Genomic DNA, 112736 nt, shown 5'->3' with positions numbered 1-112736 from the left:
GATGTCAACGAACTGCTCGTCGACAAGAACGGCAAGATCAACGCGGTGGTTATCGGCATCGGTGGCTTCCTCGGCATGGGCGAGCACGACATCGCGGTCTCCATGGACAAGCTGAAGTTCGTTGAAGAGCCGGTTCGAACGAGCTCGAGCGGCACGTCGACCCCGGCCCGCGACACCACCACGACCGGGACCGCGTCCACAACCACGACGAACCGCACCGCGAACGATTGGGTTCCTGACCACGCCGTCATGAGCGGCAATAAGGAGCAGTTGAAGGCGCTACCGCAGTTCAAATATTCGGACTACAACTAAGCGCGACGAGTGCTCTCGGCGAATTGGGGCCCCATTACGGGGCCCTTTTTTGTGCCCACAGGGCTAGTGTACCGATCTGGCGCAATGAAAAACGGCCCGCCCAAATCATTGGGCGGGCCGTTCATCCGTGCGGGGTCATCCGCTCAGTGCATGTGAACCAGGAAATAGCCGACGCCGCCAACAACCAGGACGGCTGGAACGGCCCACAAAATCAGTACGGGCATTTTTTCCTCCAATCGTTGTCAGAATGCTTAAACGGCTCTTACCGCCGTCGCGACTATTACTGCTCGGTGCAGACCTTCGTGGTCTTGACCGCGGACTCTGCCTCTACCTTGGTCTTGTAGACGCCGTCGCCCACGACCGTCGTGGTGGTTGTGGTCGGCTTGGTGTCGACGATGGTGCACTTCTTGGTGGTGGCATCGCGCACGATGTAGAACTCGGCGGCGCTGGCGGCCTGCGTGCCGAGGGCGAAAGCGGCAAGAGCGCCGCACACGATAAGCTTCTTCATGGTGTTCTCCTCAAAGTGAAAATGACTCGTAAGTAGTCATTGCCAACGACGCTGCGCGACCGAAGTTCCCACTCTCACGATTTGCACAATTTCGGAATAAAAGAAAATGCACATCTCGCGCAATTGCCTAGTTTTCCCCGAATGGAACCACGCGTCTCGCCCCAGGTTGTCCGACGTCCGCATTAAGGAGGTTCAGATGAACAAGCGTTTATTTTTGGCTACCACCGCTGCAGTCGCGATCGCGACTTCCGCTTTTGCCCAGTCTTCTCCGAGCACGTCGAACTCCAATCCGCCGTCTCGTCAGCAGGATTCCACATCCACGACGCCGTCGACTTCGCCGACCAATTCATCTTTGGGATCCGCACAGTCCGCCAATCCTTCGACGAATTCGGCCCAGACGCAGTCGCCGTCCTCGAGCGGTCAGACCGCTGCAGGCCAGCCGTCCAATTCGGGTACCGGCACCAACACCACGCAGGCGCCTGCCTCGAACAACTCGACCAACCAGGCTCAGACCAATCAGCCGTCCAATCAGACAACTACGCCTTCCAACCAGGCGCAGACCAATTCTCCTTCGAACACGAATACCCAGACGCAGAGCGCCAATCCGCCTGCTCCGGGCAACAACCAGGCACAGTCCCCGGCGGGCAGCGGTTCGACCAACACGGCGCAGCAGCCGAACAATCAGCAGAACACGGCCGATCGCTCCTCGAACACCAACGTGAACGCGTCGGTGAACATCAACGATCAGCAACGGACCCGGATCAGCACGTCGATTTCGCATCTGAACGTGCAGCCCCTCAACAACGTGAACTTCTCGTTGTCGGTGGGCACGGCGGTGCCGCGCGATGTCCGCTTGCAGCCGCTCCCGGCGGAGGTCGTCGAGGTCGTGCCGCAGTACAGAGGCTACAACTTCGTGTTGGTGAAGGACGAGATCGTGATCGTGGAGCCTTCGAGCTACCAGATCGTCGCGGTCCTCCCGTACTCGGGTCGTTCGACCGCGGCTGCGCCGGCCCGCACCGAACAGCGCAAGGTGACGTTCAGCGATCGCGATCGCGAAGTGATCCGCAAGCACGCCAAGGCGCGTTCCGAGGCGCGTCCCGTCGAGCGCGAGCGGCAGACCACCGGCAGCACCGCGCGCACCGAAATCCGCAGGGGTGAGCGCCTGCCGGCAGACGTAGACGTGGAGACGTTCCCCGAGGAGGTCTATCGCGACGCACCGAGCCTGCGGGAGTACCGGTACATCAACCGGGATAGCCGGACTTACATCGTCGAACCGCAGGAACGTCGCGTCATCGAAGAGATCGATTGATCTCGTCACAATAAGGAGAACGAACATGAGGACTATTGCTCTCGTAGCGTTTGCGGCCACCGCCATGCTCGCGTCGGCGGCCTCGGCAGCTCCGCTCAATCCCAGTCTGGTTGGATCGGAGGAGGCGGCAAACGTCGATCAGGTTCGCCTGGTCTGCAACGAGTACGGCCGCTGCTTCCGCACCCGCGGTCCCCGCTATGTGCAGCGTTACTACGGCGACGATGACAGCTACGTCGTGCGCAGGAGCTATGGCTCCTACGGCGGTCCGGGCTATTACGATCGCGGATACGGCTATTACGGAGGCGGGCCGAGCATCGGCTTCAGCTTCGGTACCGGCCGCTGGTGATCGATGATCTAGGCGCCGCCCGCAAGGGCGGCGCCATTCTGGATGGATCGACAGTTCAGTCTGCCGCTCCAGCGGGCCTCGTGTGGCTGCCAACGATAGGCAGCCGATCAGCCTCGCGCAGCAGTCAGGCTCAGGCTCATCACGCGTACGACGAGGTTCTGAGAGCGCTACGTCGATCCGCAAGGGAACGATCGGCATTCCACCGCGTCGAGTCCTTGCTCTCGGCCCCCTTGCCCCCCAAAGCCCCAGCCGGGAGCAAAACCTAGCCCATAGGTTGGCGACCTCGACCCCGGTCGAGGTCGTTTATCCGTTTCCCTCGTGAATTCCGGGCGTCGTGCCGGCCGCTGCGGGAGCATCGACCTTCTCCAAGGATCCACGTGAACCGCCCCAGACGATCTTTCTTCCTCGTCGAAGACGAAGCCTTGATCCGAATGATGCTCGTCGACATGATCGAGGAGCTTGGACACGCTGTCGTCGCCGAGGCAGGGCGGATCGAGGATGCGGTGCGACTTGCGCACGATCCGGCCTTCGATATTGCCATCCTAGACATCAACCTCGGAGGTCCGACAAGCACTCCCGTCGCGGAAATTCTCGCGAAGAGATCTGTTCCGTTCGTCTTCGCGAGTGGCTACGGGCAAGAAGATATACCCGAGGGCTTCAAGAATAGACCGATGCTGCGCAAGCCCTTCCAGTTGGATGGTCTTGACCGAGCGATCCAAGCGGCCGTGGCGGAGCATGAGAACTAGCCGCGTTCCACCTTCGAACCGGTCTCCTGCCGCTGCGGATTCAGATCTGCTTCGAGTTCGGATATAATGTCCTGCAGCAGCCGCGCAGCCAAAGGATCCGTCGTCTCGGCGTGAAGCTTGCGGAATCGGTCCAGTTCCTCGGCGTGTTTTGGTGATCGATCGACCATAGTGTTCTCGCAAGCTCCGACATCATCTACGTCACAAGCCGTCCATGGTTGCAGAGGAAATCCGAAAATGCTTCGCGGTCTTCAGCTGTCGAGCGCGATCGAGACTTGCACCTCGCAGCCTTGCGAAAGAGGCTTCCTCGCGACGGTGCCCTTCATGTGGGTGGCGAGGAGGTTGATGAGCCGAGTGCCAAGTCCGCTCTTCGCTTCCGCGGAGCAACCGATTCCGTCGTCCCTGAACGTGGGTTTCCTTGGCCCGCAGCTCGACTCCACCGAGCCGTGGCGGCCCTCCGGAAATGCGTACTTGAAGCAGTTCGTTGACGATCAGCCCGATCGAGGCCGCCTGCGAACTCCTCACCCAGATGTCCTCGCAGCGGACCCGGATCGAGATCGTGCGCACGCCCCGGTGAAAATCCGCAAGGCTGGCGCATAAGGACTCGATGTCCGGCGCCAGCGCGATCCGGCTGGTGTCCGCCGTCTCGCGCAGCCGGTCGTGAACCTTTGCGACGTCCACCCGGCTTACCGCGGACGCAATCGCCCTCTGCACGCCCGGGTCGGTTTCGGAGCGGGCCTGCAGCCTGAGAATCGATACGATAGTGGCGAGGTCGTTCCCGCGTTCGATGTGCGAGCTCCTGGAGCAGAACGTCCCCCGGCGGTCGAGGCCGGCCGGGGTATGAGGTACGTCATGGCGAGAACGGCGGCCGCGGCTGTCGCAACAATTCCACACCCGCGGCCGAAAAGGACAGATGACAAGAAGATGGCGGCAATGAAAAGCAGGAGCGGGTAGGATCGAAGGTATTCATCCGCCATCACCCTGGCGAAAAAGGCGAGACCGACGAGGCCGAGGGTGAGGAGGTAGCGCACCCAGACCGGAAAATCTGACTTGGCCGTGAAGAGGCGGTGCAGAAAGGCTTCCATGGAAGGCCAACGTTCCGCCCAGCCGCGCTGTTCCGAGGAAGGATTGCTCGTCGCTCGGTACTCCGGACTTCAGTGCGGTAATACCTTCTTAGGCCGCGTGTGCGACGGCTCTCGGCGCCGCGAGCTTGTCAGGGACAACCCGGACGGGCTTGAACTCGGTTTCGGTTTCAGCAACGCCTTCGCACCGGACTCACAAAGCCATGGACCATCGTGGTTACCGGCTCTTGGCGCTCCAGCTTCGACATGAACCATCGCATCTCGATCCTGCACCTCATGCAGGTGGGCGACTCCAGTTCGGACAGTGAATTCTTCAGACGATCTACCATTCGGCGAAGTCTGCTGCGCGGTACGATACCACGGCCGTTCGAGACGTCTGTAGGATTTGGGACGCAAGCGGCCGGCAGTCTATTCCTCTGGTCGCAACTGAACCTCACATAGGGAGCCACTTTGCCATGCAAGAACGTTCGGGAGGCAAAGCGGTCCGCACAAAAGTGCTTTCATTGGTGGGCCCGGCAGGACTCGAACCTGCAACCAGACCGTTATGAGCGGCCGGCTCTAACCATTGAGCTACAGGCCCCGCCGCGAGACGGCCGCGAAAGCTGCGGCCGGCAACGGTGCGCGGTTCGTTTACAGGGACGGAGGCGGGGGTGCAATGCTGGCGCCGGCGGTTGCAAACGTTGGCGCGGCAAGCCTTGGGATTTTTGAATAACCGAAATTGGCGATGATGCCCTTATAGTCCTGTTTTGCCCGACGGCGCAAGCCCATCTCGCCGAGCCTTCGTCCCCGCCCTCTGGCAATCGCGCCAGGGGGCTCGGTTTTCGATTCTGTAACCCCTTGTAATGCCAAGATCTTTCTACTGTGCATGGGGTTGTTTTCGCACATTTTGTTGGAGAGGGGTCTTCCGATCCCCTCCGATGTCGCGTTGGCGCGCTGCAGGCGCGCGGCAGTTCCGCAGGCCTAGTCCACCGACACGCCGGCGAACTCCACCACCTTGCGCCACTTCTCGGTCTCGTCGGTGACGAGCTTGCCGAACTCGGCCGGCGTCATCGGCTTGGGGATGCCGCCGGTCTCGGTGAGGCGCGCGACCAGCTTCGGGTCCTTCAGCGCCTCGTTGACGGCCTTGTTGAGGATCTCGATCACGTCGGCCGGCGTGCCCTTCGGCGCGGAGATGCCGTAGAAGCCGACCGATTCGAAGCCGGGCAACGTCTCGGCGATCGCGGGCACATCGGGCACGCTCGGCCAGCGCTGCGGCGAGGTCACGCCGAGCGCGCGGACATTGCCGCCCTTGGCCTGCTCCATCGCGGAGGGCAGGTTGTCGAAGATCAGCTGCACCTTGTTGGAGATGATGTCGGGGAAGGCGATCGCAGATCCCCGATAGGGCACGTGCACCATGTCGCACTTGCTCATCACCTTGAACAGCTCCGCCGACATGTGCACCGAGGTGCCGTTGCCGGACGAGGCAAAGGAGATCTTGCCGGGATTGGCCTTGCAGTAGTCGATGAACTCCTGAACCGTCTTGGCGGGAAACGCGTTGGAGACGACCAGCATGTTGGTGAGCTGCATGATGCTCGCGACCGGCACGGTGTCGCGCAGGAAGTCGAACGGCAGCTTCTTGTAGAGCGAGGTCGAGATCGCGTTGTTGGGCGCGACGAACAGCAGCGTGTAGCCGTCCGGCGGCGAGGTGATCGCGGCAGCGGCCGCGATGTTGCCGCCCGAGCCGGTGCGGTTCTCGACGATGAACTGCTGGCCGAGGCGGTCGGTCAGCCACTGCGCCATGATCCGCGCCACGATGTCGACCGGGCCGCCGGCGGAGAAGCCGATGATCCAGTGCACGGGACGGTCGGGATAAGCGGCGGAGGCGGGAGGTGCGGCGCCCAACAGCGTTGCAAGGAAAACCAGCCCGAAAACACTGTTACGCAAAATTCGCAACATGACGCCTCCCATTGTTCTATTGTCGTTGGGCTGCATGCTTTCACAAAAACGGGGCGCTGCCTACATCGCCGCAAGTCGATGTTGACGCGCCCCCGCCGGGACCGACCATGAGATTCGCGATCACCCTTGTTCTCGGCGCGGCGCTGCTTTCAAGCCCCGCCGCCGCTCAAACCGGAGGCAACGCCATTCCGACCACGACTCCCAGCCTGACGATCAGCTTGGGCACCGCGACGCCCGGCGGCGGCTTTCCGCTCTATGGCAACGCCTTCGCGCAAGCGATGAACGCAGCCGATCCGCAAGTGATCATCGCCCCGCGCAACACCAAGGGCAGCAACGAGAACATTCCGCTCTTGGAGAAGGGCGCGCTCGATCTCGCGCTGGTCGCGGGCGAGCCGGCCTATGAAGCCTTTGCCGGCATCGGCCGCGCGCCGGTACGGTTGAAGATCCTTACCGCGATCTATTCCAACCCCGGCATGTTCGTGGTGCGCGCGGACAGTCCCTACAAGACCATCCGCGATCTCGTCGGTCAGCCCGTCGCGTTCGGCGCCAAGGGCTCCGGCCTGCCGATCCTGGCGCGTTATGTGCTGGATGGTCTCGGCTTGAAGCAGGACGAGGATTTCAAGGCCGTCTATCTCGACCGCGCCGGCGACGGCCCTGCGATGGTCGAGGATGGTCGCGTCGCAGCACTGTGGGGCGCCGGCATCGGCTGGCCCGGCTTTGCGGCGGTGGCCTCGAGCGCATCGGGGGCGCGCTTCATTGCGCCCAGCGCCGAGGACATCACCCGCATCCGCGCCAAGCATGCGTTCCTCAAGCCGCTCACCGTGCCGGCCGGCTCTTACCCGAACCAGTCCGGGCCGATCGCCTCGCTAGGGTCCTGGAGCTTTGTCCTGACGCGCGAAGATCTGCCCGACGACGTCGCCTATCGTCTGGCGAAGACGCTTCACGGTGTCGAGCCGACATTCTGCAAACAGCTCGCCCAAGCCTGCGAGACTACGGCCGCGAACACCGTCGCCGCCGCGCCGAAGCCCGAGCTGATCCATCCCGGCGTGATCAAGTACTTTCGCGAGATCGGGGTGGTGAAGTGGCGCGCTTCCTTCCTTCTCCCCCTGTGGGAGAAGGTGGCGCGAAGCGCCGGATGAGGGGTATCTCTCCGCGAACTCAACAGCGAGTTGGACTCGCGGAGACGACCCCTCACCCGGCTTCGCTTCGCGAATCCACCCTCTCCCGCAAGGGGAGAGGGTCCACCGTCAGCGCGGCGTCGCTACACCCTCACTTCTTCACCATCGCACACGCCGGGTCCGGCGGACCGAACGCCTTGTCGCCCGAGATCGTGGTGAGGATCTTGTAATAGTCCCACGGATATTTGCTTTCCTCCGGCGTCTTCACCTGCACCAGCCACAGATCGTGCACCATCAGATTGTCTTCGCGTAAGCGGCCGCTGCGGGCGAAGAAATCCTCGATCGGCTTTTCCCGCATCTTGGCGGCCACCTTGAGCGGATCGTCGGTGCCGGTGTCCTTGATGGCGTTGAGATAGTGCATCACGCTCGAATAGACGCCGGCCTGCCACATCGACGGCATCTTGTTCATCTTGGCGAAGTAGCGCTTCGACCATTCGCGGGTCTTGTCGTCCATGTCCCAATAGAACGATGTCGTCAGCAACAGCCCTTGGGCTGCCTGCAGGCCCAGACCGTGGATGTCGGTGATCAGCGCCAGCAGCGCCGCCATCTGCTGGCCGCCCTTGAACACGCCGAACTCGGAGCCGGTCTTGATCTCGTTCATGTTGTTGGGCGGACCCGCCGCAATGCCGATGATCTTGGCCTTGGAGGCCTGCGCTTGCAGCACGAAGGAGGAGAGGTCGGGCGTCGCCAGCGGCGGCTTCACCGAGCCCAGCACCTTGCCGCCATTGGCGGTCACGACCGCCGAGGCGTCGCGCTCCAGCGAATGGCCGAAGGCATAATCGTCGGTGATGAAGAACCAGCTGTCGCCGCCGCGCTTGACCACCGCGTCCGCGGTGCCGACCGCGAGCGCGCGGGTGTCGAACACCCACTGGATCGCATAGGGCGAGCAGAACTTGCCGTGGAAATCGGCGGTGCCGGTGGAGTGGGTGATGAACAGCCGCTTCTTCTCGTTGGCCATGTTCTGCACCGCGAGCCCGACCGCGGAGACCGGTACGTCGACGATCAGATCGACCTGGTCGACGTCGTACCAGCGCCGCGCGATGGCGCCGCCGATATCGGCCTTGAGCTGGTGGTCGCCGACGACGATGCTGATCGGCTTGCCGAGCACGGTGCCGCCGAAATCGTCGATCGCCATCTGCGCCGCCGTCACCGAACCCTGGCCGGTCGGCGCCGAGGCCGGACCGTTCATGTCGGTGAGCACGCCGATCTTGACGACGTCGTCGGACACCTGCGCCATTGCGGCGCCCGGCAGCAGCGTCGCCGCCAGGAACGTCGCTGCAAAGCCGGCAGCGACCGGCAGTCCAAATCTCGTTGGCTTCATATTTGTCCTCCCCTGATCCGGCGCGTTGGCCGGTGTACCCCCGGGTATGGCCCGGCTGAATTGGTTTCTTTTGCAACTATTTGGGGGCGGGCGTCAACGTCAGGCGGCGAAGCGGATTTGTCCGGCCGGGGAGGGATCGTAGCCGGTCAGCTCCTCGGCGCGCTGGAGCAACCGCTTTTCGCCGAGGAACCGGATCAGGCCCTGCATAGCGGGGCGGAAATAGCTGCGCTGCCGCATCGCGAGGTCGAAGTTCTCCCAGACCAGCGGCACGAAATCGAGGCCGGCCGAGCGCGCGGACGCACGCGTCGCGATGCCGCAATCGGCCTGTCCCGCGCGAACGATCTCGGCGAGATCCGGCCCGGTCAGGGCCGGCATCTCGATCCGGCGCAAATCGCGCGTCGAGGCGCCGGCGCGCTTCAGCAGCACATCGAGCAGCATCTGCGCGCCCGTGCCCTGCTGTCGCATCGCCATCCTGGCCCCGAGCGCGAGCACGTCGGAAAGGCCGCGCAGCCGCTTGGGATTGCCCGGCGGCAGCACGAGACCCTGCTCGCGGCGCGCGAACGCGACCAGCAATGCATCATGCAGGTCCGGAGCGTCTCGCAGGACCGTCGCATTGGCCTCGGCGGCAAGATTGCCGTCGGCGTCGACGCTGTGGAAGTGCATTGCCACGGCCATCACCTCGTCGCGCTGTAAGCGCTCGAGCCCGCGTGCGCTGCCCTCGCTCATCGAGCCCAGGCCCGAGACGGATTCGCGCAGACTCCAATCTAGAAGCTCGTCCTGGCTGCCGCCGACGACCGGCGGCGGCTCCGCGATCAGCATGCCGGCCGGGCGCGCCAGTCCGGACAGCACCCAGAGGTCGAGTTCGTGCCGCGGGAAGAGCCATTTTCCGGTCACCTTGGTGCAGGGGATCGCACCGGTGGTGACGAGTTCGTAAAGCTTGCGTTCGCCGAGCCGAAGATAGTCGGCGGCTTCGCTGGTCGTCAGGAATTCCATCCTGCATTCCTATGCAAATTCTTGCTTCTTTTTGAAGTTCGACGCAGGTGGAATTCTGCATTTCAAGTTTTGTCCGCCACGACCATGCCCGATCATCTCGCTGCTTTGCAACACATCCCCACGCGCGATCTCTGCCTTGGTGAACGATCCTGAATCGCTCGCGTGGTGCGGATCTTGCGGTCTTCGCGCGCGGCGCATTGCCGGAATTTCCCGACGCTGCGGGCACAATGTGCAAACGCGTCACGAGTGCGGCGCAATCCATCAGCATCATGATCGCGTCATAGCCAGTGGGAACCCGATCATGGCCGTCCGCCGCCTCTCCGTTGCACTCGCGCTTCTCTGCGGCCTCGTCGCCGGCGTTGCAGCGTCATCCGCGGAGGACCGCGCGATCGTGCTCGCCACGACCACAGCGACGCAGGAGTCCGGCCTGCTCGACTATCTGCTGCCGATGTTCCGTGAGAAGACCGGCATCGAGGTGACGGTGATCGCGCGGCGCGCCGACGAGGTGCTCGAGGGGGCACGAAGGGGCGAAGTCGACGTCGTGCTGATGCATGCACGGCCGCAGGAGGAGAAATTCGTTGCCGACGGTTTTGCGGTGAAGCGCTTTGACGTGATGTACAACGACTATGTGCTGATCGGGCCGAAGAGCGATCCCGCCGGCGTGAAGGGCAAGGACATCGCGACCGCGCTGAAGGCGATCGAGGGCAAGGGCGCGCCGTTCGTGACGCGCGGCGACCGCTCGGGCACGCATGCCGCAGAGCTCGCGCTCTGGATCGTCGCCGGCATCGACATCGCCCGTACCAAGGGCGCATGGTATCGCGAAGCCAAGCAGGACATGGCCTCAGCCCTTGATGCAGCGCGCACGGCGAACGCCTATGTGCTGTCCGACCGTGGCAGCTGGATCGCTTTTCGGGATCGCGGCGATCTCGACATCGTCGTCGAAGGCGACAAGCGGCTGCTCAATCAGTACGGCGGGATGCTGGTGAACCCCGCGAAGTTTCCGAACGTCAAGAAGGAATTGGGGCAAGACTTCGTCGACTGGCTGATCTCGCCGGACGGGCAGGCGGCGATCGCCGGATACAAGGTCGACGGACAACAACTGTTCTTCCCCAATGCGGACAAATCGGGCGGCTGACGTTCGTGTCGCCAGCGGTTGCCAAACCGGGCGATGCATGGTCCATCATGGCGCATGACCCAGCGCCTGCCGCCATCGCTGACGCCACTCGACACCGCGCTCGCCGCGTTGCTGAAGGGGCTTGATCCGCTCACGCCGGTGGAGTTGCCGCTGAGCGAAGCGGCCGGCTGCATCGCCGCGGGCAATCCGCTGCTCGCGCCTCGACCATCCTGTGACGTCGCTGCCGCGGACGGCTGGGCGTTATGCGCCAATGATCTGGTCGGCGCGTCCTCCTATTCACCGCTGCCGCTGCCGACAGCGCCCGCCTGGGTCGATGCCGGCGACGCGATGCCGGCGGGATGCGACTGTGTGCTCGATGCTGACGCAGTCGAGGTGTCTGGTCCGCTCGCCCAGGTGTTGGCGGAGGGCGTGCCGGGGCAGGGCGTCAGGCGCGCAGGAAGCGACATCGACGGACGAACGCCTGCCGCCGCAGAGGGGTATCCGGTCGGTCCTGCCGCTCTTTTGCTCGCGCGCGCCGCCGGGCTGGACCGGCTGAGCGTGCGCCGTCCGCGGCTGCGCATTGTCAATGTATCAGGTGCAACGCTGACCATGCATTTGATCGCGGACATTGCTCGCGCCGCTGGACTGGATGTGCAGACGAGCGAGGCCGGCGCGCGAGACGCGGGATCGATCGCGGAGACGTTGGGGACGCCTACCTGCGATCTCCTGCTGACGATCGGCGGCAGCGGCGTCGGTCGCAAGGATGCCGCGGTCACGGCGCTGGCCCAGGGTGGTGACGTGATCGCCCATGGTCTTGCGCTCCAGCCCGGACGCACCGCCGCGATCGGGCGGCTGGGAACCATTCCTGTCGTCGGCTTGCCCGGATCGCCGGACCATGCGCTCGCGGTCTGGCTCGCGGTCGTGCTGCCGCTCGTCGACCTTCTGTCGGCGCGGCAGCCGCGCCGACAGATAGTCTTGCCGCTCGCGCGAAAAATTGCATCCAGCGTCGGCATCGCCGAAATGGTCCTGCTGGCCGAGGAACATCATGCGTGGGTGCCGCTTGCGGTAGGAGAATGGCCGCTCCAGGCAATGGCCCGTGCTGATGCATGGCTGCTTGTTCCCGCCGGCCACGAGGGATTTGCAGCGGGCGCGCCGGTCGATGCCTATCTGATGCGGGAATGATATGGGTTTAGCATGACCATGATCCCGCAATCGCAAGTCCGCAGCGCACTCGAACAGGAACAGTTCCTGAAAATCCTTCCCCGCGAGGAGGCCCAGGCACGCTTCGAGGCTGCGCTGTTCCCTCGCGCGATCTCAAGCGAAAGACGCAAGCTCGCAGCAGCGCTCGGCGCGTCGCTTGCTGAAGACATCACTGCGCCAATCGACGTGCCACCGTTCGACCGTTCCAACGTCGACGGCTTCGCGGTGCGCTCAGCGGACCTTGCGACAGCCGGCGAAGGTGCGCAAGTTCGCCTCGGGCTGAATGGCGAGACTATTCACTGCGGCACCGTACCCGCGCTGCAGGTGGCGGCGGGAACGGCAACGCCGATTGCCACCGGCGGTCCGCTGCCGCGCGGTGCCGATGCCGTGGTCATGGTCGAGCATACCCAGCCGGCGGGATCGGCCACCATCGACGTCCGTCGCGCCGCCTCGCCCGGGCAATTCATATCCTACGCAGGATCCGATATCGCGCGCGGCGAGGCGCTGCTGCGCGCCGGCACGATCGTGGGCTCGCGCGAGGTGGGCATGCTGGCGGCTTGCGGTCTTGCCGAGGTGAGCGTCGTGCGCAAACCTCGTGTGGCCGTGATCTCCACCGGCGACGAACTGGTTCAGCCCGGCGAGGTGCTCGCGCCTGCTGCGATTTACGATACCAACGGCGCGATCGTCACTGCTGCGATCGACGAGAACGGCGGAGAGGCGGTTTTCCTCGGCGCCATTCCCGACGACGAAGCTCAGCTCGAAGCCGCCATGCGGCGTGCGCTGGCGGACGCCGACATGCTAGTGCTCTCCGGCGGCACGTCGAAAGGCGCCGGCGATCTGTCTCATCGCATCATCGGCCGGCTCGGCCAGCCCGGCATCATCGCGCATGGCATTGCGCTCAAGCCCGGCAAGCCGCTGTGTCTTGCGGTGTGCGACGGCAAGCCGGTGGTGATCCTTCCCGGTTTTCCGACCTCGGCGATGTTCACCTTTCACGACATGATCGTGCCGGTGTTGCGCAAAATGGCCGGACTGCCGCCGCGCTCCGATGCCAAGGTGAACGCGACCGTGCCGGTGCGCATTGCTTCCGAGCTCGGCCGCACCGAATTCGTCATGGTCTCGCTGGTCGAAGGCAAGGACGGCTTGATCGCTTATCCCTCAGGCAAGGGGTCCGGTGCGATCACGTCGTTCGCGCAGGCCGACGGTTTTCTGCGCATCGACGCACTCGCCGACCAGATGCCGGCCGGGACCGAAGCCGAGGTGACGCTGTTCACGCCGCATGTGCGGGTGCCCGATCTCGTCATCGTCGGCAGTCATTGCGCCGGCCTCGATCTCGTCACGGCGCAACTCGCGCATGCCGGGCTGACCGTGCGCTCGATCGCGGTCGGCAGTCTCGGCGGACTTGCGGCGGCGCGGCGCGGCGAATGCGATCTGGCGCCGATCCATCTGTTCGACGACAAGAGCGAGACCTACAATGCGCCTTACCTCGTCGAAGGTCTCGAACTCGTGCCGGGCTGGCGACGGATGCAGGGCATCGTGTTCCGCAAGGGCGACAAGCGTTTCGAAGGCCACAGCGCGAAGGACGCCGTCGTCGCGGCGCTCGCTGATCCCTCCTGCATCATGGTCAACCGCAACCAGGGCGCCGGCACGCGCATCCTGATCGACCGGTTGCTCGGTGGTGCGCGCCCGGAAGGCTACTGGAACCAGCCACGCTCGCACAACGCGGTGGCCGCGGCGGTCGCGCAGCATCGCGCCGACTGGGGCATGACCATTGCGCCGGTCGCCAAGGCGGTCGGCCTCGGTTTCATTCCGCTCGCGGAGGAGCATTATGACTTCGCGTTGGTGACGGCGCGGAAGCAGCGTCCGGCGGTGCGGGCCTTTCTCGATGCGCTCGGCTCGGACGAAGCGCGTGCCGCGCTGGAGCGGGCCGGATTCCGGCCGGCGTAGAGCTTGGTTAGGACGCCGCATCCAGTGCGGCGAGCCGCTCGGCATCCGCGATATCCTCGACCGTATTGGCATTGAAGAACGGATCGAGCGGTTCGGTCGGCCACGTCACGGTCGCGAGCGGATAACGCGCGGTCCAGCGGTCGATCTTGCGGAGATCCTCGACCATCAGCGCGTGACGCAGTTCGTCGCGCAAGCCAACGCGCCACAAGCCTATCACCGGATGCGACTGGCCGCCCGACGCCGCAACGGCGAGCTCGGCATTCGCCGCGATGCGTTCGTCATGCAAGCGTGCAACAAGATCGCGCGGCAGAAAGGGGCAGTCGCCGGCGGCGCTGAGCACCCACTTCGCCTCAGGCCGGTTCGCCGCGGTCCAGTCGAGTGCGGCAAGGATGCCGGCGAGCGGACCGGGAAAGCCGGGCACGTCGTCGGCAACGACCTGCAAACCGAACGCGGCGAAGCGGGCGGGATCGCCGTTGGCATTGAGGATCAGCCCGCTGCATTGGGGTGATAGGCGCGCGATCACGCGTTCCAGAATGGTGCGGCCGCCAATGGTGCGCATCGGCTTATCGCCGCCGCCCATGCGCCGCGCGAGGCCACCGGCGAGCAGCACGCCTTGCGTGGTCGGAAAGCTAATCGTCACCACCTTCACCCTTGCGCTTGTGCTTGGCCGCTTCCTCCTCGACGTAAGCGAGGTTCTGGTCGTAGACGATGCGCTCTTCCCCCGACAACGCGATGAAGCGTTTGCCGCGCGCGCGGCCGACCAGCGTCAAGCCCACCTGCCGGGCGAGATCGACGCCCCAGGCGGTGAAGCCGGAGCGCGACACCAGGATCGGAATTCCCATGCGGACCGTCTTGATCACCATCTCAGAGGTGAGCCGTCCCGTGGTATAGAGGATCTTGTCGGATGCATCGACGCCGTGGCGGTACATCCAGCCCGCGATCTTGTCGACGGCGTTGTGACGGCCGACATCCTCCGTGTAGCAGAGCGGCTCCCCCTCCCTGCACAGCACGCAGCCGTGGATCGCACCGGCCTCCAGATAGAGCGAGGGCATGGTATTGATGGTCTGCGTCATCTGGTACAGCCAGGAGGTCCGCAGCTCCGCCTTCGGCAGCGCCACGCTCTCGACCGCCTCCAGCAGATCGCCGAAGGCGGTGCCCTGCGCGCAGCCCGATGTCTGCGTGCGCTTCTTCAGCTTGGCTTCGAAATTGGTGTGATGCTCGGTGCGCACCACCACGACCTGGAGGTCGTCGTCGTATTCGACCTCGGTGACCGCGTCATTATACTTCAGCATGTTCTGGTTGAGCAAATAGCCCAGCGCCAGATATTCCGGATAGTCGCCGATCGTCATCATGGTGACGATCTCCTGCGAATTCAGGTAGAGCGTCAGTGGCCGCTCCACCGGCACCTTGATCTCGATTCTGGCGCCGGACTGGTCGGTCCCGGTCACGCTCTCGGTGAGGCGCGGGTCGTCGGTATCAGGGACGATCAGGGGCACTGGGGCTTTGTCGATCTTCATCATGGCCGCGACGTTAGCATGACATTCGGGTCAAGCCGATATAAGCATGCTAGCGAGCGAACGAAATGCCGCCCATTCGTCATTGCGAGCGAAGCGAAGCAATCCGGGCTGCCGCTGTGGATCCATTCGTAGATGCTTCGCGGCGCTCGCAATGACGGAAGAGAGAGTGGTTCCATCAGGGACCTGGTCGCTCGCGGAGACGGAGCTGGAATGAAAGTCATCGGCCTTGCGGGCTGGAGCGGTGCGGGCAAGACCACGCTGTTGACGCGGCTGATCCCGCATTTCAATGCGCTCGGGTTGCGCGTCTCGGTCATCAAGCATGCGCATCACCAGTTCGACGTCGACGTTCCCGGCAAGGACTCCTGGCGCCATCGCGAAGCCGGCGCGGCCGAGGTGCTGGTTGCTTCGTCAAATCGCTGGGCGCTGATGCACGAATTGCGCGGGGCGGCGGAGCCGCGTCTGCCGGAACTGTTGAGCAAATTGTCAGCCGTTGACCTCGTCGTGGTCGAGGGTTTCAAGCGCGAGCCGCATCGCAAGATCGAGGTGCATCGCGCGGCCAACGACAAGCCGTTGCTGTTTCCCGATGATCCCGGAATTTACGGGATCGCGGCCGATGTCGCCATTGAAACGCGACTGCCGACCGTCCATCTCGACGATATCGCCGCTGCCGCGGAATTGCTGCTGCGCGCGGCGATGCCGGTCGAGGAAGCGGTCGCGAAAAGCGCTGCGATGCGCTGACGAGGCACCATGGCGCAATTGTCGGACGATTGTTTTGCCTTCGGCGGACCGATGATGTCGGTCGACGAGGCGGTTGGCCTGATCACGACCCGCGTCAACGCGATTGTCGATCTCGAAACCGTAAGGCTCATCGATGCTGATGGGCGGGTGCTGGCCCGCGATATCGCGGCGCCGCTGCCGTTGCCCCCCTTCACCAATTCCGCTGTTGACGGCTACGCCGTGCGCAACGCCGATCTTCCGGACAGCGCCGAGCGGGCACTCCCGCTCGACGGCCGCATCCAGGCTGGCGGTCTGGCACTAGCGCCGATCAAGGCCGGCCACACCGCGCGCATCTTCACCGGCGCGCCGATGCCGCCGGATGCCGAAACCGTCTTCATGCAGGAAGACGTGCGCGTAGACGATGCCGGCCGAATCGTGCTGCCGTCGGGGCTGAAGCCGGGCGCGAATGTCCGCCCTGCGGGAGAGGACATCCCCCAGGGCCACATCGCGCTGCGCGCAGGCCAGCGCTTGCTGCCGCAACATGTCGCGCTCGCGGCGGCGTTCGGCCTGGTCGGGCTCGACGTCGTCAGGCGCATCCGTGTCGCGGTGTTCTCGACTGGTGACGAATTGATCTCGCCCGGCGAGCCGCGCGCGGCCTCGCAGCTGTTCGATTCCAACCGCTTCATGCTGATGGCGATGCTGCGCCGGCTCGGCTGCGAGGTCAGCGATCTCGGCATTTTGCGCGACGAACGTACCTCGCTTGCGAATGGCCTCAAGCAAGTCGCAGGCACGCACGATCTGATCCTCACCACCGGCGGCGTCTCGACCGGAGAAGAGGACCACGTCAAGGCCGCGGTCGAAAGCATCGGCTCGCTGGTGTTGTGGCGGATGGCGATCAAGCCGGGACGGCCCGTGGCGATGGGCATCATTGAGGGCACGCCGCTGATCGGATTGCCGGGCAATCCCGTCGCGAGTTTCGTCACCTTTGTGCATGTGGTGCGGCCGACGGTGCTGGCCCTTGCGGGCAGCCTGCCGGCGCCGCTGTTGCCGATCCCGGTGCGTGCGGCATTCACCTACAAGAAGAAGGCGGGCCGACGCGAATATGTTCGCGCCTCCTTGCGGCGCACGCAGGACGGCGCACTCGAGGCAATCAAGTTTCCACGCGAGGGGGCTGGGCTGTTGTCCTCTCTGGTCGACACCGACGGCCTCATCGAGCTCGATGAGGAGGTCACGCGTGTCGAGCCGGGGCAGAGCGTGGGTTTCCTGTCCTACGCCGATTTGCTCTGAGTCTGAACGTGATGCTGGTGCTGGCTCGGCGTTGACGCCATCGGTCGCTCCCGCCATGTTGCGCCGATGACCAGAACGACGCTCGATCTCACCGGACTGAAATGCCCGCTGCCCGCCCTGAAGACGCGCAAAGCGCTGAAGCCGTTGCATCCGGGGGATCAGCTCGAAGTGTACTGCACCGATCCGCTGTCGGTGATTGACATTCCGAACCTGATCCGAGAGACCGGCGGCACGGTAGAGATCACCGAGCGCAACGACGCGCGCATCGTGTTCTTGATTGAGAAGGCCGATCGATCGATAGAAAATATCAATGGTGCGCCGCCCACTTAGCTCGCGGTCACTCGGTTGATACCTACCTTTTGTCTATCGACATCGATCATCACTTCTGCCCAATTGAGGTCCTCCGCCGAGACGCGGAGGTCGAGTCGTGCCTGCGATATGCGGAGCAAATGGGCCGTCGAAAGAAGCCCGGCCGTGGCGTCGGGCATAGTCCCCACGGTTAGGGGTTTAACGTCTCGGATGCGCGTGACGATCCTGGCGCGCGTCGATCATTGTGCGGAGCAGCAGGGACAAAGGCTGCGCTGCAGGCTGAGGAACAGGACCGTCGTGGCAGGCCGTTCAGAAGGGCGGCTTTAGGGGAGGAATGCATGTCTACCATCGAGAGCGCTGGAACACTTTCGGGGGCCGGCGCAGGTTTTCTGGATCGCGAGCGGACCATCGCGACCGCCGGGTTCAATCGCTGGCTGGTGCCGCCGGCTGCGCTGTGCATCCATCTCTGTATCGGCATGGCCTACGGCTTCTCGGTGTTCTGGTTGCCGCTGTCGCGCGCCATCGGAGTCACCGCGCCGAAGGCGTGTGCCGACATGTCACTGTTTCAGGAGCTGTTCACGACCAGCTGCGACTGGAAGGTCGCCAGCATGGGGTGGATGTACACGCTCTTTTTCGTGCTGCTCGGTATCGCGGCTGCGGTCTGGGGCGGCTGGCTGGAGCGCGTAGGCCCGCGCAAGGCCGGCTTCGTCTCGGCCTTGTGTTGGTGCGGCGGCCTCTTCCTCGGTGCGATCGGGGTTTACACCCATCAGCTCTGGCTGTTGTGGCTGGGTTCGGGCGTGATCGGCGGCATCGGTCTCGGTCTTGGCTATATCTCGCCGGTCTCGACGCTCGTGAAGTGGTTCCCGGACCGTCGCGGCATGGCGACCGGCATGGCCATCATGGGTTTCGGCGGCGGCGCCATGATCGGCGCGCCGCTGGCTAACCTCCTGATGAACTACTTCAAGACCCCGACCTCGGTCGGCGTCTGGGAGACCTTCGTCACGATGGGCGTCATCTACTTCGTGTTCATGATGATCGGCGCGTTCCGCTATCGCTTGCCGCCGCCCGGCTGGCAGCCCGAGGGCTGGACCGCGCCGTCGAAGGCCAACGCGATGATCTCGAAGGCCAACGTCCATCTCAACGACGCGCACAAGACGCCGCAATTCTGGCTGATCTGGTGGGTGCTGTGCCTGAACGTGTCGGCCGGCATCGGTGTGATCGGCATGGCATCGCCGATGCTGCAGGAGATCTTCGCCGGCAAGCTGATCGGCCTGCCGGAGGTGGGCTTCAACGCGCTCGATGCGGGACAGAAGGCGCAGATCGCCGCGATCGCCGCGGGCTTCGCCGGATTGTTGTCGCTGTTCAACATCGGCGGCCGCTTTTTCTGGGCATCGCTGTCGGACAAGATCGGGCGCAAGAACACCTACTATACGTTCTTCATCCTCGGCATCGTGCTCTACGCGCTGGCGCCGACCTTTGCCGCGATGGGTTCGAAGCTCCTGTTCGTGCTTGGCTTCGGCATCATACTGTCGATGTATGGCGGCGGCTTCGCCACCGTGCCGGCCTACCTCGCCGACATGTTCGGAACCCAGTTCGTCGGCGCCATTCATGGCCGGCTGCTGACGGCGTGGTCCACCGCAGGCATCATCGGTCCCGTCGTCGTCAACTACATCCGCGAGTTCCAGCTCGCGGCAGGCGTGCCGCGCGATCAGCTCTACAACACGACTATGTACATCCTCTGTGCGATGCTGATTGCGGGCTTGATCTGCAACTATCTGATCAAGCCGGTCGATTCGAAGTGGCACATGAAGGACGCCGATGTCGCCAAGTTGCAGGCTGCAAGCGCCAGCGCCGCCGCCGCGGGGCCGCACGGCTCCTACGGCATCGGATTTGGCGGGCTTGACGCCAAGGCGGCGCTGTTCTGGGCGTTCGTCGGCGTCCCCCTGCTTTGGGGTGTTTGGAAGACATTGGAGAGCGCGGTCAAGATCTTCTGACCGTCGTCGAGACAGAAGCGGGATGCTCATCAGGCGTCCCGCTTCGTTGGCCTTTCGGACATCATCAGAAATGGGACTTAGGGGGATTGAAATGATTCGCACCCGAATTTGCCTTCGAATTTGCCTCGCGGCCGTGTTGCTCGTCGCTGGCCTTCATGCCGCATCCGCGCAGACGGCGACGCCGCCGGCGGCGCCTGCTGCAGCGACGCAAGCCAAACCTGGCAAGATGAAGCTCACCATGCAGAAGCTGAAAGACATGAAGGCGAAATGGGCAACCAACAAGCCGAAGCTGAAAGCCTGCCGCGCCGACGTGAAGTCCAAGGGCCTCGCCGGCGACGATCGCTGGTTCTACATTGAAGAGTGCATGAGCAAGACTTGAGATCGGGTTCCATCCGACGCTTGCGCAAAAGGGCACGGCGGGCGACCGCCTGCGTCCTAAATCATTCTAGAGACGCTCTAAATTCTCTTGCATCTGGCATACCAGGGATTAGAGTTGCGTCGAATTTGGCTTGATCGGCGGGACGCAGGAACCGGTGGTTCCGTTTGATCGAGTCGGGAAATGAAGACTGATCGCCTTGGCGGTCCGGTCCAAACTCATCACGCATTTGAAGAGAACGCGACGTCTCCATGAGCAGCAACGACGACGTTCACAAGGTTCGCGAGTTCGAACATCCCGGCCAGGGACGGAAGCGCGCCAAATCCACACCCAAGGGACGGCAGGTCGATCCCACCGCCTCTCATGAGATCGCGCAGTTGCTCGGCGACCGACCGCGGCGTCGCGACCTGTTGATCGAATATCTGCACCTGATCCAGGATCAGTACCGCCAGATCTCGGCCGCGCATCTCGCCGCGCTCGCCGACGAGATGAAGCTCGCGTTCGCCGAAGTGTTCGAGACCGCGACCTTCTATGCGCATTTCGACGTGGTAAAGGAAGGCGAGCCCGATATCGCGCCGCTGACGATCCGCGTCTGCGATTCGCTGACCTGCGCGATGCTCGGCGGAGAGAAGCTGCTCGCGGATTTGCAAGACGCGTCAGGTCCCGGCATCCGCGTGGTGCGCGCGCCCTGCGTCGGCCGCTGCGATACGGCGCCTGCCGCGGAAGTCGGACACAACTTTGTTGACCATGCGACGGTGGCCAATGTCATGGCGGCGGCGAAGGCTGGCGATACCCACGCGCATCTGCCCAACTATATCGGCTATGAAGCCTATGTCGCCGGCGGCGGCTACAAGCTGCTCAATCGCCTGTGCTCGGGCGGACTACCGACGGACGACCTGCTGAAGGCGCTCGACGACGCCTCGTTGCGCGGTCTCGGCGGCGCCGGCTTCCCGACGGGACGTAAATGGCGCGCGGTGCTTGGTGAACCCGGCCCGCGCCTGATGGCGATCAACGGCGACGAGGGCGAGCCCGGCACGTTCAAGGATCGCGTCTATCTCGAGAGCGATCCGCACCGTTTCCTCGAGGGCATGCTGATCGGTGCGCATGTGGTGCAGGCCTCGGATATCTACATCTACCTGCGCGACGAATATCCGGCCTCGCGCGAAATCCTCGAACGTGAGATCGCGAAGCTGCCGCCGGGCGGTCCGACGCTGCACATGCGCCGCGGCGCTGGCGCCTATATCTGCGGCGAGGAATCCTCGCTGCTGGAAAGCATCGAGGGCAAGCGCGGCTTACCCAGGCACAAGCCGCCTTATCCATTCCAAGTCGGTCTGTTCGGCCTGCCGACGTTGATCAACAATATCGAGACCTTGTGGTGGGTGCGCGACATCATCGAGAAGGGCGCCGACTGGTGGAAGGGCCACGGCCGGCATGAGCGGCACGGCCTGCGCAGCTTCTCGGTTTCGGGCCGCGTCAAGAATCCCGGCATGAAGCTCGCGCCTGCTGGCATCACCGTGCGCGAGTTGATCGACGAATATTGCGGCGGCATGGCCGATGGCCATCAGTTCTACGCGTACCTCCCGGGTGGTGCGTCCGGCGGCATCCTGCCGGCGGCGATGGACGACATCCCGCTCGATTTCGGCACGCTTGAAAAATACGGCTGCTTCATCGGCTCTGCCGCGATCGTGATCCTGTCGCAAAAGGACAGCGTGCGCGCGGCCGCATTGAACCTGATGAAGTTCTTCGAGGACGAGAGCTGCGGCCAGTGCACGCCGTGTCGCGTCGGAACCCAGAAGGCCGCGCTGCTGATGCAGCAACCGGTCTGGAACCGCGCTCTCCTGGACGAATTGAGCCAGGCGATGCGCGATGCCTCGATCTGCGGGCTCGGACAGGCGGCATCGAATCCGCTTGCCACCGTGATTAAATATTTCCCTGACGAGTTCAAGGAAGCGGCCGAATGACGAAGATTACGTTCGAGCTCGACGGCAAGCAGGTCGAGGCCAATGCAGGCGAGACGATCTGGCAAGTCGCGAAACGCCAGGGTCGCGAGATTCCGCATCTGTGCTACTCGCCCGCGCCGGATTATCGCCCCGACGGCAATTGCCGCGCCTGCATGGTCGAGATCGAGGGCGAGCGCGTGCTCGCGGCGTCCTGCAAGCGCACGGCATCGGTCGGCATGAAGGTGAAGACCGAGAGCGCGCGCGCGGTTTCCGCGCAAAAAATGGTCATGGAGCTGCTGGTCGCCGACCAGCCGGCGCGCGAGACCTCGCACGATCCGGACTCCAAATTCTGGCACTGGGCCGAAACCACTGGGGTCACCGAGAGTCGCTTCCCCGCCGCCGAGCGTTGGGCGACCGACGCCAGCCATCCGGCCATGCGCGTCAATCTTGACGCCTGTATCCAGTGCGGCCTGTGCGTGCGCGCCTGCCGCGAGGTCCAGGTCAACGACGTCATCGGCATGGCCTATCGTAGTCACGGCTCGAAAATCGTGTTCGATTTCGACGATCCCATGGGCGAGTCCACTTGCGTCGCCTGCGGCGAATGTGTGCAGGCCTGTCCGACCGGGGCCCTGATGCCGGCCGTAATGCTGGACGAGAAGCAGACCCGTGTCGTCTATGCCGACAAGAAGGTGGACTCGCTCTGCCCGTTCTGCGGCGTCGGCTGCCAGGTGACTTATGAGGTCAAGGACGAGAAGGTGATCTATGCCGAGGGCCGTGACGGCCCCGCCAATCACAACCGCCTTTGCGTCAAGGGCCGCTTCGGCTTCGACTACATCCATCATCCGCATCGCCTGACCAAGCCGCTGGTGCGGCTGCCCAACGCGAAGAAGGATTCCAACGACCAGGTTGATCCGGCCAATCCGTTCACGCATTTCCGCGAAGCGAGCTGGGAAGAAGCGCTCGACATCGCGGCCAAAGGCCTGGTCAAGATCCGCGACGAGAAGGGCGTGAAGGCGCTGGCCGGCTTCGGTTCGGCGAAGGGCTCCAACGAGGAGGCCTATCTGTTCCAGAAGCTGGTGCGCACCGGCTTCGGCTCGAACAATGTCGACCATTGCACCCGTCTGTGCCACGCCTCGTCGGTCGCGGCGCTGTTCGAAGGTCTGAGCTCGGGCGCCGTGTCGGCGCCGTTCTCGGCTGCGATGGACGCCGAGGTCATCATCGTGATCGGCGCCAATCCGACCGTGAATCATCCAGTCGCCGCGACCTTCATCAAGAACGCGGTCAAGCAGTACGGCGCAAAGCTGTTCGTCATGGACCCGCGCCGGCAGACGCTGTCGCGCCATGCGACCAAGCATCTGCAGTTCAAGCCGGGCTCCGACGTCGCCATGCTGAACGCGATGATCCACACGATCATCACCGAAGGGCTGACCGACGATCAGTACATCGCCGGCTACACCGAGGGGTTCGAGGAGCTCAAGGAGAAGATCAAGGAGTTCACACCGGAGAAGATGGAGCCGATCTGCGGTGTCCCGGCGCAGACCCTGCGCGAGGTCGCGCGAACCTATGCGCGGGCAAAATCGTCGATCATCTTCTGGGGCATGGGCATCAGCCAGCATGTCCACGGCACCGACAATGCGCGTTGCCTGATTGCGCTGGCGCTGATCACCGGCCAGGTCGGGCGTCCCGGCACCGGCCTGCATCCGCTGCGCGGCCAGAACAACGTGCAGGGCGCTTCCGATGCCGGTCTGATCCCGATGTTCCTGCCGGATTATCAGCCGGTCGGCCGCGACGACATGCGCGGCGCCTTCGAGAAGCTGTGGGGCCAGGATCTCGATCCCGTGCGCGGTCTGACCGTGGTCGAGATCATGAACGCGATCCATGCCGGCGAGATCAAGGGCATGTATATCGAGGGCGAAAACCCAGCGATGTCCGACCCCGATCTCCAGCATGCGCGCCAGGCGCTTGCCATGCTCGACCATCTCGTGGTGCAGGATCTCTTCGTCACGGAGACCGCGTTCCACGCCGACGTCATCCTGCCGGCCTCGGCGTTTGCCGAAAAGGAAGGCTCCTTCACCAACACCGATCGCCGCGTGCAGCTCGCACGCCAGGTGATCAAGCCGCCGGGCGATGCGCGGCAGGATCTCTGGATCATCCAGGAGATCGGCAAGCGCATGGGGCTGCCGTGGAATTATGCCGGTCCCGGCGAGGTCTTCACCGAGATGGCGGAGTTGATGCCGTCGCTGAAGAACATCACCTGGGAGCGGCTGGTGCGCGAAGGCGCGGTGACCTATCCCGTCGACGGTCCCGACGTGCCCGGCAACGAGATCATCTTCACCACGGGCTTCCCGACCGCCAGCGGCCGCGGCAAGATCGTTCCGGCTCACGTCATCCCGCCGGACGAGATCCCCGACACCGAATATCCGATGGTGCTCTCGACCGGCCGCGTGCTCGAGCATTGGCACACCGGCTCGATGACCCGCCGCGCGCAGGTGCTTGACCAGATCGAGCCCGAGGCGGTCGCGTTCATGTCGCCGAAGGACATGCACAGGAAGAAGCTCGCGCCGGGCGATTTCATCCGGCTCGAGACCCGCCGCGGCGCGGTCGAGGTCAAGGTCCGCTCCGACCGCGACGTGCCCGAGAACATGGTGTTCATGCCGTTCTGCTACGCTGAGGCGGCGGCCAATCTCCTGACCAACCCGGCGCTCGATCCGTTCGGCAAGATCCCGGAGTTCAAGTTCTGCGCGGCCAGGGCGGAGCGGGCCGAGATGCGCGACGCGGCGGAGTAGGCTGCGCGCTCGCCGGTTATTTGGCGGCACAATGCCTGCGGTGTCGTCCCGGCGAAGGCCGGGACCCACACCGCGAGGTGTCTCGTTAGCGGATGGTGGGCGTACCGAACGACGAGTCTTCTCCAAACTCCTCCCTGTGGTTATGGGTCCCGGCCTTCGCCGGGACGACGCTGAGGCTGTGGTGCATGTGTCCATCCGTGTCGCCGTCCCTTCGCTCCTCGCAGCGGCGGTGCTAGACATCGTCCATGTCCAAAGCCACCCCAGCCACACGCGCGCTCACGGCCGCCGGTGTTGCCTTCACTGTCCACACCTACGACTACGATCCCGACGCCGAGAGCATCGGCCTTCAGGCTGCATCCGCACTCGGCGAGGATCCCGCGCGCGTCTTGAAGACGCTGATGGCGCTGGTCGACGGCAAGCCGGTCTGCGTGATCGTCCCGTCCGATCAGGAAGTCTCGATGAAGAAGCTCGCCGCTGTTGTTAGCGGCAAGTCGGCGCAGATGATGAAGCCGCCTGAGGCCGAGCGCCTCACCGGCTACAAGGTTGGCGGCATCAGCCCATTCGGGCAGCGGAAGCCTGTGCGCACCGTGATCGAGCAGAGCGCGCTCGCGCATGATTACGTGTACGTGAATGGCGGTCAGCGCGGACTGCAGGTGCGGCTCAGTCCGGGCGATGTGCGGGACGTGTTGAAGGCGATCGTCGCGGAACTGGTCGCCTGAGGCGGCGCTCTGCTATTGTTTTTGCAACAGCTTCAGCCGACAGCGCAGCGCTTCGCGGATGTGTGTGCGCGCGAGCTGCTCCGCTTTGCCGCCGTCGCGAGCCGCGATGGCGTCGATGATGGCCTGGTGCTCGCCGTGGCTGGTCGACGGGCGACCGGATACGGTGAACGTGGTTGGACCGAGCAGGGCGATCCAGTCCTGCAATTCCCGCGAAGCGTTGTCGAGATAGCGGTTGCGCGCGGCGCGGCAGATCGCCTCGTGGAAGGCGCGGTTGAGCCGCGCCATCTCGGCGGGATCAGTCCCCGACGCTTCCACGAAGGTCTGCTCGATGTCCCTGAGCGCGTCGACCTCGGTCGCAGACGCGTGCTCGGCGGCAAGTCGGGCGGCGGAGCCCTCCATGATCTCGCGCATGGCGTAGAGCTCGAGCACCTCCGAGATGTCGAGGTTGCGTACGATCAGGCCGCGGCCGCCGGCAGGTTCGACGAACCCACGTGCCGCAAGCCGCCCGAGAGCTTCCCGCACCGGGGTGCGGCTGACCATCAGCCGCTGGGCGACCTCTTCCTCGCGCAGGCGGTCGCCGGCGCGGTAGCTGCCGGCCTGCAGCGCCTCGCAGAGCGAGCGGAACACTGCTTCGCCGAGCGCCACGCCGCCGCCGCGCGCGATCGAGCCGCCTGCTTTTGTCGGGCGTCTTGCCATGCATCCTCGTGCTCGCCACGCGCATCCTGCCCATGCAGGATGACGCTTGCCGGACATTCGTATATCTTTGTATACAAAGGTGCGCAATGACCAGTCGGATTGGCCGAGGCCGCCGGCGGGCAGAATGTCTCCAACTTCGTCGCATCGGGCAGACGGCATGAGCAGCAAATACGATGTGCTGGTGATCGGCGGCGGCAACGCGGCGCTGTGTGCGGCAATCAGCGCGCGACGCGGTGGGGCATCGGTGCTGGTACTCGAAGGCGCGCCAAAGTTCTATCGCGGCGGCAACACGCGCCACACCCGCAACATGCGTTGCGCACATGACGAGGCGACCGAAATCCTCACCGGCCCCTACACTGAGGAAGAGTTTTGGGAGGATCTCCTGCGCGTCACCGGCGGCCAGACCGACGAGGTGCTCGCCCGGCACATGATCCGCGAGTCCAAGGACATCTTGAACTGGATCGTGGAGCAGGGCGTGCGCTGGCAGCCCTCGCTCGGCGGCACGCTGGGCCTCGGCCGCACCAACTCATTCTTCCTCGGCGGCGGCCGCGCGATGTTGAACGCACTTTATCTCACCGCCGAGAAGCTCGGCGTCGAAATCGAATACGACGCCGAGGTTATCGACCTCATGATCGAAGACGGCATGTTTCTCGCCGCCCACCTCAGGCGGCCGATCAAGGGCGACACCGAGATCCGCGCGACGTCGCTGGTCGCCGCCGCCGGCGGATTCGAGGCCAACATCGAATGGCTGAAGCAATATTGGGGTGAGGCCGCCGACAATTTCCTGATCCGCGGTACCCGCTATAACCGCGGCTCGATCCTGAAGATGCTGCTCGCCAAGGGCGTGCAGGAGGTCGGCGACCCCACCCAGTGCCATGCGGTCGCGATCGACGCGCGCGCGCCGAAATTCGACGGCGGCATCATCACGCGGCACGATTCTGTCGTGTTTGGCATCGTCGTCAACAAGCACGCGCAGCGCTTCTATGATGAAGGTGAGGACATCTGGCCGAAGCGTTACGCGATCTGGGGCCGGCTGGTGGCCGCGCAGCCCGAACAGATCGCCTACATCATCTTCGACTCCACCGTGGTCACGAGCTTCATGCCGACGCTATTCCCGCCGATCGCAGGGCAGACGGTGGCTGAGCTTGCCGGCAAGCTCGAGCTCGATCCGGCCGCGCTGGAAAAGACGATCACCGAATTCAACGCCGCGGTGCAGCCCGGCACCTTCGACCACACCATTCTGGACGATTGCCGCACGGAAGGCATCACGCCGCCGAAGACGCATTGGGCACGGCGGATCGAGACACCGCCCTACCTTGCCTATCCGGTGCGGCCCGGCATCACCTTCACCTATCTCGGCACGCGCGTGACCGGGGAAGCGCGCATGCTGATGGCTGACGGCAAGCCGTCGGCCAACATGTTCGCGGCCGGCGAGATCATGGCCGGCAACGTGCTCGGCAAGGGCTATGCCGCCGGCATGGGCATGACCATCGGCAGCGTGTTCGGGCGGATCGCAGGACGGGAAGCGGCACGCCACGCGAAGAATTAGGCGGAAGAACAGACACGAGGGAGGAACCATGTCACGCATTGCCATTGCTTCGATCGCGGCGCTGCTGACCGTCGGCTACGCCCACGCGGCCGAGCCGATCACGCTGCGAGACATGGGCTCGTTCCATGTCGGTGGCCGTCTTGTCGAAATCTCGGGCAAGCCGGTGAGGGAGGTCGTGTTCGCGCCCGGCGGAGTGCCGGCCAAGGTTGATCCCAACGGCACGTATCAGGTCGAGCAGATGTATGTTCAGTATTTCCTGCCGGCAAACGAGAAGGGTGCCTATCCTTTGCTGATGTGGCATGGCGGCGGACTGACCGGCGTCACCTACGAGACCACGCCTGACGGACGCGAAGGCTGGCTGAATTATTTTCTACGCATGGGGTGGGGGGTCTATAACTCCGACGCAGTAGAGCGCGGACGCGCGGGCTGGGCGCAATATCCCGATATCTTCAAAGGCGAGCCGGTCTTCCTGACCACGGCCAACCCGTTCGAGCGTTTCCGCATCGGCGATGGGCCGAACTCGTACGATCCCGATCCCGCCAAGCGAAAATTGTTGCCGGGCAACCAGTTCCCCGTCGAGGGTTACGAGAATTTCGTCAAGCAGAACGTACCGCGCTGGACCACGACCGACGATGCGACCATCGCCGCCTATATCGCTGAGATCGATCGCGTCGGCCCCTCGGTGCTTCTGTTCCACAGCCAGGCCGGCACCTTCGGCTTCAAGGTCGCGCAAGCCCGCCCTGACAAGGTCAAGGCGCTGATTGCGATCGAGCCGGCCGGCATCGGCGATCCCGCCAAAGCGGATGTGCTGAAGAACGTCCCGACCCTCATCATCTACGGCGACTATATCGAGCGCGATTCGCGCTGGCCCAAGATCCGCGCCAACGGCATCGCCTTTGCGGACGCCATCAAGGCGGCCGGCGGCAGCGTCGACATCATCGATCTCCCGCAGACAGGCATCAAGGGCAATTCGCATATGGTGATGATGGACAAGAACAATCTCGAGGTCGCGGCCCTGATCCAGAAATGGCTCGAGGGCAAAGGCCTGACGAAGTAAAGCCATGCACGGAAGCAGAATTTTGGATGAAGGCGACCGCCTGATGACGGTCTGCAATTCCTGCCGTTACTGCGAAGGCCTTTGCGCGGTTTTTCCCGCCATGGAGATGCGCCGCGCCTTCTCCGACGGCGACCTCAATTATCTCGCCAATCTCTGCCATGGCTGCGGCGCCTGCTACGTCGACTGCCAGTTCTCGCCGCCGCACGAATTCAACGTCAACGTCCCGCAGACGCTGGCGATCGCGCGCGCGGAATCCTATGCGACCTATGCCTGGCCCCAGGCGCTGTCCGGTGCCTTCGCCCGCAATGGTCTCGTCATCAGCATCGTCGCCGCGCTCAGCATGGCCGCCTTCATACTCGGCTTCGCTGCCCTAAACGACCGCAGCGTGCTGTTTGGCGTGCACACTGGCCCCGGCGCGTTCTACAAGTTGATGCCGCACAACGCGATGGCAGCGTTGTTCAGCGCCGCCTTCCTTTATGCGATTTTCGCGCTGGTGATGAGCGTGCGTGCCTTCTGGCGGGATATCGGCCCGCCGATCGGCGGCCGTGCGGACGGCGGCTCGATCTTTCAGGCGATGCGCGACGCTGGTGAGCTGCGCTACCTCCATGGTGGCGGCGTCGGCTGCTACAATGAGGATGACAAGCCGACCGACCGGCGCAAGCTTTTCCATCACCTGACCTTCTACGGCTTCCTGCTCTGCTTCGCCGCGACCTCGGCCGCAACGCTGTATCACTATCTGCTCGGCCGCGAGGCGCCGTATCCGTGGTGGGATCTGCCGGTGGTTCTCGGCACGCTCGGCGGCATCGGCCTGATCATCGGGCCGATCGGCCTGTTCGTCGCCAAGATGCGGCGTGATCCGGCGCTGCTCGACGAGCAGCGCTACGGCATGGATGTCGGCTTCATCGCCATGCTGTTCCTGACCGGGTTCACCGGCATGCTGCTTCTGATTCTGCGGGAGACTGCCGCCATGGGACCGCTGCTGGCACTCCATTTAGGTGCAGTGTTCGCGCTGTTCATCACCATGCCCTACGGCAAGTTCGTGCACGGCATCTATCGCTTCGCGGCGCTGGTGCGTTATGCGCAGGAGCGACGCGGAGAAGCCGGTTCTTGAGATTCAGGCGGCGCGGAAGCGGCCGATCGGGGCACCGCGCCTCGCCTGATTGAGGCGCCTCGTGCATCTCTCTTATGCCACCTCGCGCTCTGGTCCAGACGCCTGCTCGCGGGCCATCGTCGTTGCCGTGACGTAGTCGGTCTTGCCGGTCCCGAGCAGTGGCACCTTGTCGACCACCATGATCGCAGCGGGAACGGTCAGCTCGGACGCGCCGATCGCCTTGGCGTGGCCTTGCATGGCGCTGCGCTCGGCGTTCTTCTCCGTCGTCAGCAACACGATGCGCTCGCCCTTTCGCTGGTCCGGGATCGACACGGCGACTGAACCGGCCTGCGGCCACAGCGTTGTCGCGATGTTCTCGACCGCCGACAGCGAGACCATTTCGCCGGCGATCTTGGCAAAGCGCTTGGCGCGACCCTTGATGGTGATGAAGCCGGCCGGGTCGATCGCCACGATGTCGCCGGTGTCGTGCCAGCCGTCGGCGAGCGGCTCGAGCACGCCGGGATTTTCGGCCCGCAAGTATCCGAGCATTACGTTGGGTCCGCGCACCGACAGGCGTCCGCCTTCCTCGATGCCGGGGACCGGGTCGAGGCGGCTTTCCATCAGCGGCGACAGGCGGCCGACCGTGCCTGGACGATTGGCCATCGGCGTGTTCATCGCCAGCACCGGTGCCGTCTCGGTGACGCCATAGCCTTCGAGGATGCGGATGCCGTAACGCTCCATGAAGACCTGCCGGGTGCGATCCTTGACCGCCTCCGCGCCGGCGATCACCAGGCGCAAGGTGCGGAAGTCGTAGGCATGGGCCGAGCGTGCATAGCCCGTGAGGAATGTGTCGGTGCCGAACAGGATCGTGGCTCCGGTCTGGTAGATCAGCTCGGGCACGATCCGGTAGTGCAGCGGCGAGGGGTACATGTAGATCGGAATGCCCGCGAGCAGCGGCATCATCATTCCACCGGTCAGCCCGAAGGAGTGGAACACCGGCAGCACGTTGAACACCTTATCATTGGCGTTGGCATCGACCCGCGCCAGCGCCTGTGCGGCGTTCGCAAGGATATTGCGGTGGGACAGCACAACGCCCTTGGGCGTGCCTTCCGAGCCCGACGTGAACAGCACGACCGCCGGATCGCTCGCCTGGCGGGCGACGCGGGGCGCGGTGCCGGCGAGCAGGCCCTTGATCTTGTCGGCCGTGCCGATCGAAGCACGGACGTCCTCGAGGTAGACCACGCGAACTTCCGCGGAGATCGCCGCCATCAGCTTGTCGAGCTTGCCCTTCTCGATGAAAGCTTTCGACGTCAGCACGGTTTTGACCTGCGCGGCTTTCATGGCGGCAAGCACGTTGACCGGGCCCGCCGAGAAGTTGAGCATTGCCGGCACCCGGCCGATGTTTTGCAGCGCCATGAAGACGACGGCGACGCCAGCGGAATTCGGCAGCAGCACACCGACATTCTCACCGATAGCGGTGCCGTTCTCCAGCTTCCGGCTCAAGACCTGCGCGCCCAGGATCAGCTTGCGATAGGTCAGCTTGGTACCGAGCGCGTCCTCGACGATGACCTTGCCGGTGTCGCGGTCGCGATAGGCGTGTCCGAGCGCCTCGAACAGGGTGTGATCGAGCATGGCGTTCTTCACCATGGCGTCGATCATCACGTCCTGAAGTGCTGCGCCCGCGGCGTTGCGGCGCGCCTTGCCCTTGAGCGACGGATCGACCGGAAGCTTGACTGGCGGCAGGATGGTGACGGTCACCCGCGGAAACCACGAGCGCTTGATCTGGCTGCCGTTGAGATAGCTGAGATGCGAGCGCTGGGCGCCTTCGATGCGGACCGGGACGACGACTGCGTCGGCCTTGTCCGCGATCATCGCGGTGCCGTCATAGACCTTCATCAGCGAGCCGGAAACAGTGATGCGTCCTTCCGGGAAAATCACCACCGGCTCTCCGGCGGCGACGAGCTTGATGAGGTCGCGCGCCGCCAGCGGCTTGGTGGGGTCCATGGTGTAGTGCTTGACCACCCGCAGGAACGGCTTGGCCCACCAGGCCTTGGCGATGCCGGTATCAACCGCGAAGCTCGCGTCGATCGGGAGCACGGCGTGCAGGAGCGGGCCGTCGATCAGGCTGACATGATTGGGCGCGATCAGCATGCGCGTGCCAGCAGGCGGCAGGTTCTCCCGCCCGCGGACCTCGGTGCGGAACAGCGCGCGGAACAGCAGCCCGCCAAAGTCGCGCACGCCTTCCTTGCCCCACTTGGTCAGCACGAACCAGACTGCGCCGAAGCTGATGACGCCGAGGCCAAAGAAGATCCAGCCGATGTGCAATCCGCCGGCCTGCAACAGCGCGACGAACAGCGAGCCGGCCACCATGAAGGCGGCCTGCAGCACGTTGCCGGCGGCGATAATGCGGGCGCGCTCGGAGGGGGCGGACCAGGCCTGGACGGCGGCGAAGGACGGCACGACGAACAGCCCGCCGCCGAATGCGAAGGCAACGAAATCGACCAGCATGCGCAATCCCGCGAACGAGGTTGCGAAGTCGCCCGCTGTGATGTCCTGCCCCTTGGTGGTCACGCCGATCGCCCAAGCGAGGTCGAGGCCGGCAAACCCCATCATGATGGCGCCGATCGGCACCAGCGCGAGGTTCGGGCGAACGTGGCTCAGATTCGCGGCGAACAGCGAGCCGATGGCAATGCCGATTGCGAAGATCGCGAGACACAACGTCACCACGCCCTCGGTGCCACCGATGACTTCCTTGACCAGCGCCGGTAGCAGCGAGAGCACGATGGCGCCCACCAGCCAGAACCAGGACACGATCACGGTGCCGTCCCACAGCCGGTGATCGGCGTGCAACGTCTTCAACAGGCCGAGCGTCGAGGTCCAGGGATTTCGATTGACCGGCAGATCGGGTGCAGACGGCGTCGTCGCGGGAATGCGGGAGGCGAAGGCCCAGGACAGCAGGGCCAGCACGACCACGACCGATGCGACCCAGCCCATATGCGCGGAGCCGGCCACGAACTGGCCACCGGCAACGGTGCCGAGCAGGATGGCCATGAAGGTCGCGCCTTCGACCAGCGCGTTGCCGGTCGCGAGCTCGCCGAGCTCGAGCTGGTCCGGCAGCATCGCGTATTTCACGGGTCCGAACAGCGCGGCGATGACGCCGAACAGTGCGAGCGCTGCGAACAGCAGCGGCACCGAGTGCAGGAAGAAGCCGGCCGCGGCAAAGCCAGCGGCAAAGATCTCGGCGAATTTGAGCCGCCTTGCGACGACGGATTTGACGTATTTGTCGGCGAGCTGGCCGCCGAGCCCGGACAGGATGAAATAGGGGAAGATGAACACCGCGCCCGCGACCGTCACCAGCGCATCACCGTGGCCGGTCGCGGCAGTGTAAAGCAGGATGATGACGAGTGCGTTCTTGAGCACGTTGTCGTTCAGCGCCGAGAAGAATTGCGCCCAGAACAGCGGCGCGAAGCGGCGTGACGACATCAAATCCCTGATCATGACTAGTCCTGTTTTGGAAACGCTGTCTGAGGTTGTTTCATTGTCGGATGGGCGTCGGGACCCGAGGAGATGCGACGGGCATTTGCGGGTTGACGAACGATCGCCCCGGCCTGCTCTGCGCCTTTACCTTCCGATCCTGTTGGTCTCCGCGTGGCGACGTTTGGTTCGCAAATGGCTGGTCGCGGCTCTATCACGCCCCGGCAAGGAGGCGTGCGCGCCTCAGGTCAGGTGGGCAAGGCGGCGAAAGGGCGAGAGGCGGCCGAGCAGGCTAATGCGGCGGCCCTCATGACGGGCGCGGTCGCGGTTGGCCCGCCACATCGGGAAGGTCACGCGGCGCTCGGTCAGGACGCCGGCAATGTCGCAGGCATTTGCAATGCGATCGATCGGCCCCGTCGCGAACCGCAGGAAGGCGCGGCCAAATCCGGTCACGAGAGCTGTGGCGTCATCGACGAAGGTGGAGGCGATATCAACAGCGAGGGTTTGCATTTTGCAGATCTCCAGGTTAATTTGAACATTGTTCAAATGAGTACCTTGAAAATGAACAATGTTCAAGACGAATCGTTGCGAGACCGAAAAAAATCTCGCCGGCGGCAGCAGATCGTGGAGATCGCTCGCAGCATTATCGCGACTAAGGGGCTGAAATCGTTGAAAGTCCGGGATGTTGCGGACGCCGCAGGCTGCTCGGTTGGGAGCGTCTACAACGAGTTCGGCGACTTCGACGGGGTGATCCTGACCGTGAATCGGGAGACCGTTAAGGAGCTGACGGTGCGGCTGGGCCAGGTTCCCGCCGAGGATCCCGTTCGCCAGCTCTACGGGCTGGCCGCGACCTACCTCGAATTTTTTGCGGAGCACGCCAATCTGCTGCGCTCGCTGTTCGAACATCGGATGGAGGACGACCGCCCTTACCCCGATGACATCCTTCAGATGGTGATGGACGCCTTCGCGCTGATGCATCCACCCCTGGTGCGGCTGCTTCCGAATGCAGACGACGTGCAGATCGCGCTGCTGTCACGCACCCTGTTTTCCGCCGTGCACGGGATCATCTCGCTCGGCCTCGAAGAACGCATGGTAGCCGTGCCGCCGCAGATGCTGCGCCAGCAGGTCGATCAGTTTCTGGATGCGCATCTCGCAGGGCTCGGGATTGTGCCAGTACGATAAAGTGTGGAGCGCTGCTACGCGCTGGCGGCCTTGCGGTGCCGCGAGGTGACGACGACGACGTCCGTCGTCCCGTTGTCGACCTGAACACGGTTGCGTCCGTTCTCCTTGGCGCGATAGCAGGCGGCATCCGCGCGCCGCATCGCGTCCTCGAGCGTGGTGTTGCCGTCGGTGATGCAGGCAACGCCGATGCTGGCGGTCACTGCAAAGCAACGATCGTCCCACGCGAAGACGGATAGCTCGAGCGACCGGCGCAGCCGTTCGGCGATATCCACGGCGTCGTACGGCGTGCTTTGTGGAAGGATTAGGCCGAATTCGTCACCGCCAAGCCGGGCCACCAGGTCATGCGGCCGTCGTTCCTGTTGCAGGAGACGCGAGATCTGGCAGAGCAGGCGGTCGCCGGCGAGATGACCGCAGCTGTCGTTGACGTCCTTGAATTGGTCGAGATCGAGCAGGACCAGGCCCAGCGAACCCGCCGCGGTGTCGTCCAACTCGCTTTGCAGGCGGGCCTCGAACGCGCGCCGGTTGGACAAGCCGGTCAGCCAGTCGTGCGACGCCTGCCAGACTAGGCGCTCCTTCTCGGCATGCAGGGCATCCTCAAACGCCTGTCGTTGCAGCACCAATCGCCGCGTGTGCCAGATCAGGAGCAGGATCAGCGTCATGGCTGTGACGATATTGACGCCAGTCAGCGTCATCTTGATGGCGCGCGAGCCTTCGCCGAGAACGGTGGAGAACCGCTTGGCGTGCACCGTGAACTGAGTGTTGAGCTCCGAAAGCCGCGACGACAATAATTGCAGGCGGTTGCCGTCCTGAACCGGTCCGCTCTTCAACTCTGACCGGATGACCTCGCCGAAAACGCTCAGCTCCAGCAGCATGGGGTCGGTGGCAGCCCACTCGCTGATCGCTTCCTTGAGAAAGCTGACCTGTTTGAAGTAGCGAAACAGCCAGATCAGTCCCGGCACGTCATCGGGATGGTTGCCGCCTTGCAGGAAGCCGATGCGGGCGGCCTCGACGTCGACCGGATCGCGCTCGAGCGCCCAGCGCGCGAACTCGTCGCCGATGGGAACGGCCAGCGAGATCTGATATTGCGCAAACTGGCTGGCGTCGCCCGAATGCAGATAGAGATTGAGGAAATAGACGGCGTTCTTCTGCGAGCGCGACCACAACGCTTCGCCCGCGACATAGGCGCGGACCGAGGACATCACCTCCAGGCTGAATCCGGCGATCGCCGCCTGCAGCAGAACGACCGTGACGAAAGGCGAAACGAGCTTGATGACATGAAGGAAGCTTCGTCCCTTCGTTGACGGCGCTGTTCTGCGAAACACTTTGCGTTCCCCAAGTCGCTCAACGACCCCAGCGGAGCGATCCGCTCATAACGCGGATTACGCGCGAAAGGTGCTTAACTCGACTTGAAAATGCCAGGAGACTGCGTCGCAGGGTGAAGGCGTTGTGAAGTGGATGCTTGCAGATCGTCGCAAATGCCGTCGAACCGGAACTGACGCGGCATCGGCGAGCCGATGTCGCGCATTTGCCCCAGATGGTTTACTTGATGGAGAGAGATTGCTCTGGCGCTAGACCAGCACCGGCTTGCGCACGCGGCCGGCGTCGCCGAAGACGCGCAAATAGCGCTCGATCTCCGAAGGCAGGCCGGTCGCCTTCTCGGGATTGTCGGAAAGCTTGACGGCCGGACGTCCGTCGACCGACGACACCTTGCAGACCAGCGAGATCGGATCGAGGTTGAACGAGCCGTCCGGCGTGCAGCCGACGAAATCATTGGTGAGATTGGTGCCCCAGCCGAAGGAGAGCCGCACCCGGCCGACGAAGTGGTGGTAGGTCTCCTCGATCGAGCCCACGTCCATCGCGTCGGAGAACACCAGCAGCTTGTCCCTGGGATTGCGGCCCTTCTGCTCCCACCATTTCATGATCTCCTCGCCGGCTTGAATCGGCGGCGCGCTGTCGGGGCGGAAGCCGGTCCAGTCGGCAACCCATTCCGGCGCATCGCGCAGGAAAGCCTTGGTGCCAAAAGCGTCGGGCAGCGCAATCAGGAGGTTGCCGCCATAGGTCTGGCGCCACTGGTCGAGGATGCGATAGGGCGCCCAGCGCAATTCCTCGTCGTCCTTGGCCAGCGCAGCCGCGACCATCGGCAGTTCATGGGCGTTGGTGCCGATGGCTTCGAGATCATTGTCCATCGCGAGTAGCACGTTGGAGGTGCCGATGAAGGACGGGCCCAGGCCTTCCTTCACGGCCTCCACGCACCAGCGCTGCCAGAGGAAGCCATGGCGGCGACGGGTGCCGAAATCGGAGAGCCGGAGGCCATCCAGCTTGCGCAGGCGTTCCACCTTGGTCCACAGCTTGGCCTTCGCGCGGGCATAGAGCACGTCGAGCTCGAAGCGGCCGCGGCCCTTCATCGCCGCCCGCGAGCGCAATTCGTTGAGGATGGCGAGCGCAGGAATTTCCCACATCGTGGTATGGCTCCACGGCCCGTGGAAGTGCAGCTCGTACTGGCCTTCGACCTTGCGCAGCTCGTATTCGGGCAGCCGGAATTCGGCGAGCCAGCGGATGAAGTCCGCCGAGAACATGTGGGTCTTGCCGTAGAAAGTGTTACCGGCAAGCCAGATCAGCTCTTTCTTGGTGAAGCGGATGGTGCGGGCGTGGTCGAGCTGGGCGCGCAGCTCGCCCTCGTCGATGATTTCGGCGAGCCGGACATGGCGCGATCGGTTGATGACCGAGAATGTCACCTGCTGATTCGGGTAAGCTTCCCGAATCATTTGCAACATCAATAGCTTGTAGAAGTCGGTATCAAGCAGGCTGCGGATGATGGGATCCAGCCGCCAGCTGTGATTGTAAGTCCGGCTCGCAATGTCGGTCACTGTCATGGGGGAATTCTAGCGTGGCGGCCGCGGCGCAACCAGTGGGTTTGACGGGGATCAGGTTTTCGCGGGGGCGGGGTGCGAGGCCGTCGCCGCCACGGTCTCGAGTTGGCTTCTGATCCAGCGATGCGCCGGGTCCTTCTGATAGCGCTGGTGCCAGACCATGAACATCGGCAACTCAGCCAGGGTTCGCGTGCGCGAGGCCAGCGGAATCCGCACCTGGGCGAAGCCATGCATCACGCCGGTCGCCAGCAGGCTCGGCATGCTCGCCAGCATTTGCGAGCCACGCAGGAAGGACGGCACGCCGGAGAAGCTCGGCACGGAGATCGCGATGTCGCGGTGGAAGCCGTTGGCTGCAAGCCGGCGATCGAAGTCGAGCCGCTCATTGTCAGTGTAGACCACCGTGACGTGACGCGCCGCGAGATAGGCGCCGCGCGTAGCCGGCGTCGCGCGCGCTTTGGGGTCGTAGTAACAAACGTAATGGTCTTGCAGCAGGCGCTTCTGCACGATGTCCACGCCGGATGGCGGCAGCGGCGTGATCAGCAGATCGCAGCGGTTTTCGCGCAGCATCGCCGGCGAGGGCGACTGCGAGGGGATCACGCGCAGGTTCAGGCTCGTCACTTGCGCTGCGACATGATCGAAGAATCGCGGCAGCAGCAGGTCGCGCTGGAAGTCATTGGCGGCGATTGTCAGCGAAAGCTGCGCGCTCGCCGGCTCGAACGTGACGCCGCCGGCAAAGCTGCGCATCTCGTCGATCAGCGCTCGCGCCTTTGCCGCCAGGGCCTGGGCGTGCGCTGTGGCCACAATGCCGCGGCCGGATTTGGCAAACAGCGGATCGCCGACGATCCGCCGCAGCTTGTTCAGGGCGTGGCTGACCGCGGATTGCGTCAGGCCGAGCCGCGTTGCGGCCGCCGTCACCGAACCTTCTTCCAACACGGCCAGGAACAGCTCAAGCGCGTGGCCATCGAGCGCCAAATGATCGATTTTATTCATGGAATGCATTATAATCGATCTATTTATCTTGAGAATAGCCGGCGCCATCATCTCCCGATAAGCCGTGCGCCCCAACGGGAGCGCCAGAGGGAGAGACAACGCCGATGCATGCCCAGGCGCCAGCCTTGCGGGAATCCCGCCCCAACCGTCCCGAGCCGTTCACGCCGCCGCTCGGTGACGGCGGCTTCTTCCAGCGCGACCGTTCCATGCATCCGCCGGCGCACGCGCCGGGCTACAAATCCTCGGTGCTGCGCTCGCCGCGCCAGGCGTTGCTGTCGCTTGAGAACTCGGTCTCGGAGATCACGGGGCCGGTGTTCGGGCACAACGATCTCGGCCCGCTCGACAATGATTTGATCCGCAACTACGCCAAGGACGGCGATCCCGTCGGCGAACGCATCATCGTCCACGGCCGCGTGCTGGATGAGACCGGCCGCGGCGTGCCGAACACGCTGGTCGAGTTCTGGCAAGCCAATGCCGGCGGCCGCTACCGGCACAAGAGGGACACGTATCTGGCGCCGATCGATCCGAATTTCGGCGGTTGCGGCCGCGCGCTGACCGACGACAGCGGCTACTATTATTTCCGCACCGTGAAGCCGGGACCCTATCCCTGGCGCAACTACGTCAACAGCTGGCGTCCCGCTCACATCCACTTCTCGGTGTTCGGCTCGGGCTTTGCACAGCGTCTGATCACCCAGATGTACTTTGAGGGCGATCCCCTGATCCCGGTCTGCCCAATCCTGACGACGATCCCGGACAAGGATGCGCTGGAGCGCCTCATCGCGCCGCTCGACCTCAACGCATCGACCCCGTTCGACTCGCTCGCCTACCGCTTCGACATCGTCTTGCGCGGCCAGCGCTCCACTTACTTTGAAAATCGCACCGCAGGGAACTAGGTCCATGCCGCAGCCGCTCAACTACCTCAAGGAAACCGCCTCGCAGACCGCTGGGCCCTACGTCCATATCGGCCTGATCCCGGCGATGGCCGGCTTCGACATCTTCGAGAAGAACTTTTCCAACGTGCTGGTGACGCCGAACACGCAAGGCGAACGCATCACGCTGGAGGGCAAGGTGTTCGACGGCAGCGGCACGCCGCTGCGTGACGTGCTGTTGGAGATCTGGCAGGCGAACGCGGCCGGCCGCTACAACCATCCGGCCGATCGGTCGACCGGCGCGCTCGACGAGGAATTTCGTGGCTGGGGCCGCGCCGGCTCCGACTTCGAGAGCGGGCTGGTGACGTTCGAGACCATCAAGCCCGGGGCCATCACCGACAAGGCGGGCCGCAAATGCGCGCCTTACGTCAACATCTGGATCGTCGCGCGTGGCATCAATATCGGGCTCAACACCCGGCTGTATTTCTCCGATGAAGAGACTGCGAACGCCGCCGACCCCGTGCTCAGCCTGATCGAGCAGCCGGTGCGACGTTCGACGTTGATCGCAAAGCGCAGCGAGCGTGGCGCCAAGATCGTGTATGCTTTCACGATCAATTTGCAGGGGCCGGAGGAGACGATGTTCTTCGACGTCTGAGAGCCGCCGCCCGAAGGTTCACTCCACCTGGTCACTGCGATCGATCGCTACGCGCGCGTGGAATTGCGGTGACTGACGCATCTCGCGCGATCCCGGCCTATTCGCCGGATCGCGCCCCACTTTTGGTTTCAGTTCTGCCAAATCGATGAATATGTCCGCCTGTCGGCGCAGCTCGTCAGCGACCATGGCCGGCTGAGTGGAGAGTGTGGAGACGACCGTCACGCGGACACCGAGGCGTTGCAGGGCTTCCACCAGCGAACGAAAATTCCCATCGCCCGAGAACAACACGATCTGATCGACGTGCTCGGCGAGCTCCATCGCATTTACGGCGAGGTCGACATCCATGCTGCCCTTCACTTTGCGGCGGCCGGTGATGGCGTCGACGAATTCCTTCGTGAGTTTCGTGACGACGGTGTATCCGTTATAGTCGAGCCAATCGATCAACGGACGGATTGACGAATACTCCTGATCCTCGACGACGGTCGTGTAGTAGAAGGCCCGCAACAGCGCACCTCGGCTTTGGAATTCGCCGAGCAGTCGCCTGTAGTCGATGTCGAAGCCGAGCGCCTTGGAGGTGGCATGGAGATTGGAGCCATCGATAAAGAGTGCGATCTTCTCAATCGAAGACATTATGCACAAATCTCCAGTTGTACGCGAAAGGTGGCCGGTCCAACCGCCGGGGGCGGTGTGTCGGCCGGAAAAACATTGAAGGCACCGATGGCTTGCCGAAAAAGCAGCGCAGACGACCGGACAGGGGCGGCCGTCTTGCGCCCAGGTTAGGGAGGATACAATGCCACCGGCGCCAGGGCGCCGAATGCAGCCAGGCTAAGGCGCGCGCATTCCCTACTCAATTGTACTGAGGTAAAGGGCGCCTATCCAAAGGATAGGGCCCCATATACGAAGGTTAAGTGGCAGCGCTGGCAACAAGGGCCATTGCGGTTCCCAGCGTGGCCTTCGACCACAGGCGCGGCTGATCGATCGGCCGGTGTGTCAGCCTTCATCGCCATGAAGCTGGGCACGAAAGGCCCGCGGTGACACGCCCGTGGCGGCGGCGTAGACCCGGCTGAAATAGGCGGGGTCCTCGAAGCCAAGCGCATAGGCGATCGTCGAGACCGGTAAATTGGTGTAGACGAGGTTGCGCCGCGCCTCGCGGATCAGCCGGTTGAGGATCAGGTGCGAGGCGGTGTCGCCGGTTGCTGCCCGGGTCACACGGTTGAGATGGGTCGGCGTGATCGACAGCGCGCTCGCATAGTCCGCAACGCTCCAGCGTTCCAGATGATGCTGTTCCAGCAGCGCCTCGAAGCGGCGGAATAGTCCGCTTTCAGCCGTGCCGTTGCCACCGCTCTCGCCGGTGAGCGCGCGGGCCACCAGCCCGATCATGGCCGCCGAAAGTGCACGCAGCACATGCGCTCGGCCGAAATCGCGCGCGGCGTGTTCGGCAAAGATCTGCTTCATGGTGGTCCGAATCTGCGGCGTGCCGCGTATCACGGCCGAGCGCGACAAGGCACCTCGCAGCCCTTCGGAGGCGAGCAGCGCTTCGTCCAATATTTCCGCGGCGATGGTCAGCACCCAGCCCTGGGTATCAGGCACGAAACGGAAGCCGTGGACGTGGCCGACGGGCACGTTGACGATTTGCATCGGCTTCAGCTGCACCACGCGCCCGTCGAGCGTCGCTTCGCCGCCGCCGCGCTCGATCAGCAGCACCTGGTGCAGCCGGGCATGGCGGTGCACGGCGAGCGTCCAATCGTGCAGCACCGAGCGCGACGCTATCGTCTCGCAATGCACGACATCGGGCAGATCACCGGATTCGCCGAACAAATTGTAGACCCGGATTGCCGGGGCGGGGGCTGGGTTTCTCATGTTCGAATAGTACAAGACAAAGACGAAAGCCTCCATCCGTCAGCGGCGCTGAATCTGCAAGAAAGTGCCGAGGAGGACGCAAAAATGAAAGTCCAGGTCTGTATCATCGGCGGCGGGCCGTCCGGGCTGCTGTTGTCCCAGCTCCTGCACCTCAAGGGCATCGACACGGTCGTGCTGGAAAAGTACAGCCGCGACCACGTGCTTGCCCGGATCCGCGCCGGCGTGCTCGAGCACGGCTTCGCCAGGCTGATGCGCGAGGCACAGTGCGGCGAGCGGATGGACCGCGAGGGCGAGATCCACAAGGGATTCGAGATCGCCCATGACGGGGTGCTCTCCCAGATCGACCTCCACAAGCATTCCGGCGGCAATTCGGTGCTGGTCTACGGCCAGACCGAGCTGACGCGCGACCTCTACGAGGCGCGCGACCGCCTTGGCGGCAACGTCGTGCACAATGCCGAGGACGTGACGCCGCATGACCTGACCTCGGACCAGCCGTACGTGACCTATCGTTCGAATGCCGAAACCGTCCGAGTCGATTGCGACTATATCGTCGGCGCTGACGGCTTTCACGGCGTCAGCAGGAAGTCGATCCCGAAGGACGTGCTGCGGGAATACGAGAAGATCTATCCGTTCGGTTGGCTCGGCGTGCTGTCGCGCACGAAACCGGTGTCGCCGGAGCTGATCTATGTGAAGCACGAGCGCGGCTTCGCGCTGTGTTCCTTGCGGTCGCAAGTGCTGAGCCGCTACTACGTCCAGGTGCCGCTCACCGACAAGGTGGAGGACTGGAGCGACGATGCGTTCTGGGCCGAGCTGAAGCGCCGTTTGCCGCACGAGGTCGGCGATCGCCTGATCACTGGGTCGTCCATCGAGAAGAGCATCGCGCCGTTGCGCAGCTTCGTCGCCGAGCCGATGAGCTACGGCCGCCTGTTTCTCGCCGGCGATGCCGCCCACATCGTGCCGCCGACCGGCGCGCGCGGGCTGAACAGCGCCGGCTCCGACATCTATTATCTCTACCACGCCATGCTCGCGCATTATCAGAACGGCGATGATTCCGGGCTCCAGGGCTATTCCGCCAAGGCGCTGGCGCGGATCTGGAAGGCGCAACGCTTTTCGTGGTGGATGACGATGCTGCTGCATCGCTTCCCCGACCGTTCCGAGTATGAAGAGAGGCTTCAGCAGACGGAGCTGGAATATCTGCTGTCGTCCGAGACGGCGCAGCGTCTGCTGGCGGAGAATTACGTGGGGTTGCCGTTCTAGCGGGGAGTGGACCCGAAAAGCGGTGGGACGCTGCGCTACTTTCCTTCTAGGATGTTCACCGGCGTCCAATCCGACCCCGGTGGATTTGTAGCGAGCGCAGTCGCGCGCTTGCCAAAAAGCGCTGACGCCGGATCCATTTCCGCCATTCGCCCGAACGCATCAGCCGCCTTCGCAAACTCCCTTGCCCGCCAGCACGCCAGCCCTTCCGCATACGCGGCGGCAACCTTCGTCTGCCCGGCACTCTCCGTGCCCTTCTCCGCGAGGGGCTCGAACACCTTGATCGCCTCGCCGCGTCCTATCACTTTGATGGCGTCGAGCTCGCGCCAGGTGAAAGTATTGCCTGTCTGCGCGACAGTCGTTTCTGAAGCCATGATTGCGGTGCCATAATATTTGTTGGCGCCTTCGAGCCGCGAGGCGACGTTCACGGTGTCGCTCATCACGGTGTAGTTGAAGCGGCGGCGGGAGCCGATATTGCCGACGACAGCCTCGCCGCTGTTGAGCCCGATGCGGTGCGACAGGCCGCGGCCGGCGAAAGCGGCGCTGCCGGCGTTGAGCTCCGCCAGCTTTGCGTGACATTTCAGCGCGGCATGGACGGCGTGGCGCGCATGCGCGGGATCGTCGGCGGGCGCGCCGAACATGGCGACAATGGAATCGCCGATATATTTGTCGACATAGCCGCCATGGCTCTCGATGATGTCGGTCATGGCCGACAGATATTCGTTCATCAGCGTCACCAGTTCGCCCGGCGTCATCGTCTCGGCGATGGAGGAAAAGCCACTCAGGTCGGAGAAGAACATGGTGACGTTGCGCATTTCGCCGCCGAGCACCGGCATCTTGCCGGACGCAACCATAGTGTCGATCACTTCGGGGGCGAGATAGAACGCAAAGCTCCTGCGCAGGAAACGCTCGTCGCGATCGGCCAGCATGAAACGGTAGCCAATCATCATCGCGAGCGCGGCAAGGCTCGCGAGCGCGGGCTCGACCAATGGTAGCGCCAACGCGTGTACGAAAGCGGCGACGGCTGCAGCGGCGTAAACGGCGGTGAGGACGAACCAGGCGATTAGTGCGCCACCCGGTGCGAGCACGCAGGCCGCGCAGGCCACGATCGCTGCGAACACGATCGTGAGAATGCTCCGCAGTGGAAAGCCGAGCTCGGTCACCGCATCGCGTTCGATCAGATTTCGCACCGCGTTGGCATGCACGAAGACACCGGCGATGTCGCTGCGGGCTTTTTGTTCAGTGGTTGCCGGTGCGGGCAGGGCGCATCTTGCGGCCGGCGTTCCGTCATAGCCGCCGGAAAGACGCATCGAGGTGATCTTGCGGTCATCGACATTGAGGATCGTGCCGAGCACCACAATCTTGCCACCGAAGGCGCGGCGGAAGAAGTCGCGGTCGTTCTTCTCGACGCAGGCGTGCAGGTCTGCGAACGAATATGTCGGCACGTCGCGGCCGAGTCCTCGGAAATTGAGCGTTAGCGTGTTCGGCACCGCGCTCGGGATCGTATACCCGGACAAAGCAGTCACGCCAGAAGGCGCGGTCTGCGGTTTTGCGCCGAGCGCGCGGGTGGCGAGTTCGACGGCCATTGCGGGAGCTGGCATGTCGCCGACAGGAAAACTCAGCGGCATTCGCCGGATTACATGGTCGGTGTCGGTATAGACGTTGAGGCCGCGGACGTTATTCCCCACAGCCAATTGCTGTGCGCGGTCCGGATGATCGCTGCTGAGGACCTCGCCCAGCACCAGCTTGCCGTCACTAGAGAGTTTCCGCAAGGCGATGAGATAGTCTCGGTCGAATCCCTTCAATCGCGCGCCAAGCGGCGCATCGCCAAAGGGAATCTCCGACCGCTCGATCGAGCTCGGAAAGATGACATCGAAACCGATCACCTTGGCGCCGCCGTCGGCAATGCTGCCGAGCACCCGGCCGATCTCGCGCGTCCAGGTCAGCGTCGGCGACCCCTGAAACGGCGGAGTGTCGTAGGTCTCGCCGTCGATGGCCACGACGACGACCGGTGATGTCGCGGGATCGCGGTGGTCGCCGACGAGCTTGCCGCGCAGTGCCGTGAGGATGTCGAGCGACAGGCCCTGCAGCGTCTGGAACGGTGGAGACGTGACGACGGCGCCTGCAAGAAGCGCAATCAGGATCGCTGCAACGATGTCCCGTCTGCCGATCCGCCGCATCGCCCCGTCGCTAGCTGCCTATTCGAGCCGCAGCAGGCGTCCCACGATCGGCGTCGGCGACGACGTGGCGCTGGGATCGACCTGGAAGGCGTAACGCTTGGTGCCGAGGATGGCGAGATAGCTGCCGCCCGGCGTCAGCGACTTCCCAGCCTTGGCGAAGTCATAGAACTTGCCTCCGACCATGGTCTCGCTCTTGAGCGGCACGCTGATCGTGGGCTCCTTGCCATCGGTGCGCTCGATCACCAGGGTGCTGCCGCTCTTGGCCTGCACCAACGGCGCGACACCGTAGAGCGTCGGCAGCTTGGCCGGAGCGCTGCCCTTGGCGTCCGACCGCATGGTGCGGAAGGTCGTCGCGGCACTCTGGTTCGCCTCGCGCTCCGACAGTTTTGCCGCGTTGGTATCGCAGGGGACCTTTTCCCGCTTGACCTCGCCGAGTTGCACGGTGCTCTGCTCGGTGCCGACCATGACGACGCCTTCGCTGATGGTCTCGCGCTGGCACGATTTGAGATAGCTGAGCGTAATGGTTGCCTTGGGCCCCAGCTTGATGATCTTGCCCGGCACCACATAATCCATGAACGCGACACCGTCGACCTTGCCTTGCACGTCCTCGACGATGGCGGTCGGGCTCTCCGCCAAAGCCGGAGCAGCAAGACAGCATGTGCCGACAACAGCGCCGATCAGGCTTTTCATGGCAATTCTCATCCAATTCGACCAATATTTGCCGGTCCCCATCCAGGCCCGATGCTTAGCAGCGAAACGCCCAGGCAAGTGTGACCGGAATCACTCTTTGATATTGGTGCACTCTATCAGGAAGAGGTTCAAGCCGGCGACCCGAGAAGACAGTGCGCCGGCAAGCTGGATGGATAATTTCATTCGGCTGGGACGGCCTCAACCGGGTGGCTCTCCATATCTATGATGGGCGCGAGCGTAGCCTCGGTCTTCTGATACGGCGTCGCCTGCTGACCGGCGGCGATCTCGACCACTTCCTCCCGCGTGACAGGCTAGCTGTCACGAGCTGGCTGGAGTTGATAGCGGTTATATGCGTGCTGCCAAACGAGGTCGGCACGCCGATCGTTTTTAGCGCGGTATGCAACGAGGTCCAGCTCCAGCTTTCTTGCCCGCCGCACGGGAAGCGTGCGCCCGCGTCGCTGCGCCTCGGCGTCAAATTGACGGGTTGATTTTGCAGGGCGTTAACCGTGGCGGAATGCTCCCCGCGCGGGTCATTGTCGCGCCCCAGAGTTGGTTGCAAATACGTTGGAGTTTTACGGTGGATGTTTTCATGCTGAGAGACGGCAAATATGCGGCCTGGTTCAGGACCCCGCGCGGTCAGGGCACGGGCGTCGTGCATCTGGCGGAGGGACGAATCTCCGGCAGCGACAGCTTCTTCACTTATGGAGGCTCTTACCGAATTGACGAGCAGCGCTTCACGGCGGTTCTGACCACGCGGCGTCATGCCGAGGGGCCGCCGACCGTGTTCGGGCTCGACGAGGTCGAGGTCAAGCTCTCGGGCGTGTGCAGCGGTGCGATGGCGACCTGTTCCGGAACGGCCGAGCAGGCCCCCGATGTGACCTTCGAGGCGACGCTCATCTACAGCCAGGACGAGGTGCCGGCCGTTGACGCCCGAGGTGCGGTCGTGAAGCTCAACGCCGACAAGCTGCCCAAGGGGCTCGACGGCCGTTCGCGATCGCGCCATCCGTTTGCGCCGGGATCGCTCGGCTCAGAACGGAATAGACCATAAGGCCACGTCTTATCCCGCCTGATCGACTTCGAGGATGTTGTCAGGGCTGCTTAAGCGGATGAGCCCTCTGGTGCCATGCCCAGGCGGTGCGGATTACAGTCGGCAGATCCGAATATCGCGGCACGAAATTCAGCGCTTTTCGCGCTGCGGAGGGATCGGCGACCAGATAGGTGGGATCGCCGGCGCGGCGCGGTTTGACGGTGTGGGGCACCTCGCGCCCGGTCTCCTGCCTGATGGCGGTCAGGATCTCCCGTACCGAAAAGCCGGAGCCGGTGCCTAGATTGAAGCTGCCGCCGGCATGCCCTTGTTCCAGCAGCTTCAGCGCCGCGACATGCGCTGCGGCGAGGTCGGTGACGTGGATGTAGTCGCGGATCGCGGTGCCATCGGGCGTGTCGTAGTCCTGACCGAACACGGCAAAATCGACATGGCCCTGTAATGCCATCATGGCGCGCGGAATGAGATGGGTTTCATTGTCACGCAATTCGCCGATGCCGCCGGCAGGATCGGCGCCGCTGGCATTGAAATAGCGCAGGCAGAACGCGCCGAAGCCGTAAGCGGCGCGGTAATCGGCGAGCATGCGCTCGATCATCCACTTCGATGCGCCATAGGGGTTGATCGGCGCGCAGGGGAAGTCTTCCGGCAGTTCCTTGGAATCGGCATTGCCGTAGACGGCGCCGGTCGAGGAGAACACGATACGATGGCAGCCCGCATTGCGCATCGCCTGCAATAGCGACAGCGTGCCCTGCACATTGTTGATGTAGTACTTTTGCGGGTCGGTCATGGACTCGCCGACGAGACTCGCCGCCGCGAAATGCATGACCGCCGTGATTTTGTGCTCGGCGAAGGCGCGCGCCAGCGTGCCGCCGTCGAGCAGATCGCCTGTTACCAGCGGGCCGGCGACGAAGCCGCGATGACCTGTCGACAGATTGTCATAAACGACGGGCTGATAGCCGGCGGCGGTCAGGGCGCGACAGGCATGCGAGCCGATATAGCCCGCGCCTCCCGTAACGAGGACAGTCGGTCGGTCGGTCATGTCTGCTTACCTCGAGGTGAAATCAACGATCATCCATGCGCCGCGGCCAGCACCAAATCGGCACCCGGCACGAGCACCGCAAGCGTCAGCCATGCGGGACGTTTGCGGAAGGCGAGGACATGCCGCGTGGCGCCACGGGAGACGACATCAATCAAGGAGAGGGCTTCCGAAGTGACCTGTCCCAATGCGATTGCCTCAGTTCAATAGTTGATCGATCTGGTGAGCATAGATTGATCTTCGCTGTATGCAACCCACCGGCGGCTCGGCACGATCGTCCTTCTTCGTTTAGCTCGCATTGACCCTATCGCTGCGAAACGGTGGGCGCGCGCATCGCGGCAACTGAAGCTTTAAGAACCAAAATTAAGCTGATGCCGAGTAAAGGAGTGACTGAAACATGGCACAGATCTGGATGACCTATGACGAACTCGCCGAGCTTAGCGGCTGCACGTCTGCCGAGGCACGAATGCGGGCCATCCATTTGTCACTTGACCGCCGCAAAAGCCGCGACGGCGCAACCCGCGTCAAGCTCGATCTGGCGCTGACGGCCAAATATTTCGCCTCTGTCCGGGACGCCGATTTTGATCTGGACGGCGCCATCGAGGCGCTCCAGGCCACCCATCGGCAGATGGCAGAACTCCTGACGCCGAACCAGTTCCTGGGCCAGCGCCGCTTGGCTTAGCTCCCGCGCGCAATCGGTCAGGCTCCGGGTGTGGGAGCCGAGATTCTCGCGATAGTTGTTCCGAATCAGGCATAAATCTCCATCCGGAATTTTCATTGCTGGCCGGGGTTTAACCGCAGCGGGCCGTAGAGCCTGCAGGAGGATGCCATGAGGAACGACAGCGATCGAGGCTACGCGACACTGTTGGGAGCGGCGATGCTGGGTGCGCTGATCATCATGACAGCCGCAACGGCAAATGCAGAGCTCGTGAAGTTGCAGGCCGATTTAAAAGGCAGCAATGAAGTGCCTCCGAACAACTCGCCTGGAACAGGCAAGGCCGAGGCGACTTACGATACGGAGGCGAAAACCCTGACCTACACAGTCAGCTTCGCCGGCTTGACCGGGCCAGCCATGGGGGCACATTTCCACGGCCCGGTGGAGCCCGGCAAGAACGCCGGCATCGTGCTGCCGTTCAAGACGGTCCAAAGCCCGATTCAGGGGAGCGCAACGCTCACCGAAGCTCAGGCTGCGGACCTGCTGGCTGGGAAATGGTATGCCAACATTCATACGGCCGCGAACCCGGGCGGTGAACTACGCGGACAAATGATAAAATAAGGACGGTCACTTCCCGATGCAGACGTGCAGGCCATGCATCTGCTCAGGAGGGCGGCCTCGGTAAGAAGGCCAGGATTGTTTGAGCGAGGAGGACCCCGACGGTCCCGCCTGCTGCCTTTTGCAGCACGTCCAGGAAACCCGGATCACGATCGGGCGTCATTGCTTGCAGGATTTCCAGCCCCATTGCGACCGCCACGACAAGCGAGCATGCGAGGGTGAGCCGACCGGGCAACAGGAAGGACAAGAGAAATCCCAGCAACCCGTAGGCGCTGAAGCGCTCGATCACGACGACCCAATAAGCGTCGTGATGGCCAATAAGCACGGGTCTCCCCGCCAGTCTCGCAAGCGTGGCATAGACGATGAGCGCGAAGCAGACGCCTGCGGCTGCGATAAGGTGGTTGCGGCGCATTGAACGACCATAGCCGGACCGGAGCCAGGCCGCGTTGAAAGATGAGAGTATCGTTAAGGCCGATTGAGCAAGGGGCGCGGCGCGGCGCGTTTGCCGTCCCGGGTTAACGGCTCAATCCTTTCAGGCCACCAACGCCGCGTCGGTCGGCAATTTAGCGCTCTGCGCCAAGCAGCGTGACTCGACCAACTCGTTGAATCGAGGGAAGGGCAGTGGGGCGGAGACCAGATAGCCCTGCCCCTCCTCTACGCCGGATGAAATAAGCGCCCGGACCTGCTCCTCCGTCTCGATGCCTTCCGCGACCACCGTCATTTGGAGGTCCTTCGCAAGTGCGACCAGCATCTCCACGATCGTGGCAGTCGATGCGTCCACGGTGATCGTGTCGACGAAAAATTTGTCGATCTTGATTGTATTGGCGCCCAGGCCCTTGAGCCGGGATAGCCCGCTATGACCGACGCCGACGTCATCGATGGCGACGCGAAACCCGTAGTCCCGCAATTCGCTGACCACGGCTGCGGCGCGTGCGAGGTCGTCGAGCTCGTCGCGCTCGGTCACCTCGATGACGATCTGGCGCGCGGAGACTTGCGCCGCCATGACCGTGCGGCGGAGCGTTTCAATGAAGCCCGCACTCAAGAGATGCTTTGGTACGACGTTGAGGGAGAGCTTAAAATCCTTGTTCGCTTTCAACAGCGGCTGCAGATCCGACAGCGCTGATCGCAGGATCTGCCAGGTCATGACCTGGATGCGGCCGCTGGATTCCGCGAGCGGGATGAAGTTCATCGGAGGCACGACCGATCCGTCTTTGAGGAGCCACCGAGCCAGCACCTCGCAGCCTTTGATCCGACCGGTCTTGAGCTCGAAGATGGGCTGGTAGTACGGCTTGAATTCGTTCGCGGCCAGCCCGCGGTCGAGATCGGCGACGGGCCCTTCCATGCGGCAGCTCCGCGCGAAAAGCCCGCCGAAAAGGGCGCCGATTGCAAATGCTACGGCCAGCGTCGGCCAGTAAGCCTCGTTGTTCCACGTCGAGAGGATGCCGCGTTCGAGGCGAATGGTCGCATGGAGTGGGAATCGAGCTGAATTTTTGTCGAGATCGATCGGGGCCTGCAAGGCTTTGTCGGAATCGAGCAGGAATTCGCCAAGTTTCTCGCCGTTGCTCAACGCGAGGATCACTTCGCTATGGGCGCGCAACTCGGCGGGCATGATGTCGAACAGGCTGGCGTTGACGCCAAGAATGGCGACCAATGCGGCATTGCCGTTGATGTCTTTGAGCACGCCCAGAGCATCCCCGCCGAATTGCTCAACACGGAAGAGCGAAAGGTTCTTGTCGTGCGAGGGAAGCATATCGCGGCGGTCGATCCATCCCTTGTCGAATTCCAGCGTTTCGGAATAGGCCGAACAGATCACCGAGCCATCTGGGTTGACGAGGCGCACATCCTTGATTGCGGAACGTTGGTAGACGTGGAGCCGGATCGCCTGCAGCGTCGCGGGCCCACAATCGGCAAGATCGCGCCGCGCGAGTTCGCCCAGGCTCGCGCCGGCAAAGTCGACCGCAAATTCGGCGCGACGCAGAACCACCTCGGTCAATTCGTCGAGCTGGTGGGCCTGCTGGTACCGAATGAACGAAGTTGCCGCAAAGTGGCCAGCCACGCCGAACGCGGCCGTGCTCGCGAGCACGAACGCCGCAAATACGAAAGTCGGTCGCTGCAATCTCATTCGGCCCGGCGGATCAGAGGGAAGCGTCGGCCGATCCTAGTCAGGACGCGCTAAGATAGGGTTTAATGCGCGGGCGAGGCATGTGGAACGGCCTTTGGGGGTGGGCAGGCGAGGGACCCGTCTGCCCCCGGACCGGGGGACCCTATCGGAAAATGCTTCTTAACCTTCCGCTCCCAAGTTCTGGCGGCCCATTCGGTGGCGGAGGGAAGCGGGTGCGGGATTGCAGGGCGCGATGGAAGCCTGCCGAGGGCTGCCACCATGCTGTGGCCGGGTGGCCCGCAAGCGCAAGACCACGAAGGCGATATTGATAGCCAACCAGACCAGAATGACGGAAATGGCAAGATGGGCCACGGCCAGACCTCGCGATGAAGTTGAACTCAACGCGAGCGCGCTGGTTCGGTTCCCTGGCGAACCGGGCTAGAGCGCATCTATTTCATGTAGCCGGAGTCGAGCCTTCGGGACGGACGGCGACCTCACCTTGCCTTGAGGTCCTTGCTCTAGTCCGATCAGCAACACGACGCATTCGTTCTTCGTCAGAACCGGCGATCGCGCGCCCGCGGCCATCATGACGTCGTTGGCGGAAGCCGCCGCACGCTCGCTTAGGCCTTTTTTCTCGCCTTCGTTTTCAACGAAAGACCAAGGCGCAAGGCCATGCGCTTGATCGCATCGGGCGATCGTCCGAGCTGTTTCGCCGCCTCCTCCAATGAAGCCGAAGACTTAGCCAACTCCATCAGCCGGCGGTCTTCCTTGAACGACCAGGGCTTGCGCGCCATAACCGAAATCATCCTCTCGTCGCGACAAGGACAAAGCCGCCAAGCGGACCCATGTCGCTCGACGGCTTTGCTTGGGTGGGGCCGAGCTTGGGGGAGCCCGGTGAGACGATGGGATAAGTGATTAGTAAGAATTCGCAACAAACAACGCGGATTAAGCTAACCGCTCAACCTTAACGCGTCTAATCCGGCTTTGTCGCTCCGTACTATCACGGAGGTGTCAATGCTGATCAGCGGCGGCCGTCACCGCGCTTTGAATGGCTGGAAGCCGAATTGTCGGCCGCCGGTTCTGAAGGCTGCATTGACTGCGTGAACCCCGATTAACATCCGGCCGGATCCAACTTCAATCAGTGAGACGTTTGTCATTCCCCGGCCCGCGGCTGTCCGGCAACGACCAAACTTCAATCAGCTCCTTGCACAAATTTCGTCATCGCCTGGCAAAACTTTCAGCGGTGCCGATCTTGAAGTCGTCACAACGACAAGATGAAATGCAATGGGAGGAACGCGCCGAAAAAATGGGACGTTCAAATGTTGGCAATTGTGGTTTTGGGTTCGATCTTCGCGGGCGGTTTTGCTTGCGGCTATGGTGCGAGGGCGTGGCGCTCACGCAAGCGATCGGCAAGATATCGTCTCTATGCGCCCTATACTCCCGCAACAGGGGCGGGACGAAGTCGGTCGCCCTCCTAATGATGGTATTTCGCGCCTGGCCTGTTTGCCGAGCGATCTCTGTGGCATGATCGAATAACCATGTGCGGTTAGGTTAACTTGTCGCAATTCTTGAGAGCTTGGCCAATGTCACCTAGAACATCTCGATTCACGGCGGAAGTTTAGCCGCCCCGATTTTTCCGGGGCCCGCGTTAGGGTAGGCGTAAATGACGTATCTGATTGCATTGCTGGGCGCGATTATTTGCATCATTATTTTGATGGGTTTCGTTCGCGCCTATGATCGACACCTGAAAGATCTTCCAGGTCCTTGGATCATGGACGAGCCTCGTTCGAATGACTGAAAGGCACAACGCGCCCCGCAGGTATTTCGTTGATGCGCAAGGGAAACGGGTGCTGATAGGGCTGTCGCTTCCGGAAACGGCGGAGTTCGAAGCGCTGGACATCACGTCGGGAGAGACGGTTCAAATCGGTCTGGGCGATGGAGCCGCCGCGGCGCACGAAGCTCGATGGCTTGAGCTTTATTCCAAACATGAAGGAGCCTGGCGGGCGTGGATCGTACAAAGCCAGGCGGAGCAGCCACAAGCTTCAAGCTTTGTTAACTATGTCTGACCGATGTTAGCGGTCCAAATCTCGAACGTGGGATGGCCCAAATGTTTCAGCTGTTCCTGAGAGCGCGCGCACACAATTTTCTCAGCTCCCGCCGTGAGGACAAAGGCTTCAAGGCCCGTACCATCGAGCGCGATGCGGAGACGGACCGCGTTCGAATCGATGCCGTCATGGTCGCGATCGATACGGCATTACGCGATGCGGAGAGGGAGCAGGTCGGCCTCGGACGACGCGTTGATGACGCACTTGCGCGTGCATCCGTCACCTTCGGAAACGGCACCGATGAATATCTCGAACGGGAGCCGATCGACAGCCATCATCAAGATCTCTTTGCGGCCGACATCTCCAACGGCCAGCGGCGGCTCAAGGAATTGGCAAACACCATCGCTCATCTGAGGTTTATCAGGACCGCGATGCTCACGCGCTTTCCGAACCTGAAGCCGCCGCAGCTCAATAGCTAGTTGGGATCGAGGGTTTGGCTCGGCAGCCTGCGGTCTGGTAAAACGCAGCAGGTTTGGGCACGATGGATATCTCGGTCCGAAAAGCATAATCTCTCGCTGAACAGCTTTGCCACGGGACAATTCGGGCGCCGCTTTGCCGTTTGGCTCTTCTGCCGGTTTTGATATGGTCCCGTCCAGCGTTCTCGGACGGATTGAAGGAGCGAGCCAGGTGATCTCCAGAAATTTGCAAAGGTCTATGGGATTGGCATTTGTTTTGGCTATTGGCGCGCCAGTAACGGCGTCGGCCGTCACTGTAGAAGTAGCGCGTGCATGCGACGCAGCTTTGGCCAAGGCCTTTCCTCCAAAGCAAATCGGCAATCCCGCTGCCGGCAGCGCAGGGACAGCCAAGGAGCGGCGCGATTATTTCAGCAAATGCGTCGCGAACAACGGCAAGGTCGATGATGCGCCCGCGGATGCGCCTAAAGACGCCAAGGCCAAGAAATAAACGGAACGCGTCGCGCCGTTTTAGCGTCGCGGCGGGCAGGGGGAGTAGAATGCGCCGTTCGTTGCATTGATACGTTCGACGCATTGGTTGGGATCAGTCGGCGTCCCGGCCACCGTGAAGTCATAGCCCATACCTTTGACGACCACGACGTAGCGACCCGGCGAAAGCGTAAAGCCGTCCTGCTCCGGCTGCAGCGATAGCATTCTCGGCTGATCCTCGACCGGACCTACTTTGTAAGGGAAGGACATGCTGCGGATGACCCAGGTGTCGCCGGCAGAGACCATGGCCGCTTTCCCGGTTGCATCGACGCCCATCGCTCGGGAGACTTTTGCGACTACTCGAACCTCGGTCCCGGTTGCATCGACACCACCGTCGGGCCTGAAAACAATGAAGCTGACATCTCCGCTTGTCAGGGTCGTCGCGCTCGGTGTGGTGATTGCTGCTGAGATCGCGACACGACGATCCGGAATCTTCCCGGGGACCGGCTTGAGCTCCTGGAGCTGGCCCTGGCTCAGGGCGTAGACGCCGAAGGTCGTTGGCAACGGCATCGAGGGTTGCGCAGGCGTCACCGGCTCCTTCGGTTGATCCGGTGTCCGTTCGACGCTCTCACCGCTCGATGGAGTCACAGCCCCGGTGGGGTGAGGCTCGGGGCTTGTGGAGGTGCGCTTGGACAGCGTCGCGGACTGCCACAATGCGAGGGATTGTGTCCTCAACCGCGGCCAATAAGTAACCGCCGCGCTGGCACCGGCAATGACGACCAGGATGGCGGCTAATCGGATGAGGGAGTTGAGGATGCCGCTTCGCCGAGATTGGTCGGGCGGGCTTGGCGGTGCGACAGAACCGCGCCCTGTTTCCGCAGGCTTCGGGACGGGCGGCGAGGGCGGAACGGGCGCCAGATGCGGAACGGGCTGAGGAGCCGGGGGACTGGGTGGCGACTGATGCGAAGCGACGTCTAGCGCCAACTCCGGCGCTTTGGACAGCGCGTCGCGCTCGCTACGTTCAAATGAAAGCTCAACCTCCCGGATGGCGCGCTCAAGCACTTGCTGGAGCTCGCGGGACTCCCGTGCGTCGCCATGCGTTAATTGTTCCAGAAGCTTGATGCGAGCCAGCTCGTATACGATTTCGCGGATCTGCCGGGGGTCGCTGGATATGTCGCGAATCCGCTCGGACAGGAGACGCACAAACCCGGCCTTGATCGCGTGCGTATTTGGCGCGCCGGCGGCGGTGTCGCTGGGGTCGGTCATCAAGGCCGATCAAGTAACCCGGAACAGGCTGTTTCGCTAGGCTTTTCCGCGTCAAAATCCTATCTCGGCGAAAGCCGCTCTGATCGCCAGCCTTGCAAGAGCCCATGTCGAACAGCTTCGGGGGCTTGCTTTTGGGCAGAAAGCTGTGACAGTTCGACGAGCTCCTCTTTCCGGTATTTTGATCATGCGCGACGGTTTCATAGCACTCACGTTTGTGGCTCTCCTGGTGCAACCTTCTTTTGCACAAGGGACCAAGGACAAAGCCAATTTGACGAGCACCAGTATCGTGACCACCCCTACGAAGAAAACCCAAACGGCCCAGAGCGCCTCACGACCCACAGCCACCCGAAACCTGGCGCCGGGCAAGCTGCCGAGCGGGATGGCGGCTCAGGGGGTCTGGAGAGACGGCAAGTTGATCGCCGTGCCTCGGCAATGACGACCCAAGCAACCGTGAAGGAACGGTGATCGCCTCCCGATGTTCTCGCTTGGGAGACATCTTATGAAACGATTAGTCCTGACCGCGTTTACGCTTCTTGTGACGGCAAGCACGTGGGCCCTCAGCGCTCGGGCCCAGGGGGTCAATGATCCATCGACCCCCGATCGAAATGTAATTATCGTCAATCCCTCGCAGCCCGCGCCGAGCACGGCTACGCGGAATATTCCGAGCCAGATTCAGCCGCCTCTGGTCAGTGGAGGGCGCGCGCGCCCCTATTACGGCAACAGAACGCGGACTAGTGGGTCGAGCAGGCGTTAGTCTGGCTACTGTGCGTTGGGCGTCATTCCGCCGCCGGTGGGGAAGTTGCTGGATTTGAGCGCCATTCCACTGACGCGAAAGCGAACATTTCCCGCCAGGTACAAATAGTCCGACGTCGTGCTGCTGACAGTCCGCACCTCGACATAGGTCAGTGTGATCGAGCCCACGCTTGGGGTTACCTGAGTGATGTCGACAAACCGAGCTCCCGGGAAAAGCTTCTGGTCGAGGCCATAGAAGATCTTTCCCGCTCTGACCACAGGATGAAGTGACCGCCGGCCTTCTGATCAACGGCTTCGTATTGCGTATGGATCACTTGCGGGTATTCGATCTGGCCTGCCGTTGCAGAGTGAGTACCTAAAAAGATCACCAGAACCAGGAAAGTAATGTTGCGGACCACTGGTCAATACCCTCGCGAGCTAAAGCACGAAGCTTGCCCGCGATTTGGCTTTCGTGCAATCGGCAAACGTATAGATTGAATGGAATGGACGAGAAGTTTCCGGCCCTTGCTCGTTCTTGTTGCTCTGCCCTGGAGTTACAGCGTGCCAACCGCGCGACCTCACACCTTTCTAGCTCATGCCAGGCGGCTTGGGCAGCTGCCCGGAGTGGTCCTGACCGTTGCCGGTGCAATCGGCTTCGGTCTCGCCAGTCCGCCCTCGTGTTTTGCGCAGACCGAACCGGAGCCCTCGGTCAGCGACTATCTTCCACCAAGCGAGCCGGAAGTCAGCCGTGACGAGTGGCGTCAGCGTATCGAAGATGCGCGGCGACGAGCCAAGCAGCTCTCGCGCGAGCGGCGGGACCATCCAGAGCTCTATAAACCGGTCCCGGAGGATCCGGACCTTGTCGCGACCGAACGCCTCCTCAACGACGACAGCCTGCAGCGCGGCGACATCGTCTCGACCAAGAAGGGCATGTTCGTCTACCAGGGGCGACCGGATCAACCGCGCCGTGAGCAGGATTTCGTGCCGATCGCACCAAAAGCGACGCGCTGAAAAATTGACTGCAAGCCAGCAGGCTAACTCGCGCTCGAACTTCAGTACCGCCGCAAAATCTGATTGAACTTGGGATCGGTCCCCTGCGTGGTCTCCAGAAGCAGCGACTTGCCTTGCGGCGTGGCCTGCAGGTAGGCAGCGATCAGGAGCTGCTCGTAGCGAGAGCGGTTGGCAAGCGCCGCGCGGACGTCCGATTGCGCCAGCAGCTTGATCTCTTCGTCGGCTGCTGCCGCGTTCGATGTGACGGTTTGGAGCCGTGCGAAGGCGACGGCGATCGGCACCGCGCCGGCCAGGTAAGACATTTTCACTGCAGGCGTCGCCAGCTCACCCGCCTGCGTCTTCAGCGTGCCGAGCGTCAGCCAAAGCGCGGGCCGGATGGGCGATACTTTCAGAGCCGCAACAACGGCATCCTGGGCCGCCTTGTTCTCGGCGGCCCTGCTGTTCACATCGGCTGCAGGACGGTGAAGAAAATCCGCGGCTTTGGCCGCCGCATAATTCGCCAGCAAGTCGCCGTCGAATGAAAGGGGCGCCAGAACGCCCGAAGCGGCTACGTTGACCTTCTCGGGCGGAAACTCGCCCAAGAACAAATCGCTCGCCCGAAAGTTCGACCGCGTGAGATCGCCGTAAAACCCCAATGCTGCGTAAAGCAGCAACATCACTGCGATGCAGGCGCCAATGATGCGAAGCAAGGTCATACGGCTCATGATGAATTTCGATGCCCGTGTGGAAGGGCGCAGGAGTTGGCCAGCAACTCTGCAAAAGTCCTAAATTGCGAGCAGACTATCGCCCTGGATCGTGAGCAAGGTCAAGTTGCCGGTCGCGTAAGCGCCGGTGTCGATATTGATCCGGTTTGAGCGGATATCCGGGACGCTGACCGGGGTATGGCCGTGGACGACATATTTGCCGAAGCGTCTTTCGGACTCGAGGAATTCCTCGCGGATCCAGAGCAGATCCTCCTCCTTCTGACGTTCCAGAGCTACGCCCGGCTTGACGCCGGCGTGCACAAAGAAGAAGTCGCCACACGCGAACGAGGGGCGGAGCTGCTGAAGAAACGAAAGATGCTCCCGCGGAAGCGCCTGCCTCAACCCTTCGATCAATTCAATCTGCTGCTCCGGCGTCGGATTCATCGTCGGGTTGATCCCGTATGAAACAAGGGTCAGCAGGCCTCCGTAGCGACGCCATTCCTCCAGGCGCGCCGGGTCCTTGAGGACCTCGAGCAGGAACACCTCGTGATTGCCCTTGAGGCACACTGTCTCATGCGACTTCGAGCGCTCGATCAGGAGATCAATCACAGCGCGCGAGTCCGGGCCCCTGTCGACGTAGTCGCCGAGAAAGACCTGAATCGCTCGTTCGGGAGCGGAGCGGGCAAGGTCGGCGTCGATGACAGTTAAGAGCGACTGAAGCAGGTCGGCACGTCCATGCACATCGCCGATGGCATAGATCCTCACGCCGTCGGGGAGCCGCGGCTTGACGTTCTTACGAAAACGCTTGGAAAGGCCCATCAGCTGGTCGAATCGGGTCTGGCGTCATGAATGGAGGGCATGGTCGCTCATAGCAGAACAAGTTACGCATCGGTATTCTTAATTGTTTCTGACGGAGTCGCAGCGGTTTTGATTAAAGGATCGCTCGGCTTTTGAGCCGGATTTCAAGACGTGTCCCGTAGCGTTTCCCCAACAAGAAATGGGGAGCGCGACATGCGCAAGACTTTAAAGTTCCTGGCGATTGCCGCCGCTCTGTTGGCTGGGGCGGCTCAACACAAGGCCGAGGCCGCCTTTGTCGGTGCGCCGTCGGCGTTGCGTGGTGCCATCCAGTACATCAAGTTCGACCAGCCGACCTTGGCGCCGATGGCATTCACGCTCTTTTGCCTGAAGTACGAGGGCGAGTGTAAGCCGCGACCGCAGCAAATCGTGTTCAGGGGCGGACGTCTCAAGCTCACGGCCGAGCGCATGGCCCAGCTTCAGGAGGTCAATCGGCGGGTCAACAGCGCGATCCGACCCGAGCCCAATTTGGAGGGGCTGCGCGGCGAGAAGTGGCTGCTGCATCCCACCAGCGGCGACTGCAACGACTATGCCGTAACAAAACGCCACGATCTGATTGCCAAGGGCTTCCCGGCGCGATCGGTGTTGCTCAGCGAGGTCGTGACGAGCTGGGGTGAGCATCACCTCGTGGTCGTGGTGCGCACGTTCTCCGGCGATCTCGTGCTGGATAACCTCACCGGGCACATCCTGCCGTGGTCGAAGAAGTCCTACCGGTGGGTCCGCATCCAAATGCCCAAGAACCCGACCTACTGGGCGTCACTGGCTGATCGCGACGTCTAACGACGAACGACTAATGACCCGTGCCGCGTGAGGACTGGGTGACGCTTTGGGACAATCCGAGTCCCACGATCGTTGACAGGCAAAGGATTGCTGCCGGATGCAGCAGTCCTGAACCAGCGAAGCCCTCAACCAGCGCGAAGACAAGGCAGGCCGCGGCCGCCGCAGGGAAGAACGAGTCGCGGCCGCGCTGCAAAGCCCCCAAAAACAAGCGCCCCAAAGCCATCATGCCCGCCAGCAGCGCGGCGGAAAAACCGACCCATCCGGTATCCGCGAAGATGGCAAAAGCCGTCGAGGGCGCCATCAAAGCCGCGCCGGCATCGCTTTGGTAGATCCTGCCAACGGCAGAAAAGGTGCCTGCGCCCGCACCGAACCACCTGGTGTCGGCCAACATTCGCTCCAGCGCGGCTCTGGTTTCGGCCCCCACCTCCGCGACGAGCCGCAAAAGAATCGGCCCTGCATTCTTTTCGAACAAGAAGCTCAGGACAATGATCGCTCCGACCAGCGCGGCTAAGGACAGCGCGCCTGCGGCCAACGGGGATAAGTCGATCCTTCGAATGACAAGGATCAGCAACATCAACACGAGGCCAAAGGCCGCGGCGATCGCGCTGTTCGTCCCCGACAAGCCAAAAACCGCGACCGCGCTGGCCAGAGCGCCCACAAGGCCGCAAAGGCCGATGGCGACCGACCGAACGAGCGAGTGGCGCGTTTCGGCCCGCTCGGCGGCCAGCTGCATGACGGCTATATTAAGCATGACGCCAAGACCGGCCATCGTTGTCGCCAGGTCGGAAGGAACGGCGGTTGCAAGGGCGGATGAGAACGGACGCAAATCCAAGGTCAGAGCCGACACCGCTGTTACCCCGCTCAGCACGAACAGCACCAGTTCGGCACGGCTGCGGTCACGGACCACGACGATGGTCACGCTGAGCAACGAGATCGCTGCGAGGGCTTGAAACAGCGCATTCAGGGTGAGGCCGAGATCCGCCGTCACTGGCCCAAGCGACAGGCCACCCAGAGCATCGTGGCTGCTCGCCCAGATCGGATGCGCCCAACTCAGCCACAGCGGCACCAGCTGGGCCGCGATACAAAGGGGAATGCCGATCAGGATCCAACGGCCCCAGACCGTGGCACGCAGATAGTGCTCGTAGTCGGCCTTACGTGCGCTGAAGACCGCTGCAAATAGCCCCAGGGCCGTAGCCGTCATCCCAAGCTGTACGCCGAATTTGGCGCCGGCAATGTCGAGAGCGGATGCAGAAACAAGGCAAACGATGAGGGCAAAATAAGCGAAGGACAAACGTGCGCCTGGAAGGAATCCTGAAAGGGTCAGTCACCATACAAGCCGGAGGCTGGTTTTCAAACAGAGCTCTGCAGCCAACAGCTCCCAGCCCCACCTCACATCAACGGAGCGTCGCCTGGGGGTCAGGCGGCCACAGAGGTCAGCGGGCGGTCTTGAGCGGCCGGGCAAACACGCGAGCGGCACGACCAGCGGCGAGAGCAAAGCGGGTGGCCGAGCCAAAGAGATAACCGGCTTGGAGCGCGATGGCCGCGAACACGACGCCCTTCAGGCCGTCAAGAAAGCCCAGATTGGCGATCCAGCCGACCGGGATCGCAGCGAGCAGCATGACGAAGGTCAGCGGCAGGAGCACCAGGACGCGAAAACGTTGGCCCAGAACTGCGCCTACCAGAAAGCTGAAGATCAAAAGCTCGGTCATCCGAAACACTCCGTGCTCCGGACCTTAGGTTCCCCACCCTAAAAAGACCCTTAAGTCGTATGGCTAAATTTTGTCTATTGGCCGCAACTGGCCGCCAGAGAATTATAGGCTTCACGAAGCCCGCTCAGGGTCACCACGCCTTTGATTTCGGTGTCACTTTCCTTCACCACCACGGAAAGCGAGGGCGTCGTCTGCCACTTACCGGCCGCGAACGCAGAAACTTCGTCGGGTAATAGGACGGCAGCGCCGGCCGCCGCCATGCTGGCCTCGAACGTCTGGGTACCGCCGCCAGTTGAGGAGATCGTCACTCGCGGGTGGCTCCGTGGCGGGAACGGCCGGATCAAGGCGACCAACACGTCGATCTTGCCCTTGGGAGCGCAGCGGACGATCAGGCCGGCGAACTCCGGGTCAGACTGCATCGTCTCGGCCGTCTTGGAAATGGAAGCGAAGCTCTCGCCCTCCTTGGAGCCTTGGGCGCGGCTGAATTTCCAAATAGAGGAGGATGGGCCTGCGATCTCAATGAACGGGCGCCGCGGGGTTTCGTACCCCGGTCCGGCGAGCAACCATCCTGTCAGAGCAAGGGAATGAATCGCCAAGAGCAACGCCGGAACTCCTCATGAGACGGCCGGAGCAATACCAGACATACGCGGGGTGAGAAACGCCTCGCCCATCGGTTGAGCGGCTGCCTATCGATCGGGCACACGAATTACAACAAACAGTCACAAAGGGTTAGGAGGGTTCCGAAGTAGTGGCGCGAGCGCAACACCGGCCGACTCATTGTGCCGTTAACCATCAGTTTCGGCCTGGAACCCTTGTCGCGCCGTCCGCTAGCCCGTACCACTTTGAGGTAATTGGGACGATTGGGGCCGCGTTGATGCATTCCTTTGCTAAGACCTATTTATTGAAGCCCGCGTTTTTGGCCGTGGCGCTGACGCTTGGCGCCTGCTCCACCAATCCAGGCTCCGGACCGTTAACGGATGACGTTAACAACCACATACAGACTGAAAGTGCGCCGGCTTACGAGTTGGTGCCGCTCAACCCAGCCACCGTGAACATTCTACACACCCATGAACCCAAGGGTCTCGCGGGCGCGTTCACGGACAAACGACCGCCGGCGAGCATTGTGTTCGGGATCGGCGACGTCGTCAGCGTGACCATCTTCGAAGCGGCTGCGGGTGGTCTGTTCATTCCGGCGGAAGCCGGCGTCAGGCCCGGTAACTTCGTCACCATTCCGGATCAGTCGGTGGACAATGACGGGTTCATCACGGTGCCCTACGCCGGTCAGGTCAAGGCCGCGGGTCTCACGGCGGTTCAGATCCAGCGCGCGATCATTGAAAAGATATCCAACCGCGCCATCGAGCCGCAGGTCGTGGTCGCGATGTCGTCGCAGCGGACGCAGCTCATCAGCGTGCTCGGCGAAGTCAATTCCCCAGCGCGTTATCCGGCGAGCGCTGCGGGCGCGAAGGACAAGGTGCTCGACGCGATCACCCGCGCCGGCGGCATCCGAGGCCAGGGCTTCGAGACCTGGGTGATGCTGGAACGTGGCGGACGGCGCGCAACCGTTCCGTTCGAGAATCTGGTCATGTCGCCTGAGAACAACATCTATGTGCGTCCCGACGACAGCATCTATGTCTATCGCGAGCAGCAGAAGTTCCTGGCGTTCGGCGCCAGCGGCCAGAGTGGCGAGTTCAACTTCGATGCCTGGCGCATCAACCTTGGCGAAGCGGTGGGGAAGGCCGGCGGTCTCCTCGATGGTCAGGCCGATCCGGCTGCAGTGTATCTCTATCGCCGCGAGCCGCGTGAGGTCGCTGCCCAGCTCGGCATCGACGTCAGCAAGTACACGAGTGAGACGATCCCGGTCATCTTCAACGTGAACTTCCGCGATCCGGGTGGCTTCTTCCTCGGCACCAAGGTCATGATGAAGAACGGCGACATCATCTACGTTTCGAACTCGCGCAACGTCGAAACTGCCAAGTTCCTGCAGTACCTGCGTGTGATCATGGCCACCGGGAACGATGCGATAAATCTGTCGAACAATGCGCTGATCTTCCGCAACAACATCAAGTTGGCGCCGTAAGGCGGGGGCCAACCTGATCCGCGAAACGATGGCACCGGGCTTTGTCCCGGTGCCATTTTCGTTTAGCAATCACAGCGGTTCTGTTCGGGTTATGGATCAAGGCACCCCTGAGCAAGGCGTGCCGATCATCGGTCATCCCGCAGTGTTGCAAGGGGCGGCATGCGCTTTCGACGACGAGCATTCTGGTGTTTTCTGACCCTTCTCATCGGGGGCCCTGTTTTGCTCGAGCCGGCTGCCGGTGCGGCGGGGGAGTTCGGAGTACGCCACCGGATCGATGTCGTGGTCTCTGCCGAGCCCGACGCGCCGATCTTTCAGCGCCTTCGAGGTGCCAAGGGCGAAGTTTCATTCGCAGTCCGCCTGTCGGCGAATTCCAAGGAGAGCCGGTTCTTCGGGATGCTGCACCCGTCCTTTCAGGATATCGTTGTGCCGGAAGGAGCGGGCAAACCTCTCGTCCCACAAACAAAGCTATGGGAGGAGGAGGTCTGCCATCAGCGGCGGGGCTTGCCCAAGGTGACGGTCACTCAACTCGCCGGGCATTTCGGCGAGGGGGTAGGGCGGATCGAGATATCCGGAATTAACCGCCACATAGGCAATCTGGTGCCACCCGACGAATTAACCCCTGGAATAAAGCTCGATCAGGGGAGTGATAATCTTGGGCTGTTTTACGGCTTTCGGGCGCAGACCCGGATCAGCCGCTTGAACGTGGATCTGAAGATCTATCCGATCGATTGCTTCCTCTAACAGCCTTTTATCAAACAACATGTGCATGAGCCCGTTGAAGTTCCGGAGGACCCGGGCTGCCGGGTTGTGCTCGGACCTCGTGCGGCGACCGGGTCCGCCAGCGCGAGGCCACTGACTTCGTTGGGTTCTTTGGCTTTGTTTGGCCAAATAGCGAGGCTGGACAAACGACTTAAAAGAGAAACTAATATATGCACATCTAAAGGTAGCAAAAGGATCATCCCCTCTCCTTCGCCACCGCAAGCCGACGCTGGCGCGCGTGATCGAGGGCGCGGATGGCAAATTTCCGCTTCGACAGCGCGCGGCGTTCGTAGCGCTCCAGCAGCGCGAGCTCGTGGGCGTGCTCGGCTAGGATCAGCACGGACTTGGCCGAGCCCTCCGCCCTCGACACCACCCCGTCGGCGATGTCGTCCGGCATCGCGGTGAGGCCTGCGGTGCGGGCCAAGCGCGGGACAGCCGTCATCTTCATCCGCAGATGGGTCTCGCAATCCGACGCCGGATTGCTGAACGCATCAAACAAGACTTGGTGGCGCGTCCGCCGCGCCCGGGTCAACTCCGCCTCGGCCGCCGCCACCTCGCGGGCAAGCGCCAGCAAGTCCTCCTCTGAACTTTCGCCGACGAGTTCGCGGGCGAGCGCCTCGACCTCGTTCGCCAGCATCGGATCGGCCAGCGCCGCCACTGTCAAGCCGTGGCGCCGGGCATTTTGCGACGAATGGAGTTTGCCGCGCCCCGTCTTGGGGCCGGTGCTGGCGCGCGCGTTCGCCCGATTGGCGGCCTGTTTTTTGCTACTGATCATGACGGCGCCTCTTCGTCTGCGGCGGGTCGCGGCAGCCCGATGGCCTTACTCGACTCCGCGTCCGTCCAGCGTTCGAGCATCTTGCAAAGGGTTGCCCCGACGAAGCGATGCCGGTCGAGTTCACGGATGACGGCGTTGCGGCGGCTTTCGATGCTGGCCAGGGCGCGCTCGAGCCGGTCGACCTCCTCGATCTCGAGCAAAAATGCCCGGGCGGCCACGGCAGCGGGCGTGGCGCCAATCGAGGCGAGCTGCCTTTCCACCCGTTCACGGGCCGCGGCCTCGCCCGCCAACCATTCGGCGACCAGCGTCCGCCTCGCATCGAGATCGGATTCTGCATCAGTTACGGTCGCCAGAACCTTGGTCAGAAGGCTTGGCGCCACATCGCCGAGAATATCCGTTTTTAATCTGCGCAGGCGCCGGATTTCCCAGGTCAGATAGGAAATGTCCCAGGCCCAGATCTCTTCGATCATGCCCTGCGGCGTGAGGTCGGCTACGACGCGCGCGAGCAGCTCGTCGAACACGGCCGCGTTGTCGCCGGGCAAAATCGGCGCCGGTCCAAACAGTTCGTGGTAACGCTGGAGCGCACCGGACCGCGTTGCCGGGGCGCCGTCGTGCGGTCGGGGACGCCCGCGCGGCCGGCTCGTCGTGGCCGGCAGCCCCTTGGTCGCGAGCTGCGACCCGCTTGGGTTCGGTGGCGATGAGTGCTGCGAGCGCGGCTTGGGAGGCACGGCGATGTCCTCAGGACCCGGCGCTAGGGTGCCGGACGGTGGCGATTTGATGGCTCCACTTCATCGTCATTCTTCCTCGACAACGTCGGCGGCGGGAACTTGGCCTTTGGCCAAAATATGTTCGAGCTGGTTGAGTTCATGATCCGTCAGCCTGTTCACGTCGAGGACGTACTCGCTTTCGCCCGCGGCCTGGATGACCAAGACCGGCGTTAGCCGCGGGTGAAGGTGAGCCGCCGCGGCCTTGGCCATGTCGCGACGAAACTCGGGGCGGCGCCGGAAGTCGTTCAGTTCCTCAAGAAAAAAGTCCAACGGAAAGAGGTTGTAGCGGGCCCGAAGCGCGCGGAGGTTGCTGTGGGCCCTTTTGTCCGAAGCGCGCTGGGCGTCGTTTCTTTTGGCCATGATCCTCTCCACTTTCTGCGGCTCCAGTCCAGGCGCGGGTACTCGTGATCCGGTGGGCGCTGGCCGCCCGCTGGCCTAGCGCTAATTTGTGCGCTGCGTTTGCTGCAGAGAGGAGTGTGATTTAATTTTCCTCGCGACAATAGCTGCCACGATTTTCCGCCAACGAAAAAAATTAGCGACGCCGGCGCGCTCCGCGCGGCGCTCCGGATTCGGACCAAGCCGAGGCATGCAGAAGCCGGATGACGTGCTCGCGAATTGCGCTGGCGCGGCGTGCTGATAGCCCAAACTGGTTGCTGCCAATGACCACCAAATCTTTTTTCGACATCGTGCGGCGCTCGGGTGAGCTGGAAATCAATTTAGCCGCAAATTTCTCGAACTCGCGTTCCTGGGGCGTGCGGCCAAACGGCGCTGAGCCGGTGAGGTCTGCGGCCACCAGCGCGTGCGCCTGCTGCAGTGTTGGCCGGCCAAGGACAGGCCGACCCGCGGCGGTGCTGGCCGCGACCAGCCGTACCCGACCAGAGGGCTTCTTGTTCGCCGGTGGCACGTCATCACCTCGCGCCGTCACTCACTCGTTCGTCGCACTCGCGCTGCTCGCGCATCCCGCCCAAGCGTCTGCGCCATGTGCTGCAGCGGTCGTTCTTGGCGCTACTCTAACATAGAAATTCGATTCCGGCTCGCGCAGGCTCGCGCTAAGCGTTCGCCCATGGCCAAGCAGAAGCCCGCCGATGCCCGGCACGCCCCTGCTCGAGCTTGAGGCTATTGCCGCCGTCTTCAGCGGCTTGATCGGTTGGATCTTGCGGACGTCGACCTCACGTTTGGCCGCCAGCCTCATAGGCCGTAGCGGTCTCCGGGCACTATGGCGGGGCAATGCGCGCGCGGAGTCTCGCGGCGCTCGCACACCGCTGCTCCGATGTCAGGCAAGAGTTCAGCCGATGCCGGCACCCGGTGCTCACAAATCGGTGGGAGCCTTGCCTGCGGAGGGCCGCAGCGAGCATACGTTACAGTATCAGCTTCGGCGTTCAACATGGGGGATCGCGCTGACCTATTTCTTAGACTTTGACGTCGTCGCCCTCCGGAGACGAACCCCGAGGCCCCCACCGTTCTCGTCGATGAACTGCACGCCAGCCGCCTCCAAGGCCTGCTGCATCTTCATGATCGCTTCGTCCGAAACGCTTCGGCGTTCTCGTTCAAAATCAACAATTGTCGATAAGCCGACCTTTCCCGCTGTCGCCAGCTGCGGCTGGGTCATATCAAGCAGCGCTCTTGCGCCTCGACATTGAGACGCGGACATTCGCTTCAACATTTTATGTTGACGCCCCCATGTTCGCATTGTATCAACATTTTATGTTGATTCCTCCAAAGTGAACGGGAGAGTGCCGTGATTCCCAACCAAAGACATCACGATTCTATTGCTTCAGACCGCCGCGCCTTCATTGGCGGCAGCGATGCCCGGATCATCATGGCCGATGATGAGGCCGCCCTGCTGCGGCTTTGGCAGGAAAAACGCGGCGAGGCGGAGCCTGTGGACCTGTCGGGCGACCTCCTGGTCCAGCTCGGCAACGTCACCGAGCCGCTAAACCGCCACTGGTATGAGAAGAACACCGGGCACGCCGTCCGCCATGTGCAGCGCCGCTTCATGCACCCGGTGCACCGCTGGATGGCGGCAACGCTCGATGGGCGGGTCGAGGCTAGCGGTGCGGTGTTCGAGGCCAAGTTCATGCTGCCGTGGAATTTCTCCGAAGAGGCGGCGGCCGAAAAGCACATGGCGCAGCTGCAGCACAACATGTGGGTCACAGCTGCGCGCGCCGCGGTGCTGTCGATCATCACCGGCGGCGGCAAATGGGTCGAGCTGACGATTGCCGCCGATCCGCTCTATCAACACCTGCTCCTGACCGCGGAGAAGAAGTTCTGGCGCTGTGTCGAGAGCGGCGAGCGCCCGCACCTGTTCGGCATTGAACCGCCGCGGCCCAGGGTCGAGGCCAGCCGAACCGTTGACATGAGCGCCTCCAACGCCTGGGCGGAATTTGCCGGCCTGTTCCGGCTGACGCGAACCGCCGCACTCGAGCACGAGCGGGCTAAGAGCGAGCTGAAGGCCATGGTGCCGGAGGACGCCAGAGAGGCGGCCGGCCATGGCGTGCGCGCCAAACGCTCGAAATCGGGCGCCCTGAGCCTCGAGCTCCTCAAAGACGAGCCGCCCCATGCAGCGCTCCAGCCCTAACATCGGCACGCTGGCCGCCGCGCTGGCCAAGGCGCAAACCGAGCTGCAGAACCCGCCGAAATCCCTAACTGCGACCATCGAGTCGCCGATTCCGCGCGAGGGCCAGCGCTCGTTTCGCTACGCCCCGCTATGCGCCGGCCTCGATATCGCCCGCAAGTGCTTAGGCGAGCACGAGATCGCAACCGTTCAGGCGACGAGCATCGACCGCGACACCGGCTTGATCCATCTGACGACTACGCTGGTGCACGCCTCCGGGGAGTGGATCGCGTCGGAGTGGCCCGTGTGCCCGGTGGTCGACACCGCCTCGCCGCACCGGATGGGCGCCGCGCTGACCTATGCTAGGCGCTATGCCCTGTTCACGCTGGTGGGAATTGCCGGCGAAGATGATGTTGATGCGCCCGATCTTGCCATCACCGTGGGCACGCCATGCCAGGGGAATGCACCCGTTGCGGCTAGCAACCGCCCGGATGGCGAGGCCCATGACGTCGCCCCGCAGGCGCGGTCGCCCTCGAGGCTGCCGGCCGACCTACGGCCGAGGGGCCGCAGTCAAACCGCCTCGCTCAGCGCGGACGAGTCGGCACGCCGGCGCGATCGCCTGGTTTCGGAGATCGAGAGGCTCGCCGGTGCGGCCGAACTCGACACCTGGTCCATCCGCGCCTGGCGCAAGGTCAATGCGCTGGCTAGCGCCGATGGGACGCGGGTGCGGCAAGCGTTTGCGGCTCGGCTTGCTGCTGGTGAAGAGGTGGAGCACGCCTCCGAACCGTGCGCGCCGCCCACGTCGCAAGACGCGCCGGCGGACCCGGGCGACGGTGGCCTGGCCTTGCCAAAGCTGAGGCGGCAGCGCGATCGGCAGCACCTGCGCTTTGTCGCCAAGCAACCGTGCCTCGTTTGCGGGCGCCAGCCCTGCGATCCGCACCATGTGCGCTTTGCCGAGGCGCATGGTCTCGGCCAGAAGGTCAGTGACGAGTACACAGTGCCGCTGTGCCGAGCGCATCATCGCGAGCTCCATCGCGCCGGACGCGAAACCGAGTGGTGGTCAAGATTAGGCATCGAGCCGCTGCCGGCCGCGCGCACGCTGTGGCTCGCGACCCGTGCAAGCGAGGCTGGGTAGTTGGGAGAAGCCATGACGCACCGCCCGGGGCGTAACGTCCTGCCATGGCGGCGCGCGTGGCCGCTGGCGCGACCAAGAGGGTTGCGACGGTAGCCATCATCCCGGTACACGGTATCGATGTGGATAAAGATTTATCTGATGGTCTCTGAGGGGCACCGAACACGATGCGCTGGGGTCGGTCTAACATCCGGTGGTTGCGGAGTCTGCCAGCTACCCTCATTCTCTTATTCGTCGCTGCGGGGTCGCCGTTTCCGTTCGGCTCGACCAACGACCTCTCGATCGCGTTCTGGTGCCTGTGCCTGGGCTTCGCCTTGATCGTGGCGCCGACGCGCGACTTGCGGCGCCCCCATTTCTGGATGATCGCGGGCATCGGTGTGATCGTCGCCGGATACGCCTTCGTGCTGCATGAGCAGCTGTCCGATCATCCCTGGATCGCGCCGTTCAATCCGATCTGGAAGCAGGCGTCCGAGCTCCTGGGCGTGCCGATTGCGCCGTCGGCGTCCATCGTCAAGAACGAGGCGTTCTTCGCATTGGGCGCGCCGCTCGCCAACATTCTGGCGATCCTCCTCGGCATCACCGTCGGTGCCGAGCGTGAGCGCGCCCGACGTCTGCTTTGGGTCATCGCCGTCTCCGGCAGCCTTTACGCGCTTTATGGCGTCGCTTCGTTCCTGATCGAGCCGACCATGATCCTGTGGCGGGACAAGACGGCCTATATGGGCAGCGTCACCGGCACCTTCATCAACCGCAACACGGCGGCCGCATATTTTGGCTCCTGTGCGGTGATCTGGATGCTCTTGATCCTTGAGAAGATCCGCCGGCGTCTCGCAGAGCGGCACATCGAGTGGCGGCGCGTTTGGCGCGACGTCGCCGAGATACCCCCGCGCGAGATCCTGCCGCATCTCGGAGCGCTGTTGATCTGCCTGATGGCGATGTTCATGACCGGCTCGCGCGCCGGCGTCAGCCTGTCGCTGCTCGCGATGATCGCCTCCTTCACGGTGTTTCTGCGCAAGGACCTGCCGCTGCGGACCGGAATCTGGATCTCGCTCGGCTCCGGCCTGGTGGTGGCGCTCGGCCTGATGCAGCTGCTCGGCGGTCGCGTCTCCAGCCGGTTCGACAGCCAGGGCCTGGTCGACGAGGGCCGCATCGAGGCCTGGAAATCCACGCTGAAGATCATCGCCGATAATCCCTGGTTCGGGACCGGCATGGGCACCTTCCAATGGGCCTTCCCGCCCTACCGCAGCCCCAACATCTCGATTCGCGGAATCTGGGATATCGCGCATTCCACGCCGCTGGAGCTCGCCTCCGACGTCGGCATCCCCATGGCGCTTTTGGTGGCGGCCGCATGGGCGGTCATGTTCGTCATCCTGGGCCGCGGCGTATTCGCCCGGCGAAGGGACGCGATCATCCCGCTGGCGGCGGCGGCGACCGCGAGCCTGTCGCTGCTGCATTCCTGCCTGGACTTCACGCTCCAGATCCCCGGCTATTCCATTCCGTTCTTTGCGCTTTTCGGCGCGGGGCTAGCGCAATCGTTCCGCTCGAGCGAGGCGGCGCGGGCGCACGGCGAGGCGGTCACCGCACCGGACGAGCAGGGCCGCCAGACGCCGCCCGCGAGGCCAGCGCCGCGCCCGCGAGCTTCACAAAACTGTCTAGTTTTGAAGCAGTTGCGCCGTTTACGAAGTCTTTAGAATAAGTGGACAGCGATTTACTCTTCCGCTAGGTTCCGACACTACACCGCCACTTGCCCGGGCCGAGACGTCAAGTGGGCAGACGTTTTTTGGAGGTTTATTTATGAGCGTTATCAAGATTGCGCTTCGCATGGCTGCGGCCGCGGCCCTGGCCGCGACGATTTCGAGCGCCGCAAGCGCCGCCGTCTATCCGCCGCAGCGCCAGCTGCCGGCCACGGTCATTTCCGAGTTCAAGGCGACACCAGGCACGCTGTTGACGCAATATCCGGCCGGTGCGCAGCTGATCTCGCGCGTGCGCGACCTCGGCGCGTCTGATCCGACCACGGTTCCGGCCCTGATCGCGCTCCTCAAGGACCCCGCAACCACCAAGGACCAGATCCGCGCGATCACCGCCGGCCTGGCCCAGCTCGCCCGCATGGCCGCGGTAGCCGACCAGGCTTTCGCCAATGAGATCCAGGCGGCGATCGCCGGCACCAACAACCCCGACGTGATCGCAGCCTACCAGGCCGCAACCGGCGACGTCGCGATCGCGGCGGCCGGCGGTGGCGCAGGCGGCGGCGGCTCCGGCGCGGGTGGCCCGACCGGAACGGGCGGCTTCGCCTTCGGCGGCAACAGCGGCGGCGGCGGCACCTTCGGCAACAATGGGACCACAAACAACGGTAGCGGCATCGGCAGCGGTTCTGTAGGCGGCACCACCAACGCCGCCAACCGCGTCAGCACGCGCTGACCGTAATTGCCCGGAGGCCACAAGTCTCCTGGCTGCCTTATTCGCGATCCAGTCAAAGCGGCGCTTCATCGCGCCGTTTTGCATTTCGGCCGTTAAGCTTCATGTGAATTGGCAGGGGCTTGGCGCATTGCGCTGCATCAAATCGGTTCTGGTTGCATTGAGGCCGTGCTATTCTGGCGTTCGGTCTCTTTCTTGTGCGAGCGCTTTGCGAAACGCAGAGCCCGCGATGCCGGACTTCCAATCCCTGTGTATTTAACGGATTTCTTTTGGGAATTGCATAATGCTGCAGGTGAATAAGCCTTCGTCGGAGATCAACCGCGGCTATTCCGAGGCCGAAAATTCGCCGGCGCAAACGCTCACCTCCTATCTCGACATTGTTCGCCGCCAGTTCCCGACCATGGTCGCGATCGTCTCGGCCTGCGTGATCCTGGCGCTGCTCTATCTCTTCACCGCCGCGCCGCAATTCACCTCCACCGCATCGATGGTGATCGACACCCGCAAGGTGCAGCTGTTCCAGCAACAATCGGTGCTCGGCGATATCGCGGTGGATTCGGCGACGGTTGAGACCCAGGTCGAGATCCTGAAATCCGAGAATATCAGCCTCGCGGTGATCCGCGACCTGCATCTCATTGACGATCCCGAATTCACCGGCTCGGGCGGCGGCCTGCTCGGCACAATCATTGGTGCCGTCTCAGGCCTGTTCTCTGATCGGCCTGCCGCGTCTGAATTTGAGCAGACTCGTAAGGCGCTCGGCTTGTTCGAGAAGAACCGCACCATCAAGCGGCTTGGCCTGACCTATGTGATGGAGATCGGATACACCTCCCGAGACCCGCAGAAAGCCGCCAGGATCGCGAACGCGATCGCGGACGCCTATATCGTCGACCAGCTCGAGGCAAAGTACCAGGCCACGCGCCGCGCCAGCGTCTGGCTGCAGGACCGCATCAAGGAGCTGCGCACCCAAGCCTCCGCCGCCCAGAAGGCGGTGGTCGATTTCAAGACCGCCAACAACATCATCGCCACTGGCAAGGGGCTGATAAACGAGCAGCAGCTCGCCGAGGTCAACAGCCAGCTCATCATGGCGCATGCGGCGACCGCCGAAGCAAAGGCTCGGCTTGACCGCTTGAATGATATCTTCAAGCAGGAGATTCCGGATGCCTCGGTCGCCGACGCGCTGAAGAACGACACCATCGTCAAGCTGCGCGGCCAATATGTCGACATGAGCTCCAAGGAATCGATCTGGGCGATGAAGTACGGCTCGGATCACTTGGCGGCCGTCAATTTGCGTAGGCAGATGGCGGAGATCAAGAAGAACATCCTGGACGAGCTCAAGCGCATCCAGGAGTCCTACAAAAGCGACTACGACATCGCGCTGACCCGCGAGGAGAGCATCAAGGGAAGCCTCGCTAATGTCGTGTCGGAATCCCAGCTCACCAACCAGGCGCAGGTGCAGCTGCGCGAGCTCGAAAGCACCGCGCAGTCCTATCAGGCGATGTATGACAATTTCCTCCAGCGCTACATGGAGAGCGTGCAGCAGCAGTCGTTCCCGATCACCGAGGCGCGGGTGATCAGCGCGGCAACAACGCCGCTGGTGAAGAGTGCCCCGAAGTCATTGATTGTCTTGGCGGGCAGCCTGCTCGGTGGCCTAATGCTGGCGTTCGGTGCAGCGATGGCGCGCGAGCTCACCGACAAGGTGTTTCGCACCACCGGCCAGGTCGAGGAAGTGCTGGGCGCGAACTGCATCGCGATCCTGCCGGCGCTCGGCGCAACCGCGACCCTTGGGCTCGGCGAAAAAATGCACATCGGCAAGCTCGCCCGGAAGGGCAATCCGGAGCCCGACCTGCTGCGCTACGTCGTCGAGAACCCGCTGTCGCGCTTCGCAGAAGCCGTGCGTTCGGTGAAGGTAGCGGTAGATCTCAACTCGATTGTGCGCGAAAACCGCGTGCTTGCCACCACCTCGACCCTGCCGAACGAGGGCAAGAGCACGCTCTCGACCAATCTCGCTCAGTTGATGGCGCATGGCGGCGCGCGTGTCATCCTGGTCGATGCCGATTTGCGCAACCCGTCCCTGTCGCGCGCGCTGGTGCCCGATGCCAGGATCGGCCTCGTCGACGTGGTCGGCCAAAAGGCCCGGCTCGAGGACGCGTTGGTCGTCGATCCCGAGACCAAGCTCTCGATCCTGCCGGCCGGCACGACCTCAAAGCTGCTGCACACCAACGAGATCCTCGCCTCGAAAGCGATGCATGCGCTGGTTACCGAGCTCCGATCGAAATTCGACTACGTGGTGCTGGACATGCCACCGATGGCGCCGGTGGTGGACGTACGAGTCACCTCGTCCTTCGTCGATTCCTACGTGTTCGTGGTGGAGTGGGGCAGGACCAAGATCGACGTGGTCAAGCACAATCTGCGCGGCTCGCCGGAGATCCACGACAAGCTGCTCGGCGTCGTCCTGAACAAGGCCGACACCAAGGCGCTGGCGCGGTACGAATCCTACCACGGCCGTTACTACTATCAGAAATACTACGCCCGTTATGGGTATGTCGAATAGCGGTCACTGGCTGGCAGTAACGACCCTTCGCAGCCAATTTCTGCTGTGCGGTCTGCTAGGCGTCATTTGGTCTTACGCTGCCCTGCCATCGTTTTGGCTAACGGTGCCAGCACACAACGTTGCATCGCGGATCATAGCGGGTGAGCGCTTTAAGCCGGAAATCTTGCCGCAGATGCTTTCGCAAATGGAAGCTGCTCCACGTCCCGGCATAGTGCAATCGGAGTATTATCGAGCCCAGGCGCTAATCGGAGTAAGTGCCGGCGAAGTGGCGGCTCAGGGCAGCGGCTCGGATTTTGATCGCGAGATCAGTGACGCAGAGAGCAGGCTCAGGGCCGCGCTTTCGGTCACCCCATCTGATGCGTTCCTTTGGCTGTTGCTGTATTCAGTTGGCACAGCCCGCAACGGATTTGATCCTGCGTATGTCAGGCTTGTCGAAAAGTCCTATATTGCCGGCCCGCATGAAGGCTGGATTGCGCTTCGGCGCAATCGGCTGGCCCTGGCGGTATTTGCGCTGTTGAATGACATAACGCAAAAGGCTGTTGTTACCGAATTTTCTGAGTTGGTTGACTCAGACTTCATTGATGCAGCAGCGGCCAACCTAACCACTATCGGCTGGGAACATCGCGCGCCGCTCCTTGCGGGATTAGAACAGACCGATGTCGCCAGCCGAGAAAGCTTAGCCCGCCGTCTATCGCGCGACGGGTTCAAGGTACCAATTCCTGGCGTTGATCGCGACGATCGCCTGTGGAGACGGTGAGAGTGTATTGATGAAGCGTTCCCTGAACTTCCGTCGGTTGAGCCTAGGGGTACTGGCGAACGCTTACGATAAGCTCGTAATCGCGGGTATACAGCTCTTGCTGGTGCCGGTCTTGGCCCTGCACTGGGCATCGAAATTTACGGTACGTGGGTCCTACTATCGACCATTCCGAGCTTCCTTTCGGCCAGCGACCTTGGCTTTGCTCCACAGCCGCGGGGACGCGTATGACGATGTTGGCGTCTCGCGGAGAGAACGAGGAAGTGTTCAGATCTTCCGTGCTCGTATGGCCGACTTCGGCAAACATCATTCCGGCATCATGAGTTGAGCCATGATCGTCGACGGGTCCCAGCTTCTTGGCAATGCTGATCAATTTGAGAGCGATGTCACAATTGTCGGCGCCGGAGCCATCGGGCTCACCTTGGCGATTCGGCTGGCACAGCTTGGCAAGTCTGTCGTCGTCCTGGAGGCAGGCGATACGTCTCCCAGAGTTGACTACGTGCAGTTGAATGAAGGGATCAATCAAGGCTTCCAACATCGGGGTCTGCTCCAAGGCAGAATGAAAGCATTGGGCGGCACAACTCGTCTCTGGGGCGGACAATTGGTCCCGTTCGAAGCAAGAGATTTTGAGAGCCGCGCTTACGAGGGCAAGAAACGCTGGCCAGTACCGTATACCGAGATCCAGCCGTTTTTCAGTGAGGCTTTCAAGATCTTGGGCGTCGGAGAGGGGCTACAGGACACGGAACGAGTCTGGCGACTTGTAACAAAGAGACCGTCTGAATTTGGAAAAGACCTTACGTTGGGAATGAATCTGTGGCTGCCCCAGCCTGACTTCAGCCAGCTCTTTCGGCGCTGGTTGCATGATCCGAAGGGGCCGCGGATCGTTACAAAATCGGAAGTAAGGCGCCTTTTGTTCGAAAAAGGCCGTGTTCACGCACTTGAAATTGCCACTGCTGGTGGCGAAACTCGCCGCCTTACGTGCCGGCAGCTGGTTCTCGCTAACGGCACATTTGAGGCGGTTCGTCTCCTGTTGCGCGCCGTCGAAGCTCCAGGATCCCCACTTCAAAATAACAGAAACATCGGAAAATTCTTTATCGACCATTTGCACGGGATTGCAGGGGCGATCACTGTGCAGAATCAGACGCGGCTGCGCGACCTGTTCGATCACGTTTTCTATAACCGACACAAATACAGCGTGAAAATTCGCACGACCAATGAGTTTTCCGAGAGGCTAATGATTGCGAATTGTGTCGGCACGATCAACACGCCCAATAGCGCAGGTTCGATGCTTCGAGATGGGCTTGTGCTGGCGCGGCGGATCGTTGACTTGTCGCAATGGCGGCAATCGATGGCCGCAGCGAACGATGCGAGCAAAATGGCTCGCATTTTGCTCCCGCTTGCGTGGCGGTATTTGATCGAACGCCGCTCAACCAGCTTGCTCGATAAGGGCGCATTCCTCGGCCTCGAAATCGAGCAAATTCCCACCTCGGCGAGCTACATGAGGCTCGATGCGTCGCAGCACCCAGATGATGCTCCGATTGCTCTGCACTGGGCATTTGACGGCCGGGAAATGCGAGCTGCTAACGAGGTCTGCAAAGCAATCGATGCGGAATTTCGAGCGTCAGGTTTGGGCGAGATTCACATTGATCCTCGCATCCTCGATGAGGATCAGAGCTTTTTGACCAGCTGCCATGATTCCTACCACCATATGGGAGGTGCTTGCATGGGCGAAAATGCCGAAGAAGCTGTCGTGGATCGGAATCTGAAGGTTTTCGGCACGGACAATCTTTACGTCTCTGGGGCCGCGACTTTTCCTTCCGGAAGCTTCGCAAATCCCACGTTGACGGCGATAGCTTTCGGTTTGAGGCTGGCAAAATCTCTTGGGCAGCTCTGATGTTGGATGGACAGATCGTCTTTGGGTGCGCCAGACTAAAGGGCGGGGCCTATGCTCGAAGCTCAGCTCGCTTAATCGAATATTGCTTGCGTGTAGGTATCCGCCATTTTGACACCGCACCATCCTATGGCATGGGAACGGCGGAAGCCGTTGTGGGGGATGTCGTTTCGGGGGTAAGTGATGTCTTCATTTCCGCCAAAGTCGGTTCAGTTCGGCCAATTCACGCGATTCTCCGCACTTACGCGAGTGCTCTCAAGAGCTTCATGCCGGCGCGCCTAAAGCTCCCCGGTCCGGCCGCAGCTCCACTGCCTACACGAGTATTCGCCCACCAGCATAGATTCGACTTCTCGCCTGCAGCAATGAGGGAGTCCTTAGATCAGACCCGCGGCCGTCTGCGCCGAGATCGGCTGGACTATTTGTTCTTGCACGAAGCTCCTGCCTTGGAGTTGATACGACCCGCCATCGAGGTTCTCGAGCAGGAGAAGGGGCGGGGTGCTGCAACGGAAATTGGGTACGCAAGTGGCCAGTACTTCGATCGCGGCTTTGATGCGTTTCTTCCTTCCGGTTTTGTACCGCAGTTTGCAGCCCGGCCATCTGATCTCCAACTCGACGCCACGGGTCTTTCAAAAACTCACTTCCTGCACACTATTGCCAGTGCTGGGTTTGCATTGCAGAAGTCTGATGCTGCGTTTGGCGCGAAACTGAGCCGAATAGCAGCGCCACTCGCGAGATCGGCGCGTCTGGATCTAACCGCGCTCGAGATCGCAATCTTTTTCATTGTCTTGCACGCTACCTTTCCCTCGGCCAAGCTAATATTCGCTTCGACCAGCCACGAGCGGGTGAGAGGTTTTGTCGAGGCTATGTGTCTTCTCGAAAACTCCATCGGTGTTGCCGCAGTGCTGCGCACGCTATCCCTTTCGAAGGAGGATGCCGGTGAATCTTAAGCGTGTTACCGTTGGCGTGGCCGCAAACGTCTACGATAAGCTTGTTATTGCCGGAGTGCAGCTTCTCGTCGTGCCCGTCCTGGCCGTGCACTGGGGGGTAGAAGGATATGGTGCGTGGGTCATTCTTGCAGCAGTGCCAAGTTTCCTTTCAGTGAGCGATTTGGGATTTGCGACTGCTGCAGGAAATCAGATGACCATGCTTGCCGCACGCGGAATGCACGCTGATACCGTTCGCGTGTTCCAGAGTGCTTGGGCAGTCATTTTGACGTCATCGCTTTTCGCAGTCCTGGGCGCGCTGCTGATCGTCTGGAGTATCCCTTCTGTAGCGTGGCCAAGCTTCTCGTCAATGACGCCCGATTCGTCGCGTCTTACGCTTTCGCTGTTGATCACGTACGCGGTCGTTTCTCTTCAAGGTAGCATTTTCATGGCTGGCTTCCGGTGTGCCGGCCTGTTTGCGCTGGGCGCGTTTTGGTCTGCGAATACGATTCTGTTCGAGAACGTGTGCATGGTCGTCGTGGTTATCCTAGGCTATGGGCCTGAATATGCTGCTGCAACGCTCGTCGCGGCGCGCATTTTCGCGCTTTTGGTCCAGAACCTGCTCCTGAGGATTAATGTTCCTTGGCTGAAGATAGGCTTCGAAAAAGCGGACCGGGCGGAGGCGCTTGGTCTCCTCAAGCCAGCTCTAGCGGTTCTCGCTGTCCCGCTTGGACAGGCGGCGTTCCTTCAGGGCTCAACCCTCGCTCTCGGAGCCGCTCTCTCCAGCATGGCCGTACCCGTTTTCACCGCGACAAGAACCTTCTCGCGAATAGGGATTCAGCTCACACAGTTGCTCACACACGCGATCATGCCCGAGTTTTCAGCAGCCGTCGCAAGGAAGGACCGACGGAGCGAATTTCTCATCGTTCTGTTAACTGTGTCCGTGGCGCTGGCTGTCGCGCTGCCGTTTGCTATTGTACTCATTCTGTTCGGTCCGCAGTTAATAGCCCTTTGGACGCGCCAACTCATCATTCCCGGCCGAGAGTTGGTCGCTCTGATGGCGCTGACGGTAGTGTTGGGCGGCTTTTGGAGTCCACTATCGAACTTGATTTTGGCGATCAACCGCCATGCAGGGTTTGCTTTACCCTTCCTCTTTCTTAGCGCGGCAACGATACCGATGACTTTTGTCTGCTCCCGATTAATAGGACCAGCTGGTGCCGCCCTATCAGTCGTGGTTCTTGATTTTATCATGTGCGTGGTCATCGTGAAGCAGGCGAAAACGCTGTTCTACCGACCGGACGATCCATTGCAGGCGATTGCGGGCTATTTGGCAGGCGGTCTAACTCGATTGAGGTTCTGGCATTGATTTCAGCCAATCGAGGCCAGCTTTTACCCCCAGCATTTCATCGAGTTTGCTTCGTCATCAAGCACATTGGTGACTATCATGCGAGCAGGCTTTCCCGTTGCCAGCAAGAGCTGCATTTGGCTGGCCACGAGTTGGTCGCTATTGAGGCTTCCAGATCATCCTCCTTCTATGCCCACCGGCAGCGAAGAGCTGCAGCCATCAAAGCAGGCATCCGCTGTATCAAACTTCCTGAGATCGCAAGCAAGCGGAAGCGAGCTCTTGCCCTCTGGCGTGCCCTAAAGCGACTTGAACCAAGCCATATTTTTACGATCGGATATTCTGACGACTTGGCACTGATCTCGCTACTGTTTGCGAAAGTGCACCGCCTACCAATATTTTTCATGTCGGACAGCAAAGCGGATGACCAGGAACGCAGCACTTGGTCCGAATGGATCAAGGCCGGCTTGCTTCGCCTGTTCGATGGCGCACTCGTCGCGGGCGCCAGACACCGTTCGTACTTTCGATCGCTTGGGATGAGCGGCCCGATTGAAATCGGCTATGACGTAATCGACAACGCGTTCTTTCGAGCTCGGGGTGCCAAACTGGAACGGCGAGCTCCGTTCCTTCTCCGTAAAGGCATCTTGCCCGAACGATATGTCATTTGTGTCAGCCGGCTCGTCGGTCGCAAGCGGGTTGATGTGGCTTTGCGGATATATGTGGCGAGCGGCGCTCCACAGCACGGTGTTCGCTTCATGCTCATCGGAGCGGGACCCGAAGAAGCCGCGATTTCAGAGACGGCAAGACAGCTCGGCATCGGCGAAATGATCTGTCACCTTCGAGACGTTCCGAACAGCATCATGCCGATCTTCTATCGGAGATCCGAGGCCCTGCTCTTGACATCAGAGTACGATCAATGGGGCCTCTGCGTGAACGAAGCGATGGCCTTGGGGATCCCCTGCATCGTAACCAGCCGGTGTGGCGTTGCTGGCGAAATCGTAAAGCACGGCAAGTCGGGATTTGTAGTCCCTCCTGGCGAGGTCGAGATTGCGGCAGGTTTGTTGCGGCAGCTGCTTTCCGACAAGAGTTTGAGAAATGCAATGTCCTTGTCGGCAACCAATACAATCGATCAATGGGACCTGCCCCGGTTTAGTGCTGGAGTGGCGAGATTGGTCGAGGGACGTTCAGGTACATGAGCGAGAGCGGGATGGGGCGAAAATACCTAATCGTCAATGCATTTGGCCGGTCTAACCGGGGGGATTCGGTCCTGTTGGACGAATGCATCGAACAGATTCGAACGGTCGATCCGGGCGCCAAAATCATGGGCATATTGTTCGAAGGTGTTGCCTCTGCACAAGCCGCGCATCCAGGCGTAGAGTGGAGTGACCGTATCGGAAATTCCTCGCGATTTTCGGGCCCCTTGGGACGCCTTGAGCAACTCGTGTACCTTTTCGTGGCCTGGATTGCGTGTGCAACCGGCCTGTTCGGGTTCGCGCAAATCCTTCCGCAGAGCCAGCGCCAGACGGTGATGGCTTATCAGGCTGCCGACTTCGTAATCAGTGCGCCTGGTGGATATATCCACGACGTCAATTTGTCCTACGTCATTGCGCTACTGCACATCCATTTTGGAACTTTGGTTGGAGCCAAAACTGTTCTGGCTCCACAGAGCATTGGACCGGTGAAGTCGAAGCTTGGAGCTGCGATGACGCGCTTTGTCCTGTCGGCCTGTGCGCTGATGTGCGTGCGAGAAGGCTATTCTCAGCAGTTTCTCATCGCAGAGCTAGGCATTGATCCGGAAAAGGTAGTGGTAACTGGTGATAGCGCTTTCTGGAATCTGCATGTGACCAAGAATAGATCCGAGATCGAGCAGCTTCTGCAGGATATTGGTTTAGAAAAAGGTGAGCAGTTCGTCGGCGCAACTGTTGTCGATTGGCCATTTCCCCACGGGGCAAATCCGGCCGAAGACAGGACCAAGTACGAGGACGGCTTGGTGTATATTTTTGATAAGCTGCATCGTGAGCACAGGCTGAGGACCATCGTCTTCAATCAAGTAGCCAGTGATCTGGATCTAGCTCAAAGGATCGCGGACCGTTGTGGCGCGCATGTTCTCGTCCACAAGACGGAAACCGAGCCTGAAATCCTTCGAGCGGCAATCGGACGAGCGCGAATCTTCGTCGGAACACGATTTCACTCGTGCATTTTTGCGATGATGGAGGCGCGGCCGTTAACCGCGATCTCGTACCTGCCGAAGACGGAGTTCATCATGAAGGATCTGGGCTTGCAAGATCTGGCGATCGATATTGTATCTATGGACCGCCATGCCTTGAGCCGCTTAGTCGCGGAGAGCCTGGAGCAAGAGAAAGCTGTATCTGCCCGCATAAATGAAGCCGTTAATCGCTACAGGAGTACAAAGATGCACTTCGGCGAGGCCCTGGCTCGGGTTCTGGACACCGAGAGAGAGACGCAACTGAAGGACGCCGTCTCGTGATTGGCGGATCCTCGTTTGCGGACAAGATCGCTGTCTTTCACCCGGGGACGCAGCATTCGTGGCAGACTGCGCTCGCCTTGCAGCGGCTTGGACGGCTTCAATTTTACGCGACGTCGATCTTCTATCAGCCGGATCGGTGGCCGTATCGGATTGAACGGATGATGCCTTCGCCTCTCCGAGAAAGGGTGCATTACGAATTTCGTCGATTCAGCAATCCAGCTCTTGATACTGACCTCGTTAAGACCGTTGGAGTTTCTGAGTGGATAGAGCGATTGGCTTACCGCGCCGGATTTCGTCAGCTCTCGAAAAAGATTGATCAGTTCGGAAATGCAAGATTTGCAGACTTACTAAGATCAGAAATCGAGTCCTCCCGGAGCTTTGATTTGTGGGGGTATAGCAGCTCGTCGGTCCAAGCGTTTCGGACGGCGAAAGCCGCCGGAAGGGCTTGCATTCTCGATCGGACCATCGGCGACGGGAGGGAGCACAATCTCATAATGGATGAGTTATATGAGACTCATCCGGAATTCTTCTCCAGCAATTCATACCGAATACCGACCGACCGCATCGAACGCGACGACGAGGAGTATAGCCTGGCGAATGTGATCCTGACGGGATCGCCTTTTGCCGCGGATTCGGTGAGGAAACATGCGTCCGACGGTTCGGTGGGTGGCCGGCTACGCGTCTTGAATTATTGCTTTGATGAGCACTTGTTCGGGAATTTCAACCGGACTGACGATACCCCCCGGTCCGGGCCCGTTCGGTTCCTGTTTCTTGGTCAGGCCGGTGTACGGAAGGGGATTCATCTCATCCTCAAGGTGTTCGAAAAGATTCCACGCGAACTGGCTACTGTGCAGATCGTTGGAGATATGCTTGTGCCCAAAGCGATCTTCTCGAAGTATTCAGAACGATTCACCTACCGACCGACTGTCCCTCGTGCGGATGTTCCTTCCATCATGAGGAATGCAGACGTTCTGATCTTTCCCAGTTATTTCGAGGGCTCCGCTCTCGTGCTTCTGGAGGCGATGGCTTCCGGACTGGCGCTTATTCAATCAAAAAATGCCGGCGTGGCGGTCACGCCCGAGACGGGGATAATGTTGCCCGAACTCACAGAAGAAGCTCTCCAATCAGCGGTGATGGAAGTGATATCCGATCGTGAGAGGCTGGCTTCGTTCAAGACGACCGCGCAACGCGAAGCTCAGAAGTATACGTTCGCGCATTATCAGTCGTCGATCGCATCCTTGCTTGATGGACCGTTCTAGCCTGGCTGAAGCGTCCAGAGTTTCATTATGAATTCAGGTAAGGCAAAGAGCGCGAAACATGCTAAAGCCCGTAGACCGACGAATTGTACTCGCAGGACTGGCCTCCGGAAGGGTGTGGCTGGCTGGACCAGCGTGCTCTGAAGAGTGGCCCAAGCGATTGCTTCCGATCAGTCAGGTTCGCGGTGCGCAAATACCCTCGTCAGTGACGCGAATAGAATGTCTCGGGGACGGGCCAATTCCCGTGAGTCTGGTCTTCGAATGCGACCCGCGCATTGATGCGGCTTTCTTGGCTACATACCCTTCGGCAACCTTCACTGTCGCAGACGGCCGAAACTTCCGTCTAAGTCCTGAAACGGTCTTTGTTGAAGCGTTCGGCGCGGTCGGAGACGGACGTGCTAATGATCAAGGGGCCATTCAACGTGCCATAAAATATGCAGAGACATTCGGCACCGGAACGGTGCGGTTCAATCAGCGCGCTTATGCTGTCTGGTGTCCACAGCGGACGAGCAATCCTGACAACAACAATGCATACGACGGTCACTCGATCGTCGTCGAAGGTCAGATCGCCTTCGTCGGACGTGAGGATAAGACCCGAATCCTGTTTCGAAGCCAGGATGGCCAGGAACTTCACTCCAAGTGGCAAACGGTGAACGGGAAGGTCTGGCGAGGAGCAGGTATATTCTTGAAGGGATGGCGATCGCCTCATTCAGACCGTTCAGAGCTACCGTCGGTGACGCTCACTGACATGGAATTAGATGGCGGATGCGATCGGACCGACGTTTATAGCTATCCGGCCGATGTCTCGACCGGAGAGGGCTGGGACCTCACGCATAAGGGCCTTTGGGCCGAAAACGATCGGGCGACCGGCGACTGGACCCTGGTTCGCTCCAAAGTCGTACGCTTTAGGGGAGAGGTGTTCTATCAGGGCGGCGCTCATCATGGGGCGCTCACCGGCCGGGACGTTGTTATGGGGCAAACTAACGCGGATATTCTCAATCCGTGCGGGACGAACTTGGATATCGAAAGGGGCTACTTTTTTGATGGCAACCAGGGCTGGGAGGGCTGGACCGGCGCTCATGGAAGATTGATAGCTTGTACTTTCGAAAATTGTAGATCGATGGGCGGGCTTCAAGGAGGAATAGCGCGGCCGAGCAAGATACCTGGCAACTCCAGAAATGAGCCGACGCAATTTTCCGCGGGAGAGATTCCGTGGCTTGATCTGGATATCAACGTGATCGATTGCGGTCCCGTATATATTGGGAGCTGGGTGAGAGGCCGGATTGATATAACGGATAGCTTCCTGGCCCTGTCGACGAAGGTCTATCCGCGGATATCGGATGTGATCCTTAACATTTCGGCGCGCTGTCGCAAAAAAAGCATGCCCTGCGTTGTCTCCATTACTGCCGGAGAAAGCGTTCCTAACCTGATCAAGGACGTCACGATAAAGATTCAGTTGGATGAATCCGCGCAACAGGTTCGTTTTGCGCGACTCGTATCTCAACGCGGAAATCTGGATGATACGTCCAACATCTCCATTACACGCGGGCCTTAGGCGCATTCCGCCCAACACCTCCAATAAGAGTTAGCATTTGACTTTATCGAAAGCGCTGAAATGGTAGAAAATCTCGTAGATGCACCGCTGATCTATGCCGCGATGTTCAATTTCGTTGTGTGGCTCGCGATCGGCTTCGTGGTTGTCAAAGTCTGGCATGCTCCGGTCTATCATCCCTTCGTGATTTACCTGCTCTACCACTTCGTCGGATTTATCGTTCGGCCGCTTCTGATCTATCTGGACGGAAAATCATTCATCTGGCTGCGCGTCGGAATTACACCGACTTCTGAGGACATCGTCCGAGTGACGGCGATCGCAAATGTTGCTCTCGTTGCCACGTTCCTTGGGTTTGCGTTTGCAAAGCGTGCCAAGAGCATCATTCCGGCTATCGCTCCCGTTCGGTTTGTTGTCCTGCGGCCTCTTGCGTTCTACGTCGCGGTCTTTGTGATGGGCGCGGCCGGGCTTTACGGCACCTACCGAGCCTACGGCGACGCGGGGCTCCAGTCGGTCAATGGGTTTCAGGTCACGAGGGACGCCGAGGGCGGACAGCGTCTCGTTGGCATATCTGGATACACCCTGGCACTCGCTGAATTTCTTCCCATCATTTGCATCGTGCTGTATCTGTGCAAGGGGTCGATCAGGACGCTCTCTGTTTTCTTCATGGCCGCCTTTGTCGCTCTTCGGATGTACATTGGTGCACAGCGGCTTTCGTTCGTCGTCGTTCTTGTCAGCGTATTTTTTGTGTCGCTCATTGAGGCTCGCAGGCGATATCCAGGTGCTTTGATCATCGTTGGAGTCTTGTTCGGCGGGCTGTTATTCGACATCGTCGGACATGATCGCTACGTGGTGCGTCGGGTTGTGCTTGGAGATGCCGATATTTCGTCAATATGGACGTCCTACGTGGCTGATCGCGGTAGCAAAAGTTCGATGGACGTCGTTGAGTTCGATAGCGCGACCGTAGCAGCAATGGTTGTCGACGAACGGGCGGGTTATTCCTATGGCACGCAATATCTTCGGCTACTATATTGGCCAATCCCCCGACAGCTGTGGCCGGACAAGCCGGTTTTCACGTCAATCGTGAATCTCAACGAGTATGGAAATTTCTCGTCGATGACTACGACTCTCTATGTCGACGTATATATGGTCTACGGGTTCCTTTCATTGATCCCTATGATGTTCTTCTTAGGAGTGGTCCAGAGTCGTCTCTATGACGCGGCAGTAAGGACGACCAGCCCGTTCTTGTTTTCTTTCTTCTGGATATTCCTCATCTATTTCAAAACTATCTTGCGAGATGGCGGAGTGACGGTGGTGTACTTCTGGGCCTTCTCGATGATCGCTGCTTCTATCCTAATCGCTGTCGGAAGGATCAGACTGCAACGGGAGATGATGGTGGTTCGCCCGAGACAAGTTTATTCGAGGGCGACTACATTGCGTCCCAATGGCTAAAGGCCAACTAAATAGGCCTCAGTTGCAAGTCGGATTGCGGAACAACTGCTTGGCGACTCCAGAACTGGACGCATGAACGGCGCCGTATGCGTCAACGCGAGAATGGCGTTTGCTGCGGAGTTCCGTCAAATGCCTCGCCGCTTCTCGGAGATAGTCGACTGCATCCTGGTTGAAGTTTGAATTTGCCGGAATGATCAGCCCATTCGATCCAACTTGGCTCGCTATGCATCCGCGATCGAATGCAATGATGAGATTACCCGCCGACAAAGCTTCAAATACAACCGTCGGTTCGGCCTCGTGCGAGTACTGGGTCGGAAACACGAAAATATCTATGTCCCGATAAAATGTATCTTTCGATGATCCGTAAAGAGGTCCGCGATACTCAAGGACATCGCGTAAGTCGTGAGTTGCGCTCTCCACCAACCTGCGATCGGTTTCAGTTGCAACGGGTCCGGCAAGGATTGCTCTCACCAAAAGACCTTGCGCCTGAGCTGACTCTACCAGCTTCAAGAACGTATGAAGTCCCTTCTCTTTCGTAAGATTGCTGAGAAGTCCGATAGTCAGTGGTCCGGTCGGCGTTTGGAAATCCCAGTCCGGCTCGACAAAAGCCGAGTTTGAAACGATGCAAGCCCTCGGTTCGATCCCATAAGCCATTGCGAATTTTGTGCTCATGATAGGGCACAAGAATACGTGAGTAAGAGTCGGTCCGCCGGCACCCAGAAGCAGGCGCAGAAGTAGTCTTGGGCGATCGATGTAGGCAAAGCTATGGTGGTGCAGAGCAGTCGGATAGCGGCAGATCCGAGCTAGGGCGGCGAGGAATATAATGTACGCCAAACCCCAATCACCTTCGCAAACGAGGTAGCAGCGACGACCGGTCCTAAAGGTATGTCTCAGCAGAATGGTGCCCGCAGTGAGTACCCGAAGCGCTCTATGGATGTGCTTTGATGATCCCGTCTGCCCAGGGTCAGGCGCGATATTCGCTGTACGAACGTCGTGACTGCCTTTGATGGCATCGATCATGCGGGCGGTAATATAGGACAGCCCCGTTACGGGCGGCGGTAGCTGACCGATTGCCACTATGAATTCGTCGTTTGAGTTCACGAGGGCAATGCCCGCTTAAACATAAAGTCAGCTTGGAGTGGGCCTCTCGTTGGGTCGACGTGCTGGTTGAAGACGCCTCGGAGCTCAAAGCCACGATGGTTAAGAAAATCGATAACTTCGCCGACCAGCGCTTGGCCCTCGTAGAGTTCCACGTAGGACGCTTCGACGTAGAGGGTATCAAACGACGGGAGGAGTTCTTCGCAACCGCGCAGCACCTCGAGTTCGAAGCCCTGAACATCGATCTTGAGGAGCGCGGGAAAAACGATCTGATCTTCTTGCAAGAGAGTAGTCAGTCGACGAAGTTCGACCTTCTTTGTCGTATTCACTTCCGTTCCGAACGCTTCAATTTGTGTGGCTGCCGGCGCAAGCATCGAGGAGGAGTCGTTTGCGTTCGCTACGTTGATGGTTGCTTCAGTGTCGGCTGATCCAATTCCGCATCGATAGAGGTGAACATTTGCATCATCTTGAAATATCTTCTTGTATGTACTCCAGCAATCGTCCAGGGGCTCGAAACTAAAGATGTTCGCTTTGGGATACTGCTCACGTGCAAACAATGCGAACTGACCGACGTTTGCTCCGATGTCGACAACAGTTCGATATTCGACATCGCGAAGAGCTGAGCTGTGTTCGATGCTCGCAGCAACCCCCAACTTGAGTGCGCGGCGACCGGACGATGAGCCTGCTGCGTGGAGCAGTTTGCGAATGCGGATGAGAAGCAGATTCATTTGGCAAGGCTCAGCGGAAGGAAAGTTCGGTCAATACGCCGAGGGGCGAGCGAAGGTGACCATCACCGTTGCTACCACAATCCTCGCATCCAACCACAAGCTCCAATTATTGATGTACCACAGATCATACTCCACGCGTTTCTGCATCAGGTCTAGCGTGTGAGTTTCTCCGCGGTAACCATTAACCTGGGCCCAGCCGGTGATGCCGGGCTTGACGTGGTGGCGGAAGGCGTAGTTGCCGATGATCTGCTCATATTCGGTGTTGTGGGCGGCCGCGTGCGGGCGGGGGCCGACCAGCGACATGTCGCCCTTGAGCACGTTGAAGAGCTGCGGCAGCTCGTCGATCGAGGTCTTGCGCAGCCATTTGCCGATGGCCGTCACGCGCGGGTCGTTCTTCTGCGCCTGCACGATTTTCGGGCCGTCCTCGAGCACGCGCATGGTGCGAAACTTGTAGATCTTGAAGGCGCGGCCGTTGAAGCCGTTACGGGTCTGGCGGAACAACACCGGCCCCTTCGAGGTCGCCTTGATCAGCACGGCGGTCACCAGCATCACGGGGGCGAACACGATCAGCGCCAGGGCCGTGCCGGCGAGGTCGAGCGTGCGCTTGAGGGCGCGTTCGTTCCGGGACAGCGGGGCGCGGCGCAGCTCCGCGGTAAAGGTGTTGCCGGTCGATTGCAGCGGATAGCGCAGGAACCGCGCGGCGTGGGCATCGGGCACCAGATGCACGGGAACGGGCAGGATCTTCAGCGCGTCCAGGATGCTGTCGATCGCGTGCTGCCGACTCCAGTTCATCAGCAGGAAGATGTGCTCGACCCGGTTCTCGCGCGCATAGGCGATCAGCTCGTCAAAGCGCGGCGCGATCGCCGACAGCAGCAGCGGCGAGGCGAGGTCGGCGGAGCGGATCTCCATGATCCGCATCAGGCGATAGCCGTGCTGGGCGAGGTCCATCATGGTGTTGGACGCCGCCGGCAGTCCGAATTCGGCGATCATCACCGCGCGGCTGTTGGCGAACGCGCCGGTCGCGAGCGCCCTGGCGGTCCAGCGCCCGGCCGCGAGCTTCCAGGCCAGCAGCACCGTGAGGCCGACCAGGTAGAACGAGAGCGTGGTGCCGCGGGAAAACTCCTCGCTGACCTTCATGGTGAAGGCGATCGCCAGCAGCGCGCCGAACAGCCCGGTCCACGTCGTCACCGTCAGCCGGAAGGTGCGGGCCAAGTTCGTGATGTTCTTCAGACGGTAGCTGTGCTGCACCACGGTCAGCAGGACGAAATTGATCGCAACCAGCACGCTGGCCGCCGCATAGACGTCCGCCTTGCCGAGCGCGCCCGCAGTCGCGATGTGATAGCCGACCGCGCAGCCGATCCCGCTGACCACGATCAGCGCCGCATCCACGACGGCCATCCCCCGCTCCACGACCAAAGGTCGCAGCCAGCGCGGAGCATACCCTTTAGCTGTTTTTGCAAATGGCTCGACCACACCAATTTCCGTCGCAGAATCACGGACGGGCACCGGTCGAGTGGAAAGAAATGTCATCCTGCCAAATCCACTGACGCAAAATTCCTTACCGAAGAAGCCGTGCTATCGGTCAAAATCGCTGTTAAAACAAGGCGAAGGGAAAATTAACCTTACCTGATAAGTTGCATTGTAGTCCATCTCGCCCCGGCTGATATGTTCAATTTCACAATCCGTTAGGAAAATCTCATTGCCTCGAACCCAGTCCCGGCGGCGGACGACGTCGAGAGGGAAGCGTTACCTCGCCGTTGCCCTTGCTGTCCTCGCCTTGGCCGGGACAGTGCTGCTTCTGCTTCGCCCCGATGCGGCGCCAGTACGAGCCCCGACAGCCTTGAGCGCAGCGGTCAAGCTCCTCCTGGACGGGCCATATGGCGCGCGCTTCGGCGGCGAACTCGCTGCATCCAGGCAGGGATATTTCTCCTCCCGCATTGAGGTGGCGGCCCAACCCGACCCGGACTTCGTCCAAACCATTGCACGTCAACATGCCATCGGCGTGACGAGCGGCCAGAAGTTCCTCCTGGCAAGCTGGCGCGGCGTTCCCGTGACCGCGTTTGCAGCAAGCTTTCTCGATACCTCCGTTGCGATCTTCACTCTCGAAAGCTCGGGCCTGCGGCGGCCGGCTGATCTGGTCGGAAAACGGATCGGATACCGCAGGGCGAGTGAGGGCGATGTGGTGTTCGATGCCATGATGGCGCAGCTTGGACTGCCTCGAAGCCAAATCACGAAGGTGCCCGATCGCGACAGTTTCGAGGCTCTCAGGGCCGGGGAGGTGGATGCGATCATTGCCGCAATCGATGCGCAACCAGATCCGGCCAGTTCGAATACCATGAAGTTGAATGTCATCAAGCCGCAAGACTACGGAATCCATGTTCCTGGCTTGGTCTACTTCGCAAGCACTGCTCTCGTCCATGAACAGCCATCCATGATCGCCGACGTCCTTCAGGGCCTCATCCGAGGATGGCAATTCACCTACGCTGACTATGCACGGAGCGTGCCTGTTCTCGCCGGTACCGGACCGAGCGCTCTGAATCCCGTACGGCTCAGGTTCGAGCTGCAGCAGCAGCGGCCCCTCGTGCTTCCGACAGGCGGCCGCATCGGCGACTACGACGAAAGCCGCTGGCGGACGCTCCGGGATATCCTGCTCTTTGCGAAGCTGGGCGAGGAAGACGTGCCTTTGGCTCAGACGGTCAACTACCAGTTCCTTCGAGATGTGTACCGCCGTTCACCCGATCTTGCCGCTCCAGGCGCATGGAGTGAGGATAAATAGGACCAAGAAGCCACAGTCGTGTGCCATGTCGTCCCAAAAGTCCCTCGGCCGCCCCGCATGAGTTGCATTTCCGCCGGTGGCCTTGGTACAATTCGGTTCACCATTTGGGCTAGTCGCGGAGTGGCTCACCCATCGTGACGTTGGTCGGCTGGGGTCTGACAAGCGCGAGTCGGGGATCAATCCGCAGGGGCAAGGAACTTTTTGGGATGTTTAAGACATTGATGCGAGCGGGCTTTTTGACCGCAACTATTACGCTCAGCGCGGCGAGCGGAGCGAGCGCCGCGATGCAGATGCCGGCACCTGCGGCCTTGCTTACGGGTGAGGGGCAGGTGACACCCATTACCTTCTGGGCACAACCCTACCCATATCGGTACACGCCGTGGCGCCGTTGCCCGCTGGTGCGGGTCGAGACGCCCTATGGCTGGTATATGGATCGGGTTTGCGCGCCTCTCGGTCCCGTCCTGCGCCGGGCGTACTGAGGTTGAGGTAGCTCGCGGCGACTGTCGTTTTTCAACGATGTCCGAAGGCAGCCGCACAGCTGGTGCGACTGCCTTGCTCGTTTTTGTTTCATTGTGTGCTGACCTTTTGTGCGCGCAGCGCAGGTTCACCATGAATATCTTCGTCGGGCCGGCACAGGCTGTCGCATGGTGTAGATTGTGTTACCGGTTTGGCGGCGCTGCATCGGCAGCGTGACTGCGTAATGCGGCGGCCGGCCAAACCGGACTCTGGTAGAGGATACGATGACAGGGGTTTCAACCTACGATCTCAAGGGCAAACGTGTCTTCGTCGCGGGTCACCGCGGCATGGTCGGATCAGCTGTCGTCCGCAGGCTTGCCCTAGAGAACTGCACCGTGCTGACGGCCGACCGGCGTGAGCTGGACCTCACCAAGGAAGAGCCCACGCTGAAATGGCTCGAGGCAAATCGCCCAGAGGCCGTTGTTCACGCCGCTGCAAAGGTGGGCGGTATCGCAGCCAATAGCAATTTCCCGGTCGATTTTCTCTGCGATAACCTTGCGCTGGAATTGAACGTGATCCGCGCAAGTCACATGGTTGGCGTGCAGCGCCTATTGTTTCTCGGCTCGTCCTGCATCTATCCCAAACACGCCAAGCAGCCGATCGCCGAAAGCGAGTTGCTGACGGGGCCACTCGAGCCGACCAACGAGTGGTACGCCATCGCCAAGATTGCCGGCCTGAAGATGTGCCAGGCTTATCGTCGGCAGTATGGTGATGATTTCATCTCGGTAATGCCGACCAATCTCTATGGCCGCGGCGACAACTATCATCCGGATCATAGCCATGTTCCGGCGGCACTGATCCGGCGCTTCCACGAAGCCAAGATCGCTAACGCACCCAGCGTCTCCGTGTGGGGCACCGGCACGCCGCTTCGCGAGTTTCTCAACGTGGACGATTTCGCCGATGCCTGCGTCTTCCTTCTGAAGAACTATTCCAGCGATCTGCCGATCAATGTCGGCAGTGGCGAGGAATTGTCGATCGCCGAATTTGCAACGGCAGTCGCGGAGGTCGTGAGCTATCAAGGCGAGCTTGCGTTCGATACGTCGAAGCCTGACGGGACGCCGCGCAAGCTGCTCGATAGCTCGAGAATTCGAGGGCTTGGCTGGCGGCCGAACGTTGCTCTGCGGGCCGGTCTCGCGGCCGCCTACGCCGATTTTTTGAAGGGCTACGGACGTCACCTGGAAGTCAGCGCAACGCGCTGAGTAGACGATTTGGGCTGTAAGATAATCTTTTATTCTGAACTTTGATCTGGGCGGGGCCTCTATGCGTGTTCTCTTGGTCGGCATCAATTATGCCCCCGATCTGATCGGAGTGGCGAAATACAATAGCGAGCTCTGCGAAAGCCTCGTCGCCGAAGGTCACGAGGTCAGGGTGATCACGGCTCCGCCGTATTATCCCGCCTGGAAGATCCCGCACCGCTTTAGTAGTTCTTACTTTAGAACGAGGCATATCGATGGCGTTCGGGTCACGCGCACGCCGATCTATGTGCCTGAACATCCGTCAGGGGCGAAGCGACTTATCCATCATGCCTCCTTCGCACTCTCGAGCGCAGTGCCGGCCCTCGCGAATGCGCTCTCCTGGCGACCAGACGTCATGATCGCGGTAGCCCCGTCTCTGATGTCGGCTGCCTTCGTCTCGTTCGTCGCTCGTCGGGTCGGCGCCAAATCGTGGCTCCACATCCAGGATTTCGAGGTCGATGCAGCGTTCGATCTTGGTCTGCTGCGCAACGGTTTCTTGCGCAAATGGATGCTTAGAACTGAAGCAGCGATCCTCAAATCCTTCGATCATGTTTCGACGATCTCTCAGCCGATGATGGATCGCCTGATCCTCAAAGGCGTGGGCCTCGATAAAGCAGTTGAGGTCAGAAATTGGATTGATACCCGGGCGATCTGCCCCGCTTCGCGGATGACGAAATATCGCGAGCAGCTCAAGCTTGGCGAGACCGACATCGTTGCGCTCTACTCCGGAACGATGTCGAAGAAGCAAGGGCTTGATTTCGTGATCGAGGCCGCGATCGGGTTGGAGCAAAGCCATCCACATATTCGGTTTATTCTTGCCGGCGACGGACCCGATAAGACGAGGCTCGAGCAAATGGCCGTTGGGCATCCCAACATCCATTTTTTCGGGCTTCAGCCCAAGGAAAGCTTCAACGAGTTGTTGGCAACTGCAGATTTCCACCTGATTCCGCAGAAGGCGGAGGCGGCCGATCTGGTGTTGCCTTCCAAGCTTGGCGCGATCTTCGCGTCCGCTCGGCCAGTCATCGCCATGGCCGAAGAGGGTACGGGGCTTGCGGCGGAAGTCATCGGCGCGGGCCTTGTGATTCCACCTGGAGATTCGTCCGCTCTTCAAGCCGCAATTTGCGAGCTTAGTGAAGCATCCGCCCTCCGCGAGCATTACGGGGAGGAAGGAAGAAAGCGCGCCCTTGATCGGTGGGACCGACAAACAATTGTTCGTCGGTGGTCGGAAGTCATGGCGGACGAGCGCCAATCGGCAGGGCCGAAAAGTATCGGACCGACAAGCGCCAACGACAGCATTGGACTTCCAGTGGAGGATGCGGTGCGGTTGCCCTGAGGCGTCTGGCGTCGACTGCGTCTGCTGACGAACAAGAGCGGCCGAAGGTGAGCGCCGGGATGCGCGCTTACCGTCTGGACGCTCGTTGTGACGAGCTGATCTAAGTTAGGATCACTCGTGCCGCGGAAAGTATCTGAATCCGTGCTGCTTGATCAGTTCGTCTCGCTTTGCGGATTCGAGATCTTCCTTCATCATTTCCTGAACCAGCGTTTCGAAGGAGGTCGTTGGCTCCCATCCAAGTTTCTGCTTGGCTTTCGATGGATCTCCCAAGAGAGTTGCGACCTCTGTGGGACGGAAATAGCGGGGGTCGACCGAGACGATGCATTTTCCGGTAGAGGTGTCATAGCCCTTCTCATCGGCACCGCTGCCTTCCCAGCGGATCTGTATCCCGACTTCGTTCGCTGCAATATTGACGAAATCTCTCACGGAGTGCTGTACGCCGGTAGCGATAACGAAATCTTCGGGCTTCTCCTGTTGCAGCATTAACCACTGCATTTCGACGTAATCGCGGGCATGACCCCAATCGCGCAGTGCATCGAGATTGCCCAAATACAGGCCCTCCTGCAGACCCAAATGGATTCGCGCAAGCGCTCTCGTAATCTTTCGGGTGACAAAGGTCTCGCCGCGAACCGGGGATTCGTGATTGAACAGAATGCCGTTGCAGGCGTACATGCCGTACGCTTCGCGATAGTTCACCGTGATCCAATAGGCGTAGAGTTTGGCGACCGCATAAGGGGACCGCGGGTAAAAGGGGGTCGTCTCCTTTTGCGGGATTTCCTGAACCAGGCCGTACAATTCGGAAGTCGACGCCTGATAGAAGCGCGCCGTCTTCTCGAGCCCCACTATGCGCATCGCTTCCAGAATCCGCAGCGTGCCCAGCGCATCGGAATTCGCGGTATATTCAGGCTCCTCAAACGACACGGCCACATGGCTTTGCGCAGCGAGATTGTAAATCTCGTCCGGCTGCACTTGGCCGACGATCCGAATGAGGCTGGAGGAGTCCGTCAAATCTCCGTAGTGGAGGCGGAACGGCGGATCGGGCTCGTGGGGATCAAGATAAAGATGGTCAATGCGATCCGTATTGAAGAGGGAGGTCCGGCGTTTGATGCCGTGGACCTCATATCCTTTCTGCAGAAGAAGTTCAGCTAAATAAGCGCCGTCCTGGCCAGTGACGCCGGTAATAAGTGCTCGTTTCTTTGTCATATCAATCCCGAATTTGAGACTCGTGCTTACATGAAATTAGCTTGATTAGGGAGGGTGAAATTGCCGGAAACCCGCGCTTAGATTAACAGCCTTCTTGCAGCCCGTCGGGAGGGCCGAGCTGGACCAGCCGGATCTCAGGAGCAATGGCACTTGTAAGCGCGTAGTCGCCGCAATTGCCTTCGGCAAGTGATATCTACTCGCCTGCGTCACAGGACTGGAGAGCCGATCTCTCGCCGCTATGCCGATGCTCACCGCTGATTGGTCTGAGCAAGTTCTCGCGAACGCTGGTTTGCGGGGCGAAGTCACGAGTCCGGCGATCATCGTCGCTGGCAGTCCTCAGGATATTAAATGCAGAACTGCGAGAATGACAGCGGTGATGTCAACGTTTGAGATTCAGCTTTCGGGCTGGCCGTCAACGCAATTCACTATCGCGAGCATGCAGACGGCATGTCTGATCAATCAAGCTCGCCATGTCATCTCTGGCTGCATCCGGATTTATATCGGCCTTGCAGTGAAAGTGCTATGACAATTGTCAGGCAACCGCTGCACACCATTGAAGCAAGGTTTATACCTCGGCGATGCCCGACCAGCCGCATCACGCGGAGTCATCGGCCGGCGTCAACTCGCCCGGCTTTGAAGCTTATAAGCGCGAGGAAAGCTTGGCGCCGCAACACAGCTCATCGAACATGGATCATCTCTGCGTGCCAATTTGTAGCGCGATCCTGTTTGTGGTGCAGAAGGTGACGTCCTCATCCGACCACGCGCCAGTCGAACACAAAGGCGTGGTGCACGCTCTCCTGCCGGCTGAAGTGCAGCCGATTTTTTGTGCGGCTTCTTGACGGGCCGGCGGCTCGACATTGTGAACTCGCAGACTTGCGGCCAAGATCTATTTGACATTTAATTGTGGTTAATGCAGAACGTTTATATTTATTCGAGTTATTTTGACTGCGTCCGTCTTAATAGGGATGGAAGATGATCGAAGATAAGCTATCCCGTTTGCGCGCACATCGGAAGAACATCGAGCGTTATGTGCGCCTTCTCCAAACCACACTAACCGAGGTTGAACGGCAGTACATTGAGACACGCCTGACCGAAGAGCAATCGGCATCGGCACGCCTTTCTTCGTCGTCGCTCCAGATGGCCACTGAGGCTCAAGTTGAAATCTAATTGCATGTCCGCTCAGCTTCGACGCACGGCTCCTGCCCTATCGCCGCGGCACAGGCCTGCCGGAATGTATCGCCGATCCTGAAGCGCGCTCATTTGAGACTGGCGCGGTAACCAGGCTCTCACCCGCGATCGGCCTGACGGTCAAGTCGCACCACGTTTGTCGCGCCGCCTGATCCGCTTGCTAGGTGCGGCGAGCTGCGGCTCGCGACGAAGCATACGCCGCAAAGTGTCGCTTTTCTCCAGATGATGCGGCACGTGACGGCTCCACGATGGCCATCGAACGAGAGCGCAAATTCATTGGCAAAGATGTAGTAAGGCGTTGAGATACAGGCTCCTCGGACGTTGACATCGCGCACCACGCATGGATGGCGTCCATTCAATCCGCTAAATGACAGCTGCGCGGCCCGGTTGATCGGTATCCTTTGCATGGCACGACGTTCGCTCATGGCGAGATCCTCCAAATGGAAAGGCAAACTCTCATCGAACGATCGCGGTGATCGCGATCGCGCTTCTGCGAAGTCAGCTTTTCCGGTCCCGCCGACGTCCCGGAGATGGCATATTGATGGTCCCCGCGGGATCCGCTAACAAGCAGTATTATTGTCTCTTTAAAATTCGATCGGATCAAATAGTTAATTCAGCGTCCGATTAATGATGGAGGATTGACGAGGCGTTCAAAGATTTGAGTTTTGCAGCGTTTGTGGGGTGTTTCACATCGTTTTCATGAACCTGTGTTAGTATCTGCGTGGATTTGACGCTGATTTATTTTTCGACCCGATGATGATTGTTCTGAAACGATGGATCACAGTAGGGGGCGCTAATGTGTAATCGTGCTCTGGTGCTCGGCCGCATCTCGGTTCTGCGTAAACGCATATGGTCGCTCAGCTCGCAATTGGCAGAGCTTCAGAGCCTTCGCGGCCGGGTGGAACAAGCGGAGAAACGAAGGGCCGGAAGACGCTCAAGATTTACGGGCATGTCCGCGATGCGCCGCCAATCGCGGCGATAGCGACCTGCGTCTTCCAGTGATCTTTGGTTTATCTGAGGATGAACAGCTGAGCGGAAATTCAGCGCTCAGCATGCCGCGAGGGCGGCATCGAACACGGCTTCTCACTACCCTAGCAGCCTTCGGAAAGGATACCATCACGCTCTGGGCAAGCGCAGGCCGGTTCCTGTGTTCGCGATCGAACATTCAGGCGTGCAAAGTTTCGCTAAGGTCCTCGTCAGCGAGATACCTGATTCACGAAGGGGCGTCGAAGGTGTTGGGTGGTCTGGTGATGCGCTGGCGTATGCGCAATTTTTTGTTGATTTGTCCATCTTGCAAAAATGCGGCTTCCGCAATCCGCGGGCGCTACATGCTCGGCCAGGAGCGATTGACGTGCGATCGCTGCGGAGCAACTCACTCCATGACTTTCTGGCGTTTTGAAGGGATAGCTCACCGCGCGTGCGCGATGACTAGTCGGAAGGACTCTTGCGTTCAGGGCTAGTTAGCGCGGGGCTTTTTTGGGGGATAAGGGAATGACGAATTGTGTGATCGTTCGGGCCTATGGAAGGCAATTGGATCAGTTGCGCGGCGAGGCATCGCGCATTTCGCGGGCAAACAAAATCGGCTGTTGGATCGAGCGCGAAGTCCAAGGCGCACGATTTTGCTTTGAGGACGCTGAGGCGAAGAGAGCGTTCGTCTCAATCTGCGAAAACATCGGTGTTTCGCATATTGATGGCGCCCCGCCGGCGTGAACAGGCGGGATCGCGACTGGTTTGTTCGAGGCGTTCTCCGAATGCCTTGATGGCGGCAGCAGCCGACCGGAGCGTGAGCATCGAAACTGATTCCACAAGGTTCGGAGGCGACCCAGGCTCAAGGCTGGGGAAGTTGAGCCCGGCCTTACATCGGAATCCAGGCAACAATAAAGAACGAAGAATCGGCTTGGTTCCTATCCGGCCAGCACGTCCTCGCGCGACTTCAGCAGGCGCACCTAACTGCCGCTCTCATGCTCTTCCAGCTAGCTGCGATTGGGATAGGCAACGCCCGCACCGAACTCACGAGCAGTGCCGCCGAGCCGGAAGAGCAAGGGCTCAATGTAGATGCTGTCCAGCACGGCTCGACGCCAGCGGCCAGCTCGAGGAGTTCGCTGGCTACCGTCTCAGGATCCGCGAAGGGGCTCTCTAACGAGAGCTTCATTGCAGGCGCTCCTCAGGCCACCATGTGGTCGGCCGTAGAACTTGGCCCGCCAATCTGCTTGCAAATTGGAGGGGAGCGCGGTGCCCGGGTTGCCAAAGGGCGGCAGTGCAGTATCTAGGATCCCAACCGGGTGCGCGAATTAAATGCCCCGCGGGTTTTTCGCGCTCGCCACGGTATTACCGCTCTCTTGCCTTCATCACTGCTGGTTGCTGCAATTAAATGTGGATTGCGGGACCGTTGTTCAGGTCGTGACTTGTCCGCTGCTTGGGCTTGATTAATGCTCTTAGAACCCGGGATGGAGCTATGAACATCGATCATCTGAAGTTGCTCTCGCTTGACGAGCTTTCGAAAATTCACGACGAGGTGACCGCCAAACTTGGCGACACAATGTTGGCGGAAAAAGCCAAGTTGGAGGAACGGCTGCGACGGATCGGAATGGGTCACGAAGCCAGCCGGTTTGAGCGTAAGCGCCGCCAATACCCGCCCGTTCGTCCAAAGTACCGGAATCCGAAGAACCCGACGGAGACCTGGTCGGGGCGGGGCAGGGTGCCGCGATGGCTCAAGCCGCAACTTCGAGGCGGCCGCAAGCTGGATGATTTCCTCATTGTCTCAGCTTTTGATCAGAAGCGGCAGTCGACCTGATCGCCCAGGTCATGGCATCTGCCGAAAGTCAGATCGTGCGAGGCCACAGATCGTGAGGCCAAGGCGCAAGCCCGCGCTCGGATGTCGGTCTCGCTGTCTGGCTCGCGGCGCACGTGCTTCTCTCTGAGAGATCAAACTCGGCCGCTAGGCATCTCAACAATGAACGCTTTGCGACTTGCATAGCTGCGCGAAGGCAGCCTTAGCCTCGCTATTGCCAAAACAAAAATGCGTTCCTCTGCCTTGCTTCTCGACCCACCAGTCTGCCTGGCCTTAACGGGCGATGCAGGAAGCCTCAGCTCTCAGCCGGCCTATTTCGCGCGGAGCAGCGCTTACGATTAGTCAGTGCACGATTTTGTGCTTCGTTACGAAATCCAAGCAAACTCGACAAGTGGCGTCCGGGGATTCAGGAGCGCATCGCGTCGATAGCGTGTGCGATTATAATGCCAGCGCTCAAGACAATTAGAAAAATGACCAACCAGCTGTTCACGTTCGCCTCCTGTTTTGGAAGTGAACCTTCCCGTTCATGCACAGTCAAAGGCATCGCGCAGGAAACCGCGATTTCAGCCGCAGCTGAGGATTCATTGCCACACGGCGGGCTATCGTCGGAACGCAAGGAAAAGCAGTGTGCCGACGATGACGGTCGCGAGAAGTGGAAACCAAATGTCCGGCACTTCAGGGTCTCCGACTCACTGCGTCGGATTAAATGCGCTCGGCGCTCTCAATTCTCCTATTATTCACTATTCTCCACAGCTCTAAAGAAGTGGCTGCAACTCGCAAAGAATGTTTGCGGTATTATGTTCGTGGTCGGGCGCCTCCAGCATTCAAAGCTGTTTCGATCGGGTGCGTTCGTTTAGGTAGCCGCCCTCGCGGTGCAGATTCATTCCTGTCGACAGTTCCAGGTTTAACGCGTCTCGCGAGCATCAAGCTTAACGAGTGACATTCGTTGCCAAGTTGCCGAGACGGAATATCGTCGCGTCGATCGGGTATTTTCCCGAACCACCAGTTAGTGGGGGTTGCCTGAAAACAGGCATCGATTTCCATGATTCGATATTCGTCGTATGGAAGTTCGAACTATCGCGCACCAGCCGTGCAGTTCTCCTATCGCGACCCGCTGGAAGCCGAGTACCGTCAGCTCATCGAGCTACGAAAGCGGGTCAGACAGGCCGAAGCCGCGGCCTCAAAAACGGTTTACGATCGCGACTAGGAAAAAAGAATTCGCCGCAACGAAGATGCATCCGCTGGCAGGCATCTGCTCGATGCGCGCGGCGGAGTTCGTGGCGTGCAGCGCCAGGGTTGCAACCACCAAAGTCAGGTCGTCGAGAGGGGTCGAGATGCCTTGGTGGCGGGCTTGGGGGCGGGCTTGGGGGAGAAGCGTGCAGTCGGTGGGACTACGACCGCTTTGAATGCGCCCGCGAACCGCGAGGGCCAGCTCCGTCGGATTCCGGGCGATGCGCCGCCGTCCGTTTCTTTCCCGAAGAGCCTCGACGGATTGGAGCCCTGTGCGCTGTCGCCGAAAATCCGCCCTCCGGTTTTCATCTTGTGGCCTTGCTTTGGTCAAACCGGCGTTGGGGAGTGTGGACTTGCCCGATTTAATGCCCGGCCTCGGTCCGGATGACATCGGGTGCGATGGGGAACGCCGATGCATTCGCCGATTAAACCGATAGCTCTGACTCTCTTTAAGAGCGGAATGAAAGAGTATCGGGCGCTTGTTGTGGACGTGAACCTTATGGGCTCGCTCAGCGGCTGGGACTTGGCCAGACAGGTTCGAGAACAAGAGCCGACGTTTCCCGTGATCTACATGACCGGCGCTGCGGCCGACCATTGGGCGTCCCAGAGCGTCCCGAACAGCATCCTGTTGCAGAAGCCGTTTGCGCCGGCCCAACTTGTCACGGCGATCTCGCAGCTCCTCAATCAGGTCCCCCTACGCGCGAATGAGGCCGCCTCAACTCCGGTTCACTTCCGCTTTTGCGTCACCAATCGCAAGGGGATGTTGTGGCGCGACCTCGCACAGCCGGTTCTGTCCATGCCCCAGCGCGCGAGCGATGTCGTCAGGTCGATTTCCTGAGGCGGCCATGGCCATGGCGATCAGCCGCTGATGATCTTCCGGCGTCCACCTTCTCACTAGCGGGTAGCGTGACTGTTCCATCGCGCCAGCGGCCCCCCAGCCTGTTGCACGCTTATGCCTGCCTATAGAGTTCGCAGATTCGCGGCCAACAAGCGAGGTGGGCTGCTGGTCGGCGATCGGCCAGAATGAAAGTGCTGCTGCTGGTCGCGGAGCGAGGCGCGCCGGTGATGTTCGCCCGGATCGGGTCGTGCGCCTGTGGAAAGCGCCCTGGAGCGCAGGGGGGCTAAAGGAGCGCCCCAGGGCCGCCCACTCCATGCCGGCGACGGCGTAAGGCCGGCATGATCGCCTACGGCGTTGCCCAAGGCACCGCCTATCGAAATGCCACTGCCTTAATCGTCATGATGGTGGTGGTGGTGATGCTCATGCGAGCTGCCCCCGCCAGACCGCGCAATGGCGTTAGACGTCAGGATGTTGATAGCAGTAGCGTCATCGCTGGAGGCGTCACGACGGCAAACCTGCCGCAGGTCTTTAAGAACTCGCGGCGGTCCTCGTCTTCTGTGGGGCTTGGCATGCTTGAGCTCCGGTTCGTGGCATGCGGATATTAAGCCGAACGAAGTTTAAATCAATTAAACAAAATTAAGTTCCTTTTATTATTTAAAAGGCCGCGAGCCGGCCTCAGGTCAGGTGGGTGTGTCCGCTACCGGACAGACCGGCCGTTGGTTGTATGTTGCCGCCCGACGTCAAGAACTCGCGATTGAATACAGGCCCTTGCTAAATCATCCGCTATTTCCACACCGAACGAGCAATTTTGTTGAAGAGCGTCGCAAGGACCCTCACCGGATTAGCTAATCAATTGGACCGGCTTGCCTCTCTGACGAGAGACGAAGCGCGTCACGCACGAGCCGCCGATGATCGCCCTGGGGCCGAGCCGGAAGACGGCCAACGTATTTAGGATGTGCGCGTCGGCGACGATGAGCCGAAAGCCACGCCTTCGAGCGCGCCAAGAAGATCGTCAGGAGCGATGGTGCACATTGGGAGACGCAAGACCTCAGACAAGAACTCGCAAGACAGCTCGGCAAAGCAGCAGATGGGGAGTGTCCACGTTGCGCTCAACATTGAACAGCCCGGGCAGCGCATCCGAAATTCAACACCTCCTATCGTTCGCCTTGCTCAGTTCCAGAATTAACTTGCAACACGAACATCAAGCTTAATTCCAGACCGTGATTGCGGCCGCGCGCTAGAGGACTAGGTTTGCGCACACGGACATTGTCCTTGTCCGCTCCACCCCAGCGAAGTCGCCGCACTATTATATTCGGTGCAGCGACTTCGACGCTGGACAGTCGCGCGAGCTTCACTTGAGAGAGCAGCCGGACCACGAAACGCTTGATCTCATCGAGATGCGTCGCCGACTTACGGCGCTCCGGTCGAAACACTCGGACAATCTTTTAATTACTTCGCTGTTGAACCGCTTTTTCGTGAAAGTCGCATTTCTTCTGAAGCCAACAGACCTGGCGCACGAGCAGTATCTCAAATCCGAATTCGAACGAACGTTGATAAAGGTCAAAGAGATTGCTGCACGGACGAGATCTGACTGAAGGCCGCACCAACGCGTGGCTCTGGACCCGATTGGCCGGGTATCCGCCACTGTTCTATCGGATCAGCCAGGAGCGCTTGTCGGCTTTGGGCACCGGTGTCTGAACAACAATCTCCGCATTCGTCTTCGTCCTCCCTCAAAAAATCGGGTGCTGCTGCTATTCCCGGGGCTTGTCGGTAATCTCTCGCACAGCCAAGCTCAGCTCCAGCTCTCTGAGCTGCTCAATCAGAAGTTCTACGATCTGATCGTAATCAGACGCCTTCAGCGAATGCACGCCTCGCAAGGCCAGTTGGTCCTGGAGGATCATCGCCATCATAGCTTTAACGCTCATGGGCCCTCTCGTCGGGAAACAAAGATCGTCATAAAAACAATCAGAAGTAGACGTCAAAGCTTGCGGATGCGCAACGTCCGTAAGAGTACGGACGACGTAAGGCGGCAAATCCGTTTGGCGCCGCACAAACGGGAGAATGTGTCGCGTGTGCGCCTTCAGACTAATCCGTTGGAAAAGAAGGCGCCGGGCTGCTGGGACAAGTGTAACGTTTTCGCAGGTAAGGCCAGGTAGGATGTAGCTTTACTCGCCGACAGGCCAGCCATGAGATTGCTAATGACTTCGGATTGCAATGATGAACTAGCGGCTATCGCTCGAGCAATCGCAACCAAGCAGCTTTATATCGAAAGTCAAACCACCTTGATCCAGGTGCTCGAGCGTGACGGACACGACATGCTTGAGCAAAGAAAAGCTCTCGCTAAGGAACGATCAGACCTAGCAACACAGATCGCGCGACAATTTAAGCTGCTAGAGACAAGGTGCACATCGGGCGAAGATGATCTCGTTGCGGCTACAATGAAATGATAGAACGTCGGAAGCTGGAGCGCATCGATGTGGACGAGGTCGCCTACATTTCAGGCGACGGCGCCAGCTTACGCTGCCGCGTGGTCAACATGTCGGAAGAAGGGGCAGCAGTTGAGCTTCCGTCGAAGCGGCACGTGGCCTCCACATTCAAACTAATGCTCGAGAAAGATCGCATCATCCGAAGTTGCCGCCTAGTCTGGTTGAGTGGAAATCTTATCGGGGTCTCGTTCGAGGATCTTTAGGCGGAGAAGAGTCAGTTAGCTCTGCCCTACAATGGAACTCGCGGTTCTTTTGCTGGCATGGATGGGCGATGTCAAACAATAGACCCGAAATCCGTTCGTGGTCCCCCGATGCAGCAGACGCCATGAAGAAGTGACTTCCATTTTGTGGGGACTAACACTCGCCGCTTCTTGTTTGCGCTATCGAGGAACCGCGCGCCTCTGTGCAGCGGCTATATCTTCCTTTCCGACCTCTCGCATCACGACCTTGAGCACATGAGCAACGGCTCTTGCAGCGCCTTCGCCTCGTCCCTTGGCGCGCACCTAACGCCGGTTAAGGGATTGGTTACCGGTCACTGTCACCATTTACATACAGTCGCATTATGCGGCAGCGCATTCTGAGAACAGTCTATTACTTCGACACGCCCGGTTGGCGGTCTCTTTCAGGAGACGCCCCAATGCTTAAGGGCTTCACGGTCTTCGTTGTTGCGCTGATCAGTACAGCGCAAGTGGATCAATACCTAACCCACGGTCGGTACACCGACGCGGCCATGGCTATGCTGCGGCAGATCGGTCGCGCGTTTGGATTTTAAATAGTTCTTTTGCGACGGAGACCCATCATGGACGGCATCTCATGGGGCGATCTCGAAAGGGATGAACAACGCGCAATCGCGATATTGGGAGCCGGTCTTTCCATTAAACTGTGCAGCCCCCTTGCTCTCATGGCGTCAGGTCGGCTTGGGCTGCTGCACACAATTTGCGAAGAGATGCCGTTTTGAAGCGTGTAAGCGGTTCGGCGCCGGTCGATCACGACAGGGGGTGGGATGCCAAACGCAATCGAGCTGATTGTGGACGGTTACGTTCGCTTGAACAATCGGAGGGCTCTGGATGATCTCCGCATGCAGCGCCGGAAACTGGCGGTGGATCTAAAGGCACGTACGGGTTTTGATTTCCGGCCAACCATCCAGCAGATCGAGGAGGATATCGCCGTGATTGAGGCTGGGCTGGCGCGGTTGGATGGCGCGCCGGCGAGCTAAGCTGCCAAAGCAGTTCCCGGTTCAAACCGCCCAATTAGCTTCTTTTCGGTCCCGCGCATGACGATCTTGAGCACATCATCCGGCAACGGGCCATTGCAGCGCCTTCGCCTACTCCCATGTCGGCGTGGCATCCAGCCACCTGCTACAGGTCAACATCGTCTCGACGCATTTTACTGGCGCTTAGTAAGGCAATAGTTCGGACGCTTTTGTCCCGGCCAGGCTGTGGAAATTCTTGCAATGACCTATGGCTGTACGGGTGACATGGCGCTCAGCCGAAGGTGTGTAAGACCACAGCATAGGGGTTGCAACAATGAGGAGGGCAACGGCGGCGATTGCAGATGAGATCAGACGCTTCATGGGAAACCTCCGGTTTCCGATTGAAGGTTCGTCCGACAGTTCGATTAAAGGTTCAATGGAAGAAGCCAAAATCTCGGCCCGCTCATCGAGTTCCGTTTGAGACGTCAGGGCGGCCCGCCCGTGCTAGGCGGCATGCCCACCCGCAATCGTGAGAATCTCGCACCCTCCGAAAAGCCCCGATCCGAATGGTTCGGAAACACCCCGGCATCGGTGCGAAGTTGCCGACATAGCGGTTGACGACGCGGAACAGCGCGATAATGGCGGCTTGGTTGCTGGTGATCAAACGCGCAAACGAGAACACCCGTTCGCCACCTACTCGCCGTCGATCATTCGCTCCTTGGTGATGCGCAGGCTGCGGACGTAATAGCCTTGTGCCTGAACGGCTGACTTGATTTCGTCGCTGACCTTGAGAACTCGTTTCCTGCTCCTCCGCCACTTATGTGCAGAGTAAAGCACGGGCACGGGAGAGCCTGAACTTAGAACGAGCAGGAAGCGCCTGTCATTGCGATAGACATCATACATTTCGCCCCCGCGATCATGTTGAAGTAAGCACGTCTGGTCGTCTCCACGGACGAGCTTAGTATCGCGAATGGCTGCGCGGGTTGTAAATCTGCAACGTCCGGGATTTTTTCGGCAACGTTCCAGATTGGGAACGAACTTGGTGCAAGCTCGGCCGTGGGTATTGATCAAGCTCTTGCGAGCGGTCGGGTAAAGAGGTTATCGAATTCCGCCACAACTGCGTGAGCAAATGCGCGGATGCTCGAAATCCCCCGCTGCGATCACTGCGAAGAAGAGTTCGCGCCAGAAGAGCTGATAGTTCTTGCGCCACCGGCCGGGGACGGCGAGTTGATCTGCGGTCGGTGCATCGAAGTCAAGCTCCGTCGGGCCGTCGCGAAGCTACCGCGCGGTGATAACTGATGCTCCAGCGCATCAGGATCATCTCGATCCCACAGCTTCCGTGTAGGCGGTTCACGAGCGCGAGCGCAATCCAGCCTCCTCGGTAGCATCAAGCTTAACGAGTGACATTCGTTGCCAACTTGCCGAGAGGGAATATCGTCGCGTCGATCGGGCATTTTTTCCCGAACCACCAGTTAGCGGGGGTTGCCTGAAAACGGGTTCGATTTCCATGATTCGATATTCGTCGTATGGATTCGAACTATCGTGCACCAGCCGCGCAGTTCTCCTATCGCGCCCGCTGGAAGCCGAGTACCGTCAGCTCATCGAGTTACGAGAGCGGGTCAGACAGGCCGAAGCCGCGGCCTCAAAGCGGTTTACGATCGCGACAAGGAAAAGAATTCGCCGCAACGAAGATGAATCCGCTGGCAGGCATCTGCTCGATGCGCGCGGCGGAGTTCGTGGCGTGCAGCGCCAGGGTTGCAACCACCAAAGTCAGGTCGTCGAGAGGGGTCGAGATGCCTTGGTGGCGGGCTTGGGGGCGGGCTTGGGGGAGAAGCGTGCAGTCGGTGGGACTACGACCGCTTTGAATGCGCCCGCGAACCGCGAGGGCCAGCTCCGTCGGATTCCGGGCGATGCGCCGCCGTCCGTTTCTTTCCCGAAGAGCCTCGACGGATTGGAGCCCTGTGCGCTGTCGCCGAAAATCCGCCCTCCGGTTTTCATCTTGTGGCCTTGCTTTGGTCAAACCGGCGTTGGGGAGTGTGGACTTGCCCGATTTAATGCCCGGCCTCGGTCCGGATGACGTCGGGTGTGATGGGGAACGCCGATGCATTCGCCGATTAAACCGATATATCCCGGCTCACAAATTCATAGTCCCGCGCTCTCACCGGAAGACGTCGAGCTTGTTGCGCGCGCGGATGAACGGCTCGTCCACGCCTATGATCAGATCGCACGTGCAGATGAACAGCTGGCGCGTGTCAACGAACAGCTTTCCAAGTTAGATCAGGATGGCACGCGCCATCCTTCTCAGCCGAAGAATTCCGCGAAATGGTTTCGACCACCCGACCGCGGGGCGAACTCATTGCGCGGAAGGCCGGCACTGCGCGGCCTGATCGGTCTGCTGTTGGCAAGCGGCATCTGTTTAGCTGCTCTTGCAGCGCAGTCATCCGACGGCGATGCGGTCAGAGCAATGATGTATCGGTGGTCCGCGCGTGCCGTTTCACCTTCGTTGCCGCAAGAAAGAGCCGAGATCTCCTCGGCTCTGCCTACCACTCAGACGAGTGCAATCTATGTGGCACTTCAGCAACCGGGGCCGTTGACTACACCGCACGATGCGATCCAGGCAGCCGCCAGCCCCAGTTCGCCGGAGCTGGCGCCGACCTTCCAGGGATTGTCGGGCGATTTTGCCAACCCGCAGCAAGCGATCGAGCAGCTCAAGGCCAGCCAAGATCAAATCGTTCGCGACCTTGGCAAGCTCTCCGAGCAGCTTACGGCGGTCCAGGCACAAATGGTGCGAGACAGAGCGGATGCCGCCGAGCAGCTCAGAATGGTCCAAGAACGATTGGCCGGCATCACCACCAACGCTTCCGAGCAGATCCTACGCCCCAAGACGCCGGTGCCGTTGCCCAGGCCAATTGCCGCCACGATCCGCAAACCTGCGCCAACCGTTCCGCGGCCGCAGGACAGGGGGCGGCCACACGCGCCGCTGCAGACCGACCAAGCCGTGCAGGACTAGGGATTAACTGTTTCCAACGCGTCTGATCGCTGCGAGACCATCGGTGCGGAGGGCCGAAGGCGCTGCTTGCTCCGCAGCTGTCGCCATCTCGCGGCTTGCTGCCCATAATTCACTCGCAACCGGGAGGGAGATCATCGTCCCAATGTGGGGGATGGCGACCGGCGCCTTTTGGCGCGCTCCTTCCCTGTTGGATTTGGGGCGGGAGCGCGACTGGCGTTCTCATCACCGGAGCTCTCCGCGGACGCTCAGATGGCACGCTCCTTGCCAATCGGTCGGACCAGTGATTTTCGTTGCGAGGAGATGTGTAGCAATGGGACCAAAAATTCGAATCTTCAAACGCCGAAAGCCCAATCTGGCACATGTTACCCGCAATCTGATGCAACTACTCGAAGCGATCGAGGATCTTGAGGAGCTGAGAGAGAAGGTCCGGCTAGCAGAAGCAACCCGAGTGCTACATTAAAGCGGCCACCTCCGTCAGACCTGCTGACTAATCTGCCAATGGCATCTTGAATCGGCAATAGTAGCTCGCGCGGTTTTGCGCGCGACCAATCGAGGGCGCGCGTGCGCTCCAGCACTATGCGGCAGAACCCGCCATGGCGCAGAGGAACCGGGCTCGGGCATCATGGTTAACGGTTTGGCAAGGAGATTCCAATGCCCCATGTCGCCCCTTTGGTGCTCGCCGCCATCGTCGCAAGCTCAGCTCTGCTGGTCCTCGCGCCAGGAGGCGCCGCAAATGCTGGGTCGGCGGGTGCGGGCACGGGGACAAGCGCGAGCAGCGCCAGCGCTGGTCCGTCGGCGCCTGCCGGAATGGGGACGAATGCGGGTAGCGCCGGCGCTGGTCCCTCCACGCCTGCCGGAATGGGGACGAAAGACAGCGCAACCGGCGCAAATCCGAGCACCAACAATCAATTGAACAATCCGAACGTTGAACCCGCCACGCCGACAAAGTCGCGGACGGCCGCACAGGCCGCAAGAAATGCCGGGGTTGGTCACGCGCAAAATGGCCTGCCGATCGGGGCCATTGGGACGGGTACAAGCAACGAGGACCAGATGATCATCGGCTCATTACCCGCCCGAAACGCATCAGCCCCGGCAGCGCAGGCCAAAGGAAACATCAGTGGTGGTCACGCGACAAATGGTCTTCCGGTCGGAACGTTTGGAAAGGGCCCCAGTCTTTCGGACCAGGTGAGCCGGCCGCGCGCCGCGCGAGCTGGCGATAAAGTGCTGGACGCCAAAGCGCAGGTCGAGCGACGAACGACCGTTTCGCCCAAACGTGTCCTGGCTAGATAAAGCAGGGTTTGTAGCTGCGAGCGAAGCGGCGAGCAGACTTGCGACCGTGATCCGGTGGGGCGTGGCAGGGTCCCGATGGCTGGCGCCGCAACTCGCCTGCCAGACGCCGGATAATTGAATCATTTAATATCGCGCCATTTAACTCAAGCCTTGAACCGGTCCTGCCGCGGCGCGCGCCCGGCCAATGTCGACGCACAGCAGCTTGGTGCGGTAGACCTGATGCGTGCAAAACTCGGGTCTGTGCGGTTTCAGACCTTGATGTACCTTTGATGGCACCCTGGGTGGACCTGCGGCAAGGTCGGAGACGAGGCCTCGCGCCGCGACCACCAGCCCGTCCATCCAAAGTTGGTCCCACGGGCGACCGTGCCTATGCACCGCACGGTGAATACGCCGCTAACTAACAGTTAGGAGAACCAATATATTGTTTCCGTGGTTGAATCATCCGTCATCCCGGAAAGCAAGGTTGCTGTTTGCGTCGAGGATGAGTTTAGAACCTGAGCCAAGACGATGAAGCACCTCAGGCGACGATTGGAGAGGCTCCGCGCGGACGCCAGAGACTTTGCTCTTATGAGTCAGTCGGCGACCGATGCCGAAAAGCGCGCGCTCTTTCAACGCTTGGCGGATGAACTCGCCTTCGAAGCTCTTGAGCTTGAGGTCATCGTAAAACAACAAGGGCACTCGGATTCCAGCGAGCAGCACGAGGTCGTGGAATTTAAGCCATCCGCTCACAAGAAGCGCGGCTGATGCGGAAAGAGGCTGGGCGGTCGGCTTGTCTTATCCGTCCCGCGAACTGAACGATTTTGAGCATAGCTTCCACCAACGGCCGCTAAGGCACCTTCGCCTCATCCCATTGCGCATGGATCCAGACGTCGCGCGGTTCATCAGCTCGATCAGCTCGACCCGCGGGGCCGGCCACGTCCCAGGCGGTGTCCGCTCAAGCATTTGAGCGCAAGTCGCAGCATCCGGAGCTGGCACCTCGCTCAGATCGTGCAAGGTGACGATCGGCATCGCAGCCGCCCAGCAGCTCGGTCTCGGCAAGGTACCAGTGCCCAGCCGGACAGCAACCCTTCGGGCGGCATCGACGACAAGGGGAAGAACGAAACCGCACATCGCGATGTTGCATCGGACCGCCTTGGCAAGAACTAAGACGCGGACTCATAAAGACGCAGCCATAGCCTGATTGACGCGAGCTGAACGAAGGCAAGGTAGTTGGCGGCCAGCCTATGTACCGCCTCGCCACCCGACGACATTGTTTGATCCGGTTGAAGAACCGCTCAACCCGGTTGCGGGCGCGGTAGAGATATGGGCTGAAGCAGATCGGATCGCTGCGATTGCTCTTCGGCGGGATGTTGGCCCACGCGCGCCCTTCTTCATGGCAAGCTCCCTGATCCAGTCCGCGTCATAGCCACGGTCCGCAAGCAACATTGACCCGGATTTCAGACGAGACAGCAGTTTTCCGGCAAGTCGAACGGATTGGCCTTACCGGGGCTCAGCGCCAACCGTACCGGCAGACCATTGCTGTCGACCACCGCATGGATTTTGCTCGTCAAACCGCCGCGGGACCTTCCCATCGATTGGCTGGTTCCTTGCGATGCAGGCCCCATGCTGATGTACGCTGACAATGGAGGTGTCGATCATCTGGGTAGCGGCATCATGGGCAGTGGCAAGCGCTTTTATGATGCGGCCCCAGACGCCAGCCCGCCGCCGCCTGACGAAGCGGTTGTAGCAAGTGGTGTATGGCCCAAACGCCGCCGGCAGATCACGCCAGGGTGCTCCTGATCGAAGGATCCAGAAGAGGACCCGTCTGTCGTTCGACCGGGGGACGCCACGCGGCTTGTTCGGCAGCATCGGCTTGATAGCGGTCCATTCATAGTCAGCGAGTTCGTAGCGCATGATTCGAGCTCCAGTTCGGAAGTTTGAATCACGGCCATTCGGCCAAACGCAACGCTCATGGGCAGACACTGGTACGCGCCTTTTGGACAGGAACGGGCATCAACCATCCCGCACTCTGTGCCAAAACTGTCGAAAATGACCCAAAGCAGTCGTTGCTGGAAATCAACAGGATTGAATGCTCCACCAACAGGGCGGCAATGCCGGGGCAGCCGGGACATCGTCAGAGTGCGATTGTTTCCTCGACTACATGTTTCAGCGCCGTCCCCTCAGCCGACAGGGTCATTCGCAGTTTGAGCTGGCCACCTTTCACCGCCCCGCTGCGCACTAGGTTTTCGATTTCGCGCTGCGATGTAACTCCAACATGCTTCAGAAATTTACGGATAGCCATATTGAAGCGGTCTTCATCGAACTCGGCGGTCATGGCTGTTCTCCCTGGTCGGTCAGGCGATGTCTAACACGAGGCGAGCAAAGACCCAACATCGAGGCCCAACTCGCGTCACCCCCGACTTCCTCCTCAACCTGATTGCCTACAACGTCGGCCCGGAGCTGAAGACTACACCCGAGGCGGCGCAAGGTCGGCCGTTTGAGGTGGACCGGACACGGCTGGAGCTGTCGCCGACCGCCGCTTGTGACCCATGGCGGAAGTCAGTGACCGGTCAAAAAGAATATTCCTTCGAAGGCCGCTGAAGTCATCTTCCATTTGTTCGGTTTTGGCGATTACACTGTTGCACTCGTATGGTACCCAATTTTTTTGCACGGAGAGATTTCATGACCTTGTCAGACGTCAACCGCCGCTGATTGATCGGCAGTCTCGCGGCCGGAGTAAGCGCGGTCTCGGTAACTTCATCAAGCATCAGCAGCGCACGTGCTCAATCCGCGCAAAAGACGTTTGTTCTTATTGGCGGAGCCTTTTACGGAGCTTGGTGTTGGCGTCACCGAGAGGCTCGAAAAGCAGGGCCACAAAGTCTATGCGCTTACGCTTACGGGATTGGCAGAACGCTCGCATCTCCTCAGCAGAGACATAAATCTCGACACGCACATCACGGACATCGCAAATCTCGTCGAATGGGAAGGCCTCACAGACATTTGCCTCGTTGCTGGGCTGCCATAACTAAATTGTAGCCGAGCGATCCGTCTCGCTCGGCTTGCGAGTAGCCAGTGTACGAACGACTTCCACACATGGCCCGTGACCGACCTCAGTTAGAGCGCTGCGAGGGCCGCTTCCGGGAGATGAGCCGACCCGATCATGCAAGCTGCCGAGGGCTGCCTTTGACCCAAAGCCGAACAAGTCAACGCGGGCGCTTTTTTCGGCCAGAGATCTCTGATGCTTCGTGGCTGCGAGCCTACGGCACGTTCGTCGCCACGGTGTGTGGCTAGAAAACAAAACGCCGCTGTCGCCGCAATCGGCGACGCATCGCCGAGACACCTGTGACTTTTGAACGTTTGCCGACTTCGTTCCTCGGCTTGCTCAACCCGGCTGCGAGGGTTCTGAAGCTCTGTCAGTTGAGATCTTAGAAACCAACGCGTTCGTGCAGAACTGTCATGCGGTTGTGCCCCTGACCAGGCCTACTCATCAGCGCGCCTTAGCATGACTATTTAAAAACTGCCATTGTCAGGCCGGAGGACGTAAAATCACTCAGTTCAATTAATAGTATGCGGATTCCGACGAAGTCGCCCAGGGGTACCGATATGAAGTCGCCCGTGGATACCGAGACGATGTCGCCCACCTT

At 61.0% G+C, this 112736-nt stretch carries 106 protein-coding genes, 1 tRNA gene and 2 pseudogenes (1 of these 109 running past the window's edge); 64 read left to right on the top strand and 45 right to left on the bottom strand.

Translation table 11 applies throughout. The features are described 5' to 3' along the window. On the top strand, positions 1 to 312 hold the 3' portion of the coding sequence (locus AC0L23_RS16550; protein ID WP_085350354.1) for a PRC-barrel domain-containing protein. It extends 204 nt beyond the left edge of the window; 312 of the gene's 516 nt are visible here — the last part of the coding sequence; its start codon lies beyond the left edge, outside the window; it ends in the stop codon at positions 310 to 312. A 280-nt stretch (positions 313 to 592) separates the two neighbouring features. On the opposite strand, the gene AC0L23_RS16545 is transcribed toward AC0L23_RS16550, so the two are convergent. Continuing rightward, positions 593 to 820 (bottom strand): hypothetical protein, encoded by a 228-nt coding sequence (locus AC0L23_RS16545; RefSeq protein ID WP_085350355.1) that lies wholly within the window; start codon positions 818 to 820, stop codon positions 593 to 595. Between the two features lie 196 nt (positions 821 to 1016). Between AC0L23_RS16545 and AC0L23_RS16540 the strand changes: the two genes are divergently transcribed. From AC0L23_RS16540 to AC0L23_RS16530, 3 genes are all read left to right on the top strand, one after another. Then, a complete protein-coding gene (locus AC0L23_RS16540) occupies positions 1017 to 2129 on the top strand; it encodes a DUF1236 domain-containing protein (RefSeq protein ID WP_085350356.1) in 1113 nt (370 codons plus the stop codon). A 25-nt stretch (positions 2130 to 2154) separates the two neighbouring features. Next, a complete protein-coding gene (locus AC0L23_RS16535; protein ID WP_085350357.1) occupies positions 2155 to 2475 on the top strand; it encodes a hypothetical protein in 321 nt (106 codons plus the stop codon). A 371-nt stretch (positions 2476 to 2846) separates the two neighbouring features. Next, positions 2847 to 3221, top strand: coding sequence for a response regulator (locus AC0L23_RS16530; protein ID WP_085350358.1), 375 nt, complete (start codon positions 2847 to 2849; stop codon positions 3219 to 3221). Here AC0L23_RS16530 and AC0L23_RS16525 read toward each other — a convergent pair. From AC0L23_RS16525 to AC0L23_RS16510, 4 genes are all read right to left on the bottom strand, one after another. Beyond that, a complete protein-coding gene (locus tag AC0L23_RS16525; RefSeq protein WP_162847249.1) occupies positions 3218 to 3388 on the bottom strand; it encodes a hypothetical protein in 171 nt (56 codons plus the stop codon). The two genes, AC0L23_RS16530 and AC0L23_RS16525, sit on opposite strands and share 4 nt — an antisense overlap. A gap of 31 nt (positions 3389 to 3419) precedes the next feature. Then, positions 3420 to 4112, bottom strand: a complete 693-nt coding sequence (locus AC0L23_RS16520; RefSeq protein ID WP_158091547.1) for a histidine kinase dimerization/phosphoacceptor domain -containing protein — start codon at positions 4110 to 4112, stop codon at positions 3420 to 3422. Between the two features lie 692 nt (positions 4113 to 4804). Further along, a tRNA-Ile gene (locus tag AC0L23_RS16515) sits at positions 4805 to 4880 on the bottom strand. 380 nt (positions 4881 to 5260) lie between these two features. Continuing rightward, complete coding sequence (locus AC0L23_RS16510; protein ID WP_162496299.1) at positions 5261 to 6235, bottom strand: Bug family tripartite tricarboxylate transporter substrate binding protein; 975 nt, start codon at positions 6233 to 6235, stop codon at positions 5261 to 5263. Positions 6236 to 6342: 107 nt separating this feature from the next. Here AC0L23_RS16510 and AC0L23_RS16505 point away from each other — a divergent pair, with 107 nt between their 5' ends. After that, positions 6343 to 7374, top strand: coding sequence for a TAXI family TRAP transporter solute-binding subunit (locus AC0L23_RS16505; protein ID WP_085359748.1), 1032 nt, complete (start codon positions 6343 to 6345; stop codon positions 7372 to 7374). Positions 7375 to 7504: 130 nt separating this feature from the next. On the opposite strand, the gene AC0L23_RS16500 is transcribed toward AC0L23_RS16505, so the two are convergent. Together AC0L23_RS16500 and AC0L23_RS16495 are read right to left on the bottom strand one after the other, a co-directional pair. Then, on the bottom strand, positions 7505 to 8734 hold the full coding sequence (locus tag AC0L23_RS16500) for an ABC transporter substrate-binding protein (protein ID WP_085359750.1): 1230 nt from the start codon (positions 8732 to 8734) through the stop codon (positions 7505 to 7507). Positions 8735 to 8833: 99 nt separating this feature from the next. Then, a complete protein-coding gene (locus tag AC0L23_RS16495) occupies positions 8834 to 9727 on the bottom strand; it encodes a helix-turn-helix transcriptional regulator (protein WP_085359752.1) in 894 nt (297 codons plus the stop codon). A 301-nt stretch (positions 9728 to 10028) separates the two neighbouring features. Here AC0L23_RS16495 and AC0L23_RS16490 point away from each other — a divergent pair, with 301 nt between their 5' ends. Genes AC0L23_RS16490 through AC0L23_RS16480 form a run of 3 tightly spaced genes read left to right on the top strand, consistent with a single transcriptional unit; the run spans position 10029 to position 13985 of the window. Then, positions 10029 to 10862 (top strand): ABC transporter substrate-binding protein, encoded by an 834-nt coding sequence (locus AC0L23_RS16490; protein ID WP_085359754.1) that lies wholly within the window; start codon positions 10029 to 10031, stop codon positions 10860 to 10862. Between the two features lie 54 nt (positions 10863 to 10916). Further along, positions 10917 to 12023: a molybdopterin-binding protein gene (locus tag AC0L23_RS16485; RefSeq protein WP_085359756.1), complete on the top strand. Its 1107-nt coding sequence runs from the start codon at positions 10917 to 10919 to the stop codon at positions 12021 to 12023. Positions 12024 to 12035: 12 nt separating this feature from the next. Continuing rightward, positions 12036 to 13985 carry a molybdopterin biosynthesis protein gene (locus AC0L23_RS16480; RefSeq protein WP_473357163.1) on the top strand — a complete coding sequence of 650 codons (1950 nt, stop codon included), beginning with the start codon at positions 12036 to 12038 and terminating at the stop codon, positions 13983 to 13985. Positions 13986 to 13992: 7 nt separating this feature from the next. Here the strand turns inward: AC0L23_RS16480 and mobA are convergent, their stop codons facing one another. Together mobA and fdhD are read right to left on the bottom strand one after the other, a co-directional pair. Then, positions 13993 to 14628 (bottom strand): molybdenum cofactor guanylyltransferase MobA, encoded by a 636-nt coding sequence (mobA, locus tag AC0L23_RS16475; protein WP_473357162.1) that lies wholly within the window; start codon positions 14626 to 14628, stop codon positions 13993 to 13995. Then, entirely contained in the window at positions 14615 to 15505 is an 891-nt protein-coding gene (gene fdhD, locus AC0L23_RS16470; RefSeq protein ID WP_085359762.1) for a formate dehydrogenase accessory sulfurtransferase FdhD, read from the bottom strand. The genes mobA and fdhD overlap by 14 nt, the downstream gene beginning before the upstream one ends. 207 nt (positions 15506 to 15712) lie before the next feature. Between fdhD and mobB the strand changes: the two genes are divergently transcribed. The 8 genes from mobB to ybaK all read left to right on the top strand — a co-directional run bounded on the left by mobB (position 15713) and on the right by ybaK (position 25630). Then, complete coding sequence (gene mobB, locus AC0L23_RS16465) at positions 15713 to 16240, top strand: molybdopterin-guanine dinucleotide biosynthesis protein B (RefSeq protein WP_085350470.1); 528 nt, start codon at positions 15713 to 15715, stop codon at positions 16238 to 16240. A 9-nt stretch (positions 16241 to 16249) separates the two neighbouring features. Next, the gene (locus AC0L23_RS16460) at positions 16250 to 17506 is read left to right on the top strand and encodes a molybdopterin molybdotransferase MoeA (protein WP_473357161.1); all 1257 of its coding nucleotides are present in this window, start codon (positions 16250 to 16252) and stop codon (positions 17504 to 17506) included. Positions 17507 to 17572: 66 nt separating this feature from the next. Next, complete coding sequence (locus tag AC0L23_RS16455; RefSeq protein ID WP_085359766.1) at positions 17573 to 17836, top strand: sulfurtransferase TusA family protein; 264 nt, start codon at positions 17573 to 17575, stop codon at positions 17834 to 17836. Positions 17837 to 18153: 317 nt separating this feature from the next. Continuing rightward, positions 18154 to 19809: an OFA family MFS transporter gene (locus tag AC0L23_RS16450; RefSeq protein ID WP_018456153.1), complete on the top strand. Its 1656-nt coding sequence runs from the start codon at positions 18154 to 18156 to the stop codon at positions 19807 to 19809. A gap of 91 nt (positions 19810 to 19900) precedes the next feature. Next, positions 19901 to 20188 (top strand): hypothetical protein, encoded by a 288-nt coding sequence (locus AC0L23_RS16445; protein WP_026233096.1) that lies wholly within the window; start codon positions 19901 to 19903, stop codon positions 20186 to 20188. Positions 20189 to 20436: 248 nt separating this feature from the next. Beyond that, complete coding sequence (locus AC0L23_RS16440; RefSeq protein ID WP_085359768.1) at positions 20437 to 22146, top strand: NADH-ubiquinone oxidoreductase-F iron-sulfur binding region domain-containing protein; 1710 nt, start codon at positions 20437 to 20439, stop codon at positions 22144 to 22146. Then, entirely contained in the window at positions 22143 to 24911 is a 2769-nt protein-coding gene (gene fdhF, locus AC0L23_RS16435; RefSeq protein ID WP_085359770.1) for a formate dehydrogenase subunit alpha, read from the top strand. The genes AC0L23_RS16440 and fdhF overlap by 4 nt, the downstream gene beginning before the upstream one ends. Positions 24912 to 25156: 245 nt before the next feature. Further along, positions 25157 to 25630, top strand: a complete 474-nt coding sequence (gene ybaK / locus AC0L23_RS16430; RefSeq protein WP_085350047.1) for a Cys-tRNA(Pro) deacylase — start codon at positions 25157 to 25159, stop codon at positions 25628 to 25630. Positions 25631 to 25642: 12 nt separating this feature from the next. Here ybaK and AC0L23_RS16425 read toward each other — a convergent pair whose 3' ends face one another. Beyond that, on the bottom strand, positions 25643 to 26326 hold the full coding sequence (locus AC0L23_RS16425) for a GntR family transcriptional regulator (RefSeq protein WP_085359772.1): 684 nt from the start codon (positions 26324 to 26326) through the stop codon (positions 25643 to 25645). A gap of 157 nt (positions 26327 to 26483) precedes the next feature. Here AC0L23_RS16425 and tcuA point away from each other — a divergent pair, with 157 nt between their 5' ends. Genes tcuA through tcuB form a run of 3 tightly spaced genes read left to right on the top strand, consistent with a single transcriptional unit; the run spans position 26484 to position 30043 of the window. Next, positions 26484 to 27875 carry an FAD-dependent tricarballylate dehydrogenase TcuA gene (gene tcuA / locus AC0L23_RS16420; protein ID WP_085394780.1) on the top strand — a complete coding sequence of 464 codons (1392 nt, stop codon included), beginning with the start codon at positions 26484 to 26486 and terminating at the stop codon, positions 27873 to 27875. A gap of 28 nt (positions 27876 to 27903) precedes the next feature. Continuing rightward, positions 27904 to 28932: an alpha/beta hydrolase gene (locus AC0L23_RS16415; RefSeq protein ID WP_018456146.1), complete on the top strand. Its 1029-nt coding sequence runs from the start codon at positions 27904 to 27906 to the stop codon at positions 28930 to 28932. A gap of 4 nt (positions 28933 to 28936) precedes the next feature. Further along, positions 28937 to 30043, top strand: coding sequence for a tricarballylate utilization 4Fe-4S protein TcuB (tcuB, locus tag AC0L23_RS16410; RefSeq protein ID WP_026233095.1), 1107 nt, complete (start codon positions 28937 to 28939; stop codon positions 30041 to 30043). A 72-nt stretch (positions 30044 to 30115) separates the two neighbouring features. On the opposite strand, the gene AC0L23_RS16405 is transcribed toward tcuB, so the two are convergent. After that, positions 30116 to 33520: an acyl-[ACP]--phospholipid O-acyltransferase gene (locus tag AC0L23_RS16405; RefSeq protein WP_085359776.1), complete on the bottom strand. Its 3405-nt coding sequence runs from the start codon at positions 33518 to 33520 to the stop codon at positions 30116 to 30118. A gap of 537 nt (positions 33521 to 34057) precedes the next feature. On the opposite strand from AC0L23_RS16405, the gene AC0L23_RS16400 reads away from it, so the two are divergent. After that, complete coding sequence (locus tag AC0L23_RS16400; RefSeq protein WP_162496297.1) at positions 34058 to 34678, top strand: TetR/AcrR family transcriptional regulator; 621 nt, start codon at positions 34058 to 34060, stop codon at positions 34676 to 34678. 14 nt (positions 34679 to 34692) lie between these two features. Here the strand turns inward: AC0L23_RS16400 and AC0L23_RS16395 are convergent, their stop codons facing one another. From AC0L23_RS16395 to AC0L23_RS16385, 3 genes are all read right to left on the bottom strand, one after another. After that, positions 34693 to 36000, bottom strand: a complete 1308-nt coding sequence (locus tag AC0L23_RS16395; RefSeq protein WP_473357160.1) for a GGDEF domain-containing protein — start codon at positions 35998 to 36000, stop codon at positions 34693 to 34695. Between the two features lie 246 nt (positions 36001 to 36246). Beyond that, on the bottom strand, positions 36247 to 37551 hold the full coding sequence (pncB, locus tag AC0L23_RS16390; RefSeq protein WP_018456140.1) for a nicotinate phosphoribosyltransferase: 1305 nt from the start codon (positions 37549 to 37551) through the stop codon (positions 36247 to 36249). 51 nt (positions 37552 to 37602) lie between these two features. Beyond that, on the bottom strand, positions 37603 to 38547 hold the full coding sequence (locus tag AC0L23_RS16385; RefSeq protein ID WP_162496296.1) for a LysR family transcriptional regulator: 945 nt from the start codon (positions 38545 to 38547) through the stop codon (positions 37603 to 37605). Between the two features lie 95 nt (positions 38548 to 38642). Here AC0L23_RS16385 and pcaH point away from each other — a divergent pair, with 95 nt between their 5' ends. Together pcaH and pcaG are read left to right on the top strand one after the other, a co-directional pair. Further along, a complete protein-coding gene (gene pcaH, locus AC0L23_RS16380) occupies positions 38643 to 39431 on the top strand; it encodes a protocatechuate 3,4-dioxygenase subunit beta (protein ID WP_039799636.1) in 789 nt (262 codons plus the stop codon). A gap of 4 nt (positions 39432 to 39435) precedes the next feature. After that, the gene (gene pcaG / locus AC0L23_RS16375; RefSeq protein ID WP_026233093.1) at positions 39436 to 40062 is read left to right on the top strand and encodes a protocatechuate 3,4-dioxygenase subunit alpha; all 627 of its coding nucleotides are present in this window, start codon (positions 39436 to 39438) and stop codon (positions 40060 to 40062) included. A gap of 18 nt (positions 40063 to 40080) precedes the next feature. Here the strand turns inward: pcaG and AC0L23_RS16370 are convergent, their stop codons facing one another. Next, positions 40081 to 40692: a LabA-like NYN domain-containing protein gene (locus AC0L23_RS16370; RefSeq protein ID WP_018456136.1), complete on the bottom strand. Its 612-nt coding sequence runs from the start codon at positions 40690 to 40692 to the stop codon at positions 40081 to 40083. Between the two features lie 360 nt (positions 40693 to 41052). Next, positions 41053 to 41958: a helix-turn-helix domain-containing protein gene (locus tag AC0L23_RS16365; RefSeq protein WP_085359783.1), complete on the bottom strand. Its 906-nt coding sequence runs from the start codon at positions 41956 to 41958 to the stop codon at positions 41053 to 41055. A 48-nt stretch (positions 41959 to 42006) separates the two neighbouring features. On the opposite strand from AC0L23_RS16365, the gene pobA reads away from it, so the two are divergent. Next, positions 42007 to 43179: a 4-hydroxybenzoate 3-monooxygenase gene (gene pobA, locus AC0L23_RS16360; RefSeq protein ID WP_085350037.1), complete on the top strand. Its 1173-nt coding sequence runs from the start codon at positions 42007 to 42009 to the stop codon at positions 43177 to 43179. 35 nt (positions 43180 to 43214) lie between these two features. On the opposite strand, the gene AC0L23_RS16355 is transcribed toward pobA, so the two are convergent. Then, complete coding sequence (locus AC0L23_RS16355; protein ID WP_085359787.1) at positions 43215 to 45356, bottom strand: adenylate/guanylate cyclase domain-containing protein; 2142 nt, start codon at positions 45354 to 45356, stop codon at positions 43215 to 43217. 18 nt (positions 45357 to 45374) lie between these two features. Next, on the bottom strand, positions 45375 to 46046 hold the full coding sequence (locus AC0L23_RS16350; protein ID WP_085384366.1) for a hypothetical protein: 672 nt from the start codon (positions 46044 to 46046) through the stop codon (positions 45375 to 45377). A 152-nt stretch (positions 46047 to 46198) separates the two neighbouring features. On the opposite strand from AC0L23_RS16350, the gene AC0L23_RS16345 reads away from it, so the two are divergent. Together AC0L23_RS16345 and AC0L23_RS16340 are read left to right on the top strand one after the other, a co-directional pair. Continuing rightward, a complete protein-coding gene (locus tag AC0L23_RS16345) occupies positions 46199 to 46534 on the top strand; it encodes a hypothetical protein (RefSeq protein ID WP_161494832.1) in 336 nt (111 codons plus the stop codon). A gap of 101 nt (positions 46535 to 46635) precedes the next feature. Further along, positions 46636 to 47094 (top strand): hypothetical protein, encoded by a 459-nt coding sequence (locus AC0L23_RS16340; protein ID WP_085359789.1) that lies wholly within the window; start codon positions 46636 to 46638, stop codon positions 47092 to 47094. Between the two features lie 40 nt (positions 47095 to 47134). Here AC0L23_RS16340 and galE read toward each other — a convergent pair whose 3' ends face one another. Both galE and AC0L23_RS16330 read right to left on the bottom strand, forming a co-directional pair. Then, positions 47135 to 48127: a UDP-glucose 4-epimerase GalE gene (gene galE, locus AC0L23_RS16335; protein WP_085394779.1), complete on the bottom strand. Its 993-nt coding sequence runs from the start codon at positions 48125 to 48127 to the stop codon at positions 47135 to 47137. Positions 48128 to 48156: 29 nt separating this feature from the next. Beyond that, positions 48157 to 48282, bottom strand: coding sequence for a hypothetical protein (locus AC0L23_RS16330; RefSeq protein ID WP_268738914.1), 126 nt, complete (start codon positions 48280 to 48282; stop codon positions 48157 to 48159). A gap of 239 nt (positions 48283 to 48521) precedes the next feature. On the opposite strand from AC0L23_RS16330, the gene AC0L23_RS16325 reads away from it, so the two are divergent. Beyond that, on the top strand, positions 48522 to 48806 hold the full coding sequence (locus tag AC0L23_RS16325; protein ID WP_085359793.1) for a hypothetical protein: 285 nt from the start codon (positions 48522 to 48524) through the stop codon (positions 48804 to 48806). Positions 48807 to 48953: 147 nt separating this feature from the next. Further along, complete coding sequence (locus tag AC0L23_RS16320) at positions 48954 to 49400, top strand: CHRD domain-containing protein (protein WP_085359795.1); 447 nt, start codon at positions 48954 to 48956, stop codon at positions 49398 to 49400. Positions 49401 to 49443: 43 nt separating this feature from the next. Here AC0L23_RS16320 and AC0L23_RS16315 read toward each other — a convergent pair whose 3' ends face one another. The 3 genes from AC0L23_RS16315 to AC0L23_RS16305 form a co-directional block, all read right to left on the bottom strand. Further along, a complete protein-coding gene (locus tag AC0L23_RS16315; protein WP_204513754.1) occupies positions 49444 to 49809 on the bottom strand; it encodes a VanZ family protein in 366 nt (121 codons plus the stop codon). A gap of 120 nt (positions 49810 to 49929) precedes the next feature. Beyond that, entirely contained in the window at positions 49930 to 51519 is a 1590-nt protein-coding gene (locus AC0L23_RS16310; protein ID WP_473357159.1) for an EAL domain-containing protein, read from the bottom strand. Between the two features lie 599 nt (positions 51520 to 52118). Then, positions 52119 to 52292 (bottom strand): hypothetical protein, encoded by a 174-nt coding sequence (locus tag AC0L23_RS16305; protein ID WP_162847250.1) that lies wholly within the window; start codon positions 52290 to 52292, stop codon positions 52119 to 52121. An 869-nt stretch (positions 52293 to 53161) separates the two neighbouring features. Here AC0L23_RS16305 and AC0L23_RS16300 point away from each other — a divergent pair. The 4 genes from AC0L23_RS16300 to AC0L23_RS16285 all read left to right on the top strand — a co-directional run bounded on the left by AC0L23_RS16300 (position 53162) and on the right by AC0L23_RS16285 (position 54506). Beyond that, on the top strand, positions 53162 to 53296 hold the full coding sequence (locus AC0L23_RS16300; RefSeq protein WP_473357158.1) for a hypothetical protein: 135 nt from the start codon (positions 53162 to 53164) through the stop codon (positions 53294 to 53296). Further along, positions 53289 to 53564, top strand: a complete 276-nt coding sequence (locus AC0L23_RS16295; RefSeq protein ID WP_473357157.1) for a hypothetical protein — start codon at positions 53289 to 53291, stop codon at positions 53562 to 53564. Before AC0L23_RS16300 ends, AC0L23_RS16295 begins: the two co-directional genes overlap by 8 nt. Before the next feature lie 41 nt (positions 53565 to 53605). After that, complete coding sequence (locus tag AC0L23_RS16290; protein ID WP_018456120.1) at positions 53606 to 54022, top strand: hypothetical protein; 417 nt, start codon at positions 53606 to 53608, stop codon at positions 54020 to 54022. Positions 54023 to 54230: 208 nt separating this feature from the next. Further along, on the top strand, positions 54231 to 54506 hold the full coding sequence (locus AC0L23_RS16285) for a hypothetical protein (protein WP_473357156.1): 276 nt from the start codon (positions 54231 to 54233) through the stop codon (positions 54504 to 54506). Between the two features lie 20 nt (positions 54507 to 54526). Here the strand turns inward: AC0L23_RS16285 and AC0L23_RS16280 are convergent, their stop codons facing one another. Continuing rightward, on the bottom strand, positions 54527 to 55750 hold the full coding sequence (locus tag AC0L23_RS16280; protein WP_473357155.1) for a hypothetical protein: 1224 nt from the start codon (positions 55748 to 55750) through the stop codon (positions 54527 to 54529). Positions 55751 to 57106: 1356 nt separating this feature from the next. On the opposite strand from AC0L23_RS16280, the gene AC0L23_RS16275 reads away from it, so the two are divergent. Continuing rightward, positions 57107 to 57493, top strand: coding sequence for a hypothetical protein (locus AC0L23_RS16275; RefSeq protein ID WP_473357154.1), 387 nt, complete (start codon positions 57107 to 57109; stop codon positions 57491 to 57493). A gap of 41 nt (positions 57494 to 57534) precedes the next feature. On the opposite strand, the gene AC0L23_RS16270 is transcribed toward AC0L23_RS16275, so the two are convergent. Beyond that, complete coding sequence (locus AC0L23_RS16270; protein ID WP_231188850.1) at positions 57535 to 58074, bottom strand: hypothetical protein; 540 nt, start codon at positions 58072 to 58074, stop codon at positions 57535 to 57537. Between the two features lie 183 nt (positions 58075 to 58257). Continuing rightward, positions 58258 to 58995 carry a metallophosphoesterase family protein gene (locus AC0L23_RS16265; protein WP_473357153.1) on the bottom strand — a complete coding sequence of 246 codons (738 nt, stop codon included), beginning with the start codon at positions 58993 to 58995 and terminating at the stop codon, positions 58258 to 58260. 192 nt (positions 58996 to 59187) lie between these two features. Between AC0L23_RS16265 and AC0L23_RS16260 the strand changes: the two genes are divergently transcribed. After that, on the top strand, positions 59188 to 59811 hold the full coding sequence (locus tag AC0L23_RS16260) for a transglutaminase-like cysteine peptidase (protein ID WP_085384360.1): 624 nt from the start codon (positions 59188 to 59190) through the stop codon (positions 59809 to 59811). A 10-nt stretch (positions 59812 to 59821) separates the two neighbouring features. Here AC0L23_RS16260 and AC0L23_RS16255 read toward each other — a convergent pair whose 3' ends face one another. The 3 genes from AC0L23_RS16255 to AC0L23_RS16245 all read right to left on the bottom strand — a co-directional run bounded on the left by AC0L23_RS16255 (position 59822) and on the right by AC0L23_RS16245 (position 62122). Further along, on the bottom strand, positions 59822 to 61102 hold the full coding sequence (locus AC0L23_RS16255; RefSeq protein ID WP_473357152.1) for a hypothetical protein: 1281 nt from the start codon (positions 61100 to 61102) through the stop codon (positions 59822 to 59824). A 142-nt stretch (positions 61103 to 61244) separates the two neighbouring features. Beyond that, complete coding sequence (locus AC0L23_RS16250) at positions 61245 to 61520, bottom strand: hypothetical protein (protein WP_018456110.1); 276 nt, start codon at positions 61518 to 61520, stop codon at positions 61245 to 61247. A 74-nt stretch (positions 61521 to 61594) separates the two neighbouring features. After that, entirely contained in the window at positions 61595 to 62122 is a 528-nt protein-coding gene (locus AC0L23_RS16245) for a hypothetical protein (RefSeq protein WP_473357151.1), read from the bottom strand. Between the two features lie 272 nt (positions 62123 to 62394). Between AC0L23_RS16245 and AC0L23_RS16240 the strand changes: the two genes are divergently transcribed. Next, the gene (locus AC0L23_RS16240; RefSeq protein WP_473357150.1) at positions 62395 to 63597 is read left to right on the top strand and encodes a polysaccharide biosynthesis/export family protein; all 1203 of its coding nucleotides are present in this window, start codon (positions 62395 to 62397) and stop codon (positions 63595 to 63597) included. 219 nt (positions 63598 to 63816) lie between these two features. Beyond that, a complete protein-coding gene (locus tag AC0L23_RS16235) occupies positions 63817 to 64338 on the top strand; it encodes a hypothetical protein (RefSeq protein WP_473357149.1) in 522 nt (173 codons plus the stop codon). Between the two features lie 214 nt (positions 64339 to 64552). On the opposite strand, the gene AC0L23_RS16230 is transcribed toward AC0L23_RS16235, so the two are convergent. From AC0L23_RS16230 to AC0L23_RS16210, 5 genes are all read right to left on the bottom strand, one after another. Further along, entirely contained in the window at positions 64553 to 65131 is a 579-nt protein-coding gene (locus AC0L23_RS16230; RefSeq protein WP_473357148.1) for a hypothetical protein, read from the bottom strand. Further along, positions 65128 to 65859, bottom strand: a complete 732-nt coding sequence (locus tag AC0L23_RS16225) for a hypothetical protein (protein WP_473357147.1) — start codon at positions 65857 to 65859, stop codon at positions 65128 to 65130. The genes AC0L23_RS16230 and AC0L23_RS16225 overlap by 4 nt, the downstream gene beginning before the upstream one ends. A gap of 66 nt (positions 65860 to 65925) precedes the next feature. After that, entirely contained in the window at positions 65926 to 66258 is a 333-nt protein-coding gene (locus tag AC0L23_RS16220; protein WP_473357146.1) for a hypothetical protein, read from the bottom strand. A 172-nt stretch (positions 66259 to 66430) separates the two neighbouring features. Further along, positions 66431 to 66802, bottom strand: a complete 372-nt coding sequence (locus tag AC0L23_RS16215; RefSeq protein WP_473357145.1) for a hypothetical protein — start codon at positions 66800 to 66802, stop codon at positions 66431 to 66433. Positions 66803 to 67300: 498 nt separating this feature from the next. Continuing rightward, positions 67301 to 67507, bottom strand: coding sequence for a helix-turn-helix domain-containing protein (locus tag AC0L23_RS16210; RefSeq protein WP_473357144.1), 207 nt, complete (start codon positions 67505 to 67507; stop codon positions 67301 to 67303). 129 nt (positions 67508 to 67636) lie between these two features. Between AC0L23_RS16210 and AC0L23_RS16205 the strand changes: the two genes are divergently transcribed. The 14 genes from AC0L23_RS16205 (at position 67637) to AC0L23_RS16140 (ending at position 86199) form a co-directional block, all read left to right on the top strand. After that, positions 67637 to 68476, top strand: coding sequence for a YqaJ viral recombinase family nuclease (locus tag AC0L23_RS16205; RefSeq protein WP_473357143.1), 840 nt, complete (start codon positions 67637 to 67639; stop codon positions 68474 to 68476). Continuing rightward, on the top strand, positions 68457 to 69587 hold the full coding sequence (locus AC0L23_RS16200) for an ERF family protein (RefSeq protein WP_473357142.1): 1131 nt from the start codon (positions 68457 to 68459) through the stop codon (positions 69585 to 69587). The genes AC0L23_RS16205 and AC0L23_RS16200 overlap by 20 nt, the downstream gene beginning before the upstream one ends. A 194-nt stretch (positions 69588 to 69781) precedes the next feature. Next, positions 69782 to 71272 (top strand): O-antigen ligase family protein, encoded by a 1491-nt coding sequence (locus tag AC0L23_RS16195; RefSeq protein ID WP_473357141.1) that lies wholly within the window; start codon positions 69782 to 69784, stop codon positions 71270 to 71272. Positions 71273 to 71375: 103 nt separating this feature from the next. Beyond that, positions 71376 to 71999, top strand: coding sequence for a hypothetical protein (locus AC0L23_RS16190; RefSeq protein WP_473357140.1), 624 nt, complete (start codon positions 71376 to 71378; stop codon positions 71997 to 71999). A gap of 280 nt (positions 72000 to 72279) precedes the next feature. Further along, positions 72280 to 74544, top strand: coding sequence for a polysaccharide biosynthesis tyrosine autokinase (locus AC0L23_RS16185; protein WP_473357139.1), 2265 nt, complete (start codon positions 72280 to 72282; stop codon positions 74542 to 74544). Continuing rightward, the gene (locus AC0L23_RS16180; RefSeq protein ID WP_473357138.1) at positions 74534 to 75301 is read left to right on the top strand and encodes a hypothetical protein; all 768 of its coding nucleotides are present in this window, start codon (positions 74534 to 74536) and stop codon (positions 75299 to 75301) included. The genes AC0L23_RS16185 and AC0L23_RS16180 overlap by 11 nt, the downstream gene beginning before the upstream one ends. Positions 75302 to 75629: 328 nt before the next feature. Continuing rightward, positions 75630 to 77192, top strand: coding sequence for an FAD-dependent oxidoreductase (locus AC0L23_RS16175; protein ID WP_473357137.1), 1563 nt, complete (start codon positions 75630 to 75632; stop codon positions 77190 to 77192). Next, positions 77192 to 78136 carry an aldo/keto reductase gene (locus tag AC0L23_RS16170; protein ID WP_473357136.1) on the top strand — a complete coding sequence of 315 codons (945 nt, stop codon included), beginning with the start codon at positions 77192 to 77194 and terminating at the stop codon, positions 78134 to 78136. Before AC0L23_RS16175 ends, AC0L23_RS16170 begins: the two co-directional genes overlap by 1 nt. Then, complete coding sequence (locus AC0L23_RS16165; RefSeq protein ID WP_473357135.1) at positions 78126 to 79478, top strand: lipopolysaccharide biosynthesis protein; 1353 nt, start codon at positions 78126 to 78128, stop codon at positions 79476 to 79478. Before AC0L23_RS16170 ends, AC0L23_RS16165 begins: the two co-directional genes overlap by 11 nt. Further along, entirely contained in the window at positions 79475 to 80650 is a 1176-nt protein-coding gene (locus tag AC0L23_RS16160; RefSeq protein ID WP_473357134.1) for a glycosyltransferase, read from the top strand. Before AC0L23_RS16165 ends, AC0L23_RS16160 begins: the two co-directional genes overlap by 4 nt. Continuing rightward, entirely contained in the window at positions 80647 to 81942 is a 1296-nt protein-coding gene (locus AC0L23_RS16155) for a polysaccharide pyruvyl transferase family protein (RefSeq protein ID WP_473357133.1), read from the top strand. The genes AC0L23_RS16160 and AC0L23_RS16155 overlap by 4 nt, the downstream gene beginning before the upstream one ends. Continuing rightward, the gene (locus AC0L23_RS16150; protein ID WP_473357132.1) at positions 81939 to 83201 is read left to right on the top strand and encodes a glycosyltransferase family 4 protein; all 1263 of its coding nucleotides are present in this window, start codon (positions 81939 to 81941) and stop codon (positions 83199 to 83201) included. Before AC0L23_RS16155 ends, AC0L23_RS16150 begins: the two co-directional genes overlap by 4 nt. A 241-nt stretch (positions 83202 to 83442) precedes the next feature. Next, positions 83443 to 84753, top strand: coding sequence for a hypothetical protein (locus tag AC0L23_RS16145; RefSeq protein ID WP_473357131.1), 1311 nt, complete (start codon positions 83443 to 83445; stop codon positions 84751 to 84753). A gap of 60 nt (positions 84754 to 84813) precedes the next feature. Continuing rightward, on the top strand, positions 84814 to 86199 hold the full coding sequence (locus AC0L23_RS16140) for a hypothetical protein (protein WP_473357130.1): 1386 nt from the start codon (positions 84814 to 84816) through the stop codon (positions 86197 to 86199). Positions 86200 to 86217: 18 nt separating this feature from the next. Here the strand turns inward: AC0L23_RS16140 and AC0L23_RS16135 are convergent, their stop codons facing one another. The 3 genes from AC0L23_RS16135 to AC0L23_RS16125 form a co-directional block, all read right to left on the bottom strand. Further along, the gene (locus tag AC0L23_RS16135; protein WP_473357129.1) at positions 86218 to 86871 is read right to left on the bottom strand and encodes a glycosyltransferase; all 654 of its coding nucleotides are present in this window, start codon (positions 86869 to 86871) and stop codon (positions 86218 to 86220) included. A gap of 425 nt (positions 86872 to 87296) precedes the next feature. After that, entirely contained in the window at positions 87297 to 88025 is a 729-nt protein-coding gene (locus AC0L23_RS16130) for an FkbM family methyltransferase (protein WP_473357128.1), read from the bottom strand. Positions 88026 to 88055: 30 nt separating this feature from the next. After that, the gene (locus AC0L23_RS16125; protein WP_473357127.1) at positions 88056 to 89423 is read right to left on the bottom strand and encodes an undecaprenyl-phosphate glucose phosphotransferase; all 1368 of its coding nucleotides are present in this window, start codon (positions 89421 to 89423) and stop codon (positions 88056 to 88058) included. Positions 89424 to 89865: 442 nt separating this feature from the next. Here AC0L23_RS16125 and AC0L23_RS16120 point away from each other — a divergent pair, with 442 nt between their 5' ends. From AC0L23_RS16120 to AC0L23_RS16110, 3 genes are all read left to right on the top strand, one after another. After that, a complete protein-coding gene (locus tag AC0L23_RS16120) occupies positions 89866 to 90801 on the top strand; it encodes an ABC transporter substrate-binding protein (RefSeq protein ID WP_473357126.1) in 936 nt (311 codons plus the stop codon). Positions 90802 to 91541: 740 nt separating this feature from the next. Then, positions 91542 to 92516: a GDP-L-fucose synthase family protein gene (locus AC0L23_RS16115; protein WP_473357125.1), complete on the top strand. Its 975-nt coding sequence runs from the start codon at positions 91542 to 91544 to the stop codon at positions 92514 to 92516. 61 nt (positions 92517 to 92577) lie between these two features. Continuing rightward, positions 92578 to 93885, top strand: a complete 1308-nt coding sequence (locus AC0L23_RS16110; RefSeq protein WP_473357124.1) for a WcaI family glycosyltransferase — start codon at positions 92578 to 92580, stop codon at positions 93883 to 93885. Between the two features lie 111 nt (positions 93886 to 93996). Here AC0L23_RS16110 and gmd read toward each other — a convergent pair whose 3' ends face one another. Beyond that, entirely contained in the window at positions 93997 to 95088 is a 1092-nt protein-coding gene (gene gmd / locus AC0L23_RS16105) for a GDP-mannose 4,6-dehydratase (protein ID WP_473357123.1), read from the bottom strand. 578 nt (positions 95089 to 95666) lie between these two features. On the opposite strand from gmd, the gene AC0L23_RS16100 reads away from it, so the two are divergent. Together AC0L23_RS16100 and AC0L23_RS16095 are read left to right on the top strand one after the other, a co-directional pair. Then, complete coding sequence (locus AC0L23_RS16100; RefSeq protein ID WP_473357122.1) at positions 95667 to 95927, top strand: hypothetical protein; 261 nt, start codon at positions 95667 to 95669, stop codon at positions 95925 to 95927. 133 nt (positions 95928 to 96060) lie between these two features. Next, positions 96061 to 96255 carry a hypothetical protein gene (locus tag AC0L23_RS16095; RefSeq protein WP_473357121.1) on the top strand — a complete coding sequence of 65 codons (195 nt, stop codon included), beginning with the start codon at positions 96061 to 96063 and terminating at the stop codon, positions 96253 to 96255. A 119-nt stretch (positions 96256 to 96374) separates the two neighbouring features. Here the strand turns inward: AC0L23_RS16095 and AC0L23_RS16090 are convergent, their stop codons facing one another. After that, the gene (locus tag AC0L23_RS16090) at positions 96375 to 96701 is read right to left on the bottom strand and encodes a PilZ domain-containing protein (protein WP_473357120.1); all 327 of its coding nucleotides are present in this window, start codon (positions 96699 to 96701) and stop codon (positions 96375 to 96377) included. Between the two features lie 1066 nt (positions 96702 to 97767). Between AC0L23_RS16090 and AC0L23_RS16085 the strand changes: the two genes are divergently transcribed. From AC0L23_RS16085 to AC0L23_RS16070, 4 genes are all read left to right on the top strand, one after another. Further along, entirely contained in the window at positions 97768 to 97986 is a 219-nt protein-coding gene (locus AC0L23_RS16085) for a hypothetical protein (protein WP_473357119.1), read from the top strand. Between the two features lie 745 nt (positions 97987 to 98731). Next, positions 98732 to 99070 (top strand): H-NS histone family protein, encoded by a 339-nt coding sequence (locus tag AC0L23_RS16080; protein WP_473357118.1) that lies wholly within the window; start codon positions 98732 to 98734, stop codon positions 99068 to 99070. Between the two features lie 467 nt (positions 99071 to 99537). After that, the gene (locus AC0L23_RS16075; RefSeq protein WP_473357117.1) at positions 99538 to 99924 is read left to right on the top strand and encodes a hypothetical protein; all 387 of its coding nucleotides are present in this window, start codon (positions 99538 to 99540) and stop codon (positions 99922 to 99924) included. A 785-nt stretch (positions 99925 to 100709) separates the two neighbouring features. Then, positions 100710 to 101135 carry a hypothetical protein gene (locus tag AC0L23_RS16070; RefSeq protein WP_473357116.1) on the top strand — a complete coding sequence of 142 codons (426 nt, stop codon included), beginning with the start codon at positions 100710 to 100712 and terminating at the stop codon, positions 101133 to 101135. Positions 101136 to 101524: 389 nt separating this feature from the next. On the opposite strand, the pseudogene AC0L23_RS16065 reads toward AC0L23_RS16070, so the two are convergent. Further along, positions 101525 to 101706, bottom strand: a pseudogene (locus AC0L23_RS16065) (hypothetical protein). A 1180-nt stretch (positions 101707 to 102886) separates the two neighbouring features. Further along, positions 102887 to 103060 (bottom strand): hypothetical protein, encoded by a 174-nt coding sequence (locus tag AC0L23_RS16060; protein WP_166517574.1) that lies wholly within the window; start codon positions 103058 to 103060, stop codon positions 102887 to 102889. Between the two features lie 518 nt (positions 103061 to 103578). On the opposite strand from AC0L23_RS16060, the gene AC0L23_RS16055 reads away from it, so the two are divergent. The 3 genes from AC0L23_RS16055 (at position 103579) to AC0L23_RS16045 (ending at position 104837) form a co-directional block, all read left to right on the top strand. Further along, positions 103579 to 103824 (top strand): PilZ domain-containing protein, encoded by a 246-nt coding sequence (locus tag AC0L23_RS16055; RefSeq protein ID WP_018459961.1) that lies wholly within the window; start codon positions 103579 to 103581, stop codon positions 103822 to 103824. 596 nt (positions 103825 to 104420) lie between these two features. Further along, complete coding sequence (locus AC0L23_RS16050; RefSeq protein ID WP_473357115.1) at positions 104421 to 104579, top strand: hypothetical protein; 159 nt, start codon at positions 104421 to 104423, stop codon at positions 104577 to 104579. A 45-nt stretch (positions 104580 to 104624) separates the two neighbouring features. Beyond that, complete coding sequence (locus AC0L23_RS16045; RefSeq protein WP_473357114.1) at positions 104625 to 104837, top strand: hypothetical protein; 213 nt, start codon at positions 104625 to 104627, stop codon at positions 104835 to 104837. Between the two features lie 180 nt (positions 104838 to 105017). Here the strand turns inward: AC0L23_RS16045 and AC0L23_RS16040 are convergent, their stop codons facing one another. Beyond that, positions 105018 to 105194, bottom strand: a complete 177-nt coding sequence (locus AC0L23_RS16040; protein WP_473357113.1) for a hypothetical protein — start codon at positions 105192 to 105194, stop codon at positions 105018 to 105020. 312 nt (positions 105195 to 105506) lie between these two features. Then, positions 105507 to 105716, bottom strand: coding sequence for a hypothetical protein (locus tag AC0L23_RS16035; protein WP_247363660.1), 210 nt, complete (start codon positions 105714 to 105716; stop codon positions 105507 to 105509). A gap of 1198 nt (positions 105717 to 106914) precedes the next feature. On the opposite strand from AC0L23_RS16035, the gene AC0L23_RS16030 reads away from it, so the two are divergent. The 3 genes from AC0L23_RS16030 to AC0L23_RS16020 all read left to right on the top strand — a co-directional run bounded on the left by AC0L23_RS16030 (position 106915) and on the right by AC0L23_RS16020 (position 109857). After that, the gene (locus AC0L23_RS16030; RefSeq protein ID WP_473357112.1) at positions 106915 to 107823 is read left to right on the top strand and encodes a hypothetical protein; all 909 of its coding nucleotides are present in this window, start codon (positions 106915 to 106917) and stop codon (positions 107821 to 107823) included. 858 nt (positions 107824 to 108681) lie between these two features. Continuing rightward, positions 108682 to 109113 carry a hypothetical protein gene (locus tag AC0L23_RS16025; RefSeq protein ID WP_473357111.1) on the top strand — a complete coding sequence of 144 codons (432 nt, stop codon included), beginning with the start codon at positions 108682 to 108684 and terminating at the stop codon, positions 109111 to 109113. 507 nt (positions 109114 to 109620) lie between these two features. After that, positions 109621 to 109857, top strand: a complete 237-nt coding sequence (locus AC0L23_RS16020) for a hypothetical protein (RefSeq protein WP_473357110.1) — start codon at positions 109621 to 109623, stop codon at positions 109855 to 109857. A gap of 398 nt (positions 109858 to 110255) precedes the next feature. Here the strand turns inward: AC0L23_RS16020 and AC0L23_RS16015 are convergent. After that, positions 110256 to 111006, bottom strand: a pseudogene (locus AC0L23_RS16015) (IS5 family transposase). A 220-nt stretch (positions 111007 to 111226) separates the two neighbouring features. Beyond that, positions 111227 to 111427: a DUF6494 family protein gene (locus AC0L23_RS16010; protein WP_085349977.1), complete on the bottom strand. Its 201-nt coding sequence runs from the start codon at positions 111425 to 111427 to the stop codon at positions 111227 to 111229. Positions 111428 to 112736 lie beyond the last annotated feature (1309 nt).

The sequence above is a fragment of the Bradyrhizobium sp. MI1.4 genome, assembly GCF_055811315.1.
This window is presented reverse-complemented; position numbering and strand designations above follow the sequence as displayed.

Bases quoted from the DNA above. Each gene is read 5' to 3' on its own strand.
- AC0L23_RS16340 (WP_085359789.1), top strand. From the start codon at position 46,636: ATGCTGAGAGACGGCAAATATGCGGCCTGGTTCAGGACCCCGCGCGGT.
- AC0L23_RS16265 (WP_473357153.1), bottom strand. From the start codon at position 58,995: ATGGGCCTTTCCAAGCGTTTTCGTAAGAACGTCAAGCCGCGGCTCCCC.
- AC0L23_RS16500 (WP_085359750.1), bottom strand. From the start codon at position 8,734: ATGAAGCCAACGAGATTTGGACTGCCGGTCGCTGCCGGCTTTGCAGCG.
- AC0L23_RS16455 (WP_085359766.1), top strand. From the start codon at position 17,573: ATGACCAGAACGACGCTCGATCTCACCGGACTGAAATGCCCGCTGCCC.
- AC0L23_RS16040 (WP_473357113.1), bottom strand. From the start codon at position 105,194: ATGAAGCGTCTGATCTCATCTGCAATCGCCGCCGTTGCCCTCCTCATT.
- AC0L23_RS16125 (WP_473357127.1), bottom strand. From the start codon at position 89,423: ATGGCCGTCGTGGATGCGGCGCTGATCGTGGTCAGCGGGATCGGCTGC.
- AC0L23_RS16080 (WP_473357118.1), top strand. From the start codon at position 98,732: ATGAACATCGATCATCTGAAGTTGCTCTCGCTTGACGAGCTTTCGAAA.
- AC0L23_RS16505 (WP_085359748.1), top strand. From the start codon at position 6,343: ATGAGATTCGCGATCACCCTTGTTCTCGGCGCGGCGCTGCTTTCAAGC.
- AC0L23_RS16480 (WP_473357163.1), top strand. From the start codon at position 12,036: ATGACCATGATCCCGCAATCGCAAGTCCGCAGCGCACTCGAACAGGAA.
- AC0L23_RS16415 (WP_018456146.1), top strand. From the start codon at position 27,904: ATGTCACGCATTGCCATTGCTTCGATCGCGGCGCTGCTGACCGTCGGC.
- pcaH (WP_039799636.1), top strand. From the start codon at position 38,643: ATGCATGCCCAGGCGCCAGCCTTGCGGGAATCCCGCCCCAACCGTCCC.
- AC0L23_RS16020 (WP_473357110.1), top strand. From the start codon at position 109,621: ATGAAGCACCTCAGGCGACGATTGGAGAGGCTCCGCGCGGACGCCAGA.
- AC0L23_RS16070 (WP_473357116.1), top strand. From the start codon at position 100,710: ATGCATTCGCCGATTAAACCGATAGCTCTGACTCTCTTTAAGAGCGGA.
- AC0L23_RS16490 (WP_085359754.1), top strand. From the start codon at position 10,029: ATGGCCGTCCGCCGCCTCTCCGTTGCACTCGCGCTTCTCTGCGGCCTC.
- AC0L23_RS16100 (WP_473357122.1), top strand. From the start codon at position 95,667: ATGCCCGACCAGCCGCATCACGCGGAGTCATCGGCCGGCGTCAACTCG.
- AC0L23_RS16545 (WP_085350355.1), bottom strand. From the start codon at position 820: ATGAAGAAGCTTATCGTGTGCGGCGCTCTTGCCGCTTTCGCCCTCGGC.
- AC0L23_RS16405 (WP_085359776.1), bottom strand. From the start codon at position 33,520: ATGATCAGGGATTTGATGTCGTCACGCCGCTTCGCGCCGCTGTTCTGG.
- pobA (WP_085350037.1), top strand. From the start codon at position 42,007: ATGAAAGTCCAGGTCTGTATCATCGGCGGCGGGCCGTCCGGGCTGCTG.
- AC0L23_RS16540 (WP_085350356.1), top strand. From the start codon at position 1,017: ATGAACAAGCGTTTATTTTTGGCTACCACCGCTGCAGTCGCGATCGCG.
- AC0L23_RS16485 (WP_085359756.1), top strand. From the start codon at position 10,917: ATGACCCAGCGCCTGCCGCCATCGCTGACGCCACTCGACACCGCGCTC.
- AC0L23_RS16085 (WP_473357119.1), top strand. From the start codon at position 97,768: ATGACGAATTGTGTGATCGTTCGGGCCTATGGAAGGCAATTGGATCAG.
- AC0L23_RS16050 (WP_473357115.1), top strand. From the start codon at position 104,421: ATGGACGGCATCTCATGGGGCGATCTCGAAAGGGATGAACAACGCGCA.
- fdhF (WP_085359770.1), top strand. From the start codon at position 22,143: ATGACGAAGATTACGTTCGAGCTCGACGGCAAGCAGGTCGAGGCCAAT.
- AC0L23_RS16220 (WP_473357146.1), bottom strand. From the start codon at position 66,258: ATGGCCAAAAGAAACGACGCCCAGCGCGCTTCGGACAAAAGGGCCCAC.
- AC0L23_RS16280 (WP_473357155.1), bottom strand. From the start codon at position 55,750: ATGACCGACCCCAGCGACACCGCCGCCGGCGCGCCAAATACGCACGCG.
- AC0L23_RS16425 (WP_085359772.1), bottom strand. From the start codon at position 26,326: ATGGCAAGACGCCCGACAAAAGCAGGCGGCTCGATCGCGCGCGGCGGC.
- AC0L23_RS16315 (WP_204513754.1), bottom strand. From the start codon at position 49,809: ATGCGCCGCAACCACCTTATCGCAGCCGCAGGCGTCTGCTTCGCGCTC.
- AC0L23_RS16035 (WP_247363660.1), bottom strand. From the start codon at position 105,716: ATGTATGATGTCTATCGCAATGACAGGCGCTTCCTGCTCGTTCTAAGT.
- gmd (WP_473357123.1), bottom strand. From the start codon at position 95,088: ATGACAAAGAAACGAGCACTTATTACCGGCGTCACTGGCCAGGACGGC.
- galE (WP_085394779.1), bottom strand. From the start codon at position 48,127: ATGACCGACCGACCGACTGTCCTCGTTACGGGAGGCGCGGGCTATATC.
- AC0L23_RS16240 (WP_473357150.1), top strand. From the start codon at position 62,395: ATGCATTCCTTTGCTAAGACCTATTTATTGAAGCCCGCGTTTTTGGCC.
- AC0L23_RS16510 (WP_162496299.1), bottom strand. From the start codon at position 6,235: ATGTTGCGAATTTTGCGTAACAGTGTTTTCGGGCTGGTTTTCCTTGCA.
- AC0L23_RS16355 (WP_085359787.1), bottom strand. From the start codon at position 45,356: ATGCGGCGGATCGGCAGACGGGACATCGTTGCAGCGATCCTGATTGCG.
- AC0L23_RS16305 (WP_162847250.1), bottom strand. From the start codon at position 52,292: ATGGCGCGCAAGCCCTGGTCGTTCAAGGAAGACCGCCGGCTGATGGAG.
- AC0L23_RS16385 (WP_162496296.1), bottom strand. From the start codon at position 38,547: ATGCATTCCATGAATAAAATCGATCATTTGGCGCTCGATGGCCACGCG.
- AC0L23_RS16200 (WP_473357142.1), top strand. From the start codon at position 68,457: ATGCAGCGCTCCAGCCCTAACATCGGCACGCTGGCCGCCGCGCTGGCC.
- AC0L23_RS16075 (WP_473357117.1), top strand. From the start codon at position 99,538: ATGACCAACCAGCTGTTCACGTTCGCCTCCTGTTTTGGAAGTGAACCT.
- pncB (WP_018456140.1), bottom strand. From the start codon at position 37,551: ATGACAGTGACCGACATTGCGAGCCGGACTTACAATCACAGCTGGCGG.
- AC0L23_RS16230 (WP_473357148.1), bottom strand. From the start codon at position 65,131: ATGATCAGTAGCAAAAAACAGGCCGCCAATCGGGCGAACGCGCGCGCC.
- AC0L23_RS16300 (WP_473357158.1), top strand. From the start codon at position 53,162: ATGACGTATCTGATTGCATTGCTGGGCGCGATTATTTGCATCATTATT.
- pcaG (WP_026233093.1), top strand. From the start codon at position 39,436: ATGCCGCAGCCGCTCAACTACCTCAAGGAAACCGCCTCGCAGACCGCT.
- AC0L23_RS16350 (WP_085384366.1), bottom strand. From the start codon at position 46,046: ATGAAAAGCCTGATCGGCGCTGTTGTCGGCACATGCTGTCTTGCTGCT.
- AC0L23_RS16045 (WP_473357114.1), top strand. From the start codon at position 104,625: ATGCCAAACGCAATCGAGCTGATTGTGGACGGTTACGTTCGCTTGAAC.
- AC0L23_RS16295 (WP_473357157.1), top strand. From the start codon at position 53,289: ATGACTGAAAGGCACAACGCGCCCCGCAGGTATTTCGTTGATGCGCAA.
- mobB (WP_085350470.1), top strand. From the start codon at position 15,713: ATGAAAGTCATCGGCCTTGCGGGCTGGAGCGGTGCGGGCAAGACCACG.
- AC0L23_RS16055 (WP_018459961.1), top strand. From the start codon at position 103,579: ATGATAGAACGTCGGAAGCTGGAGCGCATCGATGTGGACGAGGTCGCC.
- AC0L23_RS16535 (WP_085350357.1), top strand. From the start codon at position 2,155: ATGAGGACTATTGCTCTCGTAGCGTTTGCGGCCACCGCCATGCTCGCG.
- AC0L23_RS16325 (WP_085359793.1), top strand. From the start codon at position 48,522: ATGGCACAGATCTGGATGACCTATGACGAACTCGCCGAGCTTAGCGGC.
- AC0L23_RS16250 (WP_018456110.1), bottom strand. From the start codon at position 61,520: ATGACCGAGCTTTTGATCTTCAGCTTTCTGGTAGGCGCAGTTCTGGGC.
- AC0L23_RS16135 (WP_473357129.1), bottom strand. From the start codon at position 86,871: ATGAGCACAAAATTCGCAATGGCTTATGGGATCGAACCGAGGGCTTGC.
- AC0L23_RS16010 (WP_085349977.1), bottom strand. From the start codon at position 111,427: ATGACCGCCGAGTTCGATGAAGACCGCTTCAATATGGCTATCCGTAAA.
- AC0L23_RS16460 (WP_473357161.1), top strand. From the start codon at position 16,250: ATGGCGCAATTGTCGGACGATTGTTTTGCCTTCGGCGGACCGATGATG.
- AC0L23_RS16290 (WP_018456120.1), top strand. From the start codon at position 53,606: ATGTTTCAGCTGTTCCTGAGAGCGCGCGCACACAATTTTCTCAGCTCC.
- AC0L23_RS16310 (WP_473357159.1), bottom strand. From the start codon at position 51,519: ATGAGATTGCAGCGACCGACTTTCGTATTTGCGGCGTTCGTGCTCGCG.
- AC0L23_RS16130 (WP_473357128.1), bottom strand. From the start codon at position 88,025: ATGAATCTGCTTCTCATCCGCATTCGCAAACTGCTCCACGCAGCAGGC.
- tcuB (WP_026233095.1), top strand. From the start codon at position 28,937: ATGCACGGAAGCAGAATTTTGGATGAAGGCGACCGCCTGATGACGGTC.
- AC0L23_RS16210 (WP_473357144.1), bottom strand. From the start codon at position 67,507: ATGACCCAGCCGCAGCTGGCGACAGCGGGAAAGGTCGGCTTATCGACA.
- AC0L23_RS16440 (WP_085359768.1), top strand. From the start codon at position 20,437: ATGAGCAGCAACGACGACGTTCACAAGGTTCGCGAGTTCGAACATCCC.
- AC0L23_RS16450 (WP_018456153.1), top strand. From the start codon at position 18,154: ATGTCTACCATCGAGAGCGCTGGAACACTTTCGGGGGCCGGCGCAGGT.
- AC0L23_RS16320 (WP_085359795.1), top strand. From the start codon at position 48,954: ATGAGGAACGACAGCGATCGAGGCTACGCGACACTGTTGGGAGCGGCG.
- AC0L23_RS16110 (WP_473357124.1), top strand. From the start codon at position 92,578: ATGCGTGTTCTCTTGGTCGGCATCAATTATGCCCCCGATCTGATCGGA.
- AC0L23_RS16190 (WP_473357140.1), top strand. From the start codon at position 71,376: ATGAGCGTTATCAAGATTGCGCTTCGCATGGCTGCGGCCGCGGCCCTG.
- AC0L23_RS16090 (WP_473357120.1), bottom strand. From the start codon at position 96,701: ATGAGCGAACGTCGTGCCATGCAAAGGATACCGATCAACCGGGCCGCG.
- AC0L23_RS16170 (WP_473357136.1), top strand. From the start codon at position 77,192: ATGTTGGATGGACAGATCGTCTTTGGGTGCGCCAGACTAAAGGGCGGG.
- AC0L23_RS16155 (WP_473357133.1), top strand. From the start codon at position 80,647: ATGAGCGAGAGCGGGATGGGGCGAAAATACCTAATCGTCAATGCATTT.
- AC0L23_RS16180 (WP_473357138.1), top strand. From the start codon at position 74,534: ATGTCGAATAGCGGTCACTGGCTGGCAGTAACGACCCTTCGCAGCCAA.
- AC0L23_RS16030 (WP_473357112.1), top strand. From the start codon at position 106,915: ATGCATTCGCCGATTAAACCGATATATCCCGGCTCACAAATTCATAGT.
- AC0L23_RS16400 (WP_162496297.1), top strand. From the start codon at position 34,058: ATGAACAATGTTCAAGACGAATCGTTGCGAGACCGAAAAAAATCTCGC.
- AC0L23_RS16175 (WP_473357137.1), top strand. From the start codon at position 75,630: ATGATCGTCGACGGGTCCCAGCTTCTTGGCAATGCTGATCAATTTGAG.
- AC0L23_RS16025 (WP_473357111.1), top strand. From the start codon at position 108,682: ATGGGGACGAAAGACAGCGCAACCGGCGCAAATCCGAGCACCAACAAT.
- AC0L23_RS16445 (WP_026233096.1), top strand. From the start codon at position 19,901: ATGATTCGCACCCGAATTTGCCTTCGAATTTGCCTCGCGGCCGTGTTG.
- AC0L23_RS16365 (WP_085359783.1), bottom strand. From the start codon at position 41,958: ATGGAGGCTTTCGTCTTTGTCTTGTACTATTCGAACATGAGAAACCCA.
- AC0L23_RS16525 (WP_162847249.1), bottom strand. From the start codon at position 3,388: ATGGTCGATCGATCACCAAAACACGCCGAGGAACTGGACCGATTCCGC.
- AC0L23_RS16370 (WP_018456136.1), bottom strand. From the start codon at position 40,692: ATGTCTTCGATTGAGAAGATCGCACTCTTTATCGATGGCTCCAATCTC.
- AC0L23_RS16060 (WP_166517574.1), bottom strand. From the start codon at position 103,060: ATGAGCGTTAAAGCTATGATGGCGATGATCCTCCAGGACCAACTGGCC.
- AC0L23_RS16495 (WP_085359752.1), bottom strand. From the start codon at position 9,727: ATGGAATTCCTGACGACCAGCGAAGCCGCCGACTATCTTCGGCTCGGC.
- AC0L23_RS16260 (WP_085384360.1), top strand. From the start codon at position 59,188: ATGCGCAAGACTTTAAAGTTCCTGGCGATTGCCGCCGCTCTGTTGGCT.
- ybaK (WP_085350047.1), top strand. From the start codon at position 25,157: ATGTCCAAAGCCACCCCAGCCACACGCGCGCTCACGGCCGCCGGTGTT.
- AC0L23_RS16140 (WP_473357130.1), top strand. From the start codon at position 84,814: ATGGTAGAAAATCTCGTAGATGCACCGCTGATCTATGCCGCGATGTTC.
- AC0L23_RS16185 (WP_473357139.1), top strand. From the start codon at position 72,280: ATGCTGCAGGTGAATAAGCCTTCGTCGGAGATCAACCGCGGCTATTCC.
- AC0L23_RS16095 (WP_473357121.1), top strand. From the start codon at position 96,061: ATGATCGAAGATAAGCTATCCCGTTTGCGCGCACATCGGAAGAACATC.
- AC0L23_RS16115 (WP_473357125.1), top strand. From the start codon at position 91,542: ATGACAGGGGTTTCAACCTACGATCTCAAGGGCAAACGTGTCTTCGTC.
- fdhD (WP_085359762.1), bottom strand. From the start codon at position 15,505: ATGATGAAGATCGACAAAGCCCCAGTGCCCCTGATCGTCCCTGATACC.
- tcuA (WP_085394780.1), top strand. From the start codon at position 26,484: ATGAGCAGCAAATACGATGTGCTGGTGATCGGCGGCGGCAACGCGGCG.